95 protein-coding genes, 3 tRNA genes, 1 other RNA gene and 1 pseudogene (2 of these 100 cut by a window edge) are annotated in these 115,343 nt (G+C 71.3%); 68 read left to right on the forward strand and 32 right to left on the reverse strand.

The genetic code is table 11. The features are described from left to right. The 3 genes from EDF19_RS13255 to EDF19_RS13265 all read left to right on the forward strand — a co-directional run. Positions 1-1,044: the 3' portion of a cystathionine gamma-synthase gene (locus EDF19_RS13255; protein ID WP_123681357.1), read on the forward strand. It extends 102 nt beyond the left edge of the window; only the last 1,044 of its 1,146 coding nucleotides appear in the window; its start codon lies off the left edge, out of view; it ends in the stop codon at positions 1,042-1,044. 88 nt (positions 1,045-1,132) lie between these two features. Next, a complete protein-coding gene (locus tag EDF19_RS13260; RefSeq protein ID WP_123681358.1) occupies positions 1,133-2,677 on the forward strand; it encodes an MFS transporter in 1,545 nt (514 codons plus the stop codon). 1 nt (position 2,678) lies between these two features. Further along, a complete protein-coding gene (locus EDF19_RS13265; protein ID WP_185022847.1) occupies positions 2,679-3,281 on the forward strand; it encodes a substrate-binding domain-containing protein in 603 nt (200 codons plus the stop codon). Positions 3,282-3,367: 86 nt separating this feature from the next. On the opposite strand, the gene EDF19_RS13270 is transcribed toward EDF19_RS13265, so the two are convergent. Further along, positions 3,368-3,949: a TetR/AcrR family transcriptional regulator gene (locus tag EDF19_RS13270; RefSeq protein ID WP_185022848.1), complete on the reverse strand. Its 582-nt coding sequence runs from the start codon at positions 3,947-3,949 to the stop codon at positions 3,368-3,370. Positions 3,950-4,174: 225 nt separating this feature from the next. Between EDF19_RS13270 and EDF19_RS13275 the strand changes: the two genes are divergently transcribed. Both EDF19_RS13275 and EDF19_RS13280 read left to right on the forward strand, forming a co-directional pair. Continuing rightward, positions 4,175-5,431: a multidrug effflux MFS transporter gene (locus tag EDF19_RS13275; protein ID WP_123681361.1), complete on the forward strand. Its 1,257-nt coding sequence runs from the start codon at positions 4,175-4,177 to the stop codon at positions 5,429-5,431. Positions 5,432-5,485: 54 nt separating this feature from the next. Then, entirely contained in the window at positions 5,486-7,516 is a 2,031-nt protein-coding gene (locus EDF19_RS13280) for a helicase HerA-like domain-containing protein (protein WP_123681362.1), read from the forward strand. A gap of 65 nt (positions 7,517-7,581) precedes the next feature. Here EDF19_RS13280 and EDF19_RS13285 read toward each other — a convergent pair whose 3' ends face one another. Both EDF19_RS13285 and EDF19_RS13290 read right to left on the reverse strand, forming a co-directional pair. Then, entirely contained in the window at positions 7,582-8,226 is a 645-nt protein-coding gene (locus tag EDF19_RS13285) for a hypothetical protein (RefSeq protein WP_123681363.1), read from the reverse strand. 282 nt (positions 8,227-8,508) lie between these two features. Beyond that, positions 8,509-8,596 (reverse strand) — tRNA-Ser (locus EDF19_RS13290). A gap of 122 nt (positions 8,597-8,718) precedes the next feature. Here EDF19_RS13290 and pta point away from each other — a divergent pair. Together pta and EDF19_RS13300 are read left to right on the forward strand one after the other, a co-directional pair. Continuing rightward, positions 8,719-10,827: a phosphate acetyltransferase gene (gene pta, locus EDF19_RS13295; protein WP_123681364.1), complete on the forward strand. Its 2,109-nt coding sequence runs from the start codon at positions 8,719-8,721 to the stop codon at positions 10,825-10,827. Between the two features lie 52 nt (positions 10,828-10,879). After that, positions 10,880-12,076, forward strand: a complete 1,197-nt coding sequence (locus EDF19_RS13300; RefSeq protein ID WP_123681365.1) for an acetate/propionate family kinase — start codon at positions 10,880-10,882, stop codon at positions 12,074-12,076. Positions 12,077-12,186: 110 nt separating this feature from the next. Here the strand turns inward: EDF19_RS13300 and EDF19_RS13305 are convergent, their stop codons facing one another. Next, positions 12,187-12,861 (reverse strand): NAD(P)H-binding protein, encoded by a 675-nt coding sequence (locus EDF19_RS13305; protein WP_123681366.1) that lies wholly within the window; start codon positions 12,859-12,861, stop codon positions 12,187-12,189. Positions 12,862-12,898: 37 nt separating this feature from the next. Between EDF19_RS13305 and ffs the strand changes: the two genes are divergently transcribed. The 13 genes from ffs to EDF19_RS13365 all read left to right on the forward strand — a co-directional run bounded on the left by ffs (position 12,899) and on the right by EDF19_RS13365 (position 35,603). After that, positions 12,899-12,995, forward strand: an RNA gene (gene ffs / locus EDF19_RS13310) — signal recognition particle sRNA small type. A 260-nt stretch (positions 12,996-13,255) separates the two neighbouring features. Next, entirely contained in the window at positions 13,256-20,857 is a 7,602-nt protein-coding gene (locus EDF19_RS13315; protein WP_123681367.1) for a choice-of-anchor G family protein, read from the forward strand. A 134-nt stretch (positions 20,858-20,991) separates the two neighbouring features. Then, on the forward strand, positions 20,992-23,952 hold the full coding sequence (locus tag EDF19_RS13320) for a DNA polymerase III subunit gamma and tau (RefSeq protein ID WP_123681368.1): 2,961 nt from the start codon (positions 20,992-20,994) through the stop codon (positions 23,950-23,952). After that, positions 23,952-24,551 carry a recombination mediator RecR gene (recR, locus tag EDF19_RS13325; RefSeq protein WP_022908014.1) on the forward strand — a complete coding sequence of 200 codons (600 nt, stop codon included), beginning with the start codon at positions 23,952-23,954 and terminating at the stop codon, positions 24,549-24,551. Before EDF19_RS13320 ends, recR begins: the two co-directional genes overlap by 1 nt. 116 nt (positions 24,552-24,667) lie before the next feature. Then, positions 24,668-25,933 carry an aspartate kinase gene (locus tag EDF19_RS13330; RefSeq protein WP_123681369.1) on the forward strand — a complete coding sequence of 422 codons (1,266 nt, stop codon included), beginning with the start codon at positions 24,668-24,670 and terminating at the stop codon, positions 25,931-25,933. A gap of 25 nt (positions 25,934-25,958) precedes the next feature. Beyond that, entirely contained in the window at positions 25,959-27,011 is a 1,053-nt protein-coding gene (locus tag EDF19_RS13335) for an aspartate-semialdehyde dehydrogenase (protein ID WP_123681370.1), read from the forward strand. Between the two features lie 526 nt (positions 27,012-27,537). After that, a complete protein-coding gene (locus tag EDF19_RS13340) occupies positions 27,538-29,025 on the forward strand; it encodes a malate:quinone oxidoreductase (RefSeq protein ID WP_123681371.1) in 1,488 nt (495 codons plus the stop codon). Positions 29,026-29,073: 48 nt separating this feature from the next. Then, a complete protein-coding gene (locus EDF19_RS13345; protein ID WP_123681372.1) occupies positions 29,074-30,180 on the forward strand; it encodes an Rv2578c family radical SAM protein in 1,107 nt (368 codons plus the stop codon). A gap of 117 nt (positions 30,181-30,297) precedes the next feature. Next, on the forward strand, positions 30,298-31,674 hold the full coding sequence (locus EDF19_RS19200; protein WP_185022849.1) for a sensor histidine kinase: 1,377 nt from the start codon (positions 30,298-30,300) through the stop codon (positions 31,672-31,674). Next, on the forward strand, positions 31,671-32,870 hold the full coding sequence (locus EDF19_RS13350; protein ID WP_185022850.1) for a hypothetical protein: 1,200 nt from the start codon (positions 31,671-31,673) through the stop codon (positions 32,868-32,870). The genes EDF19_RS19200 and EDF19_RS13350 overlap by 4 nt, the downstream gene beginning before the upstream one ends. Beyond that, positions 32,857-33,558 carry a response regulator transcription factor gene (locus EDF19_RS13355; protein ID WP_260217179.1) on the forward strand — a complete coding sequence of 234 codons (702 nt, stop codon included), beginning with the start codon at positions 32,857-32,859 and terminating at the stop codon, positions 33,556-33,558. Before EDF19_RS13350 ends, EDF19_RS13355 begins: the two co-directional genes overlap by 14 nt. Then, positions 33,558-34,184 carry a thymidine kinase gene (locus tag EDF19_RS13360; protein ID WP_123681374.1) on the forward strand — a complete coding sequence of 209 codons (627 nt, stop codon included), beginning with the start codon at positions 33,558-33,560 and terminating at the stop codon, positions 34,182-34,184. The genes EDF19_RS13355 and EDF19_RS13360 overlap by 1 nt, the downstream gene beginning before the upstream one ends. Positions 34,185-34,559: 375 nt before the next feature. Continuing rightward, a complete protein-coding gene (locus tag EDF19_RS13365; RefSeq protein ID WP_123681375.1) occupies positions 34,560-35,603 on the forward strand; it encodes an LLM class flavin-dependent oxidoreductase in 1,044 nt (347 codons plus the stop codon). 152 nt (positions 35,604-35,755) lie between these two features. Here the strand turns inward: EDF19_RS13365 and EDF19_RS13370 are convergent, their stop codons facing one another. From EDF19_RS13370 to EDF19_RS13390, 5 genes are all read right to left on the reverse strand, one after another. Next, positions 35,756-36,373, reverse strand: coding sequence for a response regulator transcription factor (locus tag EDF19_RS13370; protein ID WP_123681376.1), 618 nt, complete (start codon positions 36,371-36,373; stop codon positions 35,756-35,758). Beyond that, a complete protein-coding gene (locus EDF19_RS13375; RefSeq protein ID WP_123681377.1) occupies positions 36,370-37,395 on the reverse strand; it encodes a sensor histidine kinase in 1,026 nt (341 codons plus the stop codon). Before EDF19_RS13375 ends, EDF19_RS13370 begins: the two co-directional genes overlap by 4 nt. 78 nt (positions 37,396-37,473) lie before the next feature. Continuing rightward, positions 37,474-37,547: transfer RNA gene (locus EDF19_RS13380), tRNA-Pro, on the reverse strand. A gap of 91 nt (positions 37,548-37,638) precedes the next feature. After that, positions 37,639-38,595 (reverse strand): metallophosphoesterase, encoded by a 957-nt coding sequence (locus tag EDF19_RS13385; protein WP_123681378.1) that lies wholly within the window; start codon positions 38,593-38,595, stop codon positions 37,639-37,641. Then, on the reverse strand, positions 38,592-41,153 hold the full coding sequence (locus EDF19_RS13390; protein ID WP_123681379.1) for a transglycosylase domain-containing protein: 2,562 nt from the start codon (positions 41,151-41,153) through the stop codon (positions 38,592-38,594). Before EDF19_RS13390 ends, EDF19_RS13385 begins: the two co-directional genes overlap by 4 nt. 50 nt (positions 41,154-41,203) lie before the next feature. Between EDF19_RS13390 and EDF19_RS13395 the strand changes: the two genes are divergently transcribed. Together EDF19_RS13395 and EDF19_RS13400 are read left to right on the forward strand one after the other, a co-directional pair. Further along, a complete protein-coding gene (locus tag EDF19_RS13395; protein WP_017888699.1) occupies positions 41,204-41,362 on the forward strand; it encodes a DUF4177 domain-containing protein in 159 nt (52 codons plus the stop codon). Continuing rightward, a complete protein-coding gene (locus tag EDF19_RS13400) occupies positions 41,359-41,820 on the forward strand; it encodes a RidA family protein (RefSeq protein WP_123681380.1) in 462 nt (153 codons plus the stop codon). The genes EDF19_RS13395 and EDF19_RS13400 overlap by 4 nt, the downstream gene beginning before the upstream one ends. 79 nt (positions 41,821-41,899) lie before the next feature. On the opposite strand, the gene acs is transcribed toward EDF19_RS13400, so the two are convergent. Next, complete coding sequence (gene acs, locus EDF19_RS13405) at positions 41,900-43,918, reverse strand: acetate--CoA ligase (RefSeq protein WP_260217180.1); 2,019 nt, start codon at positions 43,916-43,918, stop codon at positions 41,900-41,902. 553 nt (positions 43,919-44,471) lie between these two features. Here acs and EDF19_RS13410 point away from each other — a divergent pair. The 12 genes from EDF19_RS13410 to EDF19_RS13465 all read left to right on the forward strand — a co-directional run bounded on the left by EDF19_RS13410 (position 44,472) and on the right by EDF19_RS13465 (position 54,729). Beyond that, positions 44,472-45,530: a CpaF family protein gene (locus EDF19_RS13410; protein WP_123681381.1), complete on the forward strand. Its 1,059-nt coding sequence runs from the start codon at positions 44,472-44,474 to the stop codon at positions 45,528-45,530. Continuing rightward, positions 45,523-46,461 (forward strand): type II secretion system F family protein, encoded by a 939-nt coding sequence (locus EDF19_RS13415; protein WP_123681382.1) that lies wholly within the window; start codon positions 45,523-45,525, stop codon positions 46,459-46,461. Before EDF19_RS13410 ends, EDF19_RS13415 begins: the two co-directional genes overlap by 8 nt. Before the next feature lie 84 nt (positions 46,462-46,545). Then, positions 46,546-46,752, forward strand: coding sequence for a DUF4244 domain-containing protein (locus EDF19_RS13420; RefSeq protein WP_123681383.1), 207 nt, complete (start codon positions 46,546-46,548; stop codon positions 46,750-46,752). Then, positions 46,736-47,068, forward strand: coding sequence for a TadE/TadG family type IV pilus assembly protein (locus EDF19_RS13425; protein ID WP_123681384.1), 333 nt, complete (start codon positions 46,736-46,738; stop codon positions 47,066-47,068). Before EDF19_RS13420 ends, EDF19_RS13425 begins: the two co-directional genes overlap by 17 nt. A gap of 4 nt (positions 47,069-47,072) precedes the next feature. Beyond that, complete coding sequence (locus EDF19_RS13430; protein WP_148071104.1) at positions 47,073-47,555, forward strand: hypothetical protein; 483 nt, start codon at positions 47,073-47,075, stop codon at positions 47,553-47,555. Continuing rightward, a complete protein-coding gene (gene topA, locus EDF19_RS13435; RefSeq protein WP_123681386.1) occupies positions 47,531-50,359 on the forward strand; it encodes a type I DNA topoisomerase in 2,829 nt (942 codons plus the stop codon). Before EDF19_RS13430 ends, topA begins: the two co-directional genes overlap by 25 nt. Beyond that, positions 50,356-50,988 (forward strand): dTMP kinase, encoded by a 633-nt coding sequence (gene tmk, locus EDF19_RS13440; protein WP_123681387.1) that lies wholly within the window; start codon positions 50,356-50,358, stop codon positions 50,986-50,988. The genes topA and tmk overlap by 4 nt, the downstream gene beginning before the upstream one ends. Before the next feature lie 25 nt (positions 50,989-51,013). Next, the gene (locus EDF19_RS13445; protein WP_123681388.1) at positions 51,014-52,156 is read left to right on the forward strand and encodes a DNA polymerase III subunit delta'; all 1,143 of its coding nucleotides are present in this window, start codon (positions 51,014-51,016) and stop codon (positions 52,154-52,156) included. Between the two features lie 117 nt (positions 52,157-52,273). Next, positions 52,274-52,909 (forward strand): TetR/AcrR family transcriptional regulator, encoded by a 636-nt coding sequence (locus EDF19_RS13450; RefSeq protein WP_123681389.1) that lies wholly within the window; start codon positions 52,274-52,276, stop codon positions 52,907-52,909. Between the two features lie 44 nt (positions 52,910-52,953). Then, positions 52,954-53,029 (forward strand) — tRNA-Thr (locus EDF19_RS13455). 158 nt (positions 53,030-53,187) lie between these two features. Beyond that, complete coding sequence (locus EDF19_RS13460) at positions 53,188-54,012, forward strand: GDSL-type esterase/lipase family protein (RefSeq protein WP_123681390.1); 825 nt, start codon at positions 53,188-53,190, stop codon at positions 54,010-54,012. A gap of 276 nt (positions 54,013-54,288) precedes the next feature. Further along, positions 54,289-54,729, forward strand: coding sequence for a BLUF domain-containing protein (locus tag EDF19_RS13465; RefSeq protein ID WP_123681531.1), 441 nt, complete (start codon positions 54,289-54,291; stop codon positions 54,727-54,729). 64 nt (positions 54,730-54,793) lie between these two features. On the opposite strand, the gene EDF19_RS13470 is transcribed toward EDF19_RS13465, so the two are convergent. Then, the gene (locus EDF19_RS13470) at positions 54,794-56,536 is read right to left on the reverse strand and encodes an HAD family acid phosphatase (protein WP_123681391.1); all 1,743 of its coding nucleotides are present in this window, start codon (positions 56,534-56,536) and stop codon (positions 54,794-54,796) included. Between the two features lie 140 nt (positions 56,537-56,676). Here EDF19_RS13470 and EDF19_RS13475 point away from each other — a divergent pair, with 140 nt between their 5' ends. From EDF19_RS13475 to EDF19_RS13490, 4 genes are all read left to right on the forward strand, one after another. After that, complete coding sequence (locus tag EDF19_RS13475; protein WP_123681392.1) at positions 56,677-57,672, forward strand: Gfo/Idh/MocA family protein; 996 nt, start codon at positions 56,677-56,679, stop codon at positions 57,670-57,672. A gap of 73 nt (positions 57,673-57,745) precedes the next feature. Next, positions 57,746-59,254, forward strand: a complete 1,509-nt coding sequence (dacB, locus tag EDF19_RS13480) for a D-alanyl-D-alanine carboxypeptidase/D-alanyl-D-alanine-endopeptidase (RefSeq protein ID WP_185022852.1) — start codon at positions 57,746-57,748, stop codon at positions 59,252-59,254. Between the two features lie 23 nt (positions 59,255-59,277). Continuing rightward, positions 59,278-59,898 (forward strand): isochorismatase family protein, encoded by a 621-nt coding sequence (locus tag EDF19_RS13485; protein WP_123681394.1) that lies wholly within the window; start codon positions 59,278-59,280, stop codon positions 59,896-59,898. 80 nt (positions 59,899-59,978) lie between these two features. Then, positions 59,979-61,427, forward strand: a complete 1,449-nt coding sequence (locus EDF19_RS13490) for an NAD-dependent succinate-semialdehyde dehydrogenase (RefSeq protein ID WP_123681532.1) — start codon at positions 59,979-59,981, stop codon at positions 61,425-61,427. Between the two features lie 10 nt (positions 61,428-61,437). On the opposite strand, the gene EDF19_RS13495 is transcribed toward EDF19_RS13490, so the two are convergent. The 10 genes and pseudogenes from EDF19_RS13495 to EDF19_RS13540 form a co-directional block, all read right to left on the reverse strand. Beyond that, positions 61,438-63,339, reverse strand: coding sequence for an ABC transporter ATP-binding protein (locus EDF19_RS13495; protein WP_123681395.1), 1,902 nt, complete (start codon positions 63,337-63,339; stop codon positions 61,438-61,440). Positions 63,340-63,346: 7 nt separating this feature from the next. Continuing rightward, a complete protein-coding gene (locus EDF19_RS13500; protein ID WP_123292166.1) occupies positions 63,347-63,562 on the reverse strand; it encodes a helix-turn-helix domain-containing protein in 216 nt (71 codons plus the stop codon). A 144-nt stretch (positions 63,563-63,706) separates the two neighbouring features. After that, complete coding sequence (locus EDF19_RS13505) at positions 63,707-65,086, reverse strand: MFS transporter (RefSeq protein ID WP_123681396.1); 1,380 nt, start codon at positions 65,084-65,086, stop codon at positions 63,707-63,709. 188 nt (positions 65,087-65,274) lie between these two features. After that, a pseudogene (gene ribA / locus EDF19_RS13510) lies at positions 65,275-65,898 on the reverse strand (GTP cyclohydrolase II); the annotation flags it as partial. 29 nt (positions 65,899-65,927) lie between these two features. After that, complete coding sequence (gene ribD / locus EDF19_RS13515) at positions 65,928-67,004, reverse strand: bifunctional diaminohydroxyphosphoribosylaminopyrimidine deaminase/5-amino-6-(5-phosphoribosylamino)uracil reductase RibD (RefSeq protein WP_260217196.1); 1,077 nt, start codon at positions 67,002-67,004, stop codon at positions 65,928-65,930. A 45-nt stretch (positions 67,005-67,049) separates the two neighbouring features. Beyond that, positions 67,050-67,598 (reverse strand): GNAT family N-acetyltransferase, encoded by a 549-nt coding sequence (locus EDF19_RS13520; RefSeq protein WP_123681399.1) that lies wholly within the window; start codon positions 67,596-67,598, stop codon positions 67,050-67,052. Between the two features lie 2 nt (positions 67,599-67,600). Then, positions 67,601-68,611 carry a tryptophan--tRNA ligase gene (gene trpS, locus EDF19_RS13525; protein ID WP_123681400.1) on the reverse strand — a complete coding sequence of 337 codons (1,011 nt, stop codon included), beginning with the start codon at positions 68,609-68,611 and terminating at the stop codon, positions 67,601-67,603. A gap of 41 nt (positions 68,612-68,652) precedes the next feature. Next, on the reverse strand, positions 68,653-69,495 hold the full coding sequence (locus tag EDF19_RS13530; RefSeq protein WP_123681401.1) for an exodeoxyribonuclease III: 843 nt from the start codon (positions 69,493-69,495) through the stop codon (positions 68,653-68,655). Positions 69,496-69,633: 138 nt separating this feature from the next. Beyond that, a complete protein-coding gene (locus EDF19_RS13535; RefSeq protein ID WP_123681402.1) occupies positions 69,634-69,906 on the reverse strand; it encodes an HPr family phosphocarrier protein in 273 nt (90 codons plus the stop codon). A gap of 70 nt (positions 69,907-69,976) precedes the next feature. Beyond that, a complete protein-coding gene (locus EDF19_RS13540) occupies positions 69,977-70,747 on the reverse strand; it encodes a DeoR/GlpR family DNA-binding transcription regulator (RefSeq protein WP_123681403.1) in 771 nt (256 codons plus the stop codon). 252 nt (positions 70,748-70,999) lie between these two features. On the opposite strand from EDF19_RS13540, the gene ptsP reads away from it, so the two are divergent. From ptsP to EDF19_RS19405, 8 genes are all read left to right on the forward strand, one after another. Further along, the gene (gene ptsP, locus EDF19_RS13545) at positions 71,000-72,655 is read left to right on the forward strand and encodes a phosphoenolpyruvate--protein phosphotransferase (RefSeq protein WP_123681404.1); all 1,656 of its coding nucleotides are present in this window, start codon (positions 71,000-71,002) and stop codon (positions 72,653-72,655) included. 65 nt (positions 72,656-72,720) lie between these two features. Beyond that, positions 72,721-74,274 carry a PTS mannitol transporter subunit IICB gene (locus EDF19_RS13550; protein ID WP_185022853.1) on the forward strand — a complete coding sequence of 518 codons (1,554 nt, stop codon included), beginning with the start codon at positions 72,721-72,723 and terminating at the stop codon, positions 74,272-74,274. A 74-nt stretch (positions 74,275-74,348) separates the two neighbouring features. Then, entirely contained in the window at positions 74,349-74,786 is a 438-nt protein-coding gene (locus tag EDF19_RS13555; RefSeq protein ID WP_123681406.1) for a PTS sugar transporter subunit IIA, read from the forward strand. Next, positions 74,783-75,940 carry a mannitol-1-phosphate 5-dehydrogenase gene (locus tag EDF19_RS13560; RefSeq protein WP_123681407.1) on the forward strand — a complete coding sequence of 386 codons (1,158 nt, stop codon included), beginning with the start codon at positions 74,783-74,785 and terminating at the stop codon, positions 75,938-75,940. The genes EDF19_RS13555 and EDF19_RS13560 overlap by 4 nt, the downstream gene beginning before the upstream one ends. Positions 75,941-76,109: 169 nt before the next feature. Next, a complete protein-coding gene (locus EDF19_RS13565; protein WP_123681533.1) occupies positions 76,110-77,087 on the forward strand; it encodes an NADP-dependent oxidoreductase in 978 nt (325 codons plus the stop codon). After that, positions 77,084-77,704, forward strand: a complete 621-nt coding sequence (locus EDF19_RS13570) for a DUF805 domain-containing protein (RefSeq protein ID WP_311317118.1) — start codon at positions 77,084-77,086, stop codon at positions 77,702-77,704. Before EDF19_RS13565 ends, EDF19_RS13570 begins: the two co-directional genes overlap by 4 nt. An 80-nt stretch (positions 77,705-77,784) precedes the next feature. After that, on the forward strand, positions 77,785-78,375 hold the full coding sequence (locus EDF19_RS13575; protein ID WP_123681408.1) for a DUF805 domain-containing protein: 591 nt from the start codon (positions 77,785-77,787) through the stop codon (positions 78,373-78,375). Next, complete coding sequence (locus EDF19_RS19405) at positions 78,372-79,109, forward strand: DUF805 domain-containing protein (RefSeq protein WP_123681409.1); 738 nt, start codon at positions 78,372-78,374, stop codon at positions 79,107-79,109. Before EDF19_RS13575 ends, EDF19_RS19405 begins: the two co-directional genes overlap by 4 nt. A gap of 70 nt (positions 79,110-79,179) precedes the next feature. Here EDF19_RS19405 and EDF19_RS13585 read toward each other — a convergent pair whose 3' ends face one another. From EDF19_RS13585 to EDF19_RS13610, 6 genes are all read right to left on the reverse strand, one after another. Further along, on the reverse strand, positions 79,180-79,824 hold the full coding sequence (locus tag EDF19_RS13585) for a TNT domain-containing protein (RefSeq protein WP_123681410.1): 645 nt from the start codon (positions 79,822-79,824) through the stop codon (positions 79,180-79,182). Between the two features lie 65 nt (positions 79,825-79,889). Then, entirely contained in the window at positions 79,890-80,660 is a 771-nt protein-coding gene (locus EDF19_RS13590) for a succinate dehydrogenase iron-sulfur subunit (RefSeq protein ID WP_123681411.1), read from the reverse strand. 1 nt (position 80,661) lies between these two features. Then, entirely contained in the window at positions 80,662-82,455 is a 1,794-nt protein-coding gene (sdhA, locus tag EDF19_RS13595; RefSeq protein ID WP_260217182.1) for a succinate dehydrogenase flavoprotein subunit, read from the reverse strand. Between the two features lie 49 nt (positions 82,456-82,504). Continuing rightward, on the reverse strand, positions 82,505-82,951 hold the full coding sequence (gene sdhD / locus EDF19_RS13600; protein WP_123681412.1) for a succinate dehydrogenase, hydrophobic membrane anchor protein: 447 nt from the start codon (positions 82,949-82,951) through the stop codon (positions 82,505-82,507). A 13-nt stretch (positions 82,952-82,964) separates the two neighbouring features. Then, complete coding sequence (gene sdhC, locus EDF19_RS13605) at positions 82,965-83,414, reverse strand: succinate dehydrogenase, cytochrome b556 subunit (RefSeq protein ID WP_123681413.1); 450 nt, start codon at positions 83,412-83,414, stop codon at positions 82,965-82,967. Positions 83,415-83,492: 78 nt separating this feature from the next. Beyond that, positions 83,493-84,728: a glycosyltransferase family 1 protein gene (locus EDF19_RS13610; RefSeq protein ID WP_260217183.1), complete on the reverse strand. Its 1,236-nt coding sequence runs from the start codon at positions 84,726-84,728 to the stop codon at positions 83,493-83,495. Positions 84,729-84,894: 166 nt separating this feature from the next. On the opposite strand from EDF19_RS13610, the gene EDF19_RS13615 reads away from it, so the two are divergent. The 13 genes from EDF19_RS13615 (at position 84,895) to EDF19_RS13680 (ending at position 99,064) form a co-directional block, all read left to right on the forward strand. After that, positions 84,895-86,010: a mannose-1-phosphate guanylyltransferase gene (locus EDF19_RS13615; RefSeq protein ID WP_123681415.1), complete on the forward strand. Its 1,116-nt coding sequence runs from the start codon at positions 84,895-84,897 to the stop codon at positions 86,008-86,010. A gap of 209 nt (positions 86,011-86,219) precedes the next feature. Continuing rightward, positions 86,220-87,284, forward strand: a complete 1,065-nt coding sequence (locus tag EDF19_RS13620; RefSeq protein WP_123681416.1) for a BMP family protein — start codon at positions 86,220-86,222, stop codon at positions 87,282-87,284. An 87-nt stretch (positions 87,285-87,371) separates the two neighbouring features. Continuing rightward, positions 87,372-88,892, forward strand: a complete 1,521-nt coding sequence (locus EDF19_RS13625) for an ABC transporter ATP-binding protein (RefSeq protein WP_123681417.1) — start codon at positions 87,372-87,374, stop codon at positions 88,890-88,892. Then, positions 88,889-90,253: an ABC transporter permease gene (locus tag EDF19_RS13630; protein ID WP_185022854.1), complete on the forward strand. Its 1,365-nt coding sequence runs from the start codon at positions 88,889-88,891 to the stop codon at positions 90,251-90,253. The genes EDF19_RS13625 and EDF19_RS13630 overlap by 4 nt, the downstream gene beginning before the upstream one ends. Beyond that, positions 90,250-91,539, forward strand: coding sequence for an ABC transporter permease (locus EDF19_RS13635; RefSeq protein WP_123681418.1), 1,290 nt, complete (start codon positions 90,250-90,252; stop codon positions 91,537-91,539). The genes EDF19_RS13630 and EDF19_RS13635 overlap by 4 nt, the downstream gene beginning before the upstream one ends. Before the next feature lie 16 nt (positions 91,540-91,555). Next, positions 91,556-92,035, forward strand: a complete 480-nt coding sequence (locus tag EDF19_RS13640) for a cytidine deaminase (protein ID WP_123681419.1) — start codon at positions 91,556-91,558, stop codon at positions 92,033-92,035. 1 nt (position 92,036) lies between these two features. Then, positions 92,037-93,335 carry a thymidine phosphorylase gene (locus EDF19_RS13645; protein ID WP_123681420.1) on the forward strand — a complete coding sequence of 433 codons (1,299 nt, stop codon included), beginning with the start codon at positions 92,037-92,039 and terminating at the stop codon, positions 93,333-93,335. 120 nt (positions 93,336-93,455) lie between these two features. Beyond that, positions 93,456-94,568, forward strand: a complete 1,113-nt coding sequence (locus tag EDF19_RS13650; RefSeq protein WP_123681421.1) for an adenosine deaminase — start codon at positions 93,456-93,458, stop codon at positions 94,566-94,568. Between the two features lie 3 nt (positions 94,569-94,571). Further along, on the forward strand, positions 94,572-95,018 hold the full coding sequence (locus tag EDF19_RS13655; RefSeq protein ID WP_123681422.1) for a PTS sugar transporter subunit IIA: 447 nt from the start codon (positions 94,572-94,574) through the stop codon (positions 95,016-95,018). Continuing rightward, positions 95,015-95,293: a PTS sugar transporter subunit IIB gene (locus tag EDF19_RS13660; protein ID WP_123681423.1), complete on the forward strand. Its 279-nt coding sequence runs from the start codon at positions 95,015-95,017 to the stop codon at positions 95,291-95,293. Before EDF19_RS13655 ends, EDF19_RS13660 begins: the two co-directional genes overlap by 4 nt. 125 nt (positions 95,294-95,418) lie before the next feature. Next, entirely contained in the window at positions 95,419-96,261 is an 843-nt protein-coding gene (locus tag EDF19_RS13670) for a purine-nucleoside phosphorylase (RefSeq protein ID WP_123681424.1), read from the forward strand. After that, a complete protein-coding gene (locus tag EDF19_RS13675) occupies positions 96,258-97,922 on the forward strand; it encodes a phospho-sugar mutase (RefSeq protein ID WP_123681425.1) in 1,665 nt (554 codons plus the stop codon). Before EDF19_RS13670 ends, EDF19_RS13675 begins: the two co-directional genes overlap by 4 nt. 188 nt (positions 97,923-98,110) lie before the next feature. Further along, positions 98,111-99,064, forward strand: coding sequence for a hypothetical protein (locus EDF19_RS13680; protein WP_123681426.1), 954 nt, complete (start codon positions 98,111-98,113; stop codon positions 99,062-99,064). Between the two features lie 134 nt (positions 99,065-99,198). Here EDF19_RS13680 and EDF19_RS13685 read toward each other — a convergent pair whose 3' ends face one another. Both EDF19_RS13685 and EDF19_RS13690 read right to left on the reverse strand, forming a co-directional pair. Next, complete coding sequence (locus EDF19_RS13685; protein WP_123681427.1) at positions 99,199-100,983, reverse strand: biotin carboxylase N-terminal domain-containing protein; 1,785 nt, start codon at positions 100,981-100,983, stop codon at positions 99,199-99,201. Positions 100,984-101,062: 79 nt separating this feature from the next. After that, positions 101,063-101,842, reverse strand: coding sequence for a nucleoside triphosphate pyrophosphatase (locus EDF19_RS13690; protein ID WP_123681428.1), 780 nt, complete (start codon positions 101,840-101,842; stop codon positions 101,063-101,065). Between the two features lie 14 nt (positions 101,843-101,856). Here EDF19_RS13690 and EDF19_RS13695 point away from each other — a divergent pair, with 14 nt between their 5' ends. From EDF19_RS13695 to EDF19_RS13710, 4 genes are all read left to right on the forward strand, one after another. Next, on the forward strand, positions 101,857-103,116 hold the full coding sequence (locus EDF19_RS13695) for a class I SAM-dependent RNA methyltransferase (RefSeq protein ID WP_123681429.1): 1,260 nt from the start codon (positions 101,857-101,859) through the stop codon (positions 103,114-103,116). Between the two features lie 151 nt (positions 103,117-103,267). Then, the gene (locus EDF19_RS13700; RefSeq protein ID WP_123681430.1) at positions 103,268-103,984 is read left to right on the forward strand and encodes a response regulator transcription factor; all 717 of its coding nucleotides are present in this window, start codon (positions 103,268-103,270) and stop codon (positions 103,982-103,984) included. A gap of 5 nt (positions 103,985-103,989) precedes the next feature. Then, positions 103,990-105,243 (forward strand): sensor histidine kinase, encoded by a 1,254-nt coding sequence (locus EDF19_RS13705; RefSeq protein WP_123681431.1) that lies wholly within the window; start codon positions 103,990-103,992, stop codon positions 105,241-105,243. Beyond that, entirely contained in the window at positions 105,240-106,289 is a 1,050-nt protein-coding gene (locus tag EDF19_RS13710; protein ID WP_123681537.1) for a hypothetical protein, read from the forward strand. The genes EDF19_RS13705 and EDF19_RS13710 overlap by 4 nt, the downstream gene beginning before the upstream one ends. A gap of 649 nt (positions 106,290-106,938) precedes the next feature. Here the strand turns inward: EDF19_RS13710 and EDF19_RS13715 are convergent. After that, entirely contained in the window at positions 106,939-107,148 is a 210-nt protein-coding gene (locus EDF19_RS13715) for an acyl-CoA carboxylase subunit epsilon (protein ID WP_260217185.1), read from the reverse strand. A 58-nt stretch (positions 107,149-107,206) separates the two neighbouring features. Next, positions 107,207-108,802, reverse strand: coding sequence for an acyl-CoA carboxylase subunit beta (locus EDF19_RS13720; protein ID WP_123681433.1), 1,596 nt, complete (start codon positions 108,800-108,802; stop codon positions 107,207-107,209). A gap of 74 nt (positions 108,803-108,876) precedes the next feature. Here EDF19_RS13720 and EDF19_RS13725 point away from each other — a divergent pair, with 74 nt between their 5' ends. From EDF19_RS13725 to EDF19_RS13740, 4 genes are read left to right on the forward strand one after another with little or no spacing between them, the layout of a single operon-like run. Then, positions 108,877-109,674 (forward strand): biotin--[acetyl-CoA-carboxylase] ligase, encoded by a 798-nt coding sequence (locus EDF19_RS13725; RefSeq protein WP_123681434.1) that lies wholly within the window; start codon positions 108,877-108,879, stop codon positions 109,672-109,674. A 4-nt stretch (positions 109,675-109,678) separates the two neighbouring features. After that, positions 109,679-110,218: a PH domain-containing protein gene (locus EDF19_RS13730; protein WP_123681435.1), complete on the forward strand. Its 540-nt coding sequence runs from the start codon at positions 109,679-109,681 to the stop codon at positions 110,216-110,218. Between the two features lie 35 nt (positions 110,219-110,253). Continuing rightward, positions 110,254-111,561 carry a UDP-glucose/GDP-mannose dehydrogenase family protein gene (locus EDF19_RS13735; RefSeq protein WP_123681436.1) on the forward strand — a complete coding sequence of 436 codons (1,308 nt, stop codon included), beginning with the start codon at positions 110,254-110,256 and terminating at the stop codon, positions 111,559-111,561. A 14-nt stretch (positions 111,562-111,575) separates the two neighbouring features. After that, positions 111,576-112,976, forward strand: coding sequence for a hypothetical protein (locus EDF19_RS13740; protein WP_123681437.1), 1,401 nt, complete (start codon positions 111,576-111,578; stop codon positions 112,974-112,976). Here EDF19_RS13740 and EDF19_RS18830 read toward each other — a convergent pair. Continuing rightward, entirely contained in the window at positions 112,943-114,145 is a 1,203-nt protein-coding gene (locus EDF19_RS18830) for a glycosyltransferase (RefSeq protein WP_185022855.1), read from the reverse strand. The two genes, EDF19_RS13740 and EDF19_RS18830, sit on opposite strands and share 34 nt — an antisense overlap. Positions 114,146-114,194: 49 nt before the next feature. On the opposite strand from EDF19_RS18830, the gene EDF19_RS13750 reads away from it, so the two are divergent. Beyond that, a protein-coding gene (locus EDF19_RS13750) for a polysaccharide pyruvyl transferase family protein (RefSeq protein WP_185022856.1) crosses the window boundary here: on the forward strand, positions 114,195-115,343 show its 5' portion. The gene runs 75 nt beyond the window's last position; only the first 1,149 of its 1,224 coding nucleotides appear in the window; the start codon lies at positions 114,195-114,197; its stop codon lies off the right edge, out of view.

Raw genomic sequence — 115,343 nt, forward strand, 5'->3', positions numbered from 1 at the left:
GACGGCATCGGCGGCATGCGCAACGGGTACGAGTACTCCCGAGCAGGCAACCCGACGCGCGACGGGCTGCAGACGCTCCTCGCCGACCTGGACGGCGGGGTCGCGGCGTACTCCTTCGCCTCCGGCCTCGCCGCCGAGGACGCCCTGCTCCGGGCGGCGCTCCGCCCGGGCGCCCGCGTCGTGATGGGCAACGACGTCTACGGCGGCACCCACCGCCTGGTGAACCGCCTGCACGTGCCGTGGGGCGTCGAGCTCGTCGTCGTCGACATGAGCGACCTCGACCGGGTCCGCGCTGCGCTCGAGGGTGCACCGGAGCAGACGATCCTCTGGGTCGAGACGCCGACGAACCCGCTCATGAAGATCGCCGACATCGCCGCGCTCGCGACCCTCGGGCACGAATCCGGGGCCCTCGTCGTCGTCGACAACACCTTCGCGTCGCCGTACCTGCAGCAGCCGCTGTCGCTCGGTGCCGACGTCGTCGTCTACTCGACGACCAAGTACCTCGGCGGCCACTCCGACGTCGTCGGCGGTGCCGTGGTGCTCGCCGACCAGGAGCTCGCCGACAAGGTGCAGTTCCTGCAGTTCGGCGCCGGCGCGATCTCGTCGCCGTTCGACGCGTTCCTGACGACCCGTGGCATCAAGACCCTGGCGGTCCGGATGGAGCGGCACTCCGCGAACGCGCAGGCCGTCGCCGAGGCGCTCGTCGCCGCTCCCGGTGTCGAGCGGGTGTACTACCCGGGCCTCGCCGACCACCCGGGGCACGACGTCGCCGCGCGGCAGATGCGCGGGTTCGGCGGGATGCTCTCGGTCGCCCTCGCCGGCGGTCCCGACGCGGCTCGCCGCTTCGCGGAGTCGACCGAGCTGTTCGCGCTCGCCGAGTCGCTCGGTGGCGTGGAGTCGCTGATCGGGTACCCGACCGAGATGACCCACGCCTCGGTGAAGGGCACGGAGCTCGCGGTCCCGGAGAACGTCGTGCGCCTGTCCGTCGGCATCGAGGACGCCGGCGACCTGATCGCGGACCTGCAGCAGGCGCTCACGCGCTGACGCGCTGACGCGCTGACTCGCTGACCCGGCCGGCTGCGCCCGCGGCCGTCGCTGCCCGGGCGTCACCGGTCGGCCCTACGATGATCCGGTGAGCACCACGGCGTCGAGGACGAGCCTGCTGAGCGGGCGGTACGCGCTCGCGACGATCGGCATGGTCGCGATCGTCGGGGTCGCGGCGTTCCAGAACCTGGCGATGACGACGATCATGCCGGTGATCAGCACGGACCTCGACGGGCAGGCGCTGTACGCCCTCGCGTTCGCGGCGCCGCTCGCCGCCGGGGTACCCGGCATGGTCCTCGCCGGCAACTGGACGGACCGGGCCGGTGGCCGTGTCGTCGCGTGGGTCTCGGCCGCACTGTTCGCCGTCGGGACCGGTGTGGTGATGCTCGCGCCGACGATGGAGGTCTTCCTCGCCGGCCGCCTCGTCGAGGGGTTCGGTGCCGGCGCCATCGACGTGGTCCTCTACGTGCTCGTGGCCCGGATCTTCCCGCCGGAGCTGCACGGCCCGGTGTTCGCCGGGTTCGCTGCGGCGTGGGTCGTCCCGGCGTTGATCGGTCCGGCCCTGGCCGGCATCGTGACCGACGTCTGGAACTGGCACTGGGTCTTCGCCGGGGCACTCGTGATCGCGCTCGTCGCCTTCTCACTGCTGGTGCCGACGCTCGGACGCCTGCACCCGCCGGCCGCCGCGCTCCGGCCTCCGTGGCAGCGCACGCGGATCGGCTGGTCGGTGGCCGCCGCCGTCGCGATCCTGCTCCTCAACGTCGCGCCGGACCTGACGCCGTGGGGGATGGTCGCGGCCGTCGTGGTCGGTCTGGTCGGCACGTGGTTCGCGCTGCGTCCGCTGCTGCCGACCGGCACCTTCCGGGCCGCCGCGGGGCTGCCGTCTGTGGTCCTGCTGCGCGGGTTGGTCGCGGCGTCGTTCTTCGGCAGCGAGGCGTACGTGCCGTTCCTGCTGCAGGCGAAGCACGGCCTGTCGGCATCGGCGGCGGGGCTCGCGCTGACCGTCGCCGCCCTGAGCTGGGCGGCGTCGAGCTGGGTGCACGGGCGGCTCGGCGAGGAGCGTCTCACGGCGCGTCGGACCTTCGGCGTCGGGCTCGCCCTGGTGCTGCTGAGCCTGGTGACCGCGCTCGCGGTGGCGACGCTCGACCTGTCGTGGTGGGTGCTCGTGGCCGGCTGGTTCGTCGGTGGCGCCGGCATGGGGGCGATCTACCCGCGGACCTCGATGCTGACGCTGCGGTTCTCCGGCGAGGGGGACGACGGGTTCGCGAGCTCGGCGCTCACGATCGCGGACGCATCCGGCAGTGTCATCGGCCTCGCGGTGACCGGCCTGCTGTTCACGGCGACGGGTGGCGCGGACGGCACGGTGTCGTTCCCGCTGGTGTTCGCCGGGATGATCGTGTTCGCGGTGGTCGCCGTCGCGGCGGTGCGGCGCCTCGGCCCGGTACCGCCCCCGGCGACGTCCGGTAGTGCCCCGGCGACGGCCGGCAGCGTGGCAACGCCCGCCGGCAGTACTGCGTCTACCGGCAGTACTGCGTCTACCGGCAGCACTACGCCTACCGGCAGTACCGCGCCTTCCGGCAGTACCGCGCCCACCGGCGGCACCGCGCCGTCGCACGGCCCCACGGCCGGGTAGCGTGGCAGACCCGACCGAGGAGGAGACCCAGGTGTTGCGCATCGTCGCCGCAGCCGTCGCGATCACCGCGGCGCTCGCACTGGCCGGCTGCCAGGGCACGACGTCCGCGGCGCCCACGCCCGTGCAGAGCACCGACCTGACGAGCTCCGACGGCGGCTTCGACCAGCAGGCCGTGATCGGTGTGGTCCTCGTGCACGACGACGCGGACCTCGCCGCCGACCTGCGCACCGGGCTCACGGACGCCGGGTTCCGTCCCGACGTCCGGGTCGCACCGGCGTCCGGCGCCGCCGCGTCCCAGCGCACCGCGGTCGCGCAGCTCGTCCGCAAGGGCGCGAAGGCGCTCCTCGTGCACGCCGCACGTCCCTCGACCCTGACCGGTGTGGTCCAGACGGCGCACGACGCCGGCGTCGTCGTGGTCTCCCTCGGCGACCCGCTGCCCGCGACAGGGACCGGTGGAGACGGGGTCTCGGCGGACTACCGGGTGCCGGCGGGTGCCGACGACGCGGACACAGCGGCGACGGCCGTCGAGACCGTGCAGTCACTCCAGCGCGGCGAGAAGCCGGAGACCGACCCGAGCGACGGCGACACCACGGACTCCGAGTAGTCAGCCGACACCACTGACTCTGAGGAGTCTGTCGCCTCCACCGACTCCGAGGAGTCAGCCGACACCACCGACTCCGACGAACGCAGTCAGCTCCACCACGCCGGGAACGACCGCGTGATCGTCTCGACCAGTGCCTTGCGCGATCGTCGGGGGCCGGCGAGCCAGGCTTCGATCGCCCCGACGAAGCCCTGCGCCACGAACCCCGCGGCGACGTCGTCGAGGAGCTCCGGACGACGATCGGCGTCGAGCTCGCGGATGTGCAGCGCGCTCGACTCCGTGAAGTGGCTGACGAGGAGCCGGTGCAACGAGGCGTCCTCGGGGTCGGGGAGCGCCTTGGCGTAGATCTCGCGGTGCGCCGTGACGTGCTCGACCACGGCGTTGATGCCGCGTCGGGTGATCGTCGCGAGTTCCGCCGCGTCGGCACCGCGTGCGGCGGCGGCCCGGCGGTCGTCGGCGTCGTCGTCGCGGATGCGGTCGAGCTCCGGCGTCAGGACGTCGGCGAGCAGCGATCCGGGCGAGACGGCGTGCGAGTAGAACGTCGCACGGTTGATGCCGGCGGCGCGGGTGACGTCGGCGACGGTGATCTGGGAGACCGGCCGATCGGCCGCGAGCCGCAGGATCGCTTCGCGCAGGGCGGCGGTCGTGTGCAGGATCCGGGCATCCACCATGACGCCCACCCCCTTCTGATCCGGTTCGCCCGGAGGCCCCCGAGCAGTCCGACGGTACCGCATGGCACGCGACCGGCACCCTCCGGATCGTCGGCAACACGCGGGAGATCGGTGGCACGGTCTGCGGGAGCGCTCACACGACCCGTAGGATGGTTCCGCGGACGAATCGATTCGATCGACCCGCGATCACCCCCACCCTCCCCTCACCGCCGAAGGACTCTGCTCGTGACCGCGCCCGCCACCACCGGTTCGCTCCGGGTCATCCTGCACCCGGGAGACTCGCTCTCCCGTCGTCAGCGACTCGTCTACGTCTTCGTCCTGGGCGCCCTCACGGCGCTCGGGCCGTTCACCATCGACCTCTACCTGCCTGCCTTCCCGGCGATCAAGGAACAGTTCGGCATCACGGACGGTGCGGTCCAGCTCACCCTGACGGCGACGACGCTCGGTTTCGCGATCGGGCAGCTGCTCGTCGGCCCGTGGAGCGACAAGGTCGGGCGTCGTCTCCCGCTCATCATCGCGACGACGGTGCACGTCGGGGCGTCCGTCGGTGCCGCACTGGCGCCGAACGTCGAGGTCCTCGCGCTCTTCCGCGTCCTGCAGGGGATGGGCGCCTCGGCCGGTGGCGTCGTCGCGATGGCGACCGTCCGCGACCTGTTCGGCGGCAAGCCCCTGGTCCGGATGCTGTCCCGGCTCGCGATGGTGAACGGTCTCGCGCCGATCCTCGCGCCGCTGATCGGCTCGCAGATGCTCCGGTTCGTCAGCTGGCCCGGTGTCTTCGTCTTCCTCGCCTGCTACGGCGCCGCCGTGGTCCTGGCGTCGATCCTGCTCATCGTCGAGACGCTGCCGCCCGCGCGTCGGCACGAGGCCGGGCACTCCACGATCGGGCAGCGGTACAAGGCGCTGTTCTCGGATCGGGTGTTCGTCGGCGTCGCCCTCATCGGCGCGATGGTGTTCAGCGGCCTGTTCTCGTACCTCAGTTCGTCGCCGTTCCTGTTCCAGGGCGTGTACGGACTCGACGCGCAGCAGTACGGTCTGCTCTTCGCGGTGAACTCGGTCGGCGTCGTGATCGGGGTCCAGGTGTCGGCGCGGCTCGCACAGCGTGTCGGTCCGCAGTGGATCCTGGCGTGCTCGACGGCGACGCTCTTCCTGTCCGCGGTGGCGATCATCGTGCTCGACCTGCTCGACGCGGGGCTCGTCGGCGTGCTCGTGCCGCTCTGGTTCTTCATCGCCGCGTGCGGGTTCTCGTTCCCGCTGGTCCAGGTCATCGGTCTCGCCGCCCACGGCAAGGAGGCGGGGACGGCTGCGTCGCTCCTCGGCGCCCTGAACTTCGGTGTCGCCGGCCTGATCTCGCCGATCGTCGGCTGGCTCGGCATCAGCACGGCCGCCCCGATGGCGATGGTGATGGCGTGCACCTCGGTCGCCGCGATCGTCATCCTCTGGGCCGTCGTCCGACCCCGGACCGTGCCGGCGCTCACCCACTGACACCGGGGCACGGCCGGCCGGACACGTGCGTCGGTGCGTCCATATGCTGTGGACATGAGCGACGTGGTGGAGCAGGCGCGGGCCGCGGCCGAAGCGGCGAAGCAGGCGGCGGACGAGGCACGTCGGCTCGCCGACGAGGCCGCGAGACGCGCGGAGGAACTCGCCGCGGCCCTGGCCGCAGCGGCCCCGGGACCGGAACCGACACTCGTCGCCGACGCGGAGCCGGCGGTCGCCGGGTCACCGGCACCCACCGGCCAGGAGGCCCGACTCGCGCCCGACGCTGAGCCGGCGGCCACCGGGGTGGTCGCGCCCACCCCGTCGGCCGAGCCCGCGGGCACGTCCGGCACCGTGCCTCCCGGCAGTGGTGTCGCGGGCCCGCTGGGACCGGACGCGATCGCCGCGATCCGGAGCGGCTACGCGGTGGAGGGCAGCGCCCTCGAACTCGGGGCGCTCGTCAACGGCGACGCCCTGCCGGACGTCCAGGTCCGGATCCCGCTCGGGATGCTGAACCGTCACGGCCTCGTCGCCGGTGCCACCGGGACCGGCAAGACCCGCACGCTGCAGGTGCTCGCAGAGCAGATCGCCGCGAACGGCGTGCCGGTGTTCGCGGCCGACGTCAAGGGGGACCTGTCGGGCCTCGCGGTCGTCGGTGAGGGCAACGAGAAGCTCCTCGCCCGGACCGCCGGCATCGGCCAGCAGTGGCAGGGTGTGGCGAGCCAGGCGGAGCTCTTCTCGCTCGGCGGGCAGGGGACCGGGGTGCCGATCCGCGCCACCGTCTCCGGGTTCGGGCCGTTGCTGCTGTCGAAGGTGCTCGGGCTGAACGACACGCAGGAGTCCTCGCTCGGGCTCGTGTTCCACTACGCCGAACGCGCCGGTCTGCCGCTCGTCGACCTGTCGGACCTGCGGAGCGTCCTGACGTTCCTGGTGAGCGACGCCGGCAAGGGTGAGCTGGCCGAGCTCGGCGGGCTGTCGAAGCAGACCGCCGGGGTGATCCTGCGGGAGCTCGTGACGTTCGCCGACAAGGGTGCGGACGCGTTCTTCGGCGAGCCCGAGATCGACACGCAGGTGTTCCTCCGGACGGCGGCCGACGGGCGGGGGATCGTGAGCCTGCTCGAGGTCCCCGGGGTGCAGGACCAGCCCGAGGTCTTCTCGACGTTCCTGATGTGGTTGCTCGCGGACCTGTTCAACGAGCTCCCCGAGGTCGGCGACCAGGACAAGCCGAAGCTCGTGTTCTTCTTCGACGAGGCGCACCTGCTGTTCAACGGGGCCTCGAAGGACTTCACCGACCAGATCGTGCGCACCGTCCGGCTCATCCGGTCGAAGGGCGTCGGGGTGTTCTTCGTGACCCAGACCCCGAAGGACTTCCCGAACGACGTGCTCGCGCAGCTCGGGTCACGGATCCAGCACCAACTCCGTGCCCACACCCCCGACGACGCGAAGGCGCTCCGGGCGACGGTGTCGACCTACCCGACGAGCGACTACGACCTCGGCGAGGTGCTGACGTCGCTGGCCACCGGCGAAGCGATCGTCACCGTGATGAACGAGAAGGGCGCACCGACGCCCGTCGCGTGGACGCGTCTGCGCGCGCCGCAGGGATCGATGGACCCGATGCCCGCCGCCGACATGCAGGCGCGGGTCTCGGCATCGCCGCTGTCGGTCACGTACGGCACCCGGGTCGACCCGGACTCCGCCCACGAGATGCTCGCCCGCCGGATGGAGGCCGCTGCGGCCGAGGCGGCTGCGGTGGACGCGCAGAAGGACGCTGCCCTCGCGGCGGCAGAGGCGGAGAAGGAAGCCGCACGAGCTGCAGCGGCCGCGGCGAAGGAAGCGGCGGCGCAGGCGAAGCAGGAGGAGCGCGAGCGCGCTGCGGCGCAGCAGGAGTACGAGCGGGCGCAGCGGGAGTTCGAGAAGGCGGAGCGCCAGGCGGCATCGCGGCGGTCCGGACGGAGCACCAGGAGCACGCGGACCACGACGTCGCGGACGGCGGACGACCCGCTGTCGGAGCTGCTCGGGTCGAAGCTGGGCGGCACGATCGCGCGCGAGGTGGTGCAGGGGATCTTCTCGACCCTGCGGCGGCGGCGCTGAGCGGGAGCGCGGGGAACGCGGGAACGCGGGGGCCCGGGGAGCGCGGGGGAGCGCGCGGCGGCGCGTCAGTTCCCGAGCAGGCCGGTGACCTCGACGAGCAAGAGCGCAGCGACCAGCACGACGGCGAACCCGCCGACGGCCAGGTACGCGAACCGCTGCTCGTACCAGGCACGGCTCGCGGGGTAGCGGCGTGCGAAGGCCCGGGCCGACACCGGACGGGGATCGTCCGAGACCTGCACGCCGAGCGCATCGACGACTCGCTCGAGACCGTCGTCGCCCCAGACGTCCGCGCGGATGCGGAACAGGTGGGCGCCGGTCTCGTCGAACGCGACCAGTTCGCGCATCGTGCGGTCGACCGAACTGCCGAACGTCGTCGCGAGCACGAGGCTGTGCACCCGGGCCCGGGGGATCCGGCGGTGCGCGGTGACCACACCACGGATCGTGATGCCGTCGTGGTCGATGCCGATGTACGCGGTGCTGAGCCGGACGAACGTGACACCGACGGCCACGGCGAGCACCACCACGACGGTGGCGACGACGGCCCAGATCCGCAACGGGAACGACACCCACACGAGCGCGACCGCGAGCGGGACGGCGGAGAACACGATGCTGAGGGCGGTGGAGCGCACGAGGGAACGGCGCGGACGGAGGACGACGTCGAACACGTCGGCGCGCAGGTGTGGTGCTGCCGGCACCGTCAGGTCCCCCATGCGCGTCTCCTCTCAGGTGCTCCGGGCACGCCGATGAGGCTGCCCGTCGAGCGACGCCCCTGCCGCTCGATGCACTGCGGCCGGTTCGTCCCGGAGCCGTCCGCCCGGTCAGCATAGGCGACCGACCGGTATCGGGGACAGCCCGTTCCACCCCCGGACGGCGTTTCGCGGCCGTTTGCTGGCGAACAGGGGACACGGTGGTCCGTCGCGTGGGGGACCACTGCACGCAGAAGAGCCCCGCACCGAGGGGGTGCGGGGCTCGTCGTACTTGCGACGTACTGCTGGCGGAGAATGGGGGATTCGAACCCCCGAGGGCTTGCACCCAACACGCTTTCCAAGCGTGCGCCATAGGCCACTAGGCGAATTCTCCTGACACCGTCTCGCGACGGCGACACCCAATGGTACAGGTTCTTCGAGGGTGCTCACGACCGCGTGTCGCGGGCCCGCGTCCTCCCAGTTGTCGTGACATGTCCGGCGACTAGCCTGGGGAACGTGTCGACCCGCATCTACATCACGTCAGCAGAAGGGCACACGGGCAAGAGCACGGTCGCCCTCGGTGTCCTCGAGACCCTCGCACGCTCCGTCGGCCGCGTCGGCGTGTTCCGCCCCGTCGCCCGGTCGGTGGACGAACCCGACTACGTGCTCGAACTGCTGCTGCAGCACACCGCGGTCGGCATCTCCTACGACGACGCGGTCGGGGTCACCTACGACGACGTGCACGCCGACCCCGACGCGGCACTCGGCACGATCCTGAACCGGTTCGCGCTGGTGGAGCAGCAGTGCGACGCGGTCGTGGTGCTCGGCTCCGACTACACCGACGTCGGCAGCCCCACCGAGCTCTCGTTCAACGCGAAGGTCGCCGCGAACCTCGGCGCCCCGGTGCTGCTCGTGCTCGGTGGTCGCGACGCCGCCGAACGCGGAGCCCGCACCCCCGAGGCGATGGCGCAGGTCGCCGACGTCACGACGAGCGAGCTGCGGGCGGCACACGCGCAGCTGTTCGGCGTCATCGTGAACCGGTCGGACCCGGACGCCCTCGCCGCGATCGTGACGAGCGTCGAGCAGGCCGTGCACGACGACCACCCCGACGTGCCGGTGTGGGCGATCCCCGAGGACCGCGTGCTCGTCGCCCCCACCGTCCGCGCGCTGCTGCAGGCGACCGACGCCACCCTGGTCCGCGGTGACGACGCCCTGCTCGACCGCGAAGCCCTCGGCACCGTCGTCGCCGGCATGAGCATGGAGAACGTCCTGCCCCGCCTGATCGAGGGCGGCATCGTCGTGGTCCCCGGTGACCGGAGCGACGTCCTCATCGCCACCCTGCTGGCGAACCAGTCGGAGACGTTCCCGAGCCTGGCCGGTGTGATCCTCAACGGCGGGTTCGAGACCGCGCCGCAGATCTCCCGGCTGCTCGAGGGGCTGTCGAGCTCGCTGCCGATCGCGCAGAACGACCTCGGCACCTACGACACCGCGCTCCGCATCACCCAGACCCGCGGGCGTCTCGCCGCCGACTCACCGCGGAAGGCCGACCTCGCGCTCGCACTGTTCGAGCAGCACGTCGACGCCGAGGCCCTGCGCGACCGGCTGCAGCTCACCCCGTCCGGCGTCGTGACCCCGCTGATGTTCGAGCACGGCCTGCTCGACCGTGCCCGCAGCTACGGCAAGCGCATCGTGCTGCCCGAGGGCGAGGACGACCGCATCCTCCGCGCGGCGTCGACGCTGCTGCAGCGCCAGGTCTGCGAGCTGACGATCCTCGGCGACCCGGCCACGATCCGCACGCGGGCGACCGAGCTCGGCCTCGACCTCGACGCCGCGCAGCTCGTCTCGCCGTTCGACCCGGAGCTCCGTGAGCGCTTCGCCGAGGAGTACGCCCGACTCCGCGCCCACAAGGGCATGTCGGTCGAGCTCGCACGGGACACCGTCACCGACGTCTCGTACTTCGGCACGATGATGGTGCAGCTCGGGCTCGCCGACGGCATGGTCTCCGGCGCGAAGCACACCACGGCGCACACGATCCGGCCGTCGTTCGAGATCATCAAGACCCGTCCGGACACCTCGATCGTGTCGAGCGTGTTCCTGATGGCGCTCGCCGACCGCGTGCTCGTCTACGGCGACTGCGCGGTGATCCCGGACCCGACCAGCGAGCAGCTCGCCGACATCGCGATCTCATCCGCCGAGACCGCCACCCAGTTCGGCATCGACCCCCGCGTCGCGATGCTCAGCTACTCGACCGGTGACAGCGGATCCGGCGCCGACGTCGACAAGGTCCGGGCCGGCACCGCGTTCGTGCGCGAGCGCCGACCCGACCTGCTCGTCGAGGGCCCGATCCAGTACGACGCCGCGGCTGATCCGACCGTTGCGAGCACGAAGATGCCGGACTCGCCGGTGGCCGGCCGGGCGACGGTGTTCATCTTCCCGGACCTCAACACCGGCAACAACACGTACAAGGCCGTGCAGCGCTCCGCCGGCGCGGTCGCCATCGGACCGGTCCTGCAGGGCCTCCGCAAGCCGATCAACGACCTGTCCCGCGGCGCGCTCGTGAGCGACATCGTGAACACCGTCGCGATCACCGCGATCCAGGCCGGCACCGCGTCCGACGCGGCCTGACCTGCGCGACGCGCACCGTGCCTCCAGTCCGACAGAGAAAGTGACCCACCCCGTGACCGCAGCCCTCGTCGTGAACTCCGGATCGAGTTCGTTCAAGTACCAGCTCATCGAGCTCGAGGGGGAGCGCACGCTCGCCTCCGGACTCGTGGAGCGCATCGGCGAGTCGGCCGGCGCGTGGAAGCACACCAACGCGCTGACGGGGGAGTCGTCGTCGAACGACGCGGCCGACGTGCCCGACCACGCCGCCGGGTTCCAGGCGATGATCGACGCGTTCACCAAGATCGGTCCGTCGTTCGACGAGCACCCGCCCGCGGTGGTCGGCCACCGTGTCGTGCACGGCGGCACCACGTTCTCCGCCGCGACGGTCGTCACCGACGAGGTCGAGGAGCAGATCGAGGCGCTCAACAGCCTCGCGCCGCTGCACAACCCGGCGAACCTCGAGGGCATCCGCGCCGCGAAGCAGGTCTTCTCGGACGTGCCGCACGTCGCCGTGTTCGACACCGCGTTCCACCAGACGATGCCGCCGCACGCGTACACCTACGCGATCCCGGCGGACCTGGCGGCGAAGTACGCGATCCGCCGCTACGGCATGCACGGCACGAGCCACAAGTACGTCTCGGAGCAGGCCGCGGTGTTCCTCGACCGCCCCCTGTCCGAGCTGAAGACGATCGTGCTGCACCTCGGCAACGGGGCGTCGGCCGCGGCGATCGACGGCGGGAGGTCCATCGAGACGTCCATGGGGCTCACGCCGCTCGAGGGCCTCGTGATGGGCACCCGCTCGGGTGACCTCGACCCGGCCGTCCTGCTGCACCTGCACCGCGAGGCCGGGCTGTCCTTCGACGAGCTCGACACCATGCTCAACAAGCAGTCCGGGCTGCTCGGTCTGACCGGCAGCGGCGACATGCGGGACGTGCAGGACGCCGCGCTGAACGGCGACGAGGTCGCCGAGGCGGCGCTCGCCGTGTACCGCCACCGGATCCGCCGCTACGTGGGTGCCTACACGGCGCAGCTCGGCGGGCTCGACGCCGTGGTGTTCACCGCTGGTGTCGGTGAGAACAACGCGCTGCTGCGCCGGCGCGTCCTCGCCGGGCTCGAACACCTGGGCATCGAGATCGATCCGGACCGCAACGAGCTGGCATCCCGGGAGGCGCGGGTCATCTCCACGGACACCTCACGTGTCGCGGTGCTCGTGATCCCGACGAACGAGGAGCTCGAGATCGCCCGGCAGTCGGCTGCGGTCGCGCTCTGACGGGCGCTGGTGCGCTGGCGCGTTCGCGCACGTGTGCGTTCGCGCGCGTGTGCGTTCGCGCGCGTGTGCTTGTGCTTGTGCTCGCGCGCTGACGCCGGCGTCTCGCTCGGTCAGGTCAGGGCGTCGAGCGCCGCGGGGATCGGGGTGTCGCCGCTCGTGACCTCGAACTGCACGCCGACCGCCGAGTCGTCGAGCAGCGCGTGCAGGACGACCGTGGCGACGTCGGCGCGGGGGATCGACCCACGGGGGACCGTCGGGCCGACGTCGACCGTGCCCTGCGGCGGGGTGTCGAGCAGGGCTCCCGGGCGGACGATCGTCCAGCGCAGGCTGCGGGCACGGAGGTTCGCGTCCGCCTCGGCCTTCGCCCGCAGGTAGACCTGGAACACCGCGTCGTCGTCCTGCGCCGGGACGACCGCGAGTGCCGGGTCGTAGCTGTCCGCCGCCATCGCCGAGATCATCACGTACCGGCGGATGCCGACCCGCTCGGCGGCGTCGGCGAGCAGGATCGCTCCGTCACGGTCGACCGAGAGTTTCCGCTCGGCCCCGCTGCCCGGACCGGCGCCGGCGGCGAACACGACCGCGTCGACGCCACGGAGGCGCAGCGCCAGGTCGTCGTCGTCGAGCTGCTCGAGGTCCGCGATGATCGCCCGGGCGCCCTGCTGCTCGACGTCGGCGACGTGCGCGGGGTTGCGGACGATGGCGACGGCGTCGTGGCCGGCGTCGGTGATCTGGCGGGCGAGGAGCAGGGCGATCTGTCCGTGTCCTCCGGCGATGGCGATCTTCATGTGTCCGATCCTGCCCTGTGCATCCGGTAGACTTCTCGGCGGCTCCTCACGTGACGCCATCCAGGCCAACTCCCCCAGGGCGGAAACGCAGCAAGGGTAACCGGGCTCTGGCGGGTGCGTGAGGAGTCTTTTTCGTGCCTGCAGGGTAACCGGGGCTGCGCTGTCTCGTGCGCGGGTGCGTGAGGAGTCTTCTTCGTGTTCGGAGTGCTTGTGCACTCGTGCGACTCTGCGTCTCCTGGTGTCCTTTTCGTAACGGGTTGCGGACAGCAACCTGATCGTGTGTAAAGATCGGCCTCAGGAATCCCCAACCAGGATTCCTGCCTCCTCCGCCTCACCAGCGGGGGAGTTCCGAGGATCAGGTGGCGGGCGTGTCCCGCCAGGATGAGAGAAACGCATGCGCAAGCACGCGTCGCTGCGCGGTACCCGGGTACTGGCGACAGCGAACGACTGGACACGACGGATCACCGGCGCCGGCCACGCTCGACGACGAGCGTCGGACGATCGCCGTCTCCTGCTGCGCGGCGGAGTCATCGCCACGGTGACGGCGCTCATCGCCGCCACCGTGGCGATCCAGCCGGCAGCCGCGGCACCGGCCGACGTGGCCGAGGCCGAGGGGCTGCTGCTCAGCGGATCCGGCATCGTGAACGTCGACGACATCGCCCAGCTCGGTGGCGCGTACTCGGCCCGCGGCGCGACCACCGGTGGCGGCACCACGAACCAGCCCCTCAACGTCGAGGCGCTGAACGCCATCGGGGTGAACCTCGGCAACGACGTCAACCTGCTCGGCACGAACGGGATCCTCACGCTCGGGGTCGACGGCCAGTACGCCACGACCTCGGCGAACGGTGCGACGGCCTCCTCGGGCCTCGTCACGAACGACGGCGGCATCGGTGTCGGCAACGGCTCCGGCACCAGCGGCGCGACCCTGAACCTCAACCCGCTGTTCTCGCGGGTGGGCGCCGACACGACGGTGCTCTCGAACGCCCAGCTCCAGGTCGGTGCCCTCGCCTCCCGCATCCAGGCGACCCGCGGCACGACCGTCGGCACGACGAGCGACTACCGCATCGCGGGCGCGAACCTCAGCCTGACGAGCCCGGCCGTCCAGGGCCTCACCACGTCGCTGCGGACCGACCTCCGCGGTCTCTCGAGCACGGTGAACACTGCGGTCGGGGCGAACGGCGCCCTGTCCGGCACGACGACGGCGCTGACCGCGGACCTCCAGCGGCTGCTGCGGACGACGACCCTCGGTCTGGTCAACGTCAACGGGACGACCGTCACCGCATCGGTGAACCTCAACCTCGACGGCACGCTCGAGCAGGTGCTCGCCCAGCCGCTGACCGACGGCGCGGTGACGATCACCCCGGCGGACGGCACCATCACCGTCGACCTCGACAAGCTCACGACGCTGAACGGCCAGCCGGCGAACACCCCGGTGCTGACCGCCGCCGCCGTCGCCTCGATCAACCAGAGCATCACGACGATCCTCGGCACCCAGCTACCAACGGCGCTGCAGACCGCAGTCGTGAACACCATCAACTCGACGGCCGTCGCGGTGAACGTCCGCGCGAACGTCAACCTGGCCGGTGTGCCGCTCGCCGCCCTGGCGCTCCGAGCGGACACCACGCTCGGCGCGCTGTCCGGCACCGCGCCCGCCACGGCCACCGTCACCGCCACCGGCGGTCCGCTCGGCCTGAACGCGCTCGGCACGCTGCTCGCCCCTGCCGTGAACTCCATCGTGATCCCGGCACTGCAGACCGTCGTCCGGCCCCTCGTCACCGGCACCGCCCTGACGACGCTCGGCACGACACTCACCAACACCACGACGGCGGTGTCGACTCTGCTCAGCCCCGTCGTGCTGCTGCTCCGTCAGGTCATCGACCTGACCGTGAACGCGCAGGACACCACCGGCTTCCGTGACCCCCGCGGGACCGACGCCGGGTCCCGGAGCGTCCACGCGTTGCGACTCTCGGTGCTCCCCGGTGCGAACGTCGCCACCGTCGACCTCGCAACCTCGACCGTGCGTGCGACGGCGATCGCACCGCCGACGATCACCGCGCCGACCACGGACCAGCAGTTCAGCGTCCCCTCGGCCTCGTCCACCAGGAGCATCACCGTCAGCGGTGCCGGCGAGCCCGGAGCCGCGATCGCGGTGAGCCTCGGCGGGGGCCGCACCGGCACGGCGACGGTCGCCGCGAACGGCACCTGGACGACCTCGATCCCGAACGTCCCGACCGGTGACTACACGGCCACCGCAACGCAGACCGTCGGCGGGACGGCAGCGGGGACCGCGACGCAGACGTTCTCGGTCGTCGCCCAACAGGCGCTGACGATCACCACGCCGACCGTCGGCCAGACCTTCACGACGACGGGTGCCACCTCACCCGTCACCCTGACCGGCACCGCGACCGCGAACGCCCGGATCACCGTCGACCTCGGTGGCGGCCTGACCGCGACCGGCACGGCGAACGGCAGCGGCGCGTGGAGCGTCACGGTGCCCGGCGTCCCGGTGGGCGACCAGACGGCGAGCGTCACGCAGACCGTGGGCGACACCACCTCGAGCCCCGTCACCCGGTCGTTCCGGGTCGTCGCGGCCGCCGGCCTGACCGTCGACGTCCCCACCGCGGACCAGGACTTCCCGCTCGCGGGTGACACCCGCTCGGTCCCGTTCTCGGGCAGCGCCCAACCCGGCGCCCGCATCGACATCGACCTCGGGGGCGGCCTGACCGGCACGACCACCGCGAACGCCGGCGGTACCTGGTCGACGAGCGTCACCGACGTGCCGGAGGGCGACTACTCCGCGCAGGTCACGCAGACCGTCGGAGCCTCGACGAGCGCACCGGTGGAGCGTGACTTCACGGTCACGGCGGCGCCGGACGTCACCATCGACGAGCCGATCGACGGCAGCACCATCACGGTCTCCGACGACACCGCGACGACCCCGGTGGTCGTCTCTGGCACCGCGGCACCGAACGCGCAGGTCGCGGTCGGCATCGGCGGCTCGTTCACGACGACGGTGACCGCGGACGGCGACGGCGACTGGACGGCGACGTTCCAGGGCGTCCCCGTCGGTGACCGCACCGTCACCGCGCGCCAGACCGTCGACGGCACGACCTCGGACCCGGTGACGTCGACCTTCACGATCGCCGCCGGCGACCCGATCACGATCACCTCGCCCGACGACGGCGACGTGGTGACGGTCCTCGACGCCGACACGACCACCGACCTCGACCTCACCGGCACCGCCGAGGGCGGCGCCGAGGTGCGGGTCTCGCTCGGAAGCGGGCTCACCGCGACGACGACGGCGGAGACCGACGGCACGTGGGCCGTCACCGTCGCCGACGTCCCCGTCGGCCGGTACACGATCCAGGCGACCCAGACGGTCAACGGCACCACCTCGCCCGCGGTCCGCCAGGTCGTGACGGTCCAGGCGGGCGCGGCGCTCGCCGTGACCGCCCCCGAGCAGGACGCGACGACAGCGGTCGCCACCGACGACTCCACCATCGACGTCACCGTCCGGGGCACCGCGCAGCCCGGAGCCGACATCGCGGTCGTGCTCGACGACGGCGACGCCGTCGCCACCACCGCGAACCAGCAGGGCGCCTGGTCGGTGACCCTGCCGGACGTCGGGACGGGCGACCACACCGCGACCGTCACGCAGACGGTCGGCGGCGCGACGTCCGCACCCATCGAGCGGGACTTCACGATCGCGGCCGGTGACGACCTCGTCATCGAGTCGCCGGGCGACGCCCAGGAGATCCCGGCCGGCACCGGTGGACAGGCGAACGTCGTCGTCCGCGGCACCGCCGAGCCTGGCGCGACGGTCACGGTGACCGTCGACGACGGCGACCCCGTCGAGGTGACGGCGGACACGGCGGGCAACTGGGCGCTGCCGAGCACGTCGCTCGGCATCGGCGACCACACCGTCGAGGCCGTGCAGACCGTGAACGGCACGGACGGCCCGACCACCACGCGCGACTTCACCGTCGTGCCGGGCAACGCGATCGTCATCGACACCCCGGCGAGCGGGACCCGCTTCGTCGTGGTCGACGAGGACGCCACCGCGACGGTGCCGATCACCGGCTCCGCCGAACCCGAGGCCGACGTCACCGTGTCGGTCGGCCCCGGGACGCAGTTCACCACCACCGCGAACGCCGACGGCCAGTGGACCGTCGACGCCACGGGTCTCGCACCGGTCGGCACCTACACGGTGTCCGCCAGCCAGGAGATCGACGGCGTGGTCACCAGCGCCATCCCGACGACGTTCCAGGTCGTGGCGGCGAACGCCGTGACCATCACCGGTCCGGGCACCGACCCGATCACGGTCGCCGGACCGGACGTCGAGCGCGACGTGACGGTCACCGGCACCGGGCAGCCCGGCGCGACGATCACCGCGTCCACCGACGGCGCCGACGACCAGCGGGTCACCATCGGAGCCGACGGCACATGGTCGGTCACGTTCCCGGACCTCGGGGTCGGCACCCACCCGGTGGCCGTCACGCAGACGCTGCCGGGCACCGTCTCCGACCCGCGGACCTCGGAGCCGGTCGACCGCACGGTCACGATCGAGGCCGCCGCGGCGGTCGCGATCACCTCGCCCGAGGCCGACGCCGAGCTCCTCGTGCCCGACGCCGACGCGACCCGCGACGTCACCGTCCGGGGCACGGCGCAGCCGGGCGCGCCGGTCACGGTCCGACTCGGCTCCACCGAGCTCACCACGACCGCGAGCGGCGACGGTGACTGGACGGTCACGTTCGGCGGGGTCGGTGTCGGTACCCCGACGCTCACCGCGACCCAGACCGTGGACGGGACCACTGCCTCCAGTCCGGAGCAGACCGTCACCGTCCGTGCCGGGACCGCGCTGACGATCGTCACGCCGGAGGACGGCGACGTCCTGACGGTGGCGGACGCGTCCGGCACCGCCGACGTCGAGGCGACCGGCCGTGCGCAGGCCGACGCCGACGTCACGGTCCGCATCTCGACCGGGGAGACGCAGACCGTCACCGCGAACGGTGAGGGGGAATGGGCCGCCACGTTCGAGGACGTGCCGGTCGGTGACCACCGCGTCACCGCGACCCAGGTCGTCGGCGGTCAGACGTCGGCACCGGTGACCGCTGCGGTCTCCGTCCGCGCCGGTGCCCCGCTCGTCGTCTCCACGCCCGCCGGTGCCACCACCGTGACGGTCGCCGACGACGACGCCACCACGGACGTCGACTTCGCCGGGACGGGTCAGCCGGGGGCGACCGTCACGGTCGACCTGGGCGACGGCGGCACCGCGACGGCACGCGTGGACCAGCAGGGACGGTGGTCGACCACGGTCGAGGACGTCCCGACCGGTTCGTACACCGCATCGGTGACGCAGGCGGTCAACGGCACCACGAGCGCAGCCGTCGAGCGACCGGTGTCGGTCGTGGCCGCAGCCGCCCTGACGATCCGTCAGCCGGGCGACGCCCCGATCACGGTCGCCGACGACGACGCCACGACGACCGTGACGGTCGCCGGTGACGCCGAACCGGGCGCCACCGTGACGGTGACCGTCGACGACCGTGACCCGGTCGAGGTCACGGCGGGCGACGACGGCTCCTGGAGCACCGACGTGCCGGACCTCGGCACCGGCGAGCACACGGTCAGCGTCACGCAGACCGTCGACGGGTCCACCTCGACCGCGCCGGTCGAGTCCACCTTCGAGATCGAGGCGGGCGCGCCCGTCGTGATCACCGAGCCGACGGCCGACCAGGAGTACACGGTCGCCGGCGAGGGTGCCACCACCACGATCGACGTCAGCGGCACCGCCGAGCCCGGGGCGACCGTCGTGGTCGACCTCGGTGGCGGCCGCAGCGAGTCGACCACCGCGGACGACGACGGCGACTGGAGCGTGTCGGTGCCCGGCGTGCCCGCTGGGAACCCGACCGTCAGCGTCACGCAGCGCATCGGTGACACCGAGTCCGCCCCGGTGACCGTGGACGTCCGGGTCCTCGTGGCCGACCCGATCACGATCGCCACCCCGGCGGACGGCTCGACGGTCCGCGTGGCCCAGCAGTCCTCGATCGCGACGATCACCGCCGGTGGTGCTGCCGAGGCCGGCGCCGAGGTCCGCGTGACCATCGACGGTGGCGATGCACAGACCGTGACGGCGACGGAGGCCGGCACCTGGACCGTGGACCTCGACGGCGTCGGCGTCGGCGAGCACACGATCCGTGCGACGCAGACGGTGGACGGCTCGACCTCCGAGCCGGTCCGGAGCACCTTCACGGTGGCACCGGGCGCGGCGCTCACGGTGACCGCACCCGCCGACGACACCACCTTCACGGTGCCGAGCAGCGACCCGACCGCGAGCGTCCCGGTCAGCGGCCAGGGCCAGCCCGGCGCCGACGTCCGGATCGTCCTGGACGACGACGACCCCGTGGTGGTCCGCGTCGGCTCCGACGGCCGCTGGTCGACGACCCTGACGGACGTCGCCGAGGGCGACCACACCGTCTCGGTCACCCAGGTCGTGAACGGCACCACCTCTGCCGCGGTCGAGCGCGACGTCACCGTCGTGGTCGCCGAGACGGACGCGGTCGTCGTCACCTCGCCGGCGAACGGCACCGACTACCGGGTGCTCGGCGGCTCGACCGACGTGCGCGTCACCGGCACCTCGGCACCGAACGCCGCGGTCTCGGTCCGCGTCGACGACGGCACCGCGGTCACCACGACCGCGGACGACGACGGCGCCTGGGCGGTGACCGTCCCAGGGGTCCGCTCCGGTGACCACACCATCGCCGCGAGCCAGACCGTGGACGGCGACACGACCGACGCACCCGAGGTCGACTTCTCGGTGACCGCGGCGACGCCGGTCACCGTGACGAGCCCGACCGACGGTCAGGTGCTGCCGATCACCGGCGGTACCGCGTCGATCCCGGTGAGCGGCACGGCCGAGCCGGGCGCCACGATCCGCGTCGACATCGACGGTCGGACCGCGACGACGACCGCCGGCGACGACGGTTCGTGGACCGTCACCGTCGACCGGGTCCCGCCGGGGGAGCACACGGTGTCCGTCACGCAGACGGTCGGCGGACGCACCTCCGACCCGGTGACGAGCGACGTGACGGTGGTGGTCGCCCAGCCGGACGACATCACCATCACCAGCCCCGTGCCCGGGCAGCTCATCCCCGCCGACGGCACCGGCGACACCGGTTCCTTCACGGTGACCGGGCACGCCACCCCCGGCGCGGCCATCCGCGTGACCCTGTCGAACGGGCAGGTCCGCAGCACGACCGCCGACGCGAACGGCGACTGGAGCGTCACGTTCGACCGCGTGCCCGAGGGCAGCTGGACGATCACCGCGACGCAGACGGTCGACGGCACGACGACCGCCGCCCCGGAGGTCCCGATCGTGGTCGACGCCGTGCAGCCGCTGGCGATCACGTCACCGACGCCGGGCGAGCGCCAGACCGCGGGTGCGGACGGGTACGTCGACTGGCGGATCACGGGCACCGCGGAGCCGGGCGCGACGGTCACCGTGGTCGCGGATGACGGCACGCCGGTCACCACGACGGCGGACGAGTCCGGTGCATGGTCGGTGGTGGTCCGGCTCGCCGTCGGGCAGCACGCCATCCGGGTGACGCAGACGGTCGCCGGTGCGACCTCGGCCGTGCAGACGGTGTCCGTGGTGGTCGAGGCCGCCACGGTCACTCCGGGCGACCCGGGCGACCCGGGAACGCCTGGCACGCCTGGCACGCCGGGGACGCCGGGAACGCCTGGCACGCCGGGAACGCCGGGAACGCCTGGCACCCCGGGGACTCCGGGAGCGCCTGGCACGCCCGGCGGCAACGGCAACGGCAACGGCAGCGGGGCCGGCACCGGCAGCGGGGTCGGCACCGGATCGGGCGGCCTCGCCTGGACGGGCGCCGACGTCGCCCCGATCGCCGGCACGGCAGCGGGCCTCGTGGCCCTCGGGTTCCTGCTGCTGGGGCTCTCCCGCCTCGCCCGTGGGTTCCGTCGCCGCAGCCGCGGCTGAGCCCGAGCGCAGCTCCGACACCGCGCCTCCCGCCCGTCACGACGACGGCCGGGAGGCGCGGTGCCGTTCCGGCGCGCACCGCGCCCCACCAGGTGGTCTGGCCCGGTGCCGCGACCTGTGGACGGGCACGCGGGATGTCGGTCGTGCCGACTACCCTGGGTCGCGTGGTCACCGCCCTGTATCGCCGTTACCGGCCCGAGAACTTCGCCGAGCTGATCGGTCAGTCGCAGGTCACCGACCCGCTCCGCACCGCGTTGCGGACCAACCGTGTGAACCACGCGTACCTGTTCAGCGGGCCGCGCGGCTGCGGCAAGACGACCTCCGCCCGCATCCTGGCGCGCTGCCTCAACTGCGCCGAGGGTCCGACCGACACCCCGTGCGGCGTCTGCCCGAGCTGTGTCGAGCTCGCGCGGGACGGCAGCGGGTCGCTCGACGTCATCGAGATCGACGCGGCCAGCCACAACGGTGTCGACGACGCGCGCGACCTCCGTGACCGTGCGGTCTTCGCCCCGGCGCGCGACCGCTACAAGATCTTCATCCTCGACGAGGCGCACATGGTGACGCCGCAGGGCTTCAACGCGCTGCTCAAGCTGGTCGAGGAGCCGCCGGAGCACGTCAAGTTCATCTTCGCGACGACCGAGCCGGAGAAGGTCATCGGCACGATCCGGTCGCGCACCCACCACTACCCGTTCCGGCTCGTCCCGCCAGCCGTGATGCTCGAGTACGTCGAGCAGCTCTGCACGCAGGAGTCCGTCACGGTCGCTCCCGGTGTGCTGCCGCTCGTGGTCCGCGCCGGTGGCGGTTCCGTCCGCGACACCCTGTCCCTGCTCGACCAGCTCATCGCGGGCAGCGAGGACCGTGCGATCGCCTACGAGCGTGCCGTCGCCCTGCTCGGCTACACCGACACAGCCCTGCTCGACGACGTCGTCGATGCCCTCGCGGTCGCCGACCCGGCGTCCGCCTTCGCTGCCATCGACCGGGTCGTCCAGACCGGACAGGACCCCCGTCGCTTCGTCGAGGACCTGCTCGAGCGGCTCCGTGACCTGATCGTCGTCGCGGCGACCAACGAGAGCGCCGCCGCCGTGCTGCGGGGCGTCTCGCCGGAAGAGCTCGACACGATGACCCGGCAGGCCGGCGTCTTCGGCGCGACGGGGCTCTCCCGTGGCGCGGACATCGCGAACCGGGCACTCACCGAGATGACCGGGGCCACCTCGCCGCGGCTGCACCTCGAACTCATGACGGCGCGGATGCTCGTGCCCGAGGCAGACGACACCCAGCGTGGTGCGCTCGCCCGGGTCGAGCGGCTCGAACGGCGCGTCGGGGTCGGTGACGCTGGCGGGCACCAGGCGACCGCGAGCATGCCGACCGCTGCGACGCAGACTCCAGCGCCGCAGCAAGCGCCCGTGCAGCAGACCGCGCCGGCGCCCCGCCGGGAGCAGCCGGCCGCACAGCCCACCTCGACGTCGTCGCAGCCCGCCGCGTCGACCGCGCCCCAGGCTCCCGCAGCCCAGGCTCCCGCAGCTCCTGCCCCCGCGGCGTCGTCGACCGCGGAGACCGCAGCGGACACCGGTGCGGTCGCCCGAGACGCTGCGGCGTCGTGGGCCGCCGTGGCTCCGAGCACGTCGGAGTCCACGCGCACCACGACCCCCACGAGCACCACGACCCCCGCTCCTGAGCGTCCCGCGCCGTCCGCCGACGAGCCGGTCAGTGCCTCGTCGACGGGGCAGGGCACGTCGATCGGTGACGAGCCCGTCGTCCGACCGGTCGGTGCCGTCGGGTTCCAGCAGATGCGCGACGCCTGGCCGCAGATCGTCGAGCACGTGCAGCGGGCGAAGCGGTCGGCATGGTCGGTCGTCGTCACGGCGCAGGTCACCGCGCTGCGCGAGGACGTCCTCACGCTCACGTTCCCGAGCCAGCAGGACGTCGCCTCGTTCAAGGAGATGTCCGACCCCTCGGCCAGCGTCAGTGAACTGCTGCGCGCGGCGATCATGGACGTCATCGGGCTCCGCGTGAAGTTCGTCGCGCGTGGTCCCGGCGGCGCCGGGCAGCAGCGCCCGCAGCAGTCGCAGGCGCCGCAGCAGACGCAGGCACCGCAGCAGACGCAGGCACCGCAGCAGCAGCCGCGCGTCCAGACGGCGGCGCAGCCTGCGGCACCGGCACCGGCACCGGCACCGGCACCGGCACCGGCACCGGCCCCCGCGCCCGCGTCCGCCGCCGCCCCGGCGTCCGAGTCCGCCACGGCACCGGCGTCGGCCCCGGCGTCCGAGTCCACCACCGCACCGGCATCGGCATCGGCATCGGCATCGGTACCGACGGCCGAGTCCGCCGAGACACCCGCATCGGCACCGACGGCCACCGGGGCCGCGCGGCCACCGCAGCCGACCGCTGCGCCCGCGTCGAGCACCGCGCAGCAGCCTGCCCGCGAGGACGTCCCCGCGCAGACTCCGACTGCCGCACCGGAGCCCGCACACGCCCAGGCGCCTGCTCCTGCTGCGTCACCGGAGCCGTCCGGCGCTCCGGTGACCGACTGGGCCGTCGCAACCATCCCCGCGACCGACCCGACCGCCGATGCCGTGCCCGAGTCCGTCGAACCCAGTTGGGCTGCCCCGTTCGGCACGGCTCCGGCTTCCGCGCCGGTCGCCCCCGCCGAGACGGTCGTCCCGGCGAACGAGCAGCCGGCGGCACCGACGCAGGCGACTGCGACCGGTACGTCGGACGCACCGCGGACGGCAGAGCCGACCACCCCCGGAACGCAGGCGTCGTCGTCGACGGCGGTCGCGCCTCCCGGCGGTCCCGTCGTGCCGGGCGTGCCCGTGGACGACTACCCCCTCGACGACGAACCGTACGATGACGGCGCTCCGTTCCCCGACCCTGGGGTCGGGCGTGGTCCGGCGTCGGGACCGGCTCCGACTGCTCCGGCTGCTCCGGCCGAGCAGGCTCGACAGCAGCCCACCGCGGCGGCTCCCGCAGCGCCGCGCACCGCTCCGCCGGCACGTCGCGCACCGGTCGCCGGTCGCTACGGCGAGGCCGTCGTGCGTGAGATCCTCAACGCCCAGTTCATCGAGGAGACCGCTCTCCACCAGGACGGTGCCTGATGTACGACGGGATCGTCCAGGACCTCATCGACGAGTTCGGCCGCCTGCCCGGCATCGGACCGAAGTCGGCACAGCGGATCGCGTTCCACATCCTGCAGACCGAGTCCTTCGACCCGAGCCGGCTGTCCGAGCTGCTCGCCGACGTGAAGGAGCGCGTGCGTTTCTGCGAGATCTGCGGCAACGTCACCGAGAACGTCCAGTGCAGCATCTGCCGTGACCCGCGCCGGTCGCCGGCCGTGATCTGCGTCGTGGAAGAGGCGAAGGACGTCGCCGCGATCGAGCGCACGCGGGAGTTCCGCGGGCTGTACCACGTGCTCGGCGGTGCGATCAGCCCGATCGACGGCATCGGTCCGGACGACCTCCGCATCCAGCAGCTCATGACGCGCCTGGCCGACGGCACCGTCGACGAGGTGATCATCGCGACCGACCCGAACCTCGAGGGGGAGGCGACCGCGACCTACCTCAGCCGACTGCTCGTCCCGATGGGCATCCGCACCACCAGGCTCGCCTCGGGGCTGCCCGTCGGTGGCGACCTCGAGTACGCCGACGAGGTCACCTTGGGCCGCGCGTTCGAGGGCCGCCGGGTCGTCGGCGGCTGAGCGCCACGCAGGATCGTTGCGTGGGAGCCCGCTCGCACGCAACATCCTCGAAACACCGACTACCATTGTCAGACCGCGTGACCTCGCGGTGTCGTCGTCTCCGGGAGTACCAGCCAGTGGCCTTGATCGTGCAGAAGTTCGGTGGTTCCTCCGTCGCGGACGCCGAGAGCATCAAGCGCGTGGCGAAGCGGATCGTCGAGACGAAGAAGGCCGGCAACGACGTCGTCGTGGCGGTCTCGGCGATGGGTGACACCACCGACGAACTCGTCGATCTGGCCCACTCGGTCACGCCGATCCCGGCCGGCCGCGAGCTCGACATGCTCCTCACCGCGGGGGAGCGCATCTCGATGGCGCTGCTCGCGATGGCGATCAAGAGTCTCGGGGTCGAGGCCTCGTCGTACACCGGCAGCCAGGCGGGCATGCTCACCGACGCGCAGCACGGCAAGGCGCGCATCGTCGACGTCACCCCGAAGCGTGTGCGCGAGGCGCTCGACGCCGGTCACGTCGCGATCGTCGCAGGCTTCCAGGGCTTCAACCGCACGACGGGTGAGATCACCACGCTCGGTCGCGGCGGCTCGGACACCACCGCCGTCGCCCTCGCCGCCGCACTCGACGCCGACGTCTGCGAGATCTACACCGACGTCGACGGCATCTTCACGGCCGACCCCCGTGTCGTGCCGAAGGCCCGCAAGGTCGACCGCATCACCAGCGAGGAGATGCTCGAGCTCGCCGCCTCCGGTGCCAAGGTCCTGTACATCCGTGCCGTCGAGTACGCCCGTCGGCACGGCGTCACCCTGCACGTCCGGTCCTCGTTCAACAACACCGAGGGCACCATCGTCTACAACCCTGCAGAGGGGGAAACCGTGGAAGAACCGATCATCACCGGCATCGCTGGAGACCTCTCCGAGGGGAAGATCACCGTCGTGGGCGTCCCGGACCAGCCGGGCAAGGCCGCCGAGATCTTCACCAACGTCGCACGCGCGGGGGCGAACATCGACATGATCGTCCAGAACGTGTCGGCGGCGTCGACCGGGCGGACGGACATCTCGTTCACCCTGCCGAAGGACCAGGGCCAGACCGTGCTGACGGCGCTCGAGGTCGCGAAGTCCGACATCGGCTACGAGAGCATCCAGTACGACGACCAGATCGGCAAGCTCGCCCTGGTCGGCGCCGGCATGCGCACCAACGCCGGCGTCTCAGCGAAGCTCTTCCGAGCGCTGCACGACGCGTCGATCAACATCGAGATGATCTCCACCTCGGAGATCCGCATCTCGGTCGTCACCCGCGCCGACACCCTCAACGAGGCGATGCGGGTCGTGCACAGCGCGTTCGACCTCGACGCCGACGCCGAAGCCGTCGTCTACGCCGGCACCGGCCGCTGACCCGCCGATCGATCAGGAGCACCGCATGAGCACCCTCACCGTCGCCGTCGTCGGCGCCACCGGCCAGGTCGGCGCCGTGATGCGTCGTCTGCTCGAAGAGCGCGCGTTCCCGGCCGACCAGGTCCGGTTCTTCGCGAGCGCCCGGTCCGCCGGCACGACGCTGCCGTTCCGCGGCGAGCAGATCGTGGTCGAGGACTCCGAGACCGCCGACCCGTCCGGCATCGACATCGCGCTGTTCTCCGCGGGCGCCACCGCGTCCCGTGCCCTCGCGCCGAAGTTCGCGGCCGCCGGAGCGATCGTCGTCGACAACTCCAGCGCGTGGCGGATGGACCCCGACGTGCCGCTCGTCGTGAGCGAGGTGAACCCGCACGCCATCGACCAGGCGCCGAAGGGGATCATCGCGAACCCGAACTGCACGACGATGGCGATCATGCCGGTGCTCAAGGTCCTCGACACCGAGGCCGGGCTCGACCGACTCGTCGCCACCACGTACCAGGCGGTCTCCGGTTCCGGGCTCGCCGGTGTCGAGGAGCTCCTCGGCCAGGCGCGCGCCGCGCTCGAGCAGGACACCGCCGCGCTCACCCACGACGGTTCCGCCGTCACCTTCCCGGAGCCGGCCAAGTACGTCCGCCCGATCGCCTTCGACGTCGTGCCGCTCGCCGGCAGCATCGTCGAGGACGGCCTCGGCGAGACCGACGAGGAGAAGAAGCTCCGCAACGAGAGCCGCAAGATCCTCGAGCTGCCGGACCTGCTCGTCGCCGGCACCTGCGTCCGCGTCCCGGTGTTCACCGGCCACTCCATCTCCGTGCACGCCGAGTTCGCGCGGCCGCTGTCGCCCGAGCGCGCCACCGAGATCCTGGCGAGCGCCCCCGGTGTCGAGCTCTCCGACGTCCCGACGCCGCTGCAGGCCGCTGGTCAGGACCCGACGTTCGTCGGACGCATCCGCGCTGACCAGTCCGCGCCCGAAGGCCGAGGCCTCGTGCTCTTCGTGAGCAACGACAACCTGCGGAAGGGTGCCGCGTTGAACGCGGTGCAGATCGCCGAGACCATCGTCGCGCGGCGGACGGTCGCCGCGTAGCGTCGCTCTGCCTGGAGGCCCGTCCCGCGTCAGCGGGGCGGGCCTCCGTCGTGCGCGGGGCGGGCGGGGCTGGCGCCGCGCGTGGTGCGGCGCGCGGGCGGGTGCGGTGGTGCAGCGCGCCGGCGCGGGCCGGCGTGCGGGTGCGGTGGTGCGGGTGCGGTGGGCGTGCGGGTGCGGTGGTGCGTACGGTGCGGTGTTCCGGGCAGTGTGCAAGCCCGCGCGGGTCGCACCGTGTTCGGGACCTCGCACGGTGCGGACCGGGCGTGCGAGGCACGGGCCTCCCGGCGCGGTGACGGACGTGGGGTCGCACGGTGCGAGGTGAGGCGGCCGGTGGCCCGCACGGTGCGGCCTTCCGGGCAGTGTGCGAGCTTGCGCGGGTCGCACCGTGGTCGGAACCTCGCACGGTGCGGGCCGGGCGTGCGGGCCGGGCGTGCGGGGCGGACCGGCCACGGGCCTCCCGGCGTGCACCGGCGGGCAGGCGACCGCTCCTGACCGGCCTGTCGGTGCGCGCCGCTAGGATCGTGGGGTGGCAGTGAAGCAGGTGGACCCGATCGACGTCGTCCTCGTCGGAGGAGGGATCATGAGCGCCACCCTCGGCGCCATCATCCACCGACTCGAGCCGAGCTGGAAGATCCGCGTGTACGAGCGCCTCGGCAGCGTCGCGCAGGAGTCCTCGAACCCGTGGAACAACGCCGGCACCGGCCACTCCGCGCTCTGCGAGCTGAACTACACGCCCGAGCTCCCGGACGGCCGCGTCGACATCGCGAAGGCCGTCACGGTCAACGAGCAGTTCCAGGTCTCCCGGCAGTTCTGGTCGTTCCTCGTCGAGTCCGGCGCGCTGCCAGAACCGTCGAACTTCATCAACCCGACGCCGCACATCTCGTTCGTCTGGGGTGCCGACAACGTCGAGTACATGCGCGCCCGGTACGAGGCGATGCGGGACCACCCGCTGTTCGCGGGCATCGAGTTCTCCGACGACCCCGCCCAGATCCGCAAGTGGGCACCGGCGCTCATCCCGGGCCGCAAGAAGGACCAGCCGATCGCGGCGACCTACTCGGCGGCGGGCTCCGACGTCGACTTCGGCTCGCTCACCCGCCAGCTCTTCGACCAGCTCGAGATCGACGGCGTCGAGTTCGAGCCGAACCACCAGGTCACGAAGATCCGCCGCGGCAAGGAGTTCGACGGCTGGGCGCTCGACGTCCGCAACGAGGTGGGCCGGTCGACGCAGAAGATCGCCGCGAAGTTCGTCTTCGTCGGTGCGGGTGGTGGCGCCCTGCAGCTGCTGCAGAAGGCCGGCATCCCGGAGATCCGCGGCTACGGCGGCTTCCCGGTGTCCGGTGAGTTCCTGCGCACCGACGACCCCGAGGTCGTGCAGAAGCACTCGGCCAAGGTCTACGGCAAGGCCAGTGTCGGTGCTCCGCCGATGTCGGTGCCGCACCTCGACACGCGCATCGTCGACGGCAGCGCCTCGCTGATGTTCGGGCCGTACGCCGGCTTCAGCCCGAAGTTCCTGAAGCAGGGTTCGCTGCTCGACCTGTTCAAGTCGATCCGCCCGCACAACCTGCGCCCGATGCTGAGCGTCGCGTTCTCGAACTTCGACCTGGTCCGGTACCTCGTCGGGCAGCTCCTCGCGTCGAAGCAGACCAAGTTCGAGGCGCTCCGCGACTTCATGCCGGCCGCCGAGCCGGAGAACTGGCACAAGATCATCGCCGGGCAGCGCGTGCAGGTGATCAAGCCCGACAAGGAGAAGGGCGGTGTGCTGCAGTTCGGAACCGAGGTGATCACCGCGGCGGACGGCTCCATCGCCGGACTGCTGGGCGCCTCCCCGGGGGCGTCGACGGCGGTCCCGATCATGTTCGGCCTGCTGCGCAAGTGCTTCCCGGATCGCTGGGACCGCTGGGAGCCGGCCGTCCGCGTCATGGTGCCCACGTACGGGCAGGACCTCGGCGACGACCCGCAACTCGCGGACGAGACCCTCGAGCGCACGGCGAAGGTGCTCGGTCTGCACCACTGACGCAGTCCAGGACTTGCACCGCATTCGAACGTGTGTTCGAATGGCGGCATGCGGTGGAGTGGACAGGCGATCGATGCCGAGCAGGGTGACGCCCTGCCGGGCATGGAGTCGAACAGCGGGTTCGTCCGCAGTGTGACGACGCCGGAGTTCGCCGGGGTGACCTTCCACGAGGTCCTGGCGAAGAGCGCGTTGAACCGCGTGCCGAGCGCGGACGGGTCGGGCACGTACGGCTGGACGATCAACCCGTACCGCGGGTGCAGTCATGCGTGCGTGTACTGCTTCGCCCGTCCGACGCACACGTACCTCGAGTTCGACGGCGGTGCCGACTTCGACCAGCAGATCGTCGTGAAGACGAACGTCGCCGACGTGCTGCGGCGTGAGCTGCGGAAGCCGAGCTGGGACCGCCACCCGATCGCCCTCGGGACGAACACGGACCCGTACCAACGGGCCGAGGGGCGGTACCGGCTCATGCCCGGCGTCATCGAGGCACTCGCCGAGTCCCGCACACCGTTCAGCATCCTGACGAAGGGCACGTTGCTCCGCCGTGACCTGCCGGCCCTGGTCGAGGCGGCGAAGGTCGTCCCGGTCGACCTCGCGATGTCGATCGCGGTGTACGACGACACGCTGCAGCAGTCGGTCGAGCCAGGGACCCCGACGACCGCGGCACGGCTCGCGACGGTCCGCGCCATCCGTGACGCCGGCTTGGACTGCGCGGTGTTCCTGATGCCCGTGCTGCCGTACATCACCGACACCCGCGCGCACCTCGACGACGCGGTCGGGCGTGCGGCGGCGGCCGGTGCCACGAGCGTCATGTACTCGGCGCTGCACCTGCGTCCCGGAGTGAAGCCGTGGTGGTTCGAGTGGCTCGGACGCGAGCGGCCCGATCTCGTCGCGCGGTACCGGTCGATGTACCTGGACAACACGTTCGCGCCGAAGGACTACCGGCGGTGGCTCTCCGAACGCATCCGGCCGATCCTGGCGGCGCACGGAGTGGGGCTCGGCCGGGTCGACCCGGCGACCGGCTCGATGGGGTTCTCCGACGGACCGACGCTGCCCCAGGAGCAGTCGCAGCCGACGACGTCGCCGCTGAAGCGCGCGGATCCGGGGTTCGACCGCAGGCTCCTCCGACCGGTCGCTGCGCAGACGTTGTTCTGAGTACCGGTCGGTCCGCGTTCGGGGGACAGCAGGACCCGGCGCGGGCCGGTATCATCGAGCGGGTCGCCGGACCGACCCTGATTCGGGGTACACCGCCACCGCTCCGGTGGTTGGATCGTGGGCGGCGTTCCCACCATCCGGAAGGACCCGCTCGTGCTCGGCATCCCCACGCACCTCGCTCCGCGAGTGAACGCGTGGTCGACCGTGCGCGCGTTCCACGCCGGGGCGATCGGGTCGCTGGTGGCGGCGGCGATCACGATGCTGCTCTACGGTGCGTCCGAGCCTGGTGTCCGCGTCGTCGGTGCCGTTCTGGCCCTCGTCCCGATGCTCGGCATGATCGGGGTGCACGTGCAGTTCGGGACGTGGCGTTCCGCGGTCGCGTTCCTCGTGGTCGGCGGGGTCTGCACCTGGTGGTTCACCCTGGTCGTGCAGCGCGAGGTCCCGGCCGGCTGGGTGACCTCCTACCTGCTCTCGCTCGCCGTGATCCCGCTCATCCTGGTCGGGGGAGCGGGTGCCGTCCCGAACCGCGTCGCGCTCTGGTCGTTCACGGGCTTCCTGGTCGGGCGCGCTGCGACCTGGATCGGCATCGTCCAGGCGGGCGGCCCGCCCCGTCCGCTCGTGCTCGCGTGGATCACCCTCGGGTTCGTCGTGGCCCTCGTCCTGTTCACGAGCCGCAGCACCGGCCGCTCCGAGCGCGTGCAGCCGGAGCTCCTCCGCTCCGCGCGTGAGGAGCACGTGTCCGCCTACCGTGCCGGGGTCGAGGCCGAGGCGTCCGCGATCCTGCACGACACCGTGCTCAACCACCTCGGCGCGATCGCGCTCGCACCCGACGGCCCGATGGACCCGCACCTCGCCAAGACCGTCGAGGCGGACGTGCAGGTGCTCACCGGCAAGGAGTGGCTCGCGCCCGTGTCCCGTCCGCGCCCAGGCGCCGCGGTCGACGCCTTCACCCGGATGGTCGACGACCACCGTGCCCACGGCCTCGACGTGACGGTCTCTGGTGATCCGTCGGCGCTGGACCGCCTCGACCAGCGCGCGGTGACGGCGCTCGTCCGGGCCGTCGGGCAGTGCCTGGCGAACGTGCGCAAGCACGCCGGGACCGACGCTGCCGAGGTGAGTGTCTTCGACGACAGCAGTTCGTGCACCGTGATGGTGGTCGACGACGGCCGTGGCTTCGACGAGGACTCCACGGGGTCCGACCGGATGGGCTTGCGCGGATCGGTGCGGGACCGCATCGGCCGCGTCGGCGGGGACGTCCAGATCTGGTCGTCGCCGGGGTCCGGCACGAGCGTCATGATGACCGTGCCCTACGGACCGGTCACCGCCGCGACGAGCACGCAAGCCGCGACGAGCACGCAGGCCGCGACGAGCACGCAGGCCGCGACGAGCACGCCGGCCGCGACGAGCACGCCGCCTGCGACGAGCACGCCCGCTGCGACCGGCATCCCGGTGCAGGACGCCGCTGCCGGCAACGACCCGGGAGCCGACCGTTGAGCCCGCTGACCGAGGCCCGTCGCACCGCGCAGCAGTACGACCCGCTCGGCGCGATGGGGTCCCGTCCCCTGGCGATCGTGCTCGGCGCCGCGAGCATCGTCTGGGCGCTCCTCGTCTCGATCTTCGACCGTGACGTCGAGGGCAGCCCGACCCTCAGCGCCCTCACCGTCATCCTGGTCGCAGCCTCCGCCGCAGTGGTGCTGACGGCCTCGAGCCCCTTCCGTGCACCGTTCCCGCGCTGGGCGTTCACCGCCCACGTGGGGCTCCTCGCCATCGCCTCGGTGACGAGTGTCGCGGCGCAGTGGGGTCCGGACCGCAGCGCGCTGAACGACTTCATGTCCCTGATCACGGCGACCGGGATCGTGATGGTGGCGCCGTACCGGCCGTGGACGGACCTGACGGTCGGGGGAGTCGTGTTGGCGGTGGTGAACGCCGTGACGTGGGGCATCGGCGCCGCGACGTTCCCGCACGAGGTCCCGGTCGCGGTCGCCGCGTTCCTGGCGGCGGCACCGACCCTCGTCCTCACCGCGGCGTCGGCTGTCTTCGCGTGGACCTTCGCCGGACTCGCCGAGCGGGTGCAGATCCGCGCGGGCTCGTACTCGGTCGAGCGCGCGGAGCGGGACGGCATCGCCGCGAGCGTGCAGCAGGACCGCTCGACGATCCTCGCCCGCGACGTCGCCCCGTTCTTCGCCGAACTCCGCACGCGCGAGGTCATCACCGACGCCGACCGTGCCCGCGCGCGGTCGATCGCCGACGGCATCCGGAGGTCGATGGTCGCCGACGCCGACCGCACCTGGTTCGAGCAGGCGGTCCGCGCCGACGGCGGTGACGCCCCGGTGATCGACGACCCGGACGGGCTCATGGCGATGCTCGACGCCGACCAGCGGTCGGTGGTGCGGACGTTCCTGCGTGCGGCGCTGCGTGCCCCGACGGTCGACCCGGCGGCGTTCCGCGCGACGGTGCGACGAGACGGCGCCACACCCGACGACACGGCCGGCCGCCGCGACGCGCTCGGCCGCGTGGACGCCCCCGGCCGTATCGTCCTGCAGATCGACCTCGCCGTCGCCGCGTCCGACGTCGGCATCCACCGCACGTTCGACCCGTACTTCGCCGTCCTCCGCGTGACCTTCCCCGACCTCGACGTCGCGGTCCGTCCGTCCGCCCTCGCACTAAGGTTCTCCTATGACCAGCACTGACCCGAACAGGCTCTCGGAGGGTCTCCCGGCCCTCCCGAACCCGGGAGCACGACGTGTGCGGCTGGCCATCCTCGACGACCACGAGGTGCTGCTGGACAGCCTGTCGAGCTGGATCGCGGTGAACGCGTTCGACTTCGACCTGGCCCTGACCGCGCACACCTGGCTCGAGATGGTCCACAGCGACAGCTTCCCGACCGACCTGGTGTTCCTCGACTTCCAGCTGAAGGAACCCGTCTCGATCGAGGCCCGCGTGCGCACCTGCCGTGCGGCCGGCGCGAAGGTGATCGTGCTCTCCAGCGTCGACAGCCGCGAATCGCGTGACCGTGCCCTGGCCGCCGGTGCCGCCGCGTTCCTGTCGAAGTCCCTGCCGATGCGCGAGGTCATGGACGTCGCCCGCGAGATCATGGGCGTCGCACGCGAGACCCCGCAGCCGCGCGAGTGGCGTCCGCTGCCCACCGGCGCGGCCGCGCACCAGCGTCCGAAGCTCAGCCACGGCGAGGAAGAGGCACTGCGGCTGTACGTGTCCGGCTACTCCACGAACGAGGTCGCCGCGCAGATGAACGTGCAGTACGAGACCGCCAAGACGTACCTGCGTCGCGTCCGCGAGAAGTACAGCAAGGTCGGTCGTCCCGCCTCGAAGAAGTCCGACCTGATCCGGCGGGCCGCCGAGGACGGGTTCCTCGCGTAGTGGCGAAGCTCTACTTCCGCTACGGCGCGATGAACAGCGGCAAGAGCACGGGGCTCCTGCAGGCTGCCTACAACTACGAGGAGCGCGGGCACCGGGTCCTGCTCGCGAAGCCCGCCGTGGACACCAAGGGCGACCGTGAGATCGTCTCGCGCCTCGGGGTCACGCGTACCGTCGACCTGGTCTTCGCGCCCGACGCCGACGTCCGTTCCGCGGTCGCTGCGGCCGGCGCCGTCGACCCCGAGTCCGACCGCCTCGACGGCATGGTCCGCGCCGTCAGCTGCGTCCTGGTCGACGAGGCCCAGTTCCTCACCCCGCGCCAGGTCGACGACCTGCTCCGGATCGCGGTGCTCGACGAGACCCCGGTGATCACCTACGGCATCCGCACCGACTTCCGCACCGAGGCGTTCCCCGGCAGTGCCCGCCTGCTCGAGGTCGCGCACTCGCTCGAAGAGCTCAAGACCATCTGCCGCTGCGGCCGCAAGGCCGTCTTCAACGCCCGGACCATCGACGGCCGGTTCGTCTTCGACGGCTCGCAGGTCGCGATCGACGGCGTCGACGTCGCCTACGAGTCGCTCTGCGCCAACTGCTACCTGACGGAGTCCGGCGGCCGGCTCGACGGCGCCTGACCCGCTCTGCCGGCAGATCGTGACACACCGCTCGCGTTCGCCGAGCGGACACGTCGCGTCGCCGGCCCGCCCGTCGGGCGACCGGACGCGACCAGTCCGCGAGGTGCGCGCGGCAGGTCGTGACCGCTCGGCGCTCGAGACGCGACCGCAGACAGCCTGGAGGCGCGGTGCAGCCCCGCCACGGGCCTCCCGGCCGTCGCGCCTGACGTCCAAGGCGCGCCGCATGCGTCCGCCGTTCGGTCGCGAACCGTCGCTTGTGCGACTTCCGGGCGACGCCTGGTGACCGGTCGGCCGGCGGACGACGGCGTGTCCTGACCGGTGGAGGAGGCGGTCTCGTCGTGGAATGCGTGCGCCGCGGCGCGCGTTGGTGCCCACATGAGCGACGACACCCTCCATCTGTCGGTCCTGGACCTGGCGACGCGCGAGTACGGCCAGTCCAACACGGAGGCCCTGCAGGGCTCCATCGACATGGCCGTCCACGCCGAGAAGCTCGGCTACGAGCGGTTCTGGGTCGCTGAACACCACGGCATGCCCGGCATCACCTCGTCGGCCCCCGCGGTGCTGCTCAGCGCCGTCGGCGCGGCCACCTCGACCATCCGCATCGGCTCTGGCGGCGTGATGCTGCCGAACCACGCACCGCTCGTCATCGCCGAGCAGTTCGGCACGCTCCGAGCCCTGTACGGCGACCGCGTGGACCTCGGGCTCGGCCGTGCTCCCGGGACCGACGGCGCGACCGCGATGGCGCTCCGCCGCACCGACCGGCTCGACGTCGACGACTTCCCGGACCGCCTGGCCGACCTGATCGGGTTCTTCACCGGCATGTCCTCGGACAACCCGTTGTCGGGCATCCGCGCGGTGCCGGGCTACGGCGACGTGCCGGAGTTCTGGCTGCTCGGGTCCTCCGGGTACAGCGCGCAGGTCGCCGGGGCGCTCGGCGTCTCGTTCGCCTTCGCCCACCACTTCGCGTCGGACAACACCGAGGCGGCGCTCGCGCTGTACCGCGACTCGTTCCGGCCCTCGCGGTTCCGCCAGACGCCGAACGCGCTCATCGGCGTGCAGGTCGTCACGGACGAAGACCCGGCCGTCGTCGACGAGCAGAGTGCCCCCGGGATGATCTCGTTCATCCGGATGCGCCAGGGCGCGAAGCCCGAGCCGGTCTCGATGGACGAGGCCCGCGCGTACGAGTTCAACGACCTCGAGCGTCGGTTCATCGCCGCCCGTACCGAGCGGCAGGCCTACGGCACCGCCGAGCAGGTGGCGTCGAAGATCAATGCGCTCGTGGAGTCCACCGGGGCGAACGGCGTGATCGTCGCTCCGGGTGCGGCGCAGGCGCGCTACCGGCACCAGGCGCTCGACGTCGTGGCGTCGTTGCACGCCGCCGGGCGGCTCGTGCCCGCTGGCGCGGCGGCGTCCGTCTAGCTGCTTCGCGCGTTCGTGTTCGCGGCGTTGGCGGCGTTGGCGGCGTTCGCGTTCGCGTCGTTCGCGTTCGCGTTCGCGTTCGCTTGGTGAGCAGAAATGGTCGGGTCGCCGCTGGGCACCCGACCTTTTCTGCTCACGAAGTGCGGCGATTCCTAGGGGAGCAGGCCCAGGCGCGTCGCTGCGGCCACCGCGGCGACCCGCGAACCGACGTCGAGCTTCCGGAACACGTTGTAGACGTGCCGCTTGACCGTCCCGATCGCGAGGTGCAGGTCGGCGGCGATCTCGGCGTTGCTGCGTGCGGCGGCGATGAGCCGCAGGACCTCGAGCTCGCGGTCGCTGAGCGGTGAGCCCGCGCGCGCATCGGTGACCAGGTCGACCGGGAACGTCACCGGTGCGGCGTCGGCGTGCGCAGCCCGGGCGATCCGGTCGACGAGGTCACGGCTCGGCGTGTCCTTCGTGACGAAGTCCACCGCGCCGGCCTCGAGCAGGGTCCGGCGGAGGACCGCGTCCCGGTGCATCGTGAGCACCACGATCGCGATGTCGGGTCGGGTGCGGCGCACCGTGGCGATCGTCGTGCGCGCGGGCGGGCCGTCGAGCTCCACGTCGAGCAGCAGGACGTCGATCGCGGCGGCCTCGGGGGAGTCCAGGACGTCGGACGGGCGTTCGCCGTGTGCCACCACCCGGATCGTCGGGACGGCGGCGAGGATCGTGGCGAGGCCCTCGCGGAACAGCTGGTGGTCGTCGACGATCGCGACGTGCGTGACGGTCACAGCGTGCCCCTCGGGATCGTCAGGCGCACGGTGGTGCCGGTGCCCGGGGCGCTCTCGACATCGATCCGTGCTCCGATGACGACCGCGCGCTCCCGCATGGTGTGCTGCCCGAGGCGGCCGTCGGGGGTGCTGTCCTGGTCGAACCCCGGGCCGTCGTCGGACACGGTGACGACGAGCACGGTCGGCGACCAGTCGAACCGGACCTCGCCGCGCGAGCCAGCAGCGTGCTTGCGCCGGTTCGTGAGCGCTTCGAGCAGGATCGTCAGCGCCTCTTCGGCCTGCCAGTTCGGTAGGTGCTCAGGCGTCCCGGTCGAGTGCAGCGTGAGTCGCTCGTCGTCGGGGAAGAGGTCCTTCGCGTGCCGGGCGAGCGCATCGTCGAGCAGGGCGTCGCCGACCCGTGCGTGCAGGCTCACGGCGAGGTCCTGCACGTCGCCGAGTGCCGTCCGGAGCAGTCGAGCGGCGCCGTCGAGCTGTTCGGCGCGGTCCTCGGACGGGGGATCGGTGAGCAGCACCAGGTCGAGCCGCTGCAGGCCGGCCAGGATCCCGTGCGCCACCCGGTCGTGCAGGTCGCGGGCGATCTGGGTGCGGGAGTCGAGGTGCGCCGTCGTGAGGCGTTGGCGGAGCGCTTCCGTGTAGGCGACCGCTCCGGCGGGGAACCTGCTCCAGATGCCCGCGTGGAGGGCTCTGGTGGCACGGAGGACCTCGGCGGTGGAGGCCGCGCCGACCTCGTCCACGAAGACCGGCAGGTAGACGTCGAACAGCATCTCCGCCGCGAGCATCGCACCGGCCGGGTGCTGGGCCTGCTCGGCGTGCAGCGTGCCGGTCGCCAGGTGCTCCGGATCGAGAGCCGTGCTGCCGACGACGCTGCCGTCCGGACCGGCGGCGTACCGCTCGTGCGCCTCGGCGATCATCGACGTGACGTTGTCCGTCAGGCTCTTGGCCATCACCGGGTCGTCGCCGAGCTCGGGGAACTGTGCGGCGATCTGCGTGAGGACCACGGCCAGGCGTTCGGGGCGTTGCATCCAGTCGAGGCTAGCGGGAAAGCAGAAGGCCCTGGTTCCGGAGAACCAGGGCCTTCTTCGTACTGTCTCAACACAGTGTCGGGGTGACAGGATTTGAACCTGCGACCTCCTCGTCCCGAACGAGGCGCGCTACCAAGCTGCGCCACACCCCGCGGTGTGATCACTCCGTACCGGAGCAACCCGACAAGTCTATCCGATGATCGGGGGTGCTCACGACCATCCGGCGAACTCCCGGGCGCGTCGTCAGGAGGTACGAGCGGTGAGGGTGACGACGACCGCCTCGGGACGGCACGCGAACCGCACGGGAGCGTAGATCGAGGTGCCGAGGCCCGCGGAGACCTCGAGCCACGACCAGTGGTTGCGGTGCTCCCACTTGTGCAGGCCGCTGGCGTACCGGCGGGGGAGGTCGCAGTTGGTGACGAGCGCGCCGACACCGGGAACCTGGACCTGGCCGCCGTGGGTGTGTCCGGCGAAGATCACGTCGGCACCCTGCGTCACGAAGGCATCGAGCACCCGGCGGTAGGGCGCGTGCGTGATGCCGATGGCGACCGGGGCGGGGCCGTCCTCGTCCTCGGACCACGGCACGTCGCCGCGCATCTCGTCGACGTTCGTGGGGAGCAGGTCGAGTCGGTCCCAGTCGCGGTGTGCGTCCGAGGTGCCGAACAGCTCGAGCCGCGATCCACGGACCTCGATGGCGTGCGCCTGGTCGTTGACGTCGAGCCAGCCGAGCGACTCGAAGAACGCGGTCTGCCGGTCGATGTCGAGCTCGACGGGCTTCGCGGCACCGTGCATCCGGCTCGGACCCGAGAAGTACTTCAGCGGGTTGCGCGGCGAGGGGCCGAAGAAGTCGTTCGACCCGTACGCGAAGGCTCCGGGCACGCCGCGGAACGGCTCGAGCGCGTACTCGACGGCGGCGTTCGCGGTCGGGTGCCCGAGGTTGTCGCCGGTGTTCACGATGAAGTCCGGCTCGACGAGGCTCAGGTCTCGGAGCCACTGCTGCTTGTCGGCCTGCCACGGTGCCATGTGGATGTCGGACAGGTGGAGCACCGTGACGTCACGGGACCCCGGGGGGAGGACCGGGACGGTCTCCCACCGGATGCCGAACCGTCGGCGTTCGACGAGCGACCCCCAGGCCGCGGTCGCAGCACCGACTGCCGCACCCGCGGCGAGGACGCCGAGCGCGCCGCGCCCGCGGGTCAATTGCAGTCCTTGGGCGCCTTGCCGTTCTTGTCGCCGTACAGCTGGACCGTCACGTCGGCGTTCTTGTCGGCTGCTGCGTCGATGGCCGGGTCGACGGCTGCGACCTTGCACGTCTTGCCACCGCCGCCCTTGGCGTAGTCGTCCGACACGTTCACGTTCGCGAACCCGGCGTCGTTCAGTGCCGAGCGAGCGCTGCCGAGCGAGTCGCCACCGATGTCGGGCACGGTCGCCTGGGTGCCGTCGGACGTGTAGACGGTGACGCTCGAGCCCGAGGACAGGAGTGCTCCTGCGGCCGGGGACGTCGACAACACCGAACCCGCTGCACCGGTGCCGGGACGAGCGCCGCCGTCGACGTAGGTGAAGCCAGCGCCCGCGATAGCGGCGCGGGCCTCGTCAGCGGTCTTGCCCTGGAGGTTCGGGAGCGCCTTCGCGTTGCCGCGGATCGCCGACTGCTGCGGGTCCGTGAACCCACCGGCCGGGTAGGTGGCGTTGATCGGGGTCATCGCCTGGCGCCACACCTCGGCGCGTGAGCCGGCGTACGTGCCGCCCACGCCGTTGCTGTAGTGGCGGAGGTTGAACTTCTTGCCGTCCGTGTTGCCCTGCCAGTAGGCGGTCGCGACGCGGGAGCTCGCACCGACGAGCCAGATCTGGTCCGCTTCGTCGGTGGTACCCGTCTTGGCGAACAGCTGGGTGCCGTCAGGCGTCTGCGCGCCCACTGCCGTCCCGCTGCGGATCGTGCCCTTCATGGCGTAGATCGCGGCCTGTGCGAACGCGGGGTCGACCGCCTGCTGGCAGTCCTTCGTCTGGCCGCCGAGCTGCTTGCCGGAGGGCGAGGTGATCTGGTCGATGGCGATCGGCTTGCAGTAGATGCCGTTGTTGGCGACGGCGGCGTACGCGGCGGCCATCGTCATCGGGGCGATCTCGTTGGTGCCGAGGATCGCGGAGGGGTTCTGGTACTGCAGCTCGCCGCCGTCGGCACGGTGGACACCGAGGGACTGGGCGATGTCACGGATGTCGCAGAGGTCGAGCTTCTGTGCCATCGACGCGAACGCGCCGTTGATCGAGCCGGCGGTGGCGCCCAGGACACTCCAGTTACCGCCCTCGCCGGGAGCGTCGTTCGAGACGTCGAAGGGCGTACCCACGGTCTGACCGCAGATGGTCCACGGCGACACCACTCGCTCGGCGCCGCTCACGGTCTCGTTCAGGCCGTGGCCGGCCTTGATCCAGTCGAGCAGGGTGAAGAGCTTGTACGTCGAGCCCGTCTGGAAGCCACCGGAGTTGCCGTACTTGTAGTCGACGCTGTAGTTGATGCTCGTCGAGGTCGGCGCGGACTTCAGGGACTGGTCGTAGTCCTTGTTCTGGGCCATCGTCACGATGCGGCCGGAGCCGGCCTCGATCGAGTTGAGCGTCGCACCGAGCGCGAGGTTCGTCTCGGCCTTGTTGTCGTACTTGTTGAGGAGCTGCTTCTGCTCGGCGTTGAGGTCGATGTTCAGCGTCGTCTGGATCTTGTACCCGCCGTTCCGCCACGCGGTGTCGCGTGCCTTCTGCGACGAGCCGAGCTGGGACATCTCGAGCACGACCTTCTTGGCGTAGTCGCAGAAGAACTGCGACCCGTCACCGACCGAGGCCTGGCAACCCTGCGACGGCTGGGTCAGGTGCACGTAGTCCGCCGGCTTCGACAGGCGTGCCTTGCGGTACTCGTCCTCGGTGAGGTTCTTCTGCTGGTACATGGCGCGCAGGATGACGTTGCGGCGCGCGACGTTGGCGTCGTAGTTCTTCGCCGACGACAGGTTGCGGGTGTTCGGGGACTGCACGATCGCGAGGATCGAGGCGGCCTCGGCCGGGGTGAGGTCGGTCGCGCTCTTGTTGAAGTAGTGCTGCGCCGCGGCCTGCACGCCGTAGGTCTGGTCGCCGAAGTAGGCGATGTTCAGGTAGGCGGTGAGGATCTCCTTCTTGGAGTACTTCTTCGCCAGCCCGATCGCGAGCTTCATCTCCTCCAGCTTGCGGGGGATGGTCTGCTCGACGGCCTCGTTGTAGGCCTTGACGCGCTCCTTCTCGGTGGGGAGTTCGAGCGCCTGCTGCATCTTGATGTTGCGGACCAGCTGCATCGTCAGCGTGGAACCACCGCCGGATTCGCCGAGCCCGCCGGCCAGGCTGCCGACGCCCGCACGGATGAGCGAGGTCATGTCGACGCCACCGTGGTCGTAGAAGCGCTTGTCCTCGCCGTCGATCGCGGCGTTCTTCAGCTGTTCGCTGATCTGGTCGAACTTGAGCTCTTGGCGGTTCTGGTCGTACAGCGTCGCGAAGTGCACGGACTTGCCGCCCGAGTACGCGTACAGCTCGTTGCGCTGCGGGAGGTCACCGATCTCGATGTACTCCGGCAGGGACTCGAACACACCGATCGTCGACGTCGTCGTGACACCGGCGACCGCGATGGCCGGGGTGACCCCGATCGTGACGAGCAGACCGGCGAGTGCGCTGAAACCGACGAATCCGATGAAGGCGCCGACTGCTGAGACGGGCTTGGTCCGCGAGGCAGACGTCTTCTGGGCAGACATAGGATGCAGCCTAAACGACACCCACGACTGAAAGGCTGGCAAGGAACCGCATGACTCGCTGGGAGTACTTCACCACGCCCCTGATGATCCACAACACCACCGCCATCCTCAACAACTACGGGGACGAGGGCTGGGAGCTGGTCCAGATCGTCACCGGCCCCGAGGGTGGGCTCGTCGCGTACCTCAAGCGCCCGAAGGCCGACGCATGAGCGTCGCGGACCGCCTGACCGAGCTGGGGCTGACGCTCCCGCCGGTCGCCGCACCCGTCGCGGCCTACGTCCCCGCGGTCGTCACCGGCCAGTACGTCTACACGGCCGGTCAGCTGCCGTTCATCGACGGTGCACTGCCCGTCACCGGCAAGGTCGGCACCACTGTCGATGCCGAGACCGCCACCGCGCAGGCCCGTGTGGCTGCGCTCAACGCGCTGGCCGCCGTCGACTCCGTCGCCGGGTCGCTCGACCGGGTCGCCCGGGTCGTCAAGGTCACCGTGTTCGTCGCGTCGGACCCGTCGTTCACGGGCCAGCCCGGGATCGCGAACGGCGCCTCCACCCTGGTCGGCGAGGTCTTCGGTGACGCCGGCGTCCACGCGCGCAGCGCGGTGGGCGTGGCGGTGCTCCCGCTCGACGCGCCTGTCGAGGTCGAACTGGTGGTGGAGCTCACCGCCTGACGGACCGTCAGCGACACGCGTCACGTGAGCAGGGCCTCCAGTCTGGATCTGACTTGAGGCCCTGCTTCCGTTCCCGGGACTACATGAGTTCCGCGATGGTCGCCATGATCGTCGGGTCGGCGAGCGTCGTCGTGTCGCCGATGCGGCGGCCCTCGGCCGCGTCGCGCAGCAGACGCCGCATGATCTTGCCGGAGCGCGTCTTCGGCAGCTCGGGCACGATGACCACCTGACGGGGCTTCGCGATCGCACCGATGCGCTTGCCGACCCAGTTGCGGAGTTCGGTCGATGCCGATTCGCGATCGACGTCGGCCGCCGCCTCGGCGGTCAGGATGACGTACGCGACGACCGCTTGTCCGGTGGTCTCGTCGGCGGCTCCGACGACGGCGGCCTCGGCGACGCCCTCGTGGCCGACCAGGGCGGACTCGATCTCGGCCGTCGACAGGCGGTGCCCCGAGACGTTCATGACGTCGTCGACGCGTCCCTGGATCCAGATGTCGCCCTGGCCGTCGAGCCGTGCACCGTCGCCGGCGAAGTAGCGGCCGGGGAACCGCGACCAGTACGTCTCGACGAACCGGTCGGGGTCGCCCCAGATGCCGCGCGCCATCGACGGCCACGGCTCGGTGATCGTGAGGTAGCCGCTCTCGCCGGGGTCGGCGCGGTTGCCGTCGTCGTCGACGATCTCGGCGACGATGCCGGGCAGCGGCGTCTGCGCGGCGCCGGGCTTGAGCTTCGTGACGCCGGGCAGGGCGGAGATCATGATCGCGCCGGTCTCGGTCTGCCACCACGTGTCCACGATGGGCGTGCGGTCGTGGCCGATGACCTGGCGGTACCAGTTCCACGCCTCGGGGTTGATGGGTTCGCCGACACTGCCGAGCAGGCGGAGCGTCTCGAGGCTGCGGGCCTCCGGGATCTCGCGGCCGGCCTTCATCGCGGCACGGACGGCCGTCGGTGCCGTGTAGAGCACGGTGACGCCGTACGAGTCGACGATGTCCCACCAGCGGCCGGGCTTCGGCTCGTCTGGTGTGCCCTCGTAGAGCACCTGCGTCACGCCGTTCGCCAGGGGGCCGTAGACGACGTACGAGTGTCCGGTGATCCACCCGATGTCGGCGGTGCACCAGTAGACGTCCTTGTCCGGGTGCATGTCGAACACGTTCTTGTGCGTGTACGCGGCCTGGGTCAGGTACCCGCCGGAGGTGTGCACGATGCCCTTCGGCTTCCCGGTCGTGCCCGAGGTGTACAGGATGAACAGCGGGGTCTCGGCGGGGAACGCCTCGGCCTCGTGGGTCGGAGCGGCCTTGGCGAGCTCGTCGTGCCACCACAGGTCGCGGCCGTTCCAGGCGATCTCGTTGCCGCCGCGCTTGACGACCAGGACGTGCTCGACGCTGTCCGTGCCCTCGCCCTCGAGGGCTTCGTCGACGGCGGGCTTGAGCGCCGACACGGCACCACGGCGCCACCCGCCGTCAGCCGTGACCACGAGCTTCGCGCCGGCGTCCTCGATGCGAGCGCGGAGGCTCTCCGCGCTGAACCCGCCGAAGACGACGGAGTGCACGGCGCCGATGCGGGCGACGGCGAGCATCGTGACGACGGCCTCGGGGATGAGGGGGAGGTAGACGACCACGCGGTCGCCCTGCTCGACGCCGAGGTCCGTGAGCATGTTCGCGGCGCGCTGGACCTCGGCGGTCAGCTCGGCGTACGTGATCCGGCGCGTGTCGCCGGGAGCGCCCTCGAAGTGGATCGCCACGCGGTCGCCGTTGCCGGCGCGGACGTGGCGGTCGAGGCAGTTCTCCGCGACGTTCAGTGTGCCGTCGGCGAACCACTTCGCGAACGGGGCGCCGGACCAGTCGAGGGTCTGGGTGAACGGGGTGCGCCAGTCGAGCAGGCCGCGGGACTGCTCGGCCCAGAAGGCCTCGCGGTCGGCGGCGGCGGCTTCGTGCAGGTCCTCGTTCGCGATCGCGTCGGCGACGAACTCGGGTGGGGGCGGGAAGGTGGCGCCTGGCGTCGCGCCGTCCGTTGCGTCGGCCGTCGTGCCGTCTGTTCCGTCGGGGGAATCGCCGTGGGCTCCGTCGTGACGGGGGTCGATCTGGGTCGGAGCGGACATCGATGTCCTTTCGCGTCGTTGCGGCCGGGGTGCATTCGGAGACTACCCCTCACGCGGAACTCGGCACGGCACGCCCGGCTGTCGTGTCCGGGGTTGCCCCAGGGGGCCGTTCGTGGGGTACAGTGGTTCCTGCTGGACTCGTTTCCGGCGGCATCGGTTCGGATTCCCCCCAATCCATCGATGTCAAGGCGGCACCTGTTCCCCCCAACCGGTGCCGCCTCTTCTGTTTCCCGGGGTCCTGCTCGAGCGCACAGTGCTCGCCGGGCGTCGTGTCCGGGCGGCGATCCGCATGGCTGCGCCGCCGGAGTGGACAGAACGGTCCATGCTGACGCATGGAGTCGCCGTCGTTCTCATCGCAGGTGTGATGCGTTTGCCCGCCGTGTGGGGACTGGTCCGCGCCGGCTCCCGTCGTCGCGGGCACCGCATCACCGAGTGGGGTACGGCTTTGCGTTTCGGGGGACAAATCGGTCCGTTGCTCGCCCGACCCGTCGCCATCCACAGATGTCGCCGTCCGAGGCGTGCCGCCGTGCACTCCTCTCTACTGTCGGTCGGCATGCACCGTCACCGCGCCGGAACCCCCGGCGCCGCTCCGCCCCCTCCTGCCGGAGCGGGTCCCTTCCTGCCCGGGGCCCTGCCCGTCGGTCGTCGGCGCGCCGGCGGTGTCGTCGAGTTCGAGGAGCTCGCCGCACTGGTCGCCGACGCCCGGGTGACCGACGTCCTGGTGCTCGGCGGGGTCGGTACGTGGGTGGACCGGGGCGACGGGCTCGACAATGTGTCGCCGTGCCTGCCCGAGGAGCGGGCACGGGCACTCGCGACGCGGCTCGTGGCGCTCGGCGGGCGGCACGTCGACGAGACCACGCCGTGCGCCGACGTCCGGCACGGCGACGGCATCCGCGTCCACGTCGTGCTCGCCCCGGTCTCCGTCGGCGGCACCGCGATCTCGATCCGCCTGCCGCAGCCAGACCGTCCGACGCTCGCCGCGCTCGAACGCGCCGGGTCCTTCGAGCTCGTCCCACGGTCGGTCGTCGAACACGCCGTCGCCGCCCGCCGGAACGTCCTGGTGACCGGGGCGACCGGCAGCGGGAAGACGACCGTGCTCGCGGCGATGCTCGGCGCGGTCCCCGCCGACGAACGGATCGTCACGGTGGAGGACGTCGCCGAACTCCGCATCGCGCACCCGCACGTCGTCGCGCTCGAGGCCCGGCAGGCGAACGCCGAGGGCGTCGGCGCGCTCGGGCTCGACCGCCTCGTCCGGGAAGCCCTGCGGATGCGACCGGACCGGCTCGTCGTGGGGGAGTGCCGCGGGTCCGAGGTCCGCGAACTCCTCTCCGCGTTGAACACCGGACACGACGGCGGCGCCGGAACCGTGCACGCCAACTGCATCGCCGACGTGGCCGCGCGACTCGAGGCGCTCGGCGCGCTCGCCGGCCTCGGGGCCGAGGCACTCGCCCGCCAGGCGGTCAGCGCCTTCGACCTGGTCCTGCACGTCGAGCGTCGCGCGGGTCGACGCCGGCTCGCCGGGGTGGGCGCGTTGCGCATCGGACCGGACGGGAGGCTCGACGTGCGCCCGGTGGACGGCGCACCCGAGCGCGTGGCCGGGTCGCGTGGGTGACCGGGCGGGCGCCCGGGCGTCCCGCGCCGCGGGCACGTTGGACCGGGTCGCGACGCTCGTGGCGGCCGGGGTCCCACCGCCGCGCGCGTGGGAACTCGTCGGTGGGCTGCCGAGGGACACCGGTCCGGCATGCGAGGACGTCGCGGTCGTCCTCCGCGTGGCCGAACGCACAGGGGCACCGCTGGCGGAGACCCTGCGCGCGCTCGCCTCAGCGCTCCGACGGTCGGCGGCGTCGGACCGGGCGATCCGCGTCGCGCTCGCCGGGCCACGCACGAGCGCCCGCGTCGTCCTCGCGCTCCCCTTCTTCGGGCTCGCGCTCGGGATGACGTGGGGATCCGGTGCGGTGGAGGTGCTCGTCGGGTCCCCGGTGGGCTGGGCGTGCGTCGTCGTGGCCGGAGTGCTCGTGCTGCTCGGTCGGAGCTGGAGTGCGCGACTCGTGCGGGCGGCGACGCCGGACGGGCACGTCGCGGGGATCCTGCTCGACGCGTGGGCGGTCGCGGTGTCCGGGGGCGGGTCGTGGATCGCGGCGGGGACGGTGGTGCAGGCAGCCGTGGCGGCGGGCTCGTCGGACGGGGCAGGGTCGTCGGCGGCTGCGGGGTCGTCGTCGGACCCACGGTCGGCGGCCGCGGCGGCTTCTTCGTCGGCGGCTTCCTCGGCGTCGTGGGGTGGGGCCGCTGGTGACGACGTCGCACGGCTGCGGGAGGTGCTCGACCTGGCGGGCCGCGCCGGGGTCCCCGCCGGCGGGCTGCTGCGGCGTGCTGCCGAGGACGTCCGGGACGACGCGGCGGCGGACGGACTCGCGGCCGCGGAACGACTCGCCGTCCGGCTCGTCCTGCCGCTCGGGGTGTGCGTGCTGCCCGCGTTCGTCCTCGTCGGTGTGGTGCCCGTCGTGGCCGGGGTCCTCTCCTCCACCGTGGGCGGTCTCCGATGACCTCTCCACAGATCGCCGGCACCCGCCCGATCGCAGTCCGCTCCCGGCGAGGCTGGTCCCACAGCAACCGGAAGGACCGAACCCATGCGCACCACACCAGCACCCCGGCACCGCCCGCTCCTCAGGCGGTGGCGTGCACGACTCCGCGACGACCGTGGGTCGGCGACCGCCGAGTACGCCGTCGTGATCCTCGCCGCGGTGGCCTTCGCCGGCGTCCTCGTCGCGGTCATGCGCTCGGGCGAGGTCCAGACGATCCTGACCGAGCTCGTCCGCGGTGCGCTCTCCCTGTGATCGTGGCTCCGTCACGGTCGAGTTCGCCGTGGCCCTGCCGGCCGTCGCACTCGTCCTCACCCTGCTCGTCGCGGCGGTCCTCGTCGTCGACGGGCAGGGGCGACTGCACCTCGCAGCAGCCACCGCGGCGCGCGCAGTCGGCCGGGGGGACGACGCCGACGGGTTGGCGGCGGCCGACCGGATCGTCCCGGGCGTCTCGATCGTCGTCCGTCACGGCGACGGCCTGGCGTGCGTCGACGCGACACGCGGTGGAGCCGGACCGTTCGCTGCGATCCCGCTCCGCGCCACCGGCTGCGCCGCAGATGCGGGGCGGTGACCTCGTGCAGAGACCAGCCGGTGCCGAACGCGGCTCGGCGACGGTGCTGATGGCGGCGGTCCTCGGCGTCGGCGTGCTCGTCGGCTCGACGGCGCTCGCCGCGGCCGGGCACCGGGCCCAGGCGATCCGGGCACAGGGGTCGGCCGACGCTGCGGCGACCGGTGCGGCTGCGGCGTCCGTCGGCCTGCTGCCCGGCGGCCCGTGCACGGTCGCGGGACACCTCGCCACGGCGAACGGTGCGGCCCTCGCGGCGTGCGAGCTGGCGTCGGCGACCGTCCGGGTCAGCGTCGTCGTGGGGACCGGACCGTTCGCCGTCGGCGCAGTCGCGGTCGCCGGTCCGGCGGACGAGCCGTGCGAACAGTGTGTGTATGGTGTGCCTGTCGGCCCCCGGTCACCGATGTCCCGGTCGACCCGGACACGCTCGTGCCCAGGGCCGACCAGCACCATCGATCAAGGAGACACGTGCCAGGCACGAAGAAGCTCGTGATCGTCGAGAGCCCTGCGAAGGCGAAGACGATCGCGCAATACCTCGGTGACGGATACGAAGTCCAGGCCTCGGTCGGACACATCCGCGACCTCGTCGAGCCCAAGAACCTGCCGGCCGAGCTCAAGAAGGGCTCCCTCGGCAAGTTCTCGGTGGACGTCGACAACGGCTTCGAGCCGTACTACGTCGTCTCCGACGCCAAGAAGAAGACGGTCTCGGAACTCAAGCGTGCGCTCAAGGACGCCGACGAGCTCTACCTCGCAACAGATGAGGACCGCGAAGGTGAAGCGATCGCGTGGCACCTGCTCCAGGTCCTGAAGCCGAAGGTCCCCGTCAAGCGGATGGTCTTCCACGAGATCACGAAAGAGGCGATCCAGCGCGCGCAGGAAGCCACCCGTGAACTCGACACCGCACTCGTCGACGCCCAGGAGACCCGCCGCATCCTCGACCGTCTCTACGGGTACGAGGTCTCGCCGGTCCTCTGGCGCAAGGTCGCGCCCGGTCTGTCCGCCGGACGCGTGCAGTCCGCGGCCACCCGGCTCGTCGTCGACCGGGAGCGCGAGCGCCTGGCCTTCGTCTCCGCGAACTACTGGGACCTGTCGGCCCGGTTCGAGAAGGCCGGCGAGTCCGCCTTCTCCGCACGACTCGCCCGCATCCACGGCACCCGTGTCGCCTCCGGCCGTGACTTCGACGACCGCGGTGCGCTGAGCGGCGACGTCGTCCGCCTCGACGAGGCCGCTGCCGCGTCGCTCACCACCGTGCTCGAGCGCGCCGGCGACGCCACCGTCCGCAGCGTCGACTCGAAGCCGTACACCCGTCGTCCGGCCGCACCGTTCACGACGTCGACCCTGCAGCAGGAAGCCGCGCGCAAGCTCCGGCTGTCCCCGCGCCAGACCGCCCGCGCGGCGCAGACGCTGTACGAGAACGGGTACATCACCTACATCCGTACCGACTCCGTCTCGCTGTCGAAGCAGGCCGTCGACGCCGCCCGCAAGCAGGCGGCTGACCTGTACGGCGCGGCCACCGTGCCCGACAAGCCCCGCCTGTACGCGAGCAAGAGCAAGAACGCGCAAGAGGCGCACGAGGCGATCCGTCCCGCCGGTGACTCGTTCCGCACCCCGCAGCAGCTCCAGGGCACGCTGACCGGTGTCGAGTGGCGGCTCTACGACCTCATCTGGAAGCGCACCATCGCGTCCCAGATGGCGGACGCCAAGGGCTCGACCGCGTCGATCGTGCTCGGCATCTCGTCGACCGAGTCGGTGGAGGGCATCGCCTCGACCGCGAACGGCACCGACGCCGAGTTCACCGCCGCCGGCACCGTGATCACGTTCCGCGGGTTCCTCAGCGCCTACGAAGAAGGCCGCGACGAGGACCGCCACGAGTCCAACGAGCGCGCCGGCCAGGACGTCGCCCTGCCCGACGTCAAGGAGGGCGAGCACCTCGAGGTCCACGACGTCGAGGCCAAGGGGCACGACACCACGCCGCCGCCCCGCTTCACCGAGGCCAGCCTCATCAAGACGCTGGAAGAGCTCGGGATCGGGCGTCCGTCGACGTACCCGACGATCAGCCCGACGATCATCGACCGCGGCTACGTGTCCCTGCGCGGCACCCAGCTCGTCCCGAACTGGATCGCGTTCAGCGTGGTGCGCCTGCTCGAGGAGTACTTCGGCGAACTGGTCGAGTACGACTTCACCGCCGAGATGGAAGAGGACCTCGACCGCATCGCCCGGGGCGACGCTGACCGGGTCGACTGGCTCAAGGGCTTCTACTTCGGTGGCGGCGCAGCGGACCAGCGCGGCCTGCGGACCGTCATCGACAACCTCGGTGAGATCGACGCCCGCGAGATCAACTCCGTGGAGCTCGCGCCGGGGCTCACCCTGCGGATCGGTCGGTACGGCCCCTACATCGAGGTGCCGAGCGACGACCCCGAGAAGCCCCGTCGGGTCAACGTTCCCGAGGACCTGGCGCCGGACGAGCTCACCGTCGAGAAGGCGAAGGAACTCGTCGACGCGCCCGTCATCGGCGACCGTGTCGTCGGCATCAACCCGGAGTCCGGCAAGGAAGTCCTCGCGAAGGACGGCCGGTTCGGTCCGTACGTGACCGAGCGCACGCCCGAGCCCGAGCCCGCGGTGGACGAGAAGACCGGCGAGGTCATCGAGGCACCTGCAGACGCGGCAGCGACGGAAGCAGCAGCCGAGACGACGACCGACGAGTCGAGGACCGCTGCGGGGACGACGGCGAAGAAGGCACCCGCGAAGAAGGCGCCCGCGAAGAAGACGACGAAGAAGGCCGCGGCGCCGAAGGAACGCACCGCGTCGCTCTTCAAGTCGATGGACCCCGCGACCGTCGACCTCGAGACCGCGTTGAAGCTCCTCGACCTGCCCCGCGTGGTCGGTCAGGACCCGGAGACCGGCAACGACATCACCGCGCAGAACGGTCGCTACGGCCCCTACCTCAAGAAGGGGACGGACACCCGTACCCTCCCGGGCGAGGACGCGATCTTCGACATCGACCTGCCCGGTGCGCTCGAGATCTTCTCGCAGCCGAAGTACGGCGGGAACCGTGCGGCGAGCTCCGCGCTGAAGGAGTTCGACGCCGACCCGGTGTCCGGCAAGCCGATCAAGATGAAGGACGGCCGGTTCGGTCCCTACGTCACCGACGGCGAGACGAACGCGACGATCCCGCGCGGCGAGGACGTCGAGGCCGTCGACCACGCCCGAGCGGTCCAGCTCATCGCGGACAAGCGCGCCAAGGGCCCGGTGAAGAAGAAGACGCCGGCCCGGCGGACGGCGGCCAAGAAGAAGTGACCGGCCGCTTCATCACGCTCGAGGGCGGCGACGGCGCGGGCAAGACGACCCAGGCGGAGCTGCTCTCGGCGTGGCTCGGTGAGCTCGGCCGCACGGTCGTGCGCACCCGCGAACCGGGAGGCACCGACCTCGGTCTCCGGATCCGCGAGATCGTCCTGCACGAGCGCGGGCACATCGCGCCCCGGGCCGAGGCGCTCCTCTACGCCGCCGACCGGGCGCACCACGTCGAGACGGTCGTCCGGCCGGCGATCGCCCGCGACGACGTCGTGCTGCAGGACCGGTACATCGACTCCTCCGTGGCGTACCAGGGTGTCGCCCGCGGGCTCGGAGCCGAGCAGATCCGGTCCGTGTCCGACTGGGCCGCCGACGGTCTCGTCCCGGACCTGACGATCCTGCTCGACCTCGACGTCACCGTCGGCCGTGCCCGGGTGGCGGCGGCGCGCGGCGACACCTTCGACCGGCTCGAATCCGAGGCCGAGACGTTCCACGAGTCCGTTCGACAGGCGTTCCTCGCGATGGCTGCGGCCGAACCCGAGCGGTTCCTCGTCGTCGACGCGTCCCGGTCCACCGCGGACGTGCAGCGGGAGATCCGTGCCGCCGTCACCCCGCTCGTCGTCGACGCAGCATGACGGTGGTCACTGACAGGATGATCCCGTGAGCGTGTGGGACGGCCTGACCGGGCAGGAAGAGGCAGTTGCCTCCCTCCGGAACGCCGCCGAGTCGCCCGACGGCACCGGCGGGATGACCCACTCGTGGCTGATCACCGGGCCGCCCGGGTCGGGGCGGTCGAACGTCGCGACGGCGTTCGCGGCCGCGCTCGTGGGCAACGGACCCGACGACGACCACACCCTGCAGCAGATCACCGCGAAGACCCACCCGGACGTCTCGGTGCTCACGACGCAGCGCGTGATCATCACGATCGACGAGATCCGGCAGCTCGTCACGTCCTCGCACTACTCGCCCTCCGTCGGGCGCTACCGCGTGGTCATCGTCGAGGACGCCGACCGCATGACCGAGCGCACCTCCAACCTGCTCCTCAAGGCGCTCGAGGAGCCGCCGGAGCGCACCGTGTGGATCCTCTGCGCCCCGAGCGAGGCGGACTTGCTGCCCACGATCCGGTCCCGCGTCCGTTCGGTGCGCCTCCGGGTCCCCGGCATCGAGTCCGTGGCGGACCTCATCGTCGCCCGGACCGGGGTCGACCGTGCCCTGGCGATGGACGCCGCACGACAGGCGCAGAGCCACATCGGCATGGCCCAGCGACTCGCCACGAGCGCGGACGCCCGAGACCGCCGGCGCCGCACCCTGACGACCGTGCTCGGCGTCCGCAGTGTCGGTGACGCCGTGATGGCCGCTGCCGACCTGCTCGCCGTCGCTGACGAGGACGCCAAGTCCATCACCCAGCAGCGCGACTCCGAGGAGCGCGATGCCGCGCTCCGGTCCCTCGGCATCGAGCCGGGCGGCACGATCCCGCCCGCGCTCCGGTCCCAGCTCAAGCTCCTCGAGGAAGACCAGAAGCGCCGAGCGACCCGGAGCCTGCGCGACGGCCTCGACCGCATCCTGGTCGACGTCTCGTCGCTCTACCGTGACGTGCTGCTGCTCGGACTCGGTGCCCCGGCAGAACCGGTGAACCTCGCGATGCGGGAGCACCTCGACCAGGCACTGCAGCGGGTCCCGCCGGCCGCAGCGCTCGAGGTGCTCGACGCCATCGCCCTCGCCCGGCAACGGATCGCGGCGAACGTGGCGGCGCTGCTCGCGCTCGAGGCCCTGCTCGTCACCATCGCGCGCGTCGCGCGCTGACCGCCGCCCTCCGCGGATCCGCAGCCGGCGGCCGTGGCGGTGACCCGGTGACGGGCGCGAGCTGTGGGTCGTCGCAGCCCCGTGCCTCCCGGCTGCCCGTCATGGGACAATCGCGGCATGCCCGACGCTGAACCCGGCCTGCGCGAACGGAAGCGCCGCGCCACCCGACTCGCGATCCAGCAGGCTGCGCTCCGGATCGCGACCGAGGACGGCCTCGGTGCCGTCACCGTCGACGAGATCTCCCGCCGGGCCGACGTCTCACCTCGGACGTTCTTCAACTACTTCCCGAACAAGGAACAGGCGATCCTCGGCGACGACCCGAGACTGCCCGATGACGACGCCCTGCAGGTGTTCGTCGACGGCGGTCCGGACGGCGACCTGCTCGCCGACATCGGTGCGCTGCTCGTGCACTCGACCGTGGAGCTCATCGAGGAGCGCGGGCTGATCGGCGAGCGGCAGCAGGTGCTCCGCGCCAATCCGGAGCTGTTCAGCCGCCGGATGGAGTCCATGAAGGAGTTCCAGGCGGAGATCCAGTCCGCGGTCTCGCGACGACTGGAGTCGGCGGACCCGGAGCTCGCCCGTGACCCCGACGCGCTCCGTCGTCGGGCGCGTCTCGCGTCGATCGTGGCGCTCGCTGCGCTGCGGCACGCGTGGTGGGAATGGTCGGACTCCGAGGCCGGATCACACTTGGTCGACGAGCTCCGACGGGCCTTCGCCGAGCTCGGCGTGCTCGTTTCGCGTTCGCTCGTCTGAGCCTGTATAGTCATTGCTCGTGCCGCTCCGGACATGGAGCGTGCGCCGCCTTAGCTCAGTCGGTAGAGCGATTCACTCGTAATGAATAGGTCGTCGGTTCGATTCCGACAGGCGGCTCCACAGGAAAGGCCCTCCGCTCCGTGCGGGGGGCCTTTTCGCGTTGTCGGGCCACTCCGGTTTGGGACGACAGGCGTCGTGGAACGGCCCCAGAACGGGGGAGTGAGCGAGTGTCACATACTGGGTAGTCTCGATGGGTCCGTCAACCCGAAAGACACCACGTGCCGCACTCCCGCGCCCTCTCCATCGTCGCCGCGTCGATCGCCGTCACCCTCGGCGGGACCCTCTTCGCGACGGTTCCCCGTGCTGCCACGGCGGTCGAGGCGCCAGAGGTGAGCGCAACCGCCACCGTGTCGCCGACCGCGCCGGCCGAGACCCCGGTGCAGCCCACCGCGACCCCGACGTCGGTGCCGACCGCCACGCCGCGGCCGACGGCGACCGCGACGCCGAAGCCGACCGCGACGGCGACGCCCACTCCGACTCCGACGCCGACCCCGTCCACGATCTCGTTCACGTACGCCGGTGACTCGCTCACGGCGATGGACGCGTCGTGGATGCGGCAGCTCAAGGACCCGGCCCTGACGAACGTCGGCGGCACCGCGATCGGCGGGGCGACGTCGACCCGGATCCTCACCCGGTCGTCGTCGCACGATGCCGACGTGCTCGTGGTCATGGCGGGGACGAACGACCTCCGCTACGGGTACAGCACCAAGTCGATCCTGCGGAACATCGACCAGATCACGAAGAAGGTCGGCGCCGACCACGTGGTCATCGCGGCGATCGCCCCGTCGAACATCACGAACTACAGCAAGAAGCACATCGACCGCCGGAAGCAGGGCGAGATCCTGAACCGGGACCTGCAGAACCATGCCCTCACCCGCGGGTGGATGTTCGTCGACCCGTGGGCAGCCGACCGGCAGCTCAACGGCGGGTGGCCGCGCAGCCGGACCATCGACGGTGTGCACCCCACGGTGGCGATGTCGAAGAAGGTCGCGGTCCGGATGCAGCAGGCCATCAAGATCGCGTACGCGGGGGCGGCTTCGTAGTTCCGCGCTGACGGGCGTGCGGGCGGCGTCGGCGGGCGGGCGGCGTCCGCGGTGTCGCTCGGCGTCCGCACACCCGCGATCACGCGCACGAGAGATCCGACGTTCCACGAGGCGATCGACGCGTGGAGTGTCGCAATCCTCGTGCTCCAGCGGCGCCGACCCCAGCGGCGCCGACCCGAGCGGCGCCGCGCGGCCCCGTTCTGGGGCTGCCCGCCCGCGTCCTGGTCGGCCACGATCGGATCGCACCCCGAAGCCCGTCGAACCCGGAAGGCCAGCATGCTGCTCTCACTCGTCTACATGAGCGCTGCGACCGAACCCTTCGACGACGCGGCACTGGACGCACTGCTCGAGCACTCCCGCACCCGCAACGCCGCGGCCGGGCTGTCCGGGCTGCTCGTCTGCAAGGACGGCCGGTTCATGCAGTTGCTCGAGGGGCCGGAGGACGCGGTCCTCGAGACGTACCAGCGCATCGTCGACGACCCCCGGCACACGGACGTGGGGCTGCTGGTCGACGAACGGATCCACACGCCTCGGTTCGGCGAGTGGACGATGGCGTTCCACCGCGAGGGCGACGGGGACCTGCCCGACGGCTTCGACACCTTCTTGGCCGAGGGGGACCGGAGCGGCGACACGAGTCGTCCGCGGGAACTCCTCCGCTGGTTCCGCAACCACCCGCTGGCCGCACCGGACGCGGCACTCGGCAAGCACCGCCGCTGACACGGGCGACGACCCGCATCAGCCGGCCCCCGCTCCCGAAGGAACGACGGGCCGGCCGATCAGCTCACGGCAGGTAGTACGTCGGGTTCGGCAGCTTCACGCTCCGGTCCGCCGACCCGCCCAGCAGGTCGCTGTACTGGTCGCCGAAGTTCGCGACGACGTCGTACCGCCCACCGGCACGGGACTCGATGTGCGCCCGGGTCTGCGACTTGTACTCGACGGTGGTGCACTTGGCCGTGGCGCAGGTGATGTACGACGGCTGCTGCGATGCACCGACCCCGGTCCACTTCGTGTAGTACGTCTCGTTGCCGTTCTTCGTGGCGCTGAACTGCGGGTAGCCGACGTTCCGCAGGTTCTGGATCGTCGCGGTCTCCTGGTCGCTGTTGCGGCCGGTGAGCCCGATGACGGTGCAGCCGGAGCGCTGGGCGATCGACACCAGCGAGGTCATCGACGGGGTGGCCGGGAAGCGTTCGTCCTGCACCCACTCGTCCTGCAGTGCGGGGTCGAAGACGAAGTGCATGTCCGCGACCTCCATGTCGTAGGTCCACAGGGTGGTGTCGTCGGCGTCGAGGACGATCGCGGGGTTCCGGTGCTGGTGCCGCCCGACGGCGCACTGCGCGGCGACGAGGGGTGCCTGGCGGGCCACGATGGAACGCATCTCGCGGATGTAGGGCGAGGTCGTCCGGTTCGCGAGCCCGGTGCCGGGGTCGCCGTAGTAGGTCGCGATGGTCTTCTTGACGGAGTCGATGTTCGGGATGCCCTCGCCGCTCTGGCTGGCACCGGAGGTACCGTCGGCCGCCATGGTGAACTGCGTGCGCGGTGTGAGGCGCGGCTCGGAGACGCCGGGCAGGTCGGCGGAGGGCAGGTAGTACGTCGGGTTCGGGAGCTTCAACGAGCGGTCGGCGTACCCGCCCTGCAGGTCGCTCCACTGGTCGCCGATGTTCAGCGTGATGTCGTAGCCGAGGTCCTGCTCGATGTGCTTGCGGGTCAGGGCCTTGTACTCGACGGTCGTGCAGCTCGCGGCGGCGCAGGTGATGTACGACGGCTGCTGCGAGGTGCCGGTACCGGTCCACTTCGTGAAGAAGCGGTCCTGGGTGAAGGCCGTGTAGCCGACCTTGGTCAGGTTCTGCACGGTGGCGGCCTTCTGGTCGTCGTTCCGGCCGGTGAGCCCGAAGACGGTGAAGCCCATCGCGGCGGCGCGGTTCACGAAGCCGACCATCGACGGGGTGGCGGGGAAGCGCTGGTCCTGCACCCATTCGTCCTGGCGGGCGGGGTCGAAGACGAAGTGCATGTCCGCGACCTCCATGTCGTAGGTCCACAGGGTGGTGTCGTCGGCGTCGAGCACGATCGCCGGCTTCTCGCCGTGTCGTACGGCGCGGTCGTGGATCCGCTGCAGGCTCGCGCTCTGCTTCGCGACGATCGAGCGCATCTCGCGGATGTAGGGCGAGTCGGTGCGGTTCGCGAGACCGGTTCCGGGGTCGCCGTAGTAGGTCGCGATGGTCTTCTTGACGGAGTCGATGTTCGGGATGCCCTCGCCGCCCTGTGTCGCCCCGGAGGACCCGTCGGCCGCCATCGTGAACTGGGTGCGCGGCGTCAGGGTGGAGCCCGGCGAGTGACCGGGGGAGCCCCACCCGTGCGCGCTCGCCGGTGCCGCCCCGATGAGGGTGGACGTCAGGACGATCGCCGCACTCGTGGCGACGACGGAGAGAACGGAACGGCGCGCGGAGCGGGCGGAACCGCGCACGGAGAGGACGGATCGGCGCGCGGAGCGGGCGGAACCGCGCACGGCGAGGACGGAACGGCGCATGGAGGACCTGCACACCTTCGACTCGGGGAGGAGTGGCCCTCGGATGGGGGGCCGTTCAGCACGTTAGCTGGCAATCGGCCGTGGAGTCCATACCAATGTCCTGCAGGCGTTGGCCGTCGATCCGCTGGTAGACAGGACGCATGACGGTTCGCTGGGGAGTCATCGGGACGGGCGGCATCGCGCGTTCCTTCGTGGGTGACTGCGTCGCCGCAGGCATCGAGTTCACGGCGGTGGGCAGCCGCACGCTCGAGTCCGCCCGGGCGTTCGCGACCGAGTTCGGGATCCCGACGGCGCACGGTTCGTACGAGGAACTCGTCACCGACGACCAGGTCGACGCCGTGTACGTCGCGACGCCGCACACCCGGCACGCCGAGGACGCCCTGCTCGCGATCGGCGCCGGCAAGCACACCCTGGTCGAGAAGGCGTTCACGATCACCCAGGTCGAGGCGCGGACCGTGGTCGACGCCGCGCGTGACGCCGGGGTCGCCGTGATGGAGGCGATGTGGACGCGCTTCCTGCCGCAGATGGCGATGATCCGCGAGGTCGTCGCCGAGGGGCGCATCGGCCGCCCGGTCCTGGTCGAGGCCACGCACCACCAGGCGCTGCCGACCGACCCCCGGCACCGGTTGCGGGACCCGGCCCTCGGCGGTGGTGCGCTGCTCGACCTGGGGATCTACCCGCTGTCGTTCGCGGTGGACGTGCTCGGGGTCCCGACCTCCGTGGTCGCCGCTGGCACGCTGAGCGAGCAGGGCGTCGACACGCAGATGGGCCTGGTGCTGACCCACCAGGGCGGTGCGCAGTCGATGCTCCACTTCGGGATGGACGTGCGGAGCCCGAACACCGCGTCGGTCATCGGCGAGGCTGGCCGGATCGATCTCGACAGCACCTGGTACACGCCGACGACCTGGCGGGTCCGGGACACCGACGGCACCGTGGTCGAGGAGTACGACGGCCGCGAGGAACTGGCCGGGTACGGGCACGAGGCCCGCGGGTTCGAGGCGTTGATCGCCTCCGGCGACCACCGGGGCGGTCCGATGCCCCCGGAGGAGACCGTCGCGATCATGGGCGTGATGGACGAAGCACGCCGCCAGGTCGGCGTCCGGTACGCGGCGGACGGTCCCTCCTCGGCCTCCTGACGCGGCCTGCGTCGTCGACGGGATGCGGATCCGGCCTGGAGGCTCCTGCCGCAGTTCCGTAGGATCGCCCCTGATGTCCGAGCAGCAGCCCACCCCGCCTTCCGTCCCGGAGCGGCTCCGCGCCGCCGTCGCCCGTGCGCGCGCCTCTGCGGTGCGCCGTCCGCTCCCGTGGATCGCCGGCGGCCTCGCGGCCCTCCTGGTGCTCGGGTCGGGTGGGGCCGTCGCGGTGGCCGCCGCGACGATGCCGGACACCAGGACCGCTGCGGCACCCGGCACGACCACCCCGTCGCCGACGTCGGAGCGGACGACCGCGACGAAGCGCCCGACGAGCACGCCGAAGCCGACGCCGACGGCGGACGCACGTGCGGTCCCGAAGGACCCCGCTGGCCCCTCGGCCCTCCGGACCTGCTCGATCGCCACGGCGGCGTCGGCCAGCGGCCTCGGCGCGTTCGAGGGGTACGTGATGGACGCGAAGACCGGCGAGGTCCTGTTCTCGAAGGACGGCGACGAGGCGGCGCAGACGGGCAGCGTCATGAAGACCCTGACGACGGCGACCGCCCTGGCCGTGCTCGGCGGCGACCACACCATCCCGACGACCGTGACGAAGGAGTCCGGTGGCACGATCGCCCTGGTCGGGCACGGCGACGCGACGCTCTCGGCCGGCGGTGGCACCGTCTACCCGGGTGCCCCGACGCTCGCCCAGCTCGCGCAGCAGGTGAAGGCGAAGGTCGGCAGCACGCCGATCACGACGATCGTCACGGACGACACCTACTGGAGCGACGCGGACGCCTGGGACCCCACGTGGCCGGTGTCGGAGCGCACGATCGGCTACCAGCCCAACATCACCGCCCTGATGGTCGACGGGGACCGCGCGAACCCCGCCGCGGCGACGTCGCCACGGTCGGAGGACCCGGTGGGTCGCGCCGGTGCGGCGTTCCGGACGGCGCTCGTGAACGCCGGCGTCGCGGGAGCCGGCTCGGCGCAGATCGTGAAGCGGGCGACGACGAGCACCGACACGATCGCCACCGTCTCCTCGCAGCCGGTGTCGACGCTGATCGGGCAGATGATCCCCAACTCGGACAACACCCTGGCGGAGATGCTCGCCCGGATCTCGTCGAAGGAGTCCGGGTCGAACGGCTCCGCTGCGTCGCTGACCGCGGTGTACCGGTCGGCCCTCAGCTCGTACGGCGTCGACCCGTCCGGCATCACCATCAAGGACGGCTCCGGCGAGAGTGCCGCCAACGCGGTGTCGCCGAACTTCGTCGCGCACCTGATGGTCCAGGTCGCCGCCGGAGCGAAGGGGCTCGGGACGCTGGCGAACGCCCTGCCGGTCTCCGGCCAGTCCGGCACGCTCGCCAGCCGGTTCACCGGGGCGAACGCGGTCGCGCGCGGCAAGGTGCACGCGAAGACCGGCTGGATCGACAGCGCGAACACCCTCGGCGGCTACATCGACGCGGCCGACGGCTCGCGCCTGACCTTCGCGTTCTACGCGATCGGGTCGTCCCGAGCGGCTGCGCTGCCGGCGCTCGACGCGGTCACCGCGGCGACGTACTCGTGCGGGAAGAAGCTCACCGACTCCTGAGCCGCCGGGTGTTGGATGGCCCCATGGCAAGGGCACTACTCGTCGTCGACGTCCAGAACGACTTCACCGAGGGCGGTGCGCTCGCGGTCACCGGCGGAGCGGCCCTCGCCGAGCGGATCACCGCGTTCCTCGGTCGGCACGCCGAGGAGTACGACCTCATCGTCGGCTCCCGCGACTGGCACCACGGCGACGACGACAACGGCGGGCACTTCGCCGGCACCGCGGCACCCGACTTCGAGACGACGTGGCCGGTGCACTGCGTCGCCGGCACACCGGGCGCCGAGTACCACCCGGAGCTCGACACCGACCCGATCGACCTCGACGTCTTCAAGGGGCAGGGCACCCCGGACTACTCGGCGTTCCAGGCCCGGACCGAGGACGGCGTCCTGCTGCCCGAGGTCCTCGCGGAACACCGCGTGCGCACCGTCGACATCGTCGGCATCGCGACCGACCACTGCGTCCGCGCAACGGCGCTCGACGCCCGGGCAGCGGGCTACGACGTCGCCGTCTACGAGGACCTGGTCGCCGGTGTCGACGCCGAACGCAGCGCCCGGGCACTGGACGAGATCCGGGCCGCGCAGGGACACATCGACCGCAGCGACATGGACGAGGGGCTCGCGAACCCCGGAGGAGCACGACTGTGACCAGCACCACCGACCAGACCACCGACCAGGCCACCGACCACACCACGGAACGCACCACCGTCGGGGACGACCACGTCACGGTGGAGAACGTCCCGACCGGCCTGTTCATCGGCGGGACCTGGCGTGCATCGACGAGTGGCCGGACCTTCGCCGTCCGCGACCCGTCCACCGGGGACGTCCTCGCCGAGGTCGCCGACGCCACGCCCGAGGACGGCATCGCCGCACTCGACGCCGCGGTCGCCGCGCAGGAGTCCTGGGCCGCCACCGCACCCCGGCAGCGCTCGGACGTCCTGCGCCGCGCGTTCGAACTGGTCCGCGAGCACGAGGACGACCTGGCCGCGCTCATGTCGCTCGAGATGGGCAAGCCCCTGGCCGAGGCGCGGGGCGAGGTCACGTACGGCGGCGAGTTCCTGCGGTGGTTCTCGGAGGAGGCCGTCCGGATCGGCGGCGACTACCGCACGAACCCCGAGGGCACCGGCCGTGCGATCGTCCTGAAGCGCCCCGTCGGCCCGGTCTACGCGATCACGCCGTGGAACTTCCCGCTCGCGATGGCGACCCGGAAGATCGGCCCGGCCCTCGCCGCGGGCTGCACGGTCGTCGTGAAGCCCGCCGAGCTGACCCCGCTCACCACCCTGTTCCTCGTCGAGCTGTTCCGCCGTGCCGGTCTGCCGGACGGCGTGCTGAACGTCGTGCCGTCACTCGACGCGAAGGGCCTGTCCGAGCCGATCATCGCCGACCGTCGGCTCCGGAAGCTCACCTTCACGGGCTCGACGCCGGTCGGCTCAGCGCTCCTCAAGCAGGCCGCGGACAACGTGCTGAAGACGAGCATGGAGCTCGGGGGCAACGCACCCCTGCTGGTCTTCGACGATGCCGACCTCGACGCTGCGGTGGACGCTGCGATGCTCGCCAAGTTCCGGAACACGGGCGAGGCCTGCACCGCGGCGAACCGGTTCTTCGTGCAGGAGGGCATCGCCGACGCGTTCGTCGCGGCGCTCACCGCGAAGGTCGACGCGCTCCGCATCGGTCGTGGCACCGAGGACGGCACGACGATGGGGCCGCTCATCGACGACCGGGCGGTGGACAAGGCCGCGGGGCTCGTCGACGACGCGCTCACCAGGGGCGCCCGGCTCGTCACCGGTGGGCACCGGGTCGACCGTCCGGGCACGTACTACGCGCCGACGGTGCTCGACGGTGTGCAGCCCGGGTCGGACATCCTCACGACCGAGATCTTCGGGCCGGTGGTGTCGATCACCCGGTTCGCGACCGAGGAAGAGGGCATCCGGCTGGCGAACGACACCGAGTTCGGGCTCATCGCCTACGCCTTCACGACGGACTTCCCGCGCGGACAGCGGCTGGCCGAACGCCTGGAGACGGGCATGCTCGGGCTGAACACGGGAGTCGTGTCGAACGCGGCGTTCCCGTTCGGCGGCGTGAAGTCCTCCGGCCTCGGCCGGGAGGGGTCGCACGAGGGCATCGAGGAGTACCTCGAGACCGTCTACGTGCTGACGCCGGACCCGTTCGCCGCCTGAGCCCTCTCGCTCACACGAGCAGCTGGTGCTTCGCCAGGTCGCGGTAGAGCGGCGTCGACTCGACGAGCTCGGAGTGCGTACCGCTGCCGACGACCCGGCCGTGCTCGAGCACGACGATCACGTCGGAGTCCACCACGGTGGAGAGCCGGTGCGCGATGACGAGCAGGGTGCGGTCCTCGGCCACGGCGTCGATCGCCAGTCGCATCTTCTGCTCGTTCACGCCGTCGAGCGACGACGTGGACTCGTCGAGCAGCAGGATCGGGGGAGCGGCGAGCAGAGCGCGGGCGATCGCGAGCCGCTGACGCTCGCCGCCGGACAGCATCACGCCGTCCTCGCCGACCTGTGCGTCGAGGCCGCGGGGGTCACGGTGCAGGACCTCGCCGAGGTTCACGGCCTCGAGCACCCGGACGCAGTCGTCCTCGGTCGCGTCCGGTGACCCGAGCAGCAGGTTTGCGCGGATGGTGCCGGCGAGCACCGGTGCGTCCTGTTCGACGTAACCGATCTGGGCGCGGAGTTCCTGACGGTCCATGCCGCGGATGTCGATGCCGCCGAGCCGGATGACGCCCTCGGTGGGGTCGTAGAACCGTTCGATCAGGGCCAGGGTCGTCGACTTGCCTGCACCCGACGGGCCGACGAGTGCCACACGCGAGCCACGCGGGACACGGAACGACACGTCGTGGAGCACCGCGTCGTCGGCGCGACGTGCGTCGTCGCGGTGATCCGGGCCTCCCGGTCGGACCGTGGAGTCGGACGCAACGGAGCTGTCTGGTCCGGACGCGACGGAGCCGTCCGGACCGGACGCGACGGCGCCGTCCGGACCGGAGGCGTCCGCCGGGGCCGCGTACCGGAACGTGACGTGCTCGAACGCGATGGCGTCGTCGGTGGCGACCGCGGCAGCCGGTCGCGCGGCGGCGTCGTCCTGCGCCTCGGTCGGCAGGTGCAGGATCTCCTCGATCCGGCCGAGCGCACCGAGCGCCTGGGCGACCGCGACAGCGGCGCCCATCGCCTGGCCGAGCGGCATGATCATCATGAAGAGCAGCAGGATGAACGTGATGAGCGTGGCGATGGTGATGGTGCCCGCGGCGACCTGGGCCCCACCGACGCCGAGCACGGCGATGAACGCCACCTGCATGACGATGCTCGCGACCGGCACGACGAACGCCGACATCTTCGCGATGTCGAGGCCGCGCTGGTAGGCCTCCGTTGCGTGGCCGTCGACCTCGTGCACCTCGCGCTCGGTCGCCCCGGCGGCACGGATGGTGCGGACGGCACCGATGCCGCGCTCGACGGCCGCGGTCAGGTCGCCGACCTTCTCCTGCGCGCGCTTCGACGCGATCCGGATGCGCCGGCTCAGCCCGCCGACGACCACGATCGCGACCAGGACGATGACGACCACGATCACGAGCAGCAGCGGGTCGATGATCGCCATCGCGACGATCGCGCCGATGAACGTGAGGGCGCCGCCGATCGACTCGATCAGGCCCTGGGTCAGGACGGCGCGCAGGAGCGTGGTGTCGCTGCCGACACGGGACACCAGGTCGCCGGTGCGGCGGGTGTCGAACTCCGAGATCGGCAGGTTGAGGATGCGGGCGATGAGCTTGCGGCGCGTGGAGAGCACGACGCCCTCGCCCGCACGCTGGAGCAGGAAGTGCTGCACGCCGTTCAGGACGCCGGCGACCAGGACGAGCCCGACGAGCAGCCAGACGAGCGTGCTGAGCGTGTTGCCCTGCTGCACCGCCGTCACGACCTGGTTGACGAGCAGTGGCTGCGCGAGCGACGCCCCGGCGCCGAGGATGCTCAGCACGATGATGACGACCATGGCCGGCTTGTTCTCGAACAGGTAGGACAACAGGCGGCCGAAGGTGGCGCGGGGGCCGTCGGTCTTCTTGGGGCGCGCGAAGGGGAGACTCATCGTGTTCCTAGTTTCTGCCGTACTTCTTGTGCACTGCCTGTCGGCTGACACCGAGCAGGGTCGCGATCTCCTGCCACGACGCCCCGGCGTTGCGGGCGGCACGGGCAGCGAGTTCTTCGGTCCGGTCGAGTTCACGGCGGAGCTCGCGCACGTTGGCGAGGGCGGAGAACGGGTCGTCCCCGGAGGCTCCGGCCGCGAGGCTCGTGATCGTCGGTCGGTCCATGCGTGTCAACCTACATTGACGCAGCGACATCTGTCAACCTGAGTTGACGGACAGGGTCGCGCGATGCGCTGGACGCGACGACGGACGGACGGGAGGCACGGTGCCAGCTGGCACCGTGCCTCCCGTCCGTCGTGGGGTCGCGACTCAGGCGTCGGCGAACTCCTTGCTCTTCGTCTCACGGACGAAGAGCAGCGCCACGAGCGTCACCACGGCGGCGATGGTCAGGTAGAGCCCGACCAGGAAGATGTTGCCGTCGGGCTTCCACAGCGCCAGGGCGATCGTCGGGGCGAGCGACGCACCGAGGATCGACGCGACGTTGTACGCGATCGCCGAGCCGGTGTACCGGACGTTCGTCGGGAACAGCTCGGGCAGCAGGGCACCCATCGGCCCGAAGGTCAGGCCCATCAGCGACAGGCCGACGATGAGGAACGTGACCACGGTGATCGGGCCCTGCGACGCGGCGAACCAGAACTGGAACGTCAGACCGAACAGCGCGATGCCGATCGTCGTCGGGATGAGGGTCTTCCGGCGGCCGAACTTGTCGGCCAGGATGCCGGCGATCGGGGTGAAGATGCCGAAGAACACCACGCCGATCATGAGCAGCGTCAGGAACTCACCGCGGCTGTACCCGAGGCCGATCTTCGGGACGAGCGGGCTGGCCTCGGCACCGGTCGTGCCGTACGACAGGGTGAAGGTCGTCATGAAGTAGAAGAGCACATAGGTGGCGACCATGCCGAAGGTGCCGATGATGAGCGCCTTCCACGAGGTGCGGAACACCCGGCCGAGCGGCACCTTGGCGACCGTGCCGGACTCCTGGACGCCACGGAACACCGGCGACTCGACGAGCTTGAAGCGCACGTAGAGGCCGATGATGACGAGGACGGCGGAGAGCAGGAACGGGATGCGCCAGCCCCACGCCTGGAAGTCGGCGTTCGGCGTGCCGTCCGCACCCGCGGGCATCGCGGCGTTGATCGCGATGAACAGGCCGTTCGCGAGCAGGAAGCCGATCGGCGCGCCGAGCTGCGGCATCGAGCCGAACACGCCGCGCTTGCCCTTCGGGGCGTTCTCCGTCGCGAGCAGCGCCGCGCCGGACCACTCGCCACCGAGGCCGACGCCCTGGGCGAAGCGCATCACGGCGAGGAGGACCGGGGCCCAGACCCCGATCGTGCCGAACGTCGGCAGGCAGCCGATGAGGAACGTCGCCGTGCCCATGACGAGCAGCGACGCGACGAGGGTGGTCTTGCGGCCGACGCGGTCACCGAAGTGGCCGAAGATGATCGACCCGATCGGACGGGCGAAGAACGCCAGTGCGAAGGTGACGAAGGACGACAGCTGCGAGGCCGTCGGGTCCTCGTTCGGGAAGAAGAGCGTCGGGAAGACGAGGACCGCAGCGGTCGCGTAGACGTAGAAGTCGTAGAACTCGATCGACGTGCCGACGAGGCTGGCGATGACGACGCGCGAGCGCGGGTTGCTGGCTGGTGCCGGAGCTGAGGTCGGGGTTGCTGGTGCCGGTGCGGCGGTCATGGGTGTCGTGTGGTCTTCCGTGGTGCGCACTCCTGGCAGGGAGCACGGATACCCGAAACGGCGGACACCGATCGGTTCGCGCAGGGTGGCGCGGGCACCGATCGGGTGCGTTCGGTTGGTGGGGGACCGCTTGTGACGGAAGACAACATCGTACGACAGATGTCGCCCACCTGCGAATCAGCCCAGAGTCAGCTGGCGGCACCGGCCTCGAGGTGTGCGGGCAGCTGGTGCCCCATCCGGTCGCGCTTGGTGTCGAGGTAGCCGGCGTTCTGCGCGGAGACCCCGACGACGAGCGGGACGAGCGACTCGACGGTGATGCCGTGCTCCTCGAGCTGCCGGCGCTTCTCGGGGTTGTTCGAGAGCAGCCGGACGCGCGTGATGCCGAGGTCGGCCAGGATGCCCGCGGCACCGCCGTACGCACGGGAGTCGGCGGGGAAGCCGAGCGCCAGGTTGGCGTCGAGCGTGTCGAGACCGTCCTCTTGCAGGCGGTAGGCCTTGAGCTTGTTGATGAGGCCGATGCCGCGCCCCTCTTGCCCGCGCAGGTAGACGACCACCCCGCCCTCGGCCGCGATGGTGTCGAGGGCGGCGTCGAGCTGCGGGCCGCACTCGCACTTCAGCGACCCGAAGGCCTCGCCGGTCAGGCACTCGGAGTGCACGCGCACGAGGGCGCCGTCGCCGGGGGTCGAGCCGTCCGGTGCGGTGCCGATGATGGCGACGTGCTCGGCGCCGGTGACGAGGTCGCGGTACGCGCGCATCTGGAACGTGCCGTGCGTGGTCGGGACGTTCGTGGACACCTCGAACTGGACCGGGCTGCCCGGCGTGGGGGAGGTCAGCGCGTCGGTCATGGGGTGCTCCGGTCGTTCGTGGGCCCGTCGTCGCCGTGCCCGGGTGCTGCGTGCTGCTGGTCGTGCTGGAGGTGCTGGTGCTGCGCGCGCTGCGGTCGGGCTCGGACCAGCAGATCGGGGCCGAGGCTGGTGGTCGATAGTACGTCCAACCGCCGACGTCCGGAGATGCTTCCCACCCCGAGGTCGTCGAGCGCGACACGGGGCCCACCGATCAGGACGGGCGCGATGTACACGAGGTACTCGTCGACGAGCCCGGCGGCGATGAGTGCGGAGGCGACGGTCGGACCACCCTCGACGAAGACGGAGTGCACGCCGTGCCCGCGCAGTGCACCGAGCGCGGCGGCGAGGTCGTGGCCGGACAGCGTGACGAGGCCGCGCGGGTGCTGCCGGACCGCGGCGTCAGCGGGGACGGGCCGGTCGCCGAGCACGACCGGGAGCGGCTGGTCGGCGAGGAGCTCGCCGGCGTCGCCGCGGGCGGTCAGGCTCGGGTCGTCGGCGAGGACCGTGCCGGTGCCGACGAGGATCGCGTCGTGCGCCGCGCGCTGCTCGTGGACGTGCTGCCGTGCGGCGGCGCCGGTGATCCACTTGCTCGTGCCGTCGGCCGCGGCAGCCCGTCCGTCGAGGCTCGAGGCCCACTTCACGGTCACCCACGGGCGGCCGAGGCGGACCGACAGGAGCCAGCGTTCGAGGAACGCCTCGGCCTGGTCGGCGAGGACCCCGGACACCACCTCGACCCCGGCGGCGCGGAGTCGGTCGGCGCCGCCGTGGACGTCCGCGCCGGGGTCGTCGATCGCGTACACGACGCGGGCGACGCCGGCTTCGAGGAGCGCGACGGCGCAGGGGCCCGTGCGCCCGGTGTGGTTGCAGGGCTCGAGTGTGACGACCGCGGTCGCGCCGCGGAGGAGCGACGGGTCGACCTTCGCCATCGCGTCGACCTCGGCGTGCGGTGTCCCGGCGCCCTTGTGCCAGCCCTCGGCGAGGACGTCCCCGGTGGGGGAGAGGATCACCGCGCCGACGCGCGCGTGGTCGCCGACGACGGGGCCGAGGGCCGCGAGTTCGAGCCCGCGGCGCATCGCCCGGACCTCGGTGGGTCGTGCCGTTCCGCTCACGGATCGAGCCTACGGCCAGGCCAGGTCGGACGCCGGGGAGCCGTCGGCTCGTCGGAGCGCCGTCCACGCTGGCGTCGGACCACCGTCGCGCCCCGGCACCCGGGCATCGGCCGTCCCCGTGTACGAGAACCCCGCGCGCCGGGCGACCGCGGCCGAGGCGGTGTTGCCGACGTAGCACTCCCAGTACACGTCCGGTGCACCCTGGCCGACGGCCCAGTCGACGACGAGCTCCACGGCGTCGTGCATGAGCCCGGCGCCCCGAGCGGACGGCGCGAGCCAGAACCCGAGGTCGCGCCCGGCGGTCCGGTACCCGACGATGCCCTCGAGCCACGTCGATCCGGGGCGACGGATCGCCCACGTGTACTCGCGGTCCGACGCCCAGCCCGGACCGACGAGGGCATCGACGAAGGTCGTCGCGTCCCGCGAGGAGTACGGCGACGGGACCGTGGTCCAGCGCACGACGTCGGGGTCCTGGCAGGCAGCGGTGATCGCCGGAGCGTCCGCCCGGGTCGGGACGTCGAGTCGGACCCGGGCGGATTCCAGCGTGACGGGGAGCATCGTCAGCCGCGGGAGCGCGGGACGAAGCCGATGCGGTCGTAGACCCGCGCCAGGGTCTCGAGGGCGATGGACTCCGCGCGGTCCGCCCCGACGGCGAGCAGCCGGTCGAGCTCGGCCGGGTCGTCGAGCAGCTCGAGCGTCCGGGCACGCACGGGCTCCAGCTCGGCCACGACGGCGTCCGCGACCGCGCCCTTCAGGTCGCCGTAGCCCTTGCCCACGAACGAGGCCTCGAGCTCGGCGACGGGGGTGCGGCTGAAGGCCGACAGGATCGCGAGCAGGTTCGTCACACCGGGCTTCGCCTGACGGTCGGCCCGGATCTCGCGCTCGGCGTCGGTGACGGCCGATTTGATCTTCTTCGCGGTGCGCTTCGGGTCGTCGAGCAGGCGGATCAGGCCGTTGTCCGACGCCGCGGACTTGCTCATCTTGCTCGTCGGGTCCTGCAGGTCGTAGATGCGGGCGGTCTCGGTGCCGATCCGGGCCTCGGGCACCACGAACGTGTCGCCGAACCGCGAGTTGAACCGCCCGGCGAGGTCACGGGTGAGCTCGACGTGCTGCCGCTGGTCGTCGCCGACCGGCACGACCTTCGTGTCGTAGAGCAGGATGTCCGCGGCCATCAGGACCGGGTACGTGAAGAGCCCGACCGACGCGGCCTCGGCGCCCTGGCGTGCCGACTTGTCCTTGAACTGGGTCATCCGGCTGGCCTCGCCGAAGCCGGTCAGGGTGTTGAGCACCCAGGCGAGCTCGGCGTGCGCCGGCACGTGCGACTGGACGAACAGCGTCGACTTCGTCGGGTCGATGCCCGAGGCGATGTACTGCGCCGCCGTCGCCCGCGTGCTCGCCCGGAGCCCGGCCGGGTCCTGCGGCGAGGTGATCGCGTGCATGTCGACGACGCAGTAGATGGCGTCGAAGTCGTCCTGCAGGTCGCGCCACTGCATCAGGGCCCCGACGTAGTTGCCGAGGTGCAGGGAACCGGCCGACGGCTGGATGCCCGAGAAGATGCGGGTCTTGGTCATGGTGGTGCTCCGGTGCGTCAGGTGAAGCGGAGAAGAAGTGGTCAGAGTTCGTAGTCGACGACCACGGGGGCGTGGTCGGACCATCGCTGGTCGTACGCCGCGGCGCGGTCGACCGTGTACTCCGTGACCTTCGCGGCGAGGTCGGGCGTGGCCATCTGGTAGTCGATGCGCCAGCCCGTGTCGTTGTCGAACGCCTGCCCGCGCCAGGACCACCACGTGTACGGCCCCTCGACGTCACCGGCCTGCGCACGGCCGACGTCGACCCAGCCGAGCCCGGGGCCCGTCGAGCCGTCTGCGCCCTCGACCGGTTCGCCGTCCGCGCCGAAGAAGCGGGAGAAGTACGCACGCTCGCGCGGCAGGAAGCCCGCCCGCTTGACGTTGCCCTTCCAGTTCTTGATGTCGCGCTCGTCGTGCCCGACGTTGAGGTCACCGACGACGACCGCGAGCGGGTTGTGCTCGCGGAGCTTCGGCAGGCGCTCGGTCATCGCGTCGAGGAACTTCCACTTCTCGTCCTGCTTCTCGGTGCCGACCTCGCCCGAGTGCACGTAGGTCGAGACGACGGTCACCAGGGTGCCGTCGATCTCGTAGTCGGCCTCGAGCCAGCGGCCGGCGGAGTCGAACTCGGTCGGGCCGAGCTCGACGCGGTGGATCTGCGCCTGGTGCCGGGACGTGATGGCGACGCCCGCGCGGCCCTTCGCCGATGCCGGGTCGTGCACGATGTCCCACTCGTCGCCGAGGAGTCCGGCGAGGTCGTCGCTCGACGCACGGACCTCTTGCAGGGCCAGCACGTCGACGTCGCGCGTGGCGAGCCAGTCGCCCATCCCCTTGCGGAACGCGGCGCGGACGCCGTTCACGTTGACGGATGCGAGGCGCAGGCGTGTCATGCAGACCACCCTATCGGCGGGCGCCGACACCCCTGGACGGCCCTGGTCACGACCGGACGACGGACGGGAGGCACGGTGCCAGCTGGCACCGTGCCTCCCGTCCGTCTCGTGGTCGCGTGCAGGACGCGACCCGCGTGATCAGGCCGCGTCGTGGTCCGTCTGCAGGAACTCGACCAGGCTGTCGGCCGTCGTCTCGGCGTCGTCACCGGTCACGGTGAGCGCGACCTCGTCGCCGTTCTCGATGCCGAGGCCGAGCAGGGCGAGGATGCTGCCGGCGTTGCCGGACTTCTCGCCCTTGGCGATCGTGACCTGGTGGCCCGACGCCGTCACGGTCTGGACGAAGAGGGAAGCGGGGCGGGCGTGCAGGCCGGACGCGCTCGCGACGGTCACGGTGCGGGTGGCTTCGGACATCGATGTACTCCTGTCGATGGGTGGTGCGCTCATGCTAGCGAGCGCCGGGTGGGGCGGGTCCGGGCGGCGGTCAGGGTCGACCGGGCCAGAAGACCTCGGTGCCGGCGGCCTCGACCTCGCGGACCAGGTCGAGGTTGACGGCGGGGTCGGTGATGATCGTGTCGATGGCGGCGAGGGGTGCGACGCGGCCGAACTCCTCGCGCCCGAACTTGGTGTGGTCGGCGAGCAGGATGCTCCGCCTGGCGGACTTGATCATGGCGGACTTCACCGCGGCCTCGGCCATGTTGTGGGTCGTCAGGCCGCGTTCCGGGGTGATCCCGTTGATGCTCACGAAGGCGACGTCGACGCTCACCATGCCGATGAGCTGGTGCGTCCACGTGCCGACGCCGGCGAGCGAGTCGCTGCGGATGTTCCCGCCGAGCAGGTGCAGGTCGATGCCCGGGCGGTTCGCGACGGCCATCGCGACCGGCAACGAGTGCGTGACGACGGTGAGTCCGCGGTCGGGCGGGAGCATCTCGGCGAGGCAGATCGTCGACGTGCCGGCGTCGATCATGATCGAGCCGTTCTCGGGCAGTTCCTCGAGCGCGGCCTCGGCGATGACCATCTTCTCGGTCTGGTTGATGCCGCCGCGGTCGCCGACGCCGGGGTGGATCGTGATGCGCTCGACCGGGATCGCGCCGCCGTGCGCCCGTCGGACCAACCCGCGGCGCTCGAGGCTCGTCAGGTCACGGCGGATGGTCTCCGGCGTCACCTCGAGCAGTTCGGCGAGCTCCTTGACGTCCACCCGGCCGTGCGCGCGCGCCTGCTCGACGATGCGCTGGTGGCGTTCTGGTGCGTACATCGGACCTCGTCGTCTCAGGGTCGGAACGGAACGGACATGCTCGGGCACGTGTCGGACGGTCGTGTCCGGTTCCGGATCGCGGCCAGACGCAAACGGGCATCTGTTTCTGCATTTTTATCCCCGGATGTGTTTGTTTGTCAACGCGGATCGGGGTAGTGTGCTGCTCAGCCGCACCGGCGAGGTCCCGTCTCAGCCGTGCGCGCACCGAACGAAGACCCCACCGCAAGCGCGTGTGAGATGAAGGAGTCTCGAATGTCCGAACTGCTCGGCACCGGCGTCGGCCGTGGCGTCGCCCACGGCCCCGTGCTCCGCATGGCGGACCCCCTCGGCGAACCGTCGAAGGACGCGCTGCAGGGCTCGGCGGACGATGCCAAGCAGGCTGTGCACGCCGCACTCGCCGCGGTGGCAGAGGACCTGAACAAGCGCGGACAGCTCGCCGGTGGCGACGCCCAGGCCGTGCTCGAGGCGCAGGCGCTGATGGCGCAGGACCCGACGCTCCTCGACGACGTGCACACCCGCATCGACGGCGGCACCAACGCCGAGCGTGCCGTGTACGAGGCGTTCGCGCAGTTCCGCGACCTGCTCGTCGGCATGGGCGGCTACATGGGGGAGCGCGCGGCCGACCTCGACGACGTCGCCCAGCGCATCATCGCGAAGCTCCGCGGCGTGCACGCTCCGGGCGTCCCCGAGTCGGACACCCCCTTCGTGCTCGTCGCCCGTGACCTCGCGCCGGCCGACACCGCACTCCTCGACCTCGACAAGGTGCTCGCACTCGTCACCCGTGACGGCGGCCCGACGTCGCACACCGCGATCCTCGCCCGCGCCAAGGGCATCACCGCGATCGTCGGCGTGACCGGGGCCGACGACCTCGTCGACGGGCAGGCGATCGTCGTCGACTCCGTCGCCGGCACCGTGGTCACCGAGCCGTCCGAGTCGCTCGTGGCCGAGGTCGAGCAGCGCATCGCCGACCGCCTCGCCGCAGCCGCCGCACCGCTCACCGCCGGTGCCCTGGCCGACGGCCACGTCGTGCCCCTGCTCGCGAACCTCGGCAGCCCCGCCGACGCCGCGGGTGCCGTTGCTCTCGGTGCGGAGGGCGTGGGGCTCTTCCGCACCGAGTTCCTCTTCCTCGACTCGCCGAAGGCGCCGACCGTCGACGAGCAGACCGAGTCCTACCGACAGCTCCTCGCCGCGTTCCCGGGCAAGAAGGTCGTCGTCCGCGCACTCGACGCCGGCGCCGACAAGCCGCTGCCGTTCCTCACCGACAAGGACGAGGAGAACCCGGCGCTCGGTCGCCGTGGACTCCGGGCCCTCCGGAACCACCCCGAGGTGCTGCGCGACCAGCTCACCGCCCTCGCGCAGGCCGACGCCGCGACCGAGGCCGACCTCTGGGTGATGGCCCCGATGGTCGCCGACGCCGAGGAGACCGAGTACTTCGTCACCCTCGCGCGCGAGCTCGGGATCCGCACCGCCGGCGTGATGGCCGAGGTGCCCTCGCTCGCCCTGATGGCCGAGCAGGTCTTCCAGAACGCGGACTTCGTGTCGATCGGCACGAACGATCTGACCCAGTACACGATGGCCGCCGACCGCATGCTCGGCACCGTCGCCTCGTACCAGGACCCGTGGCACCCCGCCGTCCTGCGCCTCGTCGCGCAGCTCGGAGCGGCCGGCGCCGACGCTGGGAAGCCCGTCGGCATCTGCGGTGAGGCCGCAGCCGACCCGCTGCTCGCCGTCGTCCTCGTCGGTCTCGGCGCCACCACCCTCTCCATGACTCCCGCGGCCCTGGCCGACGTGCGTGCCGAGCTCGGCAACCACACGCTCGAGCAGGCCCGTGAGATGGCCCAGGCGGCACTCGCCGCGAGCACGGCGGCGGCCGCCAAGTCCGCCGCGGCCGCGGCGCACGCCGCCTGAGCCAGCACCACCCCACCACCCCTTCCGCACCAGCAGCAGCTCCACCACACAGAAAGTCACCGCACATGACAACGTCGTCCGTTGCAGCGCCCGACGCACCCGCGAACTCGCGGGGCGGCGCACGCGTCGCCGTTCAGAAGTTCGGCACGTTCCTCTCCGGCATGGTCATGCCCAACATCGCGATCTTCATCGCGTGGGGCATCATCACCGCGTTCTTCATCGAGACCGGATGGACGCCGGTCGGCATCCTCGGCGGTTTCGGTGAGACCGGCGGCGTCGCCAACATCGGCCTCGTCGGCCCGATCCTGACCTACCTCATCCCGCTCGCGATCGCGATCCAGGGTGGCCGGATGGTCTACGAGACCCGCGGTGCCGTGGTCGGCTCGATCATGACCATGGGTGTCATCATCGGTGCCAACGGCACGACGATGATCCTCGGCGCGATGATCTGCGGGCCGCTCGGCGCGTACCTCATCAAGCAGATCGACAAGATCTGGGACGGCAAGATCAAGCCCGGCTTCGAGATGCTCGTCAACAACTACGCGGCAGGCATCCTCGGCTTCGCGTTGGCGATGGTCGGGTTCTTCTGGCTCGCCCCGCTCTTCAAGCTCATCGCCGAGGGCCTCGGCGACGCGGTGAACTTCCTCGTCCAGCACTCGCTGCTGCCGCTCGCCAGCGTCATCATCGAGCCGGCCAAGGTCTTCTTCCTGAACAACGCCATCAACCACGGTGTGCTCGACCAGCTCGGTGCGCAGCAGGTGGCGGAGTCCGGCAAGTCGATCCTGTTCCTGCTCGAGGCGAACCCCGGCCCCGGTCTCGGCATCCTGCTCGCCTTCACCTTCTTCGGTGTCGGCATCGCTCGCTCGACCGCTCCCGGCGCGATCATCATCCAGTTCCTCGGTGGCATCCACGAGATCTACTTCCCGTACGTGCTGCAGAAGCCGGTCCTGTTCATCGCCGTCATCCTCGGTGGTGCCACGGGTGTCGCGACCAACGTCGCGTTCCACTCCGGCCTCGTCGCCCCGGCGTCGCCCGGATCGATCTTCGCGGTCCTCGGTGCCACGGCGAAGGACAGCTTCCTCGGTGTCATCCTCTCCGTGATCCTGTCCGCCGCGGTGTCGTTCGCGGTCGCGTCGTTCTTCCTCATCGCGACCCGCAAGCGTGACCTGGCGACCGGTGGTGGCGACATGACCGCCGCGATGGCCAAGCTCCAGGCGAACAAGGGCCGCGACGTCAACTCGGCGACCGCTGGGCTCCTCGGCAACAACTCCCCGGCCAACGAGGAAGAGGCCGAGGCCTCGCTCGGTGGCGTCGGCTCGGCGACCACCACGGCGACGAAGGTCCAGAACCTGGTCTTCGCCTGCGACGCCGGCATGGGCTCGAGCGCCATGGGTGCCAGCGTCCTGCGCAACAAGATCAAGAAGGCGGGCATCGAGGGGGTCACGGTCACCAACAAGGCGATCGCGAACCTGTCCGGTGACGAGGACCTGATCATCACGCAGGAGGAACTGACGGACCGCGCCAAGCAGAAGAACCCGAACGCGCAGCACGTGTCGGTCGGCAACTTCATGAACGCGCCGCAGTACGACGAAGTCGTCGAACAGCTCAAGAACCAGTAACGAAGTGCAGTATCGGAGGGGACGGCGAACGCCGTCCCCTCCATCACGTCCTCGAACAACAAGGAGAACCACCGATGCCCGTCCTGCAGGAGAGCCAGATCCGCATCCACACCGAGGACACCGCGCCGACCAAGTCGGAGGCGATGAAGGAGGCGGCCGAGATCCTCGAGGCTGCGGGCGCGGTGACCGCGGACTACTACCCGGCGATGCTCGAGCGTGAGAAGAGCGTGTCCACGTACATGGGCAACTTCCTCGCGATCCCGCACGGCACGAACGACGCGAAGGACGCCATCAAGACCTCGGCGCTGTCGTTCATCCGCTACGCCACCCCGATCGACTGGGACGGCAACCCGGTGCGCTTCGTCGTCGGCATCGCCGGCGTGAACAACGAGCACCTCGACATCCTGTCGAAGATCGCGATCGTGTTCTCCGACGAGGACGAGGTCCAGAAGCTCACCGACGCCGCCGACACGAGCGCGATCCTGTCGATCCTCGGCGAGGTCAACGAGTGAGCACCACGACCGCCGTCCACTTCGGCGCCGGGAACATCGGCCGCGGCTTCGTCGGGCTGCTCCTGCACGAGGCGGGCTACGAGGTCGTCTTCGCGGATGTGGCCGCACCGCTGATCGACGCACTCGCCGCCGCTGACTCCTACACGGTGCACGAGGTCGGGACCGGTGCCCAGGACCACGTCGTCACGAACTTCCGGGCCCTGAACAGCGCCCAGGACGAGGACGGTGTCGTCGCCGAGATCGCGTCCGCCGCGATCGTCACGTGTGCCGTCGGCCCGAACGTCCTGAAGTTCATCGCGCCGGTGATCGCGCGGGCCTTGGTCGCTCGTGACGCCTCGGCTGCGCCGATCGCCGTGATGGCGTGCGAGAACGCCCTGAACGCCACCGACCGCCTGCGCGAGTTCATCGTGGACGCGCTGCCCGCCGACGGCCGTGACGAGGCCCTCGCCAAGGCCGTCTTCGCGAACACCGCCGTGGACCGCATCGTCCCCGCGCAGCCCGAGGGTGCCGGCCTCGACGTCACCGTCGAGACCTACTTCGAGTGGGCCATCGACCGCACCCCGTTCGGTGGGAACGAGCCGGAGATCCCCGGTGCGCACTACGTCGACGGGCTCGCCGCCTCGATCGAGCGCAAGCTCTTCACGGTGAACACCGGCCACGCCACCGTCGCGTACCACGGCTTCGTCGCGGGCGCGGACAAGATCTCCGACGCCATCGCGATCCCCGCCGTGCGCTCCGAGCTCGAGGCCGTGCTCGCCGAGACGAGCGACCTGCTCGTCCGCCGCCACGAGCTCGACCCCGAGGTGCACCGCGCCTACGTGCAGGCGATCATCGCGCGGTTCGAGAACCCGCACCTGCCCGACACCGTGACCCGCGTCGGCCGTCAGCCGCTCCGGAAGCTGTCGCGCGACGAGCGCTTCGTCTCGCCCGCGGCCGCACTGGCCGAGGACGGCAACGAGCCGACGGCGCTCCTCGACGCGATGGGTGCGGCACTCCGCTTCGACGTCGCCGACGACGAGCAGAGCGTCGAGCTCCAGGCGCTCCTGGCGTCGGACGCTTCCGACGCCGAGGTCGTCACGCAGATCACCGGGCTCGACGAGCAGCACCCGCTGCACGCCGCGTTCGCGGACCGGGTGCGTTCGGTGCGCGCGTAGCGACGTCCCCACATTCGGACGGGAGGCGCGGTGCCAGCTGGCACCGCGCCTCCCGTCCGTTCCGGGTCGCGTCACGTGCGTCTGGTGCGTCGTGCTCGTCGTGCTCGTCGGGTGCGTCGGGTGCACCGCGCCCGTCCGTCCCGTGGGATCGACGCGTAGCGTCACCGGCATGACGAAGCACTGGGCGGCACCACGGTTCGGCGGCAGCGAGGTCCTGGAGTTCGTGGAGACCGACGTCCCCGCTCCCGGTCCCGGCGAGGTCACCATCGCCGTGCGCGCCGCCGGCATGAACCCCGCGGACACGAAGCACACCCGGCAGGGCGACCCCGCGGACCTGCCGATGGCCGTCGGCTACGAGGTCGCCGGCGTGATCAGTGCCGTCGGCCCTGACACCGAGATCGCCTCCGGCGGGGGAGCGGTCGGCGACGAGGTCCTCGCGTTCCGCGTCACCGGCGGCTGGACGTCGGCGCTCACGGTGCCGGCGTCCGACGTCTTCGCGAAGCCCGAGGCGATCGGCTTCCCGGAGGCCGCGAACCTGCTCCTCGCCGGCACGACCGCTGCCGACATGCTCCGCGTGACCCGTGCCGAGGGCCGCGACACCGTGCTGGTGCACGGTGCGTCCGGAGCGGTCGGCGTCAGCCTGCTGCAGCAGCTCCGGCTGCTCGGCGCGCGGGTGATCGGCACGGCCTCCGAGCGGGGTGCCGACGTCGTCCGTCGCTTCGGCGGCGAGTGGGTGGCGTACGGCGACGGCCTGGAGGCACGGGTGCGGTCGATCGCACCCTCCGGGATCGACGTGGCGCTGGACTGCGTCGGCACCGACGAGGCCGTCGACGTGTCGCTCGCGTTGGTCGCGGACCGCGCACGGATCGTGACGATCGCGGCGCCGGCACGGGCATCGTCGGACGGCATCGCCGTGGTGGGTGGGGCACAGCCGGCGAGCAAGGCGTTCCGGGACTCGGTGCGCCAGCGCCTGATCGACCTGGCGGGCGCCGGAGGGCTCGAGGTCCCCGTGGCGCGGACCTTCCCGCTCGCCGATGCCCGGGATGCTGCAGCGCTGCTGGAGTCCGGGCACCCCGGTGGGAAGCTCGCACTCGTGCCAGACTCTGAGCGGACCGACAGCACGCCGCCGGAAGGAACGAACTCGTGAGCGACCAGTACCCCCAGGATCCCTACGGACAGCAGCCGAAGGACCCGTACGGGCAGCAGCCGCCCGCCGGGCAGCAGCCGCCGTACGGGGCGCAGCCGCCCTACGGGGCACAGCCGCCGTACGGGCAGGCGCAGGACCCGTACGCGCAGCAGCAGCCGTCCGCCCAGCAGCCGCCGTACGGACAACAGCCGCAGTTGCAGCCGTACGGGGAGCAGCCTGCGACCCAGGGCGAGCCGCCGCTCTGGGCACCCTGGTACGGGATCTCGTTCCCGAAGGCCTTCACGCGGTTCTGGAAGAAGTACGTCCGGTTCGACGGTCGCGCGAGCCAGTCGGAGTACTGGTTCTGGGCGCTCTGGTACGTGATCGGCTCGGTCGCCGCCGGCCTGATCGGCAACGGCGTCGCCGACGGTTCCCGCGGCTTCGACGGACTCTGGGCACTGGCCTGCGCGCTCGGCTTCATCGCCCTCACCGTTCGGCGTCTGCACGACGTGAACCTCAGCGGGCTCCTCGCACTGCTGTTCATCATCCCGCCGGTCGGCGTCGTGTTCTCGCTCGTCATCGGGCTGATCGGGTCGAACCCGCAGGGGCAGCAGTACGACCGCCCACAGGCGGGATAGCACGGCGTCACGTCCCTGACGCGTCCTCGTGTGTTCTGGTTGACTCTGACCCGACCACAGCACAACTCGAGGGGGACCCCGTGAGCGACCAGAACCCACCGCAGAACCCGTACGGGCAGCAGCCCGGCGGGTACCAGGACCCCGAGGGCGGGGCGCAGCCGTACGGCGGTACACCGCAGTACGGTCAGCCGCCGGCGACGGGGACGAACGGCGAACCGCCGCTCTGGGCACCGTGGTACGGCATCTCGTTCGGCAAGGCGTTCACGCGGTTCTTCAAGAAGTACGCCACGTTCAGCGGCCGCGCGAGCCGCAGCGAGTACTGGTGGTGGTACCTCTGGAGCGCGATCATCGGCGTCGCCCTGTCGATCGTCTCCAGCATCCTCGTCGCAGCGACGGGGACGACGACCACCACGACGACGTCCACGTCGGTCGGGTTCTCGTCCATGACGACCGACCCGGTGGCGAGTGTCCCCGGACTGATCGTGTTCCTCGTGCTCGTCATCCCGACGCTCGCACTCATCGTCCGCCGCCTGCACGACGCGAACGTCAGCGGGTTCTTCGCACTCCTGCTGCTCATCCCGTTCCTCGGGGCGCTCGCGGTGTTCATCATGATGTTCCTGCCGTCGAACCCGCAGGGCGAACGGTTCGACCGACCCACTGGTGCACGATGAGCAACGACACGCCGCAGTGGGGCCAGCCGCGCTCGGGTGACGGGGAGCCGCAGTCGAACGGACAGCAGCCGGGGTACGGCCAGGCCGGGCAGCAGCCGCAGGGGCAGCAGCCCGGGTACGGGCAGCAGCCGGAGGGGCAGCAGCCCGGGTACGCGCAGCCCTACGGCCAGCAGCCCGGGTACGGGCAGCAGCCCTACGGCCAGCAGCCCGGGTACGCGCAGCCCTACGCCGACCCGTACCCGCAGTACGGGAAGCCGATCCCGGTCGGCCCCGACGGTGCCCCGCCGCTCTGGGCCCCGTGGTACGGCATCGGGTTCCTCGACGCGTTCACCCGGTTCTTCAAGAAGTACGCCCGGTTCGACGGCCGCGCCAGCCGTGGTGAGTTCTGGTACTGGATCCTCGCGAACGCGATCGTCACGATCGTGCTCTACGGCGGGTTCATCGCCGGCATCATCTCGTGGAGCGTCGCGAACTCGACCACCGACGAGTACGGCTACACCCACACCGACGGTGCTCCGCCGTTCTGGGTCTTCATCCTGCTGATCCTGTTCGGGCTCTGGTGGCTCGCGACCATCGTGCCGAACATCGCGCTCGGGTGGCGGCGGGTGCACGACGCGAACCTCGCCGGACCGTTCTGGCTGATCGCGCTGTTCGTCGGCATCGCCGCGATCGTCTTCGGCTGCTTGCCGCCGAACCCGGCCGGCGCCCAGTACGACCGCCCCGACCAGCCGTAGCACCGCAGAACCGAAGTCGGCCCGCACTGCGCGACTGCGCGGTGCGGGCCGACTTCGGTCGTGCGAGGGGTCAGACGACCCGGAGACGCGAGAGCGACCCGTCGACGACCAGGTCACGGATGGTCAGCGACGGGTCCGCGATCTGGAAGCGGAGCGCGCCACCGGGCTGCTCGAACCACGGCTGCACGAAGCGGACGGTCACCATGAAGGGCCGCTCGACCAGGTAGCGGTGGGTCTCCGGTGCGCCGGCGACGTGCGGCGGCAGCGAACGGCTGGGCAGCGGGGTGTCGATCGGGTGCAGCAGGTAGCCGTCCGGGCCACCGATGCGGTCGACGGGGACGCCGGTCGGGATCTGGATGGTGAGCCCCTGCTCGCCGGCCTGCGACACCTGCTGCGCGAGCTGCGGGTACGTCGACGCCGCACGGTCGCGGAGCCCCTCGAGCTCGTGCCGGGGGATGTCCCGCGGCGCCGGGAACGGACGGTTCAGGAACCGTCGGAGCATCTCGACCGCGTCCTCTTCACCACGGGCGGTGGCGAGGCGGCGGGCGGTGCCGTAGTCGACGACCTCGAGCGCGAAGTCGCCGGAGCCCTCGGCCGGGACCACGCGGAGCGCACCCTCGACCGGCGGCTCGTGCAGGGTCTCGCCGGGGAGCTGCACGTAGCGGATCGTGTAGCCGAGCTGGTCGAGGATGGGGCGGGTGTCCGCGAACGTCATGGTCCGGAGCCTATCGGTGGAGTCTCGGGCGAGCCTTGGACGACGCCGAGCGTCGACGTCGGATGTCAGGCACGGCCCCGCATGACGGCCTGCTTGACCTCGGAGATGGCCTTCGTCACCTGGATGCCACGCGGGCACGCGTCGGTGCAGTTGAAGGTGGTGCGGCAGCGCCACACGCCTTCCTTGTCGTTGAGGATGTCCAGCCGGACGTTCGCGGCGTCGTCACGGGAGTCGAAGATGAAGCGGTGCGCGTTCACGATCGCGGCCGGGCCGAAGTACTGACCGTCGGTCCAGAAGACCGGGCACGACGAGGTGCACGCGGCGCAGAGGATGCACTTCGTGGTGTCGTCGAACCGGGCACGGTCGGCCACGGACTGGATGCGCTCCTTGCCCGGGGTGGGTGCCGTCGCCGGCTGCAGGAACGGCTGGACCTCGCGGAAGGACTTGAAGAAGGGCTCCATGTCGACGACGAGGTCCTTCTCGAGCGGCAGGCCCTTGATCGCCTCGACGTAGATGGGCTTCGAGACGTCGAGGTCCTTGATCAGGGTCTTGCACGCCAGACGGTTGCGACCGTTGATGCGCATCGCGTCCGACCCGCAGACGCCGTGCGCGCAGGAGCGCCGGAAGGTCAGCGAGCCGTCCTGGTCCCACTTGATCTTGTGCAGGGCGTCGAGGATGCGGTCGGTCGGCAGCATCATGACGTCGAAGTCCTGCCAGCGCGGCTCGTCGTCGACGTCCGGGTCGAAGCGACGGATGATCAGCGTGACGGAGAAGGACCCGGGAGGCGCGTCGGTCGTGTCGGTCCGGGGTGCGTCGGAGACCAGGGTGTCGGTCATCTCAGTACTTCCTCTCCATCGGCTGGTACCGCGTCACGACGACTGGTTTCCAGTCGAGCGTGATGTGGTCGTCGGCGAGCGACGAGTGCGGGTCGCCCGTCAGGTACGCCATCGTGTGCTGCATGTAGTTCTCGTCGTCGCGCTTCGGGTAGTCGTCGCGCATGTGGCCGCCGCGGCTCTCCTTGCGGTTGCGGGCGGAGTAGACGACGACCTCGGCCAGGTCGAGCAGGAACCCGAGCTCGACGGCCTCGAGCAGGTCGGTGTTGAACCGCTTGCCCTTGTCCTGCACGGAGACCTGCATGAAGCGGTTCCGGAGCGTGTGGATCGTCTCGGTGACCCGGGCGAGCGACTCGTCGGTGCGGAACACCTGGGCGTTCTTGTCCATCTCGTCCTGGAGTTCCTTGCGGAGGACGGCGATGCGCTCGGTGCCCGTCGAGGCGCGCAGCTGGTCGAGCATGGCCCGGACGCCGGCAGCCGGGTCCTCCGGCAGGGGGAGGAACTCGGCCGTCTTGACCCACTCGGCGGCGTTGTTGCCCGAGCGCTTGCCGAAGACGTTGATGTCGAGGAGCGAGTTCGTGCCGAGACGGTTCGAGCCGTGCACCGAGACACAGGCGCACTCGCCGGCGGCGTAGAGGCCGGGGACGACCGTGGTGTTGTCGTAGAGCACCTGGGCGTCGGTGTTCGTCGGGATGCCACCCATCGCGTAGTGCGCGGTCGGCATCACGGGCACCGGTTCCACCACCGGGTCGACACCGAGGTAGGTGCGCGCGAACTCGGTGATGTCCGGCAGCTTGGTCTCGAGGACCTCGGCACCCAGGTGCGTGCAGTCGAGCAGCACGTAGTCCTTGTTCGGTCCGGCACCGCGGCCCTCTGCGACCTCTTGCACCATGCACCTGGCGACGATGTCGCGGGGTGCGAGGTCCTTGATGGTCGGGGCGTACCGCTCCATGAAGCGCTCGCCCGAGGCGTTCCGGAGGATCGCACCCTCACCACGAGCACCCTCGGTGAGCAGGATGCCGAGGCCGGCGAGCCCGGTCGGGTGGAACTGGAAGAACTCCATGTCCTCGAGCGGCAGGCCGGTGCGCCACACGATGCCGACGCCGTCGCCGGTCAGGGTGTGCGCGTTCGAGGTGGTCTTGTACATCTTGCCGAAGCCGCCGGTGGCGAAGATCATCGCCTTCGCGTGGAAGACGTGGAGCTCGCCGGTCGCGAGCTCGAAGGCGACGACGCCGGCAGGCTGCTTGCGGGTGACGCCGTCCTCGCCGACGACGTCGACCATGATGAGGTCGAGCGCGTAGAACTCGTTGTAGAACTCGACGCCGAGCTTCACGCAGTTCTGGAACAGCGTCTGCAGGATCATGTGGCCGGTGCGGTCGGCGGCGTAGCACGCACGACGGACCGGGGACTTGCCGTGGTCGCGGGTGTGGCCGCCGAAGCGCCGCTGGTCGATCTTGCCCTCGGGCGTGCGGTTGAACGGCAGGCCCATGTTCTCGAGGTCGATGACGGCGTCGATGGCTTCCTTCGCGAGGATCTCGGCGGCGTCCTGGTCGACCAGGTAGTCACCGCCCTTGATCGTGTCGAAGGTGTGCCACTCCCACGAGTCCTCTTCGACGTTCGCGAGGGCCGCCGCCATGCCGCCCTGCGCCGCACCGGTGTGCGAGCGGGTCGGGTACAGCTTCGAGATGACGGCCGTCTTCGCCTTCGGACCGGCTTCGATCGCGGCGCGCATGCCCGCGCCTCCTGCGCCGATGATGACGATGTCGAACTGGTGGTGGTGCACGGTGGTGTCGGTCACAGGGGTCTTTCCGTCGACGATGGGAGAACGGGCAGCAGCAGGGGTGGTGCTACTGCGCCGGGCAGAACGAGGGCAGGTCCGCGGCGGCGGCACCGGCGGGGCACGGGTCGAACGTCCAGCAGACGAGCAGGCCGAGGACGATCAGCACGACGCACGCGACGAGGATCGCCACGAGCAGCGTCTTGCGGATGCCCGGCTTCGACACGTAGTCGTTGACGATCGTGCGCATGCCGTTGGAACCGTGGATGAGCGCCAGAACCAGCATGAGCGAGTCCCACACCTGCCAGAACGGGTTGGCCCACTTGCCGGCGACGAAGGCGAAGTCGATCTGCTTGACGCCCTCGCCCGCCACCATGTTGACGAAGAGGTGGCCGAAGATCAGCACGACGAGCAGGACGCCCGAGCCGCGCATGTAGATCCAGCCCCACTTCTCCCAGTTGGTGGTGCGGCGTGCGGCCGCGGCGGAACGGGGAGGTTCGACGATCTGCGTGGTCATCTTCCGTGCCCCTCTAGTTGAAGTCCGCGACGAGGTTCATGAGCTGGCGGGGCAGGAAGCCCGCGATCGCGATCGCCCAGAGGACGATGACGATCCAGAACATGGCCCGCTGGTACTTCGGCCCCTTGGACCAGAAGTCGACCAGGATGATCCGCAGGCCGTTGAACGCGTGGAAGACGATGGCCATGACCAGGGCGATCTCGCCGAGGTTCATGATCGGGGTCTTGTACGTGCCGATGACCGCGTTGTAGGCCTCGGGCGAGAGGCGGACGAGGGCGGTGTCGAGGATGTGCACCAGCAGGAAGAAGTAGATGGCGACGCCGGTGATCCGGTGCAGGACCCACGACCACATGCCGGTCGAGCCGCGGTACAGCGTGCCCTCGAGCTTCCGAGAGGCGCGGGGCGCCTCGATCGTCACTTCGGGGACAGCGGTCGCCGTGCTCCCGCCGGTGCGCTCAGCCATGAGCTCGTCCTTCCGTAGGACGGGCTCGCCCGATCGGCGAGCCCTTGCCGTTCGTGTTCGTGTCGGAACGGACCCATCCTATGCGTTTGTGCTGACGTTCTCGTCCCGAGCGGCCCGGAGGCCCCGCCCCACGGGCGGCGCGCCGATGGTCCGTGCCGTGTCGTGGTGCGCGAGGAGCTGGTCCCCGACGGCCTCCCAGGTGGTGCCCTCCACCCGGAGACGGCCGGCCGACCCCATCCGGTCCGTGAGCGCACGGTCCTGGTGGAGCCGCAGGACCGCCTGTCGCAGGGCCTGCGGCACGTCGGGGTCGTAGAGCTCGCCGTCGAGTCCCGGCGCGACCAGGTCGAGCGGACCACCAGACGCCGGGGCGATCACGGGCAGTCCCGAGGCGTGCGCTTCCTGGAGGGTCTGTCCGAACGTCTCGGCAGGACCGGTGTGCACGAAGAGGTCCAGCGTCGCGTACGCATCGGCGAGGGCGTCGCCGCGGAGTGGTCCGGTGAACGTGACGTCCAGGTGCCGCAGCCGCCGCTCGAGCACGGCACGGGACGGACCGCCGCCGGCGACGACGACCCGGATGCCTGGGATGCCGCCGAGCTCGGCGAGCCGCTCGACCTCCTTCTCCGGGGCCAGCCGTCCGACGTACCCGACGATCGTCTCGCCCCGCGGAGCGATCCGACGCCGGAGCGCCCGCACGTGCGCGGAGTCCCGGCGCGACGGGTGGAAGAGCTCCGTGTCGACGCCTCGGCCCCAGCGCGCGACGCGGGGGACGCCGTCCTCGGCGAGCATCGCCGCGGTCGCGCTCGACGGGGCGAGCGTCAGCGAGGCACCGGCGTGGATCCGGCCGAGGATCCTGCGCACCAACGGGACGGTCGCCGTCAAGCCGTTGCGGCGGGCGAAACCGGCCACGTCGGTCTGGAAGACGGCGACGGAAGGGATGCCGCGCCTCCCGGCTGCCGTGATCGCGCGCCCACCCAACAGGAACGGACTCGCGGCGTGGAGCACGTCGGCGCCGGAGGCGGCGAGGATCGTGTCGAGGACCGGGTGGGGGAGCGCGACCGGGAACTGCCGGTACGCGACGGCGGGGATCCGGTGCACGTCGAAGGACCGGTAGCGCTCGAGGCTGCTGCGGGAGCGGAACTGCGCGAGTCCCGGGGTGTCCGGTGCGATGACGACCGCGCGGTGGCCACGGCGTTCCAGGTGGTCGAGGACCGCCAGGACGCTGGTGGTCACGCCGTTGAGGGTGGGCAGGAAGCTCTCGGTCACGACGGCGACGGTCCGGGGGGACGTGCCGCGCTCCACGCTGCGTGCGCTCATGGTGCTGCCCATGCTCCGGGGGACACGTGACCCGGCGGGGCCGACGACGTGAACATCCCGGCGGCGACGGGTGAACAACGCGACGGTCGGCCCTGCGGGAGTCCGCATGCGGAAATCGTGCGGAGACCATCCAGGAACCCCGTGGCGGGACCGGTACGGTGAGCGCGTGGCTGACGCTCTCGAAGACTTCTACGCGATCATCCCCGCAGGGGGCATCGGATCGCGACTGTGGCCGCTGTCGCGCGCGGACGCACCCAAGTTCCTGCACGACCTGACCGGCTCCGGCACCTCGCTGTTGCGCCAGACCTGGGACCGGCTCGCCCCCCTCGCCGGTGACCAGCGGATCATGGTGGTGACCGGCCGTGCGCACCGCGTCGCGGTCGAGTCGCAGCTGCCGGGCGTCGAGGACCACAACGTGGTGCTGGAGAGCGAGCCGAAGGACTCCACGGCGGCCATCGGCCTCGCCGCGGCGATCCTGGTGCGTCGCGAACCGGACGTGGTCGTCGGCTCCTTCGCCGCGGACCACGTGATCGGCGACGCCCGAGGGTTCCGACGGTCCGTCCGCGAGGCCGTCGCCGTCGCCCGTGCCGGGTACATCACCACCATCGGCATCACGCCGACCGAGCCCGCGATCGGCTTCGGCTACATCCACGCGCACGGGGAGACGCTCGACATCGAGGGGGCGCCGACCGCCCACGCGGTCCGTTCCTTCGTCGAGAAGCCCGACCTCGACACCGCCCGCTCGTACGTCGAGCAGGGTACCTACCTGTGGAACGCCGGCATGTTCATCGCCCGCGCCGACGTGCTGCTCGAGGAGATCGGCCGGAACAACCCGACGCTGCTGGCCGGCATCAACGAGCTCGCGGACGCCTGGGACACCTCGGCCCGTGGCGCGGTCGTCGACGCGGTCTGGCCGACGCTCGAGAAGATCGCGATCGACTACACCGTCGCCGAGCCGGCAGCCGCCGCCGGGCGCATGGCGGTCGTGCCCGGGGACTTCGACTGGGACGACGTGGGTGACTTCGCCTCGCTCGCCAAGCTGCAGTCCGGCGGTCGGCCGAACAACCTGGCCGTGCTCGGGGACGGTGCCCGCATCCTCGCGGACTCGTCGAGCGGGATCGTGATCTCGCACAGCCAGCGGCTCATCTCGCTCATCGGGGTGGAGGACATCGTCGTCGTGGACACCCCCGACGCGCTGCTCGTGACCACCAGCGCCAACGCGCAGCGGGTCAAGAGTGTGGTGGATGCTCTCAAGATCAGCGGCCGCGGGGACGTCCTGTAGCGCTCCATCACGAAATGACCCCGGATGCCCCCGAACTGGGGGCCAGGGCGTGACCCCGCGTTACGGGCGCGTTTCGGCGCGGTCGCGATCCCGTAACTGATCCCTCCGGCGCTCAGAACGGGTCCTGTACCGGCCGGGCGGTCGTGTACTGTCGCCACGATCGCCCGGAACGCACGTGGTCCGGGCACGCTCCCCGGAGGAACCAACCCGTGACATCTCGCACCCGACAGGTCGTCCTCAGCGGCCTCGCGCTCCTCGGCACCGCCGCCGTCCTCGCTGGCTGCTCCGCAGCTCCGTCCGACACCGAGACCGCCAAGAAGACCGACTTCCGCCCCTGCATGGTCTCCGACGCCGGTGGCTTCGACGACAAGTCGTTCAACCAGCTCGGCTACGAGGGCATGAAGGACGCCGCCAAGGACCTCGGCGCCACCTACAAGGAGGCCGAGTCGAAGGACGCCACCGTCTACGACTCGAACATCGAGCAGCTCGTCGGTCAGAACTGCAACCTCATCGTGACCGTCGGCTTCAACCTCGCCGACGCCACGAAGAAGCAGGCCGCCGCGAACCCCGACACCGACTTCGCGATCATCGACGACAACTCGATCGACGCCAAGAACGTCAAGCCCATCACGTTCGACACCTCGCAGGCGGCGTTCCTCGCCGGCTACGCGGCCGCGTCGTACTCGAAGACCGGCGTCGTCGGCACCTTCGGCGGCATGCAGATCCCGACCGTCACCATCTTCATGGACGGCTTCGCGGACGGCGTGAAGTACTACAACGAGCAGAAGGACAAGAGCGTCAAGGTCGTCGGCTGGAACGTCGACACCGGCAAGGGCTCCTTCACCGGTGGCTTCGAGGCCGGCACGCAGGCGAAGTCGGTCGCGCAGACGCTGCTCGACCAGGACGCCGACGTGATCCTGCCCGTCGGTGGCCCGATCTACCAGTCCGCTGCTGAAGCGATCAAGGACGCCGACAACGGCTCCGTCCTGATCGGTGCGGACAGCGACCTCTACGAGGCCGACCCCCGCTACAAGGACATCGCCTTCACCTCGGTCGAGAAGGGCATGCGCCCGGCCGTGAAGGACGTCGTCGAGCAGGCTGCCGACGACAAGTTCTCGAAGACCCCGTACGTGGGCACGCTCGAGAACGACGGTGTCGGCATCGCGCCGTTCCACGACTACGAGTCGAAGGTCGACAAGGGCCTGCAGGGCGAGCTCGACGACATCAAGGCCGGCATCATCGACGGCTCGATCAAGGTCAAGACGCAGTCCTAACCCGATGAACGCGGGCGGGGGTTCCTCCCTCGCCCGCGTTCTCGTGCGCCCGCGTGGCGCGCGCGAGACAGAAATAGACTCCCGAACATGAAGCTCGAACTCCGCGGCATCACCAAGCGGTTCGGCGCCCTGGTCGCCAACGACCACATCTCGCTCACCGTCGAGCCAGGTGAGGTCCACTGCCTCCTCGGTGAGAACGGCGCCGGCAAGTCCACCCTGATGAACGTGCTCTACGGTCTGTACGACGCGGACGAGGGCGAGATCCTCCTCGACGACGTCGTCCAGGACTTCGACGGCCCCGGCGACGCCATGCGTGCCGGCATCGGCATGGTCCACCAGCACTTCATGCTCGTGCCCGTGTTCACCGTCGCCGAGAACGTCATGCTCGGGCAGGAGCAGACCACCTTCGGCGGGCGGCTCGACCTCGCCGGCGCCCGCAAGCGCGTGCAGGAGATCTCCGACCGGTTCGGGTTCGACGTCGACCCCGACGCCAAGGTCGAGGACCTCCCCGTCGGCGTGCAGCAGCGCGTCGAGATCATCAAGGCGCTGTCCCGCGACGCCTCCGTGCTGGTGTTCGACGAGCCGACGGCCGTCCTCACCCCGCAGGAGACCGACGAGCTGATGGGCATCATGCGCCAGCTCCGCGAGGCCGGCACCGCCATCGTCTTCATCACGCACAAGCTGCGCGAGGTCCGCGAGGTCGCCGACCGCATCACGGTGATCCGGCTCGGCAAGGTCGTCGGCGAGGCATCGCCCACGGCGACGAACAACGAGCTCGCCGCCCTGATGGTCGGCCGTGCCGTGTCGCTCGTCGTCGACAAGGAGCCGTCGTCCGGCGGCGAGGACGCCCTGGTCGTCGAGAACCTCACCGTCACCGACCCGTCCGGCATCGTGCTCGTCGACGACGTCTCGTTCACGGTCCGCCGCGGCGAGGTCCTCGCGATCGCCGGGGTCCAGGGCAACGGCCAGACCGAGCTCACCGAGGCGATCATCGGCCTCGAGCCCGCCCACGCCGGCCGGATCACCCTCGACGGCCAGGAACTCACCGGCCGGAGCGTCAAGCAGGTGCTCGACGCCGGCGTCGGCTTCGTCCCCGAGGACCGGAAGGAGGACGGGCTCGTCGGCGAGTTCACGATCGCCGAGAACCTCATGCTCGACCGGGCAGACCACGCCGAGTTCGTCCGCGCCGGCACGATCCGGTCCGCTGAGCGCGACGCGTTCGCCGACGAGAAGATCGCCGAGTTCGACATCCGCACCCCCGGCCGCACCACCGCGGCCGGCCGGCTCTCCGGCGGCAACCAGCAGAAGATCGTCCTCGCCCGCGAGCTGAGCCGCGACCTCCGCCTGTTCGTCGCCGCGCAGCCCACCCGTGGCATCGACGTCGGCTCGATCGAGTTCGTGCACAAGCGCATCGTCGCCACCCGCGACACCGGCGTCCCCGTCATCGTCGTCTCCACCGAGCTCGACGAGGTCGTGGCACTCGCCGACCGCATCGCCGTGATGTACCGCGGCGGCATCGTCGGCATCGTCCCCGCGACCACCCCCCGCGACGTCCTCGGCCTCATGATGGCCGGCGAACTCCCCGAAGGAACGGAGCTGGCAGCGTGACCGCGCAGGAACCAGACAAGACGCAGCAGCCAGCGAGCCCCGCGGCGGGTGCCGCCCCGATCACCGACGACCGTCTGCAGGAGGTCGAGTCCACCCCGCACCTCATGACGGACTCGGCGGAGGACACCGAGCGCCGCAACGGTGCGACCGGCGGCGACCGCTGGCACGCCGCGCTGCAGAGCATCCTGAACGGCTCCGTCCTCGTGACGGTCCTCGCGGTCGTCCTCGCGCTCGTCGCGTGCGGCATCCTCATCGCACTCACCGACGAGAACGTCCGCGCCACCGCCGGGTACTTCTTCGCCCGTCCCACCGACATGCTCCAGGCGATCGGCACTGCCGTGGGTGGTGCGTACGCCTCGCTGTTCCAGGGTTCGGTGTTCAACTTCGGCGCCGACACCTTCCAGCAGGCGATCAGCCCGCTCACCCGGTCGATCGACTACTCGGTGCCGCTCATCGCCGCCGGCCTCGGGATCGCGCTGTCGTTCCGCGCCGGCCTGTTCAACATCGGCGGCCAGGGCCAGATCCTGATGGGCGCCGCCGCGGCTGGCTGGGTCGGGTTCTCGTTCGACATGCCCGCCGCGATCCACATCCCGCTCACCATCGTCGCCGGCATCGTCGGCGGTGCGGTCTGGGGCGGGATCGTCGGTCTCCTCAAGGCCCGCACGGGTGCGAACGAGGTGGTCGTCACGATCATGCTCAACTACGTCGCGCTCTACCTGGTCAGCTACCTGCTCCGCACGCCCGGTCTGCTGCAGGCACCGGGGAGCAGCAACCCGATCTCGCCCGCCACGAAGGACAGCGCCCTGCTGCCGCAGCTCTTCGGCGTGCGGTACGGCGTGGACCTCGGCTTCATCGTCGCGATCCTCGCGGTCGTCGTCGTGTGGTGGCTCGTGAACAAGTCGTCGCTCGGCTTCCGGTTCCGCACGATCGGTGAGAACCCGCGTGCGGCCCGCGTCGCCGGCATGAGCGTGCCGTCCCTGACCATCTGGGTGATGCTCATCTCCGGTGCGCTCGTCGGCATCGCCGGTGCGTACCAGGTGCAGGGCGCGGTCACGACCGGCTTCACCTCGGGCATCGACGCCGGCATCGGCTTCGACGCGATCACCGTCGCGCTGCTCGGCCGCTCGAAGCCGTGGGGTGTGTTCTGGGCAGCGATCCTGTTCGGCGTGCTCAAGAACGGCGGCTACGCCATGCAGGCCGCCAACGGCATCCCGATCGACATCGTCGGCGTCATCCAGGCCCTCATCGTCCTCTTCATCGCGGCGCCGCCGCTCGTCCGCGCGATCTTCCGGATCCCGCAGCCGGGGGCCCGCAAGCGGACGAAGACGAGCAAGAACAGCAAGAAGGCGGTCGCCGCGTGAGCACCCTCAGCCCCACGGCGGCCCCCGCGTCGCCCCTCGCCGACCGTCCGGTCGAGACCACCCGCAGCTGGAAGCTGCCGATCGGGTACGCCGTCTTCACCGTGCTCGCGCTCGTGTTCTTCGTGGTCCTGCACCGCGCCGGCACGACGACGTTCCGGCTCGCCAACGCCGGTGACTTCTTCGCGCTGCCCGACGTCCCGCTGCCCGCTGCTGCGACCGGCTACGTCGTCGTGCTGCTCCTCGCCGTCGCCACGGTGTACGCGTTCATCGAGGTCCGGGCGTTCCGGACCGTGCCGCTCTGGGTCACGTCGGTGTTCGCGATCGTGTTCGTCGTCGGCTTCCTGACGTGGGCCGCCGCCGGTGCGACGATCCCGCTGCCCGGCCTGCTCGTCGGTGCCCTCGGCCTGAGCGTCCCGCTGGTGTTCGGTGCCCTCGGTGGCGTCATCTCGGAGCGGGTCGGCGTGGTCAACATCGCCATCGAGGGCCAGTTCCTCGCGGGTGCGTTCACCTCGGCGCTCATCGCCTCCCTGACGGGATCGGCGTGGGTCGGGCTCGTCGGTGCGCTCGTCGCCGGTGTCCTGGTGTCCTTCATCCTCGCGGCGTTCAGCATCAAGTACCTGGTCGACCAGGTCATCGTCGGTGTCGTCATCAACGCGTTCATCTCCGGGCTGACCGGCTTCCTGTACTCGCAGGTGCTGTCGCCGAACGAGGAGACGCTCAACATCGGCATCCGCTTCCCGCGGATCGAGATCCCGCTGCTCCACCAGATCCCGGTCATCGGTCCGGTGTTCTTCGAGCAGACCGTCGTCGTCTACCTGGCGTACATCGCGGTCGCGGTGGTCACCTTCGGCCTGTTCAAGACGCGTTGGGGCCTGCGCCTCCGCGCGGTCGGCGAGCACCCGCAGGCAGCCGACACGGTGGGCATCAACGTCACGAGCACCCGGTTCTGGAACGTCTCCCTCGCCGGTGCGATCGCCGGCCTCGGTGGTGCGTACTTCACGCTCGACGCGACCGGTGGCTTCACGAAGGACATGACCGCCGGAGCGGGCTACATCGCCCTCGCCGCCGTGATCTTCGGACGCTGGGACCCGATCAAGGCGACGCTCGCGGCGCTGCTGTTCGGCTTCGCGTCGAACCTGCAGAACACGCTCAGTGCGACGCAGTCGCCCGTGCCGAGCGAGTTCCTGCTGATGCTGCCCTACGTGGTGACGATCTTCGCGGTGGCCGGCCTGGTCGGGCAGTCGCGTGGTCCAGCGGCCTCCGGCAAGCCCTACATCAAGAACTAGCCGGGAGGCGCGGCACATGACCGAGACGCACGAAACAGGTGACCAGGCGGTCACCGCCACCGCCCCTGCGGACGCCGCCACGCGCCTCCCGTCCGATGTGGACTGGACCGCCCTGCGGACGGCCGCGACGGCCGCGATGCGGCACGCCTACGCGCCGTACTCGTCGTTCCCGGTGGGCGCCGCGGCGCTCACCGACGACGGTCGGATCGTGTCCGGCTGCAACGTCGAGAACGCCTCGTACGGGGTGACGCTCTGCGCCGAGTGCTCGCTCGTGTCGCAGCTGCACATGACCGGCGGCGGCAAGCTCGTCGCCTTCACGTGCGTCGACGGCGACGGGGCGACCCTCATGCCGTGCGGTCGCTGCCGGCAGCTGCTGTTCGAGCACTCCACCGAGGGCATGCTGCTCGAGACCGTCTCCGGCATCCGCACCATCGACGAGGTCCTGCCCGACGCCTTCGGGCCGCGCACCCTCGCCACCTACCAACAGGAGCACTGACATGGCCGTCGAGCCCTTCGACACCGTCGACCTCATCCGCACGAAGCGCTCGGGCGACGCCCTGGGAACCGCTGAGATCGACTGGCTCGTCGACGCCTACACGCGCGGCTACGTCGAGGACCCGCAGATGGCGGCGATGGCGATGGCGATCTTCCTGAACGGGATGGAGCGGCGCGAGATCAAGGACCTCACGCTCGCGATGATCGCGTCGGGGGAGCGGATGTCGTTCGGCTCGCTCGGCAAGACGACCGTCGACAAGCACTCCACCGGTGGCGTCGGCGACAAGATCACGCTGCCGCTCGCGCCCCTCGTGGCGTCGTTCGGCGTGGCTGTTCCGCAGCTGTCCGGGCGCGGGCTCGGCCACACCGGCGGCACGCTCGACAAGCTCGAGTCGATCCCGGGCTGGCAGGCGTCGCTGTCCAACTCGCGGATGATGGAGATCCTGTCCGACGTCGGTGCCGTGATCTGCGCGGCCGGGACGGGCCTGGCGCCGGCCGACAAGAAGCTCTACGCACTCCGGGACATCACCGGGACCGTCGAGTGCATCCCGCTCATCGCGTCGAGCATCATGTCGAAGAAGATCGCCGAGGGCACCGGTGCGCTCGTGCTCGACGTGAAGTTCGGTTCGGGTGCGTTCATGCCCTCGTACGAGGCGTCGAAGCAGCTCGCGCAGACGATGGTCGACCTCGGGAACGACGCCGGGGTCAAGACCTCGGCGCTGCTGACCGACATGGAGGTCCCCCTCGGGCTGACGATCGGCAACGCGCTCGAGGTGCGGGAGTCGGTTTCGGTCCTTGAGGGCGGGGGGCCGTCGGACGTCGTGGAACTGACGCTCGCGCTGGCTTCGGAGATGCTGACCCTCGCTGGCTTGCCGGACGCCGACCCGGCCGCGGCGCTGGCCGACGGTCGCGCGATGGACACCTGGCGCCGGATGATCCAGGCGCAGGGCGGGGACCCGGACGCGGCGCTGCCGGTCGCTCGTGAGCAGCACGTCGTCACCGCGTCGACGTCCGGCGTGCTCGTGCAGCAGGACGCGCTGCCGTTCGGCGTCTCGGCGTGGCGGCTCGGAGCCGGGCGTGCCCGTGCGCAGGACCCGGTGCAGGCCGGCGCCGGCATCGAGCTGCACGTCAAGCCAGGGGACACCGTCACCGAGGGGCAGCCGCTCTGGACGCTGCACTCCGACGACGGATCGCGGATCCCGCGGGCGCTCGAGTCGCTCGAAGGTGCGTGGTCGATCGGCTCATCCGACGCGGCCGTCCCGGCCCGCGGGCCGATCGTGCGGGAGCGCATCGCGGGCTGAACGCGACCGTCCGACCGACCGGAGGCTCTCCGCACACGTGTGGAGAGCCTCCAGTCTGGTCCTGTGTCTGTTGTGCACAGGTGCCTGCGCATGGTCGGTGACCACCGATAGCCTGGGTGCATGAGCGCCGACGCCCCGACCTACCGCCTGCCCGACGCCGGAGCGGTCATCAACGACCTGCCGAAGGTCTCGTTGCACGACCACCTCGACGGTGGGCTGCGTCCCGCGACGATCATCGAGCTCGCGGTCGACGCTGGTGTCACGCTGCCGACCACCGACGCGGCCGAGCTCGGTCAGTGGTTCGCGGACCAGTCGAACTCCGGCTCGCTCGTCGAGTACCTGAAGACCTTCGACGTCACCACCTCGGTGATGCAGACCGCCCCGCAGCTCACGCGCATCGCCCGTGAGTTCGTCGAGGACCTGGTCGCCGACGGCGTCGTCTACGGCGAGGTCCGCTGGGCGCCCGAGCAGCACCTGCAGGGTGGCCTGACGCTCGACCAGACGGTCGAAGCCGTCCAGGCCGGCATCGAAGCAGCCGTCGACGCCGCCGGTGGGCGCATCCGCGTCGGCCAGCTCGTCACCGCGATGCGGCACGCCGACCGGTCGCTCGAGATCGCCGAACTCGCCGTCCGCCACCGGGACAACGGGGTCGTCGGGTTCGACATCGCCGGTGCCGAGGCCGGGTTCCCCGCCTCGAACCACCGCGCTGCGTTCGACTACCTGGCCTCGGAACTCTTCCCCGTCACCGTCCACGCGGGCGAAGCCGACGGGCTCGCCTCGATCCGGTCCGCGCTCGTCGACGGCCGTGCGCTCCGCCTCGGCCACGGCGTCCGCATCTTCGAGGACGTCACCCTCTCCGACGCCGGCGACGGGTCGACCCTGGCTTCCCTGGGCGAGATCGCCTCGTGGGTCCGCGACCGCGAGATCCCGCTCGAGGTCTCGCCGTCCTCCAACCTGCAGACCGGCGCGATCGCGGCGTGGGGCGACGACCTCGCCGACCACCCGTTCGACGTGCTCTACCAGCTCGGCTTCCGGGTCACGGTGAACACCGACAACCGGCTCATGAGCGGCACCTCGCTGTCGAAGGAGCTCGCACTGCTCGCGGGCACGTTCGGCTACGACCTCGACGACCTCGCAGCGTTCCAGATCAACGCCGCGCTCGGCTCGTTCCTGCCGCTCGAGGACCGCGAGGAGATCATCGCCACCATCACGGCCGGGTACTCGGAGGCCTGACACATGGGACTGCCGCCGCTGCCGGACGCCGCCGTCACCCTCGGGGCGACCGCGCCTGCGTGGCGTGACGCGCTGCGACTGGCCGGTGGCGCGCTCGTCGCCTCAGGAGCCGCGACCGACGCCTACACGGACGCCATGATCGGCATGGTCGAGGAGCACGGTCCGTACATCGTGATCTCGCCGGGCCTCGCGTTCGCGCACGCCCGGCCGGGGCCCGCCGTGCTCCACGACGGGCTGTCCGTCGTGACCCTCGAGACTCCGGTGGCCTTCGGGCACCCGCACAACGACCCCGTGCGCGTCGTGCTCGGGCTCGCGGTCGCCGGGGTCGGCTCGCACCTCGAGTCGATCGGGGAGATCGCGAACCTGTTCAACGACCCGACCGTCACCGGACGGATCGCGGCGGCGACCACGGCGGACGAGGTCCGCACGATCATGGGGGTGTCCGCGTGAAGATCGTGACGATCTGCGGTGCCGGCATCGGTTCGAGCGGCATCCTCAAGGTGAACGCCGAGAAGGCCCTGACAGCGCTCGGGCTCGACGCGGCGGTCGTCGCGGCCGACGTTGCCTCGGTACGTGACGTGTCCGCCGACGCGAACGTGATCCTGACGAGCCAGGAGTTCGTCGAGGCGATCGGGGACACCTACGCCGAGGTGATCGTGATCCGGAACCACTTCGACCAGGGCGAGATCACGGCCGCGGTGGACCGGGCGCTGGGCGAGCACTGAGGCTGGTGCTGCGGCGGGTGCTGCGGCGGGTGCTGAGGCTGGTGCTGCGGCGGGTGCTGCGGCGGGTGCTGCGGCGGTTGCTGCCGCGCGCGCTGCGGGGCGTGCCCGCCCTTTAGAGTTGGGGCATGAGCACGGAGAACCCGCTGAACGACCCCGCCGCCGACCCGTTCGAGGTCGCGCGCGACGCCGCCGCCGTCATCGCCTCGAAGTCGGGCATCGAGCGGCACGACATCGCCCTGACCCTCGGCTCCGGCTGGGGCAAGGCCGCCGACATCATCGGTGAGACCGTGTCCGAGATCCCCGCGTCCGAGGTCCCCGGGTTCAGCGCCTCGGCGGTGCCCGGCCACTCCGGCACGATCCGGTCGATCCGCCTCGCCGACGGCCGCCACGCGCTCGTCATCGGCGCGCGCACGCACTACTACGAGGGCCACGGTGTCCGCCGGGTCGTGCACAGCGTCCGCACCGCCGCGGCGACCGGCGCCTCGATCATGGTGCTGACGAACGGTGCCGGTGGCATCAAGGAGCACTGGACGCCCGGCACCCCCGTGCTCATCAGCGACCACATCAACCTGACCGCCGACAGCCCGCTCGAGGGTGCGACGTTCATCGACCTGACGGACCTGTACTCGTCGCGGCTCCGTGCGATCGCGCGCGAGGTCGACCCGTCGCTCGACGAGGGCGTGTACACGCAGTTCCGCGGTCCGCACTACGAGACGCCGGCCGAGGTGCAGATGGCCAAGACCATCGGCGGCCACATCGTCGGCATGTCCACCGCGCTCGAGGCCATCGCCGCCCGCCAGGCCGGCATGGAGATCCTCGGGTTCTCGCTCATCACGAACCTCGCCGCAGGAATCCAGAAGACGCCGCTGTCGCACCTCGAGGTGCTCGAGGCCGGCAAGCAGGCCGAACCCGTGATCGCGGACCTCCTCGCACGCGTGGTGGCGGCACTCGGGCAGTCCGCCTCGTGAAGATCGACCTCGACCACGTGCTCGGGACCGCTCGGGCCTGGCTCGCGCAGGACCCTGACCCGGAGACCCGCGACGAGCTCGCCGCCGCGATCGATGCCGCTTCCGACGGCTCCGGTCCGGCCGTGCAGGCACTCGCCGCGCGCTTCGGCGGTCGCCTGCAGTTCGGCACCGCAGGACTCCGCGCCGAGCTCGGGTACGGTCCGCTGCGGATGAACCGGGTCGTGGTGACGCAGGCCGCGGCCGGGCTCGCTCGGTTCCTCATCGACACCGGCCGGTCGCGCAGCGTCGTCATCGGCTACGACGGCCGGGTGAACTCGGACGTGTTCGCCCGCGACTCCGCCGAGGTCATGCGCGGCCTCGGGCTCGACGTGACACTGCTGCCGTCGGCGCTCCCGACGCCGGTGCTCGCGTTCGCCGTCCGGCACCTCGACGTCGGGGCCGGGGTCATGGTGACGGCGAGCCACAACCCGCCGCGGGACAACGGCTACAAGGTCTACCTCGGGCAGGACGACGACGGTTCGCAGATCGTGCCGCCGGTCGACGGCTCGATCGCCGCGGCCATCGACGCCGTGGCTGCCGGGTCGATCACGGACCTGCCCCGCGCCACCGACTACACGGTCGCGACGTCCTCGCTGCTGGACGCCTACGTGTCCGCCACGGCCGCGACGGTGGACGCGCCGGCCCTGGCGCCGGAGGCCCAGCCGACGGTCGTCTACACGGCGATGCACGGTGTGGGGTGGGAGACCGCGCGTGCGGTGTTCGCCGCCGCCGGGTTCGCGTCACCGGCAGTGGTGCCGGAGCAGATCCACCCGGACGGGGCGTTCCCGACCGTGTCGTTCCCGAACCCCGAAGAGCCGGGCGCGATGGACCTGGCGATCGCCCGCGGCGTCGCGGTCGGTGCGGACCTCGTCATCGCGAACGACCCCGACGCCGACCGGCTCGCACTCGCGATCCCGAGCGGGGGCGGTTCCTACCGGCGCTTGTCCGGGAACGAGGTCGGCTGGCTGCTCGGCTGGCGTGCGGCCGCTCGTGCGTCGGAGGCCGGGCTGACCGGCACCCTGGCCGCGTCGATCGTCTCGTCACCCGCGCTGTCCCGGGTCGCGGCCCGGTACGGCCTGGAGTACCGGGACACCCTGACCGGCTTCAAGTGGGTCTCACGTGTGCCAGGGCTGCTCTTCGGCTACGAGGAAGCGCTCGGCTACCTGGTCGACCCGTCGGTCGTCCGTGACAAGGACGGCATCTCGGCGGCGCTGTCGCTGCTCTCGCTGGCGACGGACCTCGCTGCCGCGGGGTCGTCGATCGCCGGGCAGCTCGAGGCCTTCGCCGCCGAGTTCGGGGCGTTCGCCTCGGGCCAGGTCGCGACGCGCGTGGACGACCTCTCGCGGATCGGGCAGATCATGGAGTCGCTCCGGGCCGCGCCGCCGACCTCGCTCGGTGGGCTCGACGTGCTCACGACGACGGACTACCTCGGCGGGGTGGAGGGCTTCCCGCCCTCGGACATCCTGCGGTACGACCTGACCGGTGACGCGCGGGTGATCGTCCGCCCGAGCGGTACGGAGCCGAAGGTCAAGGTCTACATCGACACGGTGGCGGCGACCCCCGCCGAGGCCCAGCGCCTGGTCGACGCCCTGGCCGAGTCCGTCCGCCCCTTGGTCTCGTAGGGGCGCTGCCCGGCTCGTTCGCGTCGCGCTCCGCTCGTTCGCGCTCCGCTCGTGTTGCGCCCCACTGCGGGCATCGCGCCCCGACTCTTCGGGGCGCGATGCCCGCAACGAGGTGCGCTGCCCCATGGCCTGTCCACAGATCGCGCAGACCCCGCTCTCGATGGACCGTACGTCGCGATCATCGGAGCATGGAACACGAACCCATCTCGACCGTCGGCCTCGCGCAGGACCCCGGTCGTGCGTCGGCGATCCGTCGCGCAGCGGATGCCGGCGCCCTCGTCCGGGTGCACCGTGGCACGTACGTCGGGTCGGGCGAGTGGGCGTCGATGACGGGACGCGAACGACATCGCATGCTCGTGCGGAGTGTGCTCGCCGGAGGGAGGGGCTCGGTCGTCGTGTCACACCGGTCAGCGGTCGCCATGCTCGGACTTCCGTGGGTCGGGGCGCTCGGCGAGCGTGTCACGGTGACCGAGCCGTCGCGGGACCGGGGCCAGGTCAAGCGGTGCATCCAGCGCATCGGCAGCGCCGGCCGGCGACCGTCCTCCGTCGAGGTCGACGGTGTGGCCGTCACGACGTTGACCGAGACCGCGGTCGACGTCGCCCTTCGCGAACACCCGTGGCGTGCCATCGTCGTGCTCGACGCGGTCCTGCGGCGCGGCGTCGAGCGGGCGACGATCCTCGAAGCGCTCGGGGGTCGCCGTGCTCGCGGGCATCGACGCGCGCGGGAACTGGTCGAGCACGCGGATCCGCTCGCCGAGTCACCGGGGGAGAGCATCACACGGTGGGCTGCGCACGTGCTCGGCGCTCCGGACCCGGCCCTGCAGCAGGAGTTCCGGCACGACGGCCTGCTCCGCGACCGGGTGGACCTGTGGTTCGCGGAAGCCGGGGTGATCGTCGAGTTCGACGGCCGGGTGAAGTACGACGATCCGCGGCGAGGGCGGACAGCGGCAGACGCCCTGGTCGACGAGAAGCGCCGAGAGGACCGTCTCCGCCGCCGTCCTGAGGTCAACGGCTTCGCACGGGTGATGTGGTCGGACGCGATGCCCGCCGGGCAGCTCCCGCGGATCTTGCACGATGCCGGGGTGCCGCTCGGTCCGAACTGGGGTACTGCCTGGCGTCATGCCGCGAGCCGCGCCCTCTGACGGTCATCGCGCCCCGAAGAGTCGGGGCGCGATGACCACAGCGGGGCGCAGCTCGAGCGGACGCGCGGCTCGAGCGGACGCGCGGCTCGAGCGGACGCGCGGCTCGAGCGGACGCGCCGGCGCGCGCTGCGGCCCTACGCCAGCTCGAGCAGCACGTGACCGGACGAGATCGTCTGGCCGACGGGGGCGTTCAAGCCGGTGACGACGCCGTCCTTGTGGGCCTGCACGGGCTGCTCCATCTTCATGGCCTCGAGCACGACGAGCAGATCGCCCTTCACCACGGTGTCACCCTCGGCGACCGCGAGCTTCACCACGGTGGCCTGCATCGGCGACGCCACGGAGGAGCCGGACTTCGCCATGCCGCCGCGGACGGCCGACGAGCGGCGCTTCGGGGGAGCGGTCGGACCGGCGGGACGACGACCAGCACCGGCGCCGGCAGCACCTCCACCGACGATCGACGGCATGGTGACCTCGATGCGCTTGCCCTGCACCTCGACCACGACGGAGTCGCGCGCCCCGGGCTCCGGAAGCGACTCGGTGGTGCCGCTCCACGCCGGGATCTCGTTGACGAAGTCGGTCTCGATCCACTGCGTGTAGATGCTGAACGGCTCGTCGTCGGGGGTGGCGAACGCCGGGTCCGACACCACTGCACGGTGGAAGGGGAGCACGGTCGGCAGACCGGTGACCTCGAACTCAGCCAACGCACGACGCGAGCGCTCCAACGCCTCGGAGCGCGTCGCACCGGTGACGATGAGCTTCGCGAGCATCGAGTCGAACGATCCCGAGACGACGTCGCCGGACACGACGCCCGAGTCCACGCGGACACCGGGGCCGGACGGCGCGTTGAAGGCGTGCACGGGGCCGGGCGCTGGGAAGAAGTTGCGACCGGCGTCCTCGCCGTTGATGCGGAACTCGAACGAGTGGCCGCGGGGCGTCGGGTCGGAGTAGTCGAGCACGCCACCCTCGGCGATTCGGAACTGCTCGCGCACCAGGTCGATGCCGGTGACCTCTTCGGACACGCAGTGCTCGACCTGCAGGCGGGTGTTGACCTCGAGGAACGAGACCGTGCCGTCGGCGCCGATCAGGAATTCGCACGTGCCGGCGCCGACGTAGCCGACCTCGCGCAGGATCGCCTTCGACGACTCGTACAGGCGCTCCTGCTGGTCAGGCGTCAGGTACGGCGCCGGTGCTTCCTCGACGAGCTTCTGGTGGCGACGCTGCAGCGAGCAGTCGCGCGTCGAGACGACGACGACGTTGCCGTGCTGGTCGGCGAGGCACTGGGTCTCGACGTGGCGCGGCTTGTCGAGGTACTTCTCGACGAAGCACTCGCCCCGACCGAACGCCGCGATGGCTTCACGCGTCGCGGACTCGAAGAGCTCTTCCACGGACGAACGGTCGCGCACGACCTTCAGCCCGCGGCCGCCACCGCCGAACGCCGCCTTGATGGCGACGGGCAGCCCGACCTGGTCGACGAAGTCGAAGACCTCGGACACGTCCTGCACGGGCTCGATGGTGCCGGGGGCGAGCGGCGCGCCCACCTTCTCGGCGACGTGGCGCGCGGAGACCTTGTCGCCGAGGCGCTCGATCGAGTCGGGCGACGGGCCGATCCACGTCAGTCCGGCGTCGATGACGGCGCGGGCGAAGTCGGCGTTCTCGGCCAGGAACCCGTACCCGGGGTGCACGGCGTCCGCGCCGGAGCGACGGGCGACCGAGATGATCTTGTCGATGACGAGGTAGGTGTCGGCGCTCGTGGTGCCGTTCAGCGCGTAGGCCTCGTCAGCGAGGCGTGCGTGGAGGGCGTCACGGTCCTGGTCGGCGTAGACCGCGACCGATGCCTTGCCTGCGTCGCGGGCCGCGCGGATGATGCGGACGGCGATCTCGCCGCGGTTCGCGATGAGGACCTTGCTGATACGGGGCATGAGACATCAGCGTATTCGTGCGACGGGGGGACGAATTGACTGGCACCCACAAAGAACCATGTCGAAGAAGTGCGGATGTCTACAGTGACCAGAACTCGTGCCAGGCGATGCCGAAGCCCCGGAGCAGCATCGAACGGAGCACCGGCAGCGAGAGTCCGATGACGGCCGACGGCGCTCCGTCGATCCGGCTGATGTACGCGGCGGCGCGGCCGTCGATGGTGAACGCGCCGGCGACCTCGAGCGGTTCGCCGGTGGCGACGTACGCGTCGATCTCGTCGATGGACACGTCCTCGGCGAACGTCAGCACCGCGCTGTCGACCGCCACAACGCGGTCGCCAGCGGCGGCCAGCGCCGACCCACCGGGCGCGACGTCACCCAGCTCCGGCACGCCGGCGGGAGACGTGACCAGGGGCCGGACGGGAGGCGCGGTGCGGGCCGGTCCCGCGCCTCCAGGCCGTGGGGTGGTCGTGTCCAGGTCCCGGCGACGGTCGACGACGCAGTGTCCGCTCCACAGCGTGCCGCCGCCGGCGGCGAGCATCTGCCGCCAGCGCGCACGGGCGACGGCGGGGTCGTGGGGCTTGCCGTACAGGTGGCCGTCGACCTCGAAGGCGGAGTCGCCCCCGAACACGATGCCGTCGACGGGGGAGCCGGCGATCGAGGCGTCCGCGACCGCCGAGGCCTTCGCGACGGCGAGCAGGGAGACGAGTTCCGGGCCGGTCAGGGCACGACCGAGCGCCGAGGTGGTGGCGGCAGCGGCGGCGTCCTCGTCGACGCCGGGCGACACGAGCACCGGCTCGATCCCGGACTGGGCGAGGAGGGCTCGGCGGGCGGGGGATGTACTCGCGAGGTACAGACGCATGGGACCATCTCATCATGGGTGAATCCGTCGGCACGCTGCTCGAACTCGACGTCACCGGGATCGCCCACGGCGGCATCTCGGTGGCACGGCACGAAGGACGGGTGGTCTTCGTCTCCGACGCGATCCCCGGGGAGCGCGTCGTCGCCCGGGTGACCGAGGACCGCAAGAAGTCGTTCTGGCGCGCCGACACGGTCACTGTCGTCACCCCGAGCGAGCACCGCGTCGACCATGTCTGGGCCGAGGCCGCGCTCGATCGCGACCCGGAGACGCGCCCGGGCGGTGCCGAGTTCGGGCACATCGCCCTCGCGCACCAGCGCACGCTGAAGCACGACGTCCTCGTCGACTCGTTCTCGCGCTTCGCGCACACCGACCTGACGGAGGTCCTGGGATCGGACGTCGTCGTCGAGGCGGCGCCCGGCGACGACGCCGCGAACGGCCTCGGCTGGCGCACCCGCGTCCGGTTGCACGTGGACGAGGACGGCACCGCCGGTCCGTTCGCCGCGCGCTCGCACTCCGTCATCCCCGTCACCAGCCTGCCGCTCGCGAACGCCGCCGTGCAGCAGAGTGCGCCGCTCGGCCGTGGCGTGATGCCGGGCTCGTCGGTGGTCGACGTGCTCGCGCCGAGCGGCTCCGAGGGCGCGCGGCTCGTCATCGACGAACAGAAGCCGACCGTCGTCACCGAGGTCGTGGGGGAGCGCACCTTCGAGGTGGACGACAACGGCTTCTGGCAGGTGCACCACGCCGCCGCGTCCGTCCTGACCGGGGCCGTGCAGGACCTCGTCGACCGCGACCGACTCGACCCCGAGGGCACCCACCTGGACCTGTACGGCGGCGTCGGGCTGCTCGCCGCCGCGCTCGGCGACCTCGTCGGCCCGAAGGCGCGCATCACCAGCGTCGAGAGCGCCGCACGCGCCACCGAGCACGCGCAGGAGAACCTGGCCGAGTGGCTCGGTGCCCGTGCCGAGACCGGTCGGGTCGACCGCTGGCTCGCGACGACGGTGGCCAACGCCTCGCGTGCCGACAAGGACCGGTTCCGCGCCGGCACCGTCGTCCTCGACCCGCCCCGCGCCGGCGCCGGACGCCAGGTCGTCGAGCAGATCGCGGCGCTGCAGCCCGCGCAGGTCGTCTACGTGGCGTGTGACCCGGTGGCCCTGGCCCGCGACGTCGCCACCTTCGCGGACCTGGGGTACAAGCTCGAGGCGTTGCGGGCGTTCGACCTGTTCCCGCACACCCACCACATGGAGGCCGTCGCACGCCTGACGCCCTCGCGCTGACGCCGCCGCGGGCCGTCGGCGCCCTCGCGCCGAAGCCGATCCGCGTGGCGTTGCGCTGTTCCTTCGTCCCTGAGTCCGACCTGGGTATCCTTGGACGCTGATGGCAACCCGGTTTCAGGGGCCGGTGCGCACATCGGAACGAGAGGCCACAGTGGCAGCAGGAACGACAACCACCAGTGAGACGTCCGTGACGGCCACCAGGCCGGTGCGGGTCGCGATCGTCGACGACCACGAGTCCGTGCGGCTCGGGATCCAGGCGGCGTGCCAGAACGAGGGCTTCGAGGTGGTGCTCACCGCCGCGAGCGTGCCCGAGTACGTCCAGAACCTCGACGGGCGAGAGGTCGACGTCGTCGTCCTCGACCTGTCCCTCGGCGACGGCTCGACCGTCACCGAGAACGTCAAGGGTGTGCAGGGGACCGGCTCGGCCGTGCTCGTGCACTCCATCGCGGACCGCGTCGCCAACGTCCGTGAGGCACTCGCAGCAGGGGCTGCCGGTGTCATCCCGAAGTCGTCCGCCACGAAGACGGTGATGGCCGCGGTCGCCACCGTGGCCCGTGGTGACGTGCTGAACAACCTCGAGTGGGCGAGCGCGATCGACGCCGACCGGGACTTCGCGAAGGCGCAGCTCGGCCGTCGTGAGCGCGAGATCCTGCACCTCTACGCATCGGGACTCCCGCTCAAGCTCGCCGCGCAGCAGCTCGGCATCGGGTACTCGACGGCTCGTGAGTACCTCGACCGCATCCGCGTGAAGTACGTCGAGGTCGGTCGTCCGGCCCCGACGAAGGTCGACCTCCTCCGCCGCGCGGTGGAGGACGGCATCCTGCCAGGGCTCGACTCGGGCATCGACCCCGACGGCGACGGTCGCTGACACGGATGACGACCGCGGCTGAACCGGCGCCGACGGTCGCCGACTCGGCACCGTTCGGTGCCGATCCGGCGCGCAGCGTCCGCACCACGATCACGCAGGCCTCGGTCGAGCGTGCCTTCGCGATCCTCCTCGCGATGGCGGCGGTCGGGCTCGGCGTCGTCGACGCTCCGGCGGTCCTGCAGCAGTTGCCGTACCTCGACCCGGTGTGGGGGCCCGTCGTCGCGCTCGCCCTCGGCGCGTCCTTCGTGTTCGTGGGCGTCTCCGCGTTCGTGCAGCGGGTCGCCCAGCTCGCGCAGATCATCTGCGCGCTGCTGTTCCTCGTCGCGCTGGTGACGTGGCCGCTGACGGTGCAGGAAGCCATCCCGTCCACGCAGCAGCCGTGGCCGTGGTGGTTCTGCACCGTCGGCTCCACGGCTGCGGCGATGGGGTTCGCGACCTGGCGTGCGACGATCTACACCGCCGTGGTGCCGGCGATCTACGTCCTGCTCCGACTCACGCCGACGGGCGGCGACGCCGGGCTCGTCCGGGCGCTCCTCGACGGCGTGTACACGGCGCTGCTCAGCGGCGCAGTGCTCGTCATCGCGGTCGTCCTGCGGCGCGCGGCGTCCGCGGTGGACACGGCGCAGTCCACGGCGGTCCGCCGGTACTCGCTCGCCATCCGGGAGCACGCGACCGAGGTCGAACGCGTGCAGGTCGACGCGATCGTGCACGACAGCGTCCTCACGACGCTGCTCTCCGCCGCACGGGCCGACACCCTCGAGGCGAAGGCACTCGCCGCACGGATGGCCCGGAACGCGATCGACCACCTCGAGGCCGCCGCAACCGACGGGCCCGGCGACGTCCCTCCGGTGTCGCTCGCCGAACTCCGGGCCCGCATCGCTGACGCCGTCGGTGCGCTCGCTGCACCCGTCCGCGTCGTCCCGACCCAGGTCGGCGGCGTCCGGCTGCCGGCGTCGGTCGCCGATGCCCTCGCCTCGGCCGCGCTCCAGGCAGCGGTGAACAGCGTGCAGCACGCCGGCGGCCCCGACGTCGCCCGGTGGGTGCGTGTCGAGCAGCACGGCACCGGGGTGCACGTCGAGGTCGGGGACGACGGCAGGGGCTTCGACATGGGCACCATCCCCGCCGAGCGGCTCGGGGTCCGACGGTCGATCCTCGAGCGCGTCGCCGCCGTCGACGGCGAGGCGTCGGTCGACACCGCCCCCGGGTCGGGCACCCGCGTACAGCTGTCGTGGAACCCGCCGACGGAGGTGCGCGCGTGAGGGTCTCCCTGCCCGCGAGCATCGCCCTCGGCCTCGCCTCGCTCTTCTCCGTGTACCACCTGGTCCTCGCTGCCGCCACGCTCCCGCGCGTGCACGAGGTCGCGCCCATCATCGCGTGCATGGTCCTCTACGCCGCCGCCACGGGCCTGGCACTGTTCGTGCCGGGCAGGGTCCTGCCGGTCTGGACGACGTGCTTCTCGCTCGCGACGGCCCTGGTGATGCCCCTGGTGGCCGCCCCCGTCGTCGAGCTCGGCACCGGTCCGGGGTACGCGACCTGGTGGATCGCCGCCGTCGGCACCCTGATGGTCGTGCTCGTCGTCCGTGGTCGGGGCCCGTTCGCCTGGGTCGGAGTGCTGTTCCTCGCCGTGCACACCGTCGCGTGGGCAGGGCTCGGGGCACTCGGCTCCCTGGGTGTCCTCGGCAGTGTGGCGTGGGTCGCCATCGCCACCGTGTTCGCCGTCGCGATGAACCGGGCCATCCGGAACACCCGCGAACTCGTCCGTGCCGAGCAGGAGACCGCCGACTGGCAGGCCGCCCAGGACGCGCACGTGTTCGAGCGTCAGTTCCGGCTGAGCCAGACCACGCGGATGGCCCTGCCGATGCTGCAGCGGATCATCGACTCGTGCGGCGACCTCGACGAGGCGGACCGTGCCGAGTGCCTGCACCTCGAGCAGGCGATCCGCGACGAGATCCGTGGCCGTTCGCTGCTGTCGGACGACGTCCGCGACGAGGTCATGCGCCTCCGTCGCCGAGGCGCCACCGTGCAGCTCCACGACGACGGCGGCCTCGACGAGCTCGACGCCCCGGAGATCCGCCGCATCCACGCGCGCATCGCCGAGGCGCTCCGGCAGGCACGGGACGCCGACAACGTCATCGTGCGCACCGTGAGCGAGGGGGCGGACTCCGCGGTCACCGTCGTCGGGCTGCGGCGCGACACGGCCGCGAGCGAGTCGGCAGCCCTCGGGGCGGGCATGGACGACGACGACGGCGACGAGGACGACTCCGTGGCCCTCTGGCTCGAGATCCCGCGGCACGCGTCGGCCTGAGGCCGTGGCGCCGAGGCGCCGGGGTGGCGCCGGGGTGTGCTGCGCCGTCGTTCCACGTCGGTTGCGACGATCCACGAGTCGTTCGACGCGTGGACTGTCGGAAACGGGGTGCACGCGCACCGCACGCACCGGCCTGGAGGCGCGGGGCGGGCCCGCCACGGGCCTCCAGGCCGTCAGGTGGTCGCGCCGGGCTGGCGCCGACGGCTGACGCGGCTCCGTCGCTGTCGTACGGGGTCCCACGTCGGTTGCGACGAACCACGAGTCGTTCGTCGCGTGGACTGTCGCAAACCCGGTGCACGCCCCCGCACACACGCCCCCGCACACCCCCCCCCGGAAACGGGGAACGGGCCGGTCGGAATCCGACCGGCCCGTTCACGACCCGAGGCTGAGCGACAACCCGAATGTCGCCCTGCCTCGAAGCGGGCGGTGGCTTCGTACCCTAGTCGGCCACCGACCCACGATGTTCTTCGCTGAAGGACACCGAACACCATTAATGATGCCGACCGAGAACCCCCATGTCAGTCGTCATTATGGGGGACAAAATCGGCATTTCCGGTCCGCATCCGGGGATCCTGGCCCCCGAGTGAGGGGAAACAGATCGGGAAGTGCACGCTGCAACGTCGAAGGTGTCGAGCGCACCAGGGGTACATCAGCGGAGCGAGCGTCCCCACGCGCCGGGGCCGTGGTCCAGCGGACGTCGGAGCCCACGGGCGGAGGCTTCCCACCCGGTGCGCGGCTGGTCGACCACGGCTGCGCGACCGGCCGCCGCTGCTTCGTCGGCCTGCCGCTGCAGCACGGCGACGACGGCGGCGAGCTCCTCGGGGGTGGGTTCGCCGGAGACCACCCGGACGTCCGCCACCGAAGCCGGTTCCTCGGACGGGACTGCTGCTGCGTGACGACCCATCAGCGTGCGCCCGTCACAGCGGGATGTTCCCGTGCTTCTTGGGCGGCAGCGTCGCACGCTTGCCGCGCAGTGCACGCAGCGCCTTGATGACCGAGACGCGGGTCGCGTGCGGCTGGATGATGCCGTCGAGCTCACCGCGCTCGGCCGCCAGGTACGGCGACGCGACGTTGTAGGTGTACTCGTTCGCGAGCTTCGTGCGGACGGCGGCGACGTCCTCGCCGGACTCCTCGGCGCGCTTGATCTCGGCGCGGTAGAGGATGTTGACCGCGCCCTGGCCGCCCATCACGGCGATCTCGGCGGTCGGCCACGCCAGGTTGATGTCGGCGCCGAGCTGCTTCGAGCCCATCACGATGTACGCACCGCCGTAGGCCTTGCGGGTGATGACGGTGACGAGCGGGACGGTGGCCTCGGCGTAGGCGTACAGGAGCTTCGCGCCGCGGCGGATGACGCCGGTCCACTCCTGGTCGGTGCCGGGCAGGTAGCCGGGGACGTCGACCAGGGTCAGGATCGGGATGCCGAACGCGTCGCAGAACCGCACGAAGCGGGCGGCCTTCTCGCCGGCGTCGATGTTCAGCGTGCCGGCCATGGCCTGCGGCTGGTTCGCGATGATGCCGACCGTGCGGCCCTCGACCCGGCCGAAGCCGATGAGGATGTTCGGCGCGAAGAGCGGCTGGACCTCGAGGAAGTCGCCGTCGTCGACGATGTGGTCGATGATCGTCGTGACGTCGTAGGGCTGGTTCGTCGAGTCCGGGATCACGACGTCGAGCTCGTGGTCGGCGTCGGTCGTCTCGAGCTCGGCCAGGACGTCGTACGCGGGGGCGTCGGACAGGTTGTTGTCCGGCAGGAACCCGATGAGTGACCGCGCGTAGTCGAGCGCGTCGGTCTCGTCCTCGGCCAGGTAGTGCGCGACGCCGGAGACCGCGTTGTGGGTCTGCGCGCCGCCGAGCTCCTCGAAGCCGACGTCCTCGCCGGTGACGGTCTTGATGACGTCGGGGCCGGTGACGAACATGTGGCTGGTCTTGTCGACCATGATCACGAAGTCGGTGAGGGCGGGGGAGTACACCGCACCGCCGGCTGCCGGGCCCATCACGATGGAGATCTGCGGGATGACACCGGACGCCTGGGTGTTCAGGCGGAAGATCTCGCCGTACTTGCCGAGCGCGACGACGCCTTCCTGGATCCGCGCGCCGCCGGAGTCGAGGATGCCGATGATCGGCACACCCGTCTTCAGTGCGTGCTGCATGACCTTGATGATCTTCTCGCCGGCGACCTCGCCCAGGGAACCACCGAAGACGGTGAAGTCCTGCGCGTAGACCGCGACGTTCCGGCCGTGGATGGTGCCGACGCCGGTGACGACCGCGTCACCGTAGGGGCGCTTGGCGTCCATGCCGAACGAGGTGGTGCGGTGCCGGACGAACTCGTCGAACTCCACGAAGGAGTTCTCGTCGAGCAGCTGCTCGATGCGTTCGCGCGCCGTGCCCTTGCCCTTGGCGTGCTGCTTGGCGATCGCGGACTCGCCCGCGGCGGTCACGGCCTCGTGGTACCGCTCACGGAGGTCGGCCAGCCGGCCGGCCGTCGTCGAGAGATCGGGGGTGTCTCCTGAAGTCACCCGCTCACCCTACCGGCGGCGGGCAGGGGGCCGGTTGGAGGACCCCCACGGTTCCTGCCCGTACATTTGCGTGCATGTCCACATCCCCGTCGCCCGCGTTCCCCGTCACCGCCGCAGCGCTCTGGTCGGCCGGGGCGACGTTCACCGCACCGGACGAGACCGGTTCGACGAACGCGGACCTGCTCGCGGTCGCGACGGAGCAGCGGCACGGCAGCGTCCTCGCGACGCTCCACCAGACCGCGGGGCGGGGCCGGCTCGACCGCAGCTGGACGGCCCCGGCCGGTGAGACGCTGGCGGCGAGCCTGCTGGTCCGCGCCGACCTGGACGAGCGTGACCGCGGCTGGCTCCCGCTCGTGGCCGGCGCAGCGATGCGCGACGCGATCGTGAGCGTGCTGCCCGGCGCCGACGTCGTCGTGAAGTGGCCGAACGACGTGCAGATCGCCGGCGACAAGGTCTGCGGCGTCCTCTGCCAGGTCGCCACCGACGGCAGCGTCGTGGTCGGCGCCGGCGTGAACCTCACGATCCCGGCGGACCGCCTGCCCACACCGACGTCGACGTCACTCCTGCTCGCCGGCGCGGTGGACGACGCACCTGCGCTCGCCGACGCGGTCCTGTCCGTCTTCCACCGGTCCGTCCTGGAGGCAGTGGCCGCCCTGGTCGCGGGTGGTCCGGCCGCCGAGGCGGTCCGGTCCCACGTCCGCGCCACGTGCGGCACGATCGGTCGCCGCATCCGCCTCGAGCTGCCGGACGGCACCGTCGAGGAAGCCGACGCCACCGGCATCGACGACGACGGTCGCATCACGATCCGGGATCGAGCCGGCGCGACCAGGGGCGTCGCCGTGGGGGACGTCACCCACCTGCGGTATGCATGACCGCATGAGCGCCGAGCCCCCGCCCGAACGCGTCGTCGCGCGCCTGCGACCGCACGCGCGCCGGCTCGTGCGCCCCGCGGTCTTCGTCGTGCTCGTGACGGCGGCCGGCGGCTTCGGCTTCGGTGTCTTCCAGGCGCAGCTCGCGTGGCTGAACGCGGTCGTCGCCGCGCTCGTCGTGGTGCTCGTGGTGTTCGGCGGCGCGGTCCCGCTGTTCCGGTGGATGTCGGAGCGGTACGTCGTCACGACTCGTCGCCTGGTCGTGGTGAACGGACTCGGCACCCGGACCCGCCGTGAACTCCTGCACTCCCGCGGGTACGACGTCACGGTGCGTCGACGCGGGTTGCAGGGCCTGTTCCGCTCCGGGGACGTCCTGGTCTTCCCCGGTGACGACCCCGCCGTGGTGCTCGCCGACGTGCCGCACGCCGACCTGGTGGTGGCGGTGCTGCACGACCTGGTCGAGGCGTACGAGGCCCGCCGTCGGCACCGCGAGCCCGACTGGGACGAGATCGTCGGCGGGCCCGACCGCCCGTCGGCACGGCAGTGAGTGGAACTTCGGCGAGAAACCGGTAGCGTCTTCGCGTGCGTATCTCTGTGATCGGCTGCGGCTACCTCGGTGCCGTGCACGCCGCCTCCATGGCCAAGCTCGGACACGAGGTCGTCGCCGTCGACGTCGACCCGAACAAGATCGAGCGGCTCGCCGCGGGTGAGGCCCCCTTCTTCGAACCCGGGCTTCCGGAGATCCTGACCGAGGCACTCGCCTCCGGCCGGATCCGCTTCACCACCGACATGGCCGAGGTCGCCGGTGCCCGCGTGCACTTCCTCGCCGTCGGCACGCCGCAGAGCCCGACCGGCGCCGCGGACATGACCTACGTGAACGCTGCCGTCGCCGCCCTCACCCCGTACCTGTCCGCCGGCGAGTTCGTCGTCGGCAAGTCCACCGTCCCGGTCGGCACCGCCGCGCGCCTCGCGGCCGAGGTGTCCGAGGCCGTCCCCGGTGCGACGCTCGTCTGGAACCCCGAGTTCCTGCGCGAGGGCTTCGCCGTGCAGGACACCATCAGCCCGGACCGCTTCGTGTACGGCGTGCCGGAGGGCGATGCCGGACAGGCTGCCGTCGACGCCCTCGACGAGGTCTACGCCGAGGCGCTCGCCACCGGGACCCCGCGACTCGTCGTCAACCTGCCCACCGCCGAGCTCGTGAAGATCAGCGCGAACGCGTTCCTCGCCACGAAGATCTCGTTCATCAACTCGATGGCCGAGATCGCCGAGGTCGCCGGTGCCGACGTCACCGCGCTCGCCGACGCCATCGGCCACGACGCCCGCATCGGCCGCAAGTTCCTGAACGCCGGCCTCGGGTTCGGCGGCGGCTGCCTGCCGAAGGACATCCGCGCGTTCCAGGCCCGGGCCGACGAGCTCGGCGTCGGGGAGTCCCTGGCGTTCCTGGCCGACGTCGACGCCACGAACCTGCGGCGTCGTGCGCACGTCGTCGAGCTCGCGCAGGAGCTCCTCGGCGGAGTGGTCACCGGCAAGCGGGTCGCCGTGCTGGGTCTGGCCTTCAAGCCCAACTCGGACGACGTCCGTGACTCGCCGGCGCTCGACATCGCCGCACGCCTGCACGAACTCGGCGCGACCGTGACGGCGTACGACCCCGAGGCCGTCGTCACCGCTCGTCGCGTGCACCCGGAGCTCGACTTCGTCGAGACCGCTGCGGATGCGCTGGCCGGCGCCGACCTCGTGCTCGTGCTGACCGAGTGGACCGAGTTCCGCGAGCTCGACGCGACCACGGTGGCGTCCCTCGTGGCGTCGCCCGTCGTCATCGACGGCCGCAACTGCCTGGACCGCGACGCGTGGACCGCCGCCGGCTTCACGTACCGCGGCATGGGGCGCTAGGAGACGGCGACTCCGTGGGGCAGCGCGCCCGCGACCTGCTCACGGCCGGACTCTTCGGCCGTGACCGGGCGACCGCGGTCGTCCTCGCAGCGACGCTGCTCGTCCTGACGGCCTCCGTCGCGCGCACGTTCTCGTCGATGCCCCTGGCGAGCGTCGACGAGTCCGCGCACGTCGACTACGTCCTGCGGGTCTGGCACGGCCAGCTGCCGGTGCTGACGGACGGCATCCGGTTCCGTCCGGGGTTCGGGGGGACACCGCCCGTGCAGTGGGTCGCGCAGCACCCGCCGCTCTACTACCTGCTACTCGCGCCGGTCGTGGGGCCGCTCGTCGACGCCGGTCACCCGGTGCAGGCCGTGGTGGTCGGTCGGCTGGCGAACGCCGTGTTCGTCGCGGCGATCGTGCCGGTCGCCGCCTGGGCCGCTGCCCGGTGCTTCCCGGGCGTCGAGCGGTTGCCCGCGACCGTGGCGGTCGTGACCGCGTCGACGAGCGTCCTCGTGGTGCAGGGCGGGGTCGTCTACAACGACTCGCTCGCGGCGCTGACGTGCGCGCTCGCCTGCGGGGTCGCCGGTGCTGCGCTCCGGTCCGGCGTCGGCCCGGGCCTCGCCGTCGGGGGAGCGGTCGTGGCGGCTGCAGGCATGACGACCCGGTTGTCGTTCGCGCTCTGGCTGGTGGCGATCGTCGTCGCGTTCGCACTGGCCCGCGCGGTCCGGTTCGGCAGGCTCCGGGGGGTCTGGGCCCGGGTGGTCGTCGCGGCGGTGCCGGTGCTCGCCGCCGCGGCCGCCTCCGGGTGGTTCTGGCTGCGGAACCAGGCCCTGACCGGCTCGTTCAGCGGCCGGCCGACCGCCTGGCCCGGCTACACCCCGCGGCCGCACTGGACCGAGGCCGAGGTCGCGTCGATGCTCGGCTTCTGGCGGCAGCTCTTCGCCCTGTACCGCGGCTCGTTGCCGATCGCGAGCCCGCTGCCGTGGGTGCTCCTGCTCGTCCCGCTGCTGCTGTTCGTCGCGGCGCTGGTCCTGCGTCGGCTGCGTCCGTGGGCACCTGCCGACGACGACCGGTGGCCGCGCCGCCTCGTCGTCGCGATGCTCGTCGTGGTCACGCTGCTGTTCGTCGTCGTCGAGATCCGCTACACCGCCGGCGGTGGCGCACCACTGAACCGGTACACGCTCACGGTGCTGCTGCCGGTCGCGTTCGCGATGGCCGCCGGGCTCACGGCCTGGCGACGGATCTCGACCTGGCTCGTCGTGGTCTGGGGCGCGGTGGCGTTCGTGCCGACCTGGTCACTGATGCGGTTCGAGGGGGCAGCACTCGTCGCGCACTCGGGCACCGTCGTGGTGATCGCGTCCGTGGCGGCGGTGGCGTGCGCCGCCGTGATGCTGGTGACCTACGCGATGGCCGCGCGGAGCACCGCCCGGTAGCGTTCGCCGATCCGTTCGGTGGAGAACTCCGCCGCTGAGACCACGGCCTGCTCCTGGTAGCGGGCCCGTGCCGCGTCGTCGGTGAGCACACGCTGCAGGGCTGCCCGGAGCGCGGGGACGTCACCAGGGGGCACGAGGACCCCGGACACGTCGTCCTGCACGACGTCACGGATGCCGGGCAGGTCGCTCGCCACGATGGCGGCACCGACGGCAGCGGCCTCGAGCAGGGTGACTGGCAGGCCTTCCTGGTCGCCGTTGGCGGCCGGGATCGACGGCACCGCGACGACGGTCGCCGAGGCGAGCGTCTCGAGCACCTCGGTCCGGCCTCTCTGGCCGAGGAAGGTCACCGGGAGTCCGGCGGCCTGCTGCTCGAGCTGTGCACGGTACGGGCCGTCACCGACCACCGTGAGACGCCACGGGACGTCGTCGCCGAGGCCACGGAGCGCCTCGATCAGGTTGCCGAAGCCCTTCTTCTCGACGAGTCGGCCGACCGCCACCACGTGGTGCTCCTGCGCGGGGACACGGGCACGGGTGTCGCGGGCCGGGCCGAGGTCGACGCCCATCGGGATGACGGTCGAGCGCGCCTCGGGGACATCCCACTCGGTCAGGCGGTCGCGCATCTCGGAGTTCACGGTGGTGACGTGCGCCGAGCGGCCGAAGATCCAGCGCTTCAGGCGGACCAGGGGAGCGGCACGGAGCGCGTAGATGTCCCCACCGTGCGTGGTCACCACGACGGGGACCCCCGGGGCGGCCAGCGTCGCCACGAGCGCCTGCGGGATCGCCCAGTGCGCGTGGATGACGTCGGGCTTCGCGGAACGCACCACCCGTCGGACGGCGAGGTACTGCGCGAGCACGAGGGCCGGCACCTGCACGATGCGGGAACGGCGCTCCTTGAGGTTGTCCAGGATCGCGCCGTCCGCCAGGTCCTCGAACCGACGCGGGAAGTACGGGTACCGGCGCACGGCGACGTCGCCGATGCGTTCCTTCGCGGCGCCGCCAGGAACGCGCGGGGTGAGCACGAGCGTGTCGAACTCGGTCGCCTCTTGGTGGGCGAGGTCGAGCACGAACGCCGGGACGCCGTCGTCGGGCCGGGCCGGGAACGTCGAGCCCAGGACGAGCAGGCGGGGGCGGTCCTGGTGGGAGCGAGCGGAGCGGGTGGTGCGGGACATCGTGCCTTTCCGGGGTGGCGGGAGGACGGTACCGGTAGGCTCTCCACCCGTGCGCGTTCTGATCCACAATAGCGATTCGCCCCACAACCGCGGGGACCGGGCGATCCTCGCCGGCAACGTCGAGCTCGTCCGCCGCCGGTGGCCCGATGCTGAGATCGTGTCCCTGTCGCAGTACCCCGAGCGGGACGCGGCCTGGTTCGGCATCCGGTTCCTGCCGGTCTCCCCGTACAGCACCGGCATCGGCGACCTGTTCGCCCTGCTCCGCGCGGCCCGCGGCGCCGACGTCGTGCTCTGGGGTGGCGGCGAGATCCTCAAGGACTACACGAACAAGCTCGGCCTCGTGTACTGGTACGGCAAGATGCTGCTCGTCCGTGCGGTGAACAAGAACCTGATCGGGGCGTTCCAGGGCATCGGCCCGACGAGCGCCGGGGTCAGCAAGCGGCTCATCCGCGCCACCGTCGACCTGTGCCGCTCGTTCGCCGTGCGCGACGACGAGTCCCGCGAGAAGCTCCTGTCCTGGGGCGTGAAGACACCCATCGTGTCGTCCTTCGACCCGGCCGTCGTCGGCACCGTCACCGCGCCCGACGCGGACGTGCTCGAGCGGCTCGAGCGCACCACGGGCCTGACCGCGGACCGCCTGGAGGGCTCGATCGGCTTCGGCGTCCGCCGCTGGTTCCACTACAAGCGCAGCGGCTGGATCCCGTTCCGCTTCCTGCCGAAGCGCTTCCGGCAGACCGGCGTCGACAGCGACAAGCTCGTCACGTACCGCCAGGCCGTCGCCGACCTGGCCGACCGGGTCATCGACCGCTGGGACGCCGACGTGGTGTTCTACCCGATGCACATGGAGGCCTCCGAGGGTGACGCCGCCTTCGCCCGCGAGGTCATCGCGCTCATGCAGCACGGCGACCGCACCCACGTGGTCGAGGCCGACGAGTTCTCGCCCTCCGAGTACGCCGGACTGATGTCCCGCAGCCGCCTGTTCCTGGCGAGCCGCCTGCACTCCGCGATCGTCGCGACCATCGCCGGCGTGCCCGCCGCGGTGCTCTACTACGTCGACAAGGGCCGGCTGTTCTTCGAGCAGATGGGGCAGCAGGAGTTCTCGAAGCCGATCGAGGCAGCCCTCGAGCCGTCGTTCGTCGACGACGTCACGGCGCAGCTCGAGCGGCTCGACGAGGACCGCGACGCGGTCCGGGCGCAG

Origin of the sequence: Curtobacterium sp. PhB115 (assembly GCF_003752025.1) — a bacterium.
In the GTDB taxonomy this organism is placed as follows: domain Bacteria; phylum Actinomycetota; class Actinomycetes; order Actinomycetales; family Microbacteriaceae; genus Curtobacterium.

Bases quoted from the DNA above. Each gene is read 5' to 3' on its own strand.
- EDF19_RS13450 (WP_123681389.1), top strand. From the start codon at position 52,274: ATGCCCGACGCTGAACCCGGCCTGCGCGAACGGAAGCGCCGCGCCACC.
- EDF19_RS13315 (WP_123681367.1), top strand. From the start codon at position 13,256: ATGCGCAAGCACGCGTCGCTGCGCGGTACCCGGGTACTGGCGACAGCG.
- EDF19_RS13690 (WP_123681428.1), bottom strand. From the start codon at position 101,842: ATGCGTCTGTACCTCGCGAGTACATCCCCCGCCCGCCGAGCCCTCCTC.
- EDF19_RS13555 (WP_123681406.1), top strand. From the start codon at position 74,349: ATGCCCGTCCTGCAGGAGAGCCAGATCCGCATCCACACCGAGGACACC.
- EDF19_RS13645 (WP_123681420.1), top strand. From the start codon at position 92,037: ATGGCCGTCGAGCCCTTCGACACCGTCGACCTCATCCGCACGAAGCGC.
- EDF19_RS13320 (WP_123681368.1), top strand. From the start codon at position 20,992: ATGTCGGTCGTGCCGACTACCCTGGGTCGCGTGGTCACCGCCCTGTAT.
- EDF19_RS13375 (WP_123681377.1), bottom strand. From the start codon at position 37,395: ATGCAACGCCCCGAACGCCTGGCCGTGGTCCTCACGCAGATCGCCGCA.
- EDF19_RS13475 (WP_123681392.1), top strand. From the start codon at position 56,677: ATGACGGTTCGCTGGGGAGTCATCGGGACGGGCGGCATCGCGCGTTCC.
- EDF19_RS13530 (WP_123681401.1), bottom strand. From the start codon at position 69,495: ATGACACGCCTGCGCCTCGCATCCGTCAACGTGAACGGCGTCCGCGCC.
- trpS (WP_123681400.1), bottom strand. From the start codon at position 68,611: ATGACCAAGACCCGCATCTTCTCGGGCATCCAGCCGTCGGCCGGTTCC.
- dacB (WP_185022852.1), top strand. From the start codon at position 57,746: ATGTCCGAGCAGCAGCCCACCCCGCCTTCCGTCCCGGAGCGGCTCCGC.
- EDF19_RS13270 (WP_185022848.1), bottom strand. From the start codon at position 3,949: ATGGTGGATGCCCGGATCCTGCACACGACCGCCGCCCTGCGCGAAGCG.
- EDF19_RS19405 (WP_123681409.1), top strand. From the start codon at position 78,372: ATGAGCAACGACACGCCGCAGTGGGGCCAGCCGCGCTCGGGTGACGGG.
- EDF19_RS13725 (WP_123681434.1), top strand. From the start codon at position 108,877: ATGTCCACATCCCCGTCGCCCGCGTTCCCCGTCACCGCCGCAGCGCTC.
- EDF19_RS13505 (WP_123681396.1), bottom strand. From the start codon at position 65,086: ATGACCGCCGCACCGGCACCAGCAACCCCGACCTCAGCTCCGGCACCA.
- EDF19_RS13285 (WP_123681363.1), bottom strand. From the start codon at position 8,226: ATGGGGGACCTGACGGTGCCGGCAGCACCACACCTGCGCGCCGACGTG.
- EDF19_RS13420 (WP_123681383.1), top strand. From the start codon at position 46,546: ATGCGCACCACACCAGCACCCCGGCACCGCCCGCTCCTCAGGCGGTGG.
- EDF19_RS13305 (WP_123681366.1), bottom strand. From the start codon at position 12,861: ATGAAGATCGCCATCGCCGGAGGACACGGACAGATCGCCCTGCTCCTC.
- acs (WP_260217180.1), bottom strand. From the start codon at position 43,918: ATGTCCGCTCCGACCCAGATCGACCCCCGTCACGACGGAGCCCACGGC.
- EDF19_RS13655 (WP_123681422.1), top strand. From the start codon at position 94,572: ATGGGACTGCCGCCGCTGCCGGACGCCGCCGTCACCCTCGGGGCGACC.
- recR (WP_022908014.1), top strand. From the start codon at position 23,952: ATGTACGACGGGATCGTCCAGGACCTCATCGACGAGTTCGGCCGCCTG.
- EDF19_RS13335 (WP_123681370.1), top strand. From the start codon at position 25,959: ATGAGCACCCTCACCGTCGCCGTCGTCGGCGCCACCGGCCAGGTCGGC.
- EDF19_RS13345 (WP_123681372.1), top strand. From the start codon at position 29,074: ATGCGGTGGAGTGGACAGGCGATCGATGCCGAGCAGGGTGACGCCCTG.
- EDF19_RS13390 (WP_123681379.1), bottom strand. From the start codon at position 41,153: ATGTCTGCCCAGAAGACGTCTGCCTCGCGGACCAAGCCCGTCTCAGCA.
- EDF19_RS13395 (WP_017888699.1), top strand. From the start codon at position 41,204: ATGACTCGCTGGGAGTACTTCACCACGCCCCTGATGATCCACAACACC.
- EDF19_RS13670 (WP_123681424.1), top strand. From the start codon at position 95,419: ATGAGCACGGAGAACCCGCTGAACGACCCCGCCGCCGACCCGTTCGAG.
- EDF19_RS13685 (WP_123681427.1), bottom strand. From the start codon at position 100,983: ATGCCCCGTATCAGCAAGGTCCTCATCGCGAACCGCGGCGAGATCGCC.
- EDF19_RS13485 (WP_123681394.1), top strand. From the start codon at position 59,278: ATGGCAAGGGCACTACTCGTCGTCGACGTCCAGAACGACTTCACCGAG.
- EDF19_RS13695 (WP_123681429.1), top strand. From the start codon at position 101,857: ATGGGTGAATCCGTCGGCACGCTGCTCGAACTCGACGTCACCGGGATC.
- EDF19_RS13610 (WP_260217183.1), bottom strand. From the start codon at position 84,728: ATGAGCGCACGCAGCGTGGAGCGCGGCACGTCCCCCCGGACCGTCGCC.
- ribD (WP_260217196.1), bottom strand. From the start codon at position 67,004: ATGCGCCGCGGGCTCGAACTCGCGGCCCTCGGCCCCGTCGTCGGCGAC.
- EDF19_RS18830 (WP_185022855.1), bottom strand. From the start codon at position 114,145: ATGTCCCGCACCACCCGCTCCGCTCGCTCCCACCAGGACCGCCCCCGC.
- EDF19_RS13280 (WP_123681362.1), top strand. From the start codon at position 5,486: ATGAGCGACGTGGTGGAGCAGGCGCGGGCCGCGGCCGAAGCGGCGAAG.
- EDF19_RS13730 (WP_123681435.1), top strand. From the start codon at position 109,679: ATGAGCGCCGAGCCCCCGCCCGAACGCGTCGTCGCGCGCCTGCGACCG.
- EDF19_RS13550 (WP_185022853.1), top strand. From the start codon at position 72,721: ATGACAACGTCGTCCGTTGCAGCGCCCGACGCACCCGCGAACTCGCGG.
- EDF19_RS13470 (WP_123681391.1), bottom strand. From the start codon at position 56,536: ATGCGCCGTTCCGTCCTCGCCGTGCGCGGTTCCGCCCGCTCCGCGCGC.
- EDF19_RS13410 (WP_123681381.1), top strand. From the start codon at position 44,472: ATGCACCGTCACCGCGCCGGAACCCCCGGCGCCGCTCCGCCCCCTCCT.
- EDF19_RS13590 (WP_123681411.1), bottom strand. From the start codon at position 80,660: ATGACCGACACCCTGGTCTCCGACGCACCCCGGACCGACACGACCGAC.
- EDF19_RS13540 (WP_123681403.1), bottom strand. From the start codon at position 70,747: ATGTACGCACCAGAACGCCACCAGCGCATCGTCGAGCAGGCGCGCGCG.
- EDF19_RS13625 (WP_123681417.1), top strand. From the start codon at position 87,372: ATGAAGCTCGAACTCCGCGGCATCACCAAGCGGTTCGGCGCCCTGGTC.
- EDF19_RS13365 (WP_123681375.1), top strand. From the start codon at position 34,560: ATGAGCGACGACACCCTCCATCTGTCGGTCCTGGACCTGGCGACGCGC.
- EDF19_RS13535 (WP_123681402.1), bottom strand. From the start codon at position 69,906: ATGTCCGAAGCCACCCGCACCGTGACCGTCGCGAGCGCGTCCGGCCTG.
- EDF19_RS13640 (WP_123681419.1), top strand. From the start codon at position 91,556: ATGACCGAGACGCACGAAACAGGTGACCAGGCGGTCACCGCCACCGCC.
- EDF19_RS13565 (WP_123681533.1), top strand. From the start codon at position 76,110: ATGACGAAGCACTGGGCGGCACCACGGTTCGGCGGCAGCGAGGTCCTG.
- sdhC (WP_123681413.1), bottom strand. From the start codon at position 83,414: ATGGCTGAGCGCACCGGCGGGAGCACGGCGACCGCTGTCCCCGAAGTG.
- EDF19_RS13355 (WP_260217179.1), top strand. From the start codon at position 32,857: ATGACCAGCACTGACCCGAACAGGCTCTCGGAGGGTCTCCCGGCCCTC.
- sdhD (WP_123681412.1), bottom strand. From the start codon at position 82,951: ATGACCACGCAGATCGTCGAACCTCCCCGTTCCGCCGCGGCCGCACGC.
- ptsP (WP_123681404.1), top strand. From the start codon at position 71,000: ATGTCCGAACTGCTCGGCACCGGCGTCGGCCGTGGCGTCGCCCACGGC.
- EDF19_RS13650 (WP_123681421.1), top strand. From the start codon at position 93,456: ATGAGCGCCGACGCCCCGACCTACCGCCTGCCCGACGCCGGAGCGGTC.
- EDF19_RS13500 (WP_123292166.1), bottom strand. From the start codon at position 63,562: ATGGACCGACCGACGATCACGAGCCTCGCGGCCGGAGCCTCCGGGGAC.
- EDF19_RS13680 (WP_123681426.1), top strand. From the start codon at position 98,111: ATGGAACACGAACCCATCTCGACCGTCGGCCTCGCGCAGGACCCCGGT.
- EDF19_RS13705 (WP_123681431.1), top strand. From the start codon at position 103,990: ATGACGACCGCGGCTGAACCGGCGCCGACGGTCGCCGACTCGGCACCG.
- EDF19_RS13465 (WP_123681531.1), top strand. From the start codon at position 54,289: ATGCTGCTCTCACTCGTCTACATGAGCGCTGCGACCGAACCCTTCGAC.
- EDF19_RS13585 (WP_123681410.1), bottom strand. From the start codon at position 79,824: ATGACGTTCGCGGACACCCGCCCCATCCTCGACCAGCTCGGCTACACG.
- EDF19_RS13400 (WP_123681380.1), top strand. From the start codon at position 41,359: ATGAGCGTCGCGGACCGCCTGACCGAGCTGGGGCTGACGCTCCCGCCG.
- EDF19_RS13495 (WP_123681395.1), bottom strand. From the start codon at position 63,339: ATGAGTCTCCCCTTCGCGCGCCCCAAGAAGACCGACGGCCCCCGCGCC.
- EDF19_RS13520 (WP_123681399.1), bottom strand. From the start codon at position 67,598: ATGCTCCCCGTCACGCTGGAATCCGCCCGGGTCCGACTCGACGTCCCG.